The organism is Arthrobacter sp. zg-Y844, from assembly GCF_024385465.1.
GTDB lineage: Bacteria > Actinomycetota > Actinomycetes > Actinomycetales > Micrococcaceae > Arthrobacter_B.
In genome coordinates this window covers 57,672-172,023 of sequence record NZ_JANFLS010000001.1, presented here as the reverse complement: position 1 = coordinate 172,023, position 114,352 = coordinate 57,672, and the positions used below count along the sequence as shown (strand labels likewise).

The 114,352-nt window shown below is 66.3% G+C and carries 106 protein-coding genes, 1 tRNA gene and 1 other RNA gene (2 of these 108 only partly in view); 64 read left to right on the top strand and 44 right to left on the bottom strand.

Annotated features, from left to right (window positions below):
- The 6 genes from ftsX to NNX35_RS00755 all read left to right on the top strand — a co-directional run.
- Positions 1-651: the 3' portion of a permease-like cell division protein FtsX gene (gene ftsX, locus NNX35_RS00780; protein ID WP_255764690.1), read on the top strand. Its footprint begins 252 nt before the window's first position; only the last 651 of its 903 coding nucleotides appear in the window; its start codon lies off the left edge, out of view; the stop codon is at positions 649-651.
- 62 nt (positions 652-713) lie between these two features.
- Positions 714-2,105 carry a M23 family metallopeptidase gene (locus tag NNX35_RS00775; protein ID WP_255764689.1) on the top strand — a complete coding sequence of 464 codons (1,392 nt, stop codon included), beginning with the start codon at positions 714-716 and terminating at the stop codon, positions 2,103-2,105.
- Positions 2,106-2,149: 44 nt separating this feature from the next.
- Positions 2,150-2,623, top strand: a complete 474-nt coding sequence (smpB, locus tag NNX35_RS00770) for an SsrA-binding protein SmpB (protein ID WP_230020787.1) — start codon at positions 2,150-2,152, stop codon at positions 2,621-2,623.
- Positions 2,620-2,979, top strand: coding sequence for a hypothetical protein (locus NNX35_RS00765; RefSeq protein ID WP_255866734.1), 360 nt, complete (start codon positions 2,620-2,622; stop codon positions 2,977-2,979). The genes smpB and NNX35_RS00765 overlap by 4 nt, the downstream gene beginning before the upstream one ends.
- Positions 2,980-3,043: 64 nt before the next feature.
- Positions 3,044-3,415: a transfer-messenger RNA gene (ssrA, locus tag NNX35_RS00760) on the top strand.
- A gap of 238 nt (positions 3,416-3,653) precedes the next feature.
- Positions 3,654-4,286 carry a uracil-DNA glycosylase gene (locus NNX35_RS00755; protein WP_255764686.1) on the top strand — a complete coding sequence of 211 codons (633 nt, stop codon included), beginning with the start codon at positions 3,654-3,656 and terminating at the stop codon, positions 4,284-4,286.
- A gap of 93 nt (positions 4,287-4,379) precedes the next feature.
- Here NNX35_RS00755 and NNX35_RS00750 read toward each other — a convergent pair whose 3' ends face one another.
- Together NNX35_RS00750 and NNX35_RS00745 are read right to left on the bottom strand one after the other, a co-directional pair.
- Positions 4,380-4,757 (bottom strand): hypothetical protein, encoded by a 378-nt coding sequence (locus NNX35_RS00750; RefSeq protein ID WP_255764685.1) that lies wholly within the window; start codon positions 4,755-4,757, stop codon positions 4,380-4,382.
- A 95-nt stretch (positions 4,758-4,852) separates the two neighbouring features.
- On the bottom strand, positions 4,853-5,353 hold the full coding sequence (locus tag NNX35_RS00745) for a DUF1269 domain-containing protein (protein WP_255764684.1): 501 nt from the start codon (positions 5,351-5,353) through the stop codon (positions 4,853-4,855).
- Between the two features lie 200 nt (positions 5,354-5,553).
- On the opposite strand from NNX35_RS00745, the gene NNX35_RS00740 reads away from it, so the two are divergent.
- Positions 5,554-7,257, top strand: coding sequence for an alpha-glucosidase (locus NNX35_RS00740; protein ID WP_255764683.1), 1,704 nt, complete (start codon positions 5,554-5,556; stop codon positions 7,255-7,257).
- Between the two features lie 17 nt (positions 7,258-7,274).
- On the opposite strand, the gene NNX35_RS00735 is transcribed toward NNX35_RS00740, so the two are convergent.
- From NNX35_RS00735 to NNX35_RS00710, 6 genes are all read right to left on the bottom strand, one after another.
- A complete protein-coding gene (locus tag NNX35_RS00735) occupies positions 7,275-8,369 on the bottom strand; it encodes a glutamate--cysteine ligase (protein ID WP_255866733.1) in 1,095 nt (364 codons plus the stop codon).
- Positions 8,370-8,438: 69 nt separating this feature from the next.
- Positions 8,439-9,230 (bottom strand): class I SAM-dependent methyltransferase, encoded by a 792-nt coding sequence (locus tag NNX35_RS00730; RefSeq protein WP_255764681.1) that lies wholly within the window; start codon positions 9,228-9,230, stop codon positions 8,439-8,441.
- Between the two features lie 2 nt (positions 9,231-9,232).
- The gene (gene hisN, locus NNX35_RS00725) at positions 9,233-10,042 is read right to left on the bottom strand and encodes a histidinol-phosphatase (RefSeq protein ID WP_227918322.1); all 810 of its coding nucleotides are present in this window, start codon (positions 10,040-10,042) and stop codon (positions 9,233-9,235) included.
- A gap of 117 nt (positions 10,043-10,159) precedes the next feature.
- Positions 10,160-11,275, bottom strand: coding sequence for a ribosome small subunit-dependent GTPase A (locus NNX35_RS00720; RefSeq protein WP_227918321.1), 1,116 nt, complete (start codon positions 11,273-11,275; stop codon positions 10,160-10,162).
- Complete coding sequence (aroA, locus tag NNX35_RS00715) at positions 11,272-12,588, bottom strand: 3-phosphoshikimate 1-carboxyvinyltransferase (protein WP_255866732.1); 1,317 nt, start codon at positions 12,586-12,588, stop codon at positions 11,272-11,274. The genes NNX35_RS00720 and aroA overlap by 4 nt, the downstream gene beginning before the upstream one ends.
- Before the next feature lie 5 nt (positions 12,589-12,593).
- Positions 12,594-13,142, bottom strand: a complete 549-nt coding sequence (locus tag NNX35_RS00710; protein ID WP_229949595.1) for a DoxX family protein — start codon at positions 13,140-13,142, stop codon at positions 12,594-12,596.
- 310 nt (positions 13,143-13,452) lie between these two features.
- On the opposite strand from NNX35_RS00710, the gene NNX35_RS00705 reads away from it, so the two are divergent.
- Both NNX35_RS00705 and rsrA read left to right on the top strand, forming a co-directional pair.
- Complete coding sequence (locus NNX35_RS00705) at positions 13,453-14,136, top strand: sigma-70 family RNA polymerase sigma factor (protein WP_227918318.1); 684 nt, start codon at positions 13,453-13,455, stop codon at positions 14,134-14,136.
- The gene (rsrA, locus tag NNX35_RS00700; protein WP_255764679.1) at positions 14,133-14,393 is read left to right on the top strand and encodes a mycothiol system anti-sigma-R factor; all 261 of its coding nucleotides are present in this window, start codon (positions 14,133-14,135) and stop codon (positions 14,391-14,393) included. Before NNX35_RS00705 ends, rsrA begins: the two co-directional genes overlap by 4 nt.
- Positions 14,394-14,498: 105 nt before the next feature.
- On the opposite strand, the gene NNX35_RS16125 is transcribed toward rsrA, so the two are convergent.
- The gene (locus NNX35_RS16125; protein WP_104061284.1) at positions 14,499-14,573 is read right to left on the bottom strand and encodes a 50S ribosomal protein bL37; all 75 of its coding nucleotides are present in this window, start codon (positions 14,571-14,573) and stop codon (positions 14,499-14,501) included.
- A gap of 81 nt (positions 14,574-14,654) precedes the next feature.
- On the bottom strand, positions 14,655-15,788 hold the full coding sequence (locus NNX35_RS00695; protein WP_255867291.1) for an acyl-CoA dehydrogenase family protein: 1,134 nt from the start codon (positions 15,786-15,788) through the stop codon (positions 14,655-14,657).
- Positions 15,789-16,097: 309 nt separating this feature from the next.
- On the opposite strand from NNX35_RS00695, the gene NNX35_RS00690 reads away from it, so the two are divergent.
- Positions 16,098-16,604, top strand: coding sequence for a MarR family winged helix-turn-helix transcriptional regulator (locus NNX35_RS00690; RefSeq protein WP_255764678.1), 507 nt, complete (start codon positions 16,098-16,100; stop codon positions 16,602-16,604).
- A 23-nt stretch (positions 16,605-16,627) separates the two neighbouring features.
- On the opposite strand, the gene NNX35_RS00685 is transcribed toward NNX35_RS00690, so the two are convergent.
- The 10 genes from NNX35_RS00685 to NNX35_RS00640 form a co-directional block, all read right to left on the bottom strand.
- Positions 16,628-17,407: an enoyl-CoA hydratase gene (locus tag NNX35_RS00685; protein WP_255764677.1), complete on the bottom strand. Its 780-nt coding sequence runs from the start codon at positions 17,405-17,407 to the stop codon at positions 16,628-16,630.
- Positions 17,408-17,462: 55 nt separating this feature from the next.
- Positions 17,463-18,410: a 3-hydroxyisobutyrate dehydrogenase gene (mmsB, locus tag NNX35_RS00680; RefSeq protein ID WP_255866731.1), complete on the bottom strand. Its 948-nt coding sequence runs from the start codon at positions 18,408-18,410 to the stop codon at positions 17,463-17,465.
- Entirely contained in the window at positions 18,403-19,476 is a 1,074-nt protein-coding gene (locus NNX35_RS00675) for an enoyl-CoA hydratase/isomerase family protein (protein ID WP_255866730.1), read from the bottom strand. Before NNX35_RS00675 ends, mmsB begins: the two co-directional genes overlap by 8 nt.
- Positions 19,476-20,975 (bottom strand): CoA-acylating methylmalonate-semialdehyde dehydrogenase, encoded by a 1,500-nt coding sequence (locus NNX35_RS00670; protein ID WP_255867290.1) that lies wholly within the window; start codon positions 20,973-20,975, stop codon positions 19,476-19,478. The genes NNX35_RS00675 and NNX35_RS00670 overlap by 1 nt, the downstream gene beginning before the upstream one ends.
- A 215-nt stretch (positions 20,976-21,190) precedes the next feature.
- A complete protein-coding gene (locus NNX35_RS00665) occupies positions 21,191-22,975 on the bottom strand; it encodes an ABC transporter ATP-binding protein (protein ID WP_255862721.1) in 1,785 nt (594 codons plus the stop codon).
- Positions 22,972-24,015, bottom strand: coding sequence for an ABC transporter permease (locus tag NNX35_RS00660; RefSeq protein ID WP_255764673.1), 1,044 nt, complete (start codon positions 24,013-24,015; stop codon positions 22,972-22,974). The genes NNX35_RS00665 and NNX35_RS00660 overlap by 4 nt, the downstream gene beginning before the upstream one ends.
- Before the next feature lie 11 nt (positions 24,016-24,026).
- Positions 24,027-25,559 carry an ABC transporter permease gene (locus tag NNX35_RS00655; protein WP_255764672.1) on the bottom strand — a complete coding sequence of 511 codons (1,533 nt, stop codon included), beginning with the start codon at positions 25,557-25,559 and terminating at the stop codon, positions 24,027-24,029.
- A gap of 111 nt (positions 25,560-25,670) precedes the next feature.
- Positions 25,671-27,431 carry an ABC transporter family substrate-binding protein gene (locus NNX35_RS00650; RefSeq protein WP_255764671.1) on the bottom strand — a complete coding sequence of 587 codons (1,761 nt, stop codon included), beginning with the start codon at positions 27,429-27,431 and terminating at the stop codon, positions 25,671-25,673.
- 247 nt (positions 27,432-27,678) lie between these two features.
- Positions 27,679-28,278, bottom strand: a complete 600-nt coding sequence (locus NNX35_RS00645; RefSeq protein ID WP_227918308.1) for a GDSL-type esterase/lipase family protein — start codon at positions 28,276-28,278, stop codon at positions 27,679-27,681.
- Positions 28,279-28,341: 63 nt separating this feature from the next.
- Positions 28,342-32,151, bottom strand: a complete 3,810-nt coding sequence (locus tag NNX35_RS00640) for a multifunctional oxoglutarate decarboxylase/oxoglutarate dehydrogenase thiamine pyrophosphate-binding subunit/dihydrolipoyllysine-residue succinyltransferase subunit (RefSeq protein ID WP_255764670.1) — start codon at positions 32,149-32,151, stop codon at positions 28,342-28,344.
- A gap of 471 nt (positions 32,152-32,622) precedes the next feature.
- Here NNX35_RS00640 and NNX35_RS00635 point away from each other — a divergent pair, with 471 nt between their 5' ends.
- The 5 genes from NNX35_RS00635 to NNX35_RS00615 all read left to right on the top strand — a co-directional run bounded on the left by NNX35_RS00635 (position 32,623) and on the right by NNX35_RS00615 (position 37,860).
- On the top strand, positions 32,623-34,011 hold the full coding sequence (locus NNX35_RS00635; protein WP_255866729.1) for a hemolysin family protein: 1,389 nt from the start codon (positions 32,623-32,625) through the stop codon (positions 34,009-34,011).
- Positions 34,008-35,075, top strand: a complete 1,068-nt coding sequence (locus NNX35_RS00630) for a hemolysin family protein (RefSeq protein WP_255764668.1) — start codon at positions 34,008-34,010, stop codon at positions 35,073-35,075. Before NNX35_RS00635 ends, NNX35_RS00630 begins: the two co-directional genes overlap by 4 nt.
- 106 nt (positions 35,076-35,181) lie before the next feature.
- The gene (locus tag NNX35_RS00625) at positions 35,182-36,159 is read left to right on the top strand and encodes a metal ABC transporter solute-binding protein, Zn/Mn family (RefSeq protein ID WP_255866727.1); all 978 of its coding nucleotides are present in this window, start codon (positions 35,182-35,184) and stop codon (positions 36,157-36,159) included.
- Positions 36,156-36,986 carry a metal ABC transporter ATP-binding protein gene (locus NNX35_RS00620; protein ID WP_370646906.1) on the top strand — a complete coding sequence of 277 codons (831 nt, stop codon included), beginning with the start codon at positions 36,156-36,158 and terminating at the stop codon, positions 36,984-36,986. Before NNX35_RS00625 ends, NNX35_RS00620 begins: the two co-directional genes overlap by 4 nt.
- Complete coding sequence (locus NNX35_RS00615; RefSeq protein WP_255764666.1) at positions 36,973-37,860, top strand: metal ABC transporter permease; 888 nt, start codon at positions 36,973-36,975, stop codon at positions 37,858-37,860. The genes NNX35_RS00620 and NNX35_RS00615 overlap by 14 nt, the downstream gene beginning before the upstream one ends.
- On the opposite strand, the gene NNX35_RS00610 is transcribed toward NNX35_RS00615, so the two are convergent.
- A complete protein-coding gene (locus NNX35_RS00610) occupies positions 37,857-38,288 on the bottom strand; it encodes a Fur family transcriptional regulator (protein ID WP_255764665.1) in 432 nt (143 codons plus the stop codon). The two genes, NNX35_RS00615 and NNX35_RS00610, sit on opposite strands and share 4 nt — an antisense overlap.
- 131 nt (positions 38,289-38,419) lie before the next feature.
- Here NNX35_RS00610 and NNX35_RS00605 point away from each other — a divergent pair, with 131 nt between their 5' ends.
- The 3 genes from NNX35_RS00605 (at position 38,420) to NNX35_RS00595 (ending at position 40,467) form a co-directional block, all read left to right on the top strand.
- Positions 38,420-39,079, top strand: coding sequence for an MBL fold metallo-hydrolase (locus NNX35_RS00605; protein WP_255866726.1), 660 nt, complete (start codon positions 38,420-38,422; stop codon positions 39,077-39,079).
- Complete coding sequence (locus NNX35_RS00600) at positions 39,079-39,945, top strand: sulfurtransferase (RefSeq protein ID WP_255866725.1); 867 nt, start codon at positions 39,079-39,081, stop codon at positions 39,943-39,945. The genes NNX35_RS00605 and NNX35_RS00600 overlap by 1 nt, the downstream gene beginning before the upstream one ends.
- 93 nt (positions 39,946-40,038) lie before the next feature.
- Entirely contained in the window at positions 40,039-40,467 is a 429-nt protein-coding gene (locus NNX35_RS00595; RefSeq protein ID WP_255764662.1) for an HIT family protein, read from the top strand.
- On the opposite strand, the gene hrpA is transcribed toward NNX35_RS00595, so the two are convergent.
- Positions 40,464-44,396, bottom strand: coding sequence for an ATP-dependent RNA helicase HrpA (hrpA, locus tag NNX35_RS00590; protein WP_255866723.1), 3,933 nt, complete (start codon positions 44,394-44,396; stop codon positions 40,464-40,466). The two genes, NNX35_RS00595 and hrpA, sit on opposite strands and share 4 nt — an antisense overlap.
- A 13-nt stretch (positions 44,397-44,409) precedes the next feature.
- A complete protein-coding gene (locus tag NNX35_RS00585; protein WP_255866722.1) occupies positions 44,410-45,408 on the bottom strand; it encodes a YafY family protein in 999 nt (332 codons plus the stop codon).
- A gap of 256 nt (positions 45,409-45,664) precedes the next feature.
- On the opposite strand from NNX35_RS00585, the gene fabG reads away from it, so the two are divergent.
- Together fabG and NNX35_RS00575 are read left to right on the top strand one after the other, a co-directional pair.
- Entirely contained in the window at positions 45,665-46,438 is a 774-nt protein-coding gene (gene fabG / locus NNX35_RS00580) for a 3-oxoacyl-ACP reductase FabG (RefSeq protein WP_227918296.1), read from the top strand.
- A 2-nt stretch (positions 46,439-46,440) separates the two neighbouring features.
- The gene (locus NNX35_RS00575) at positions 46,441-46,893 is read left to right on the top strand and encodes a MaoC family dehydratase (protein WP_255866721.1); all 453 of its coding nucleotides are present in this window, start codon (positions 46,441-46,443) and stop codon (positions 46,891-46,893) included.
- 117 nt (positions 46,894-47,010) lie between these two features.
- Here the strand turns inward: NNX35_RS00575 and NNX35_RS00570 are convergent, their stop codons facing one another.
- The 6 genes from NNX35_RS00570 to NNX35_RS00545 all read right to left on the bottom strand — a co-directional run bounded on the left by NNX35_RS00570 (position 47,011) and on the right by NNX35_RS00545 (position 52,482).
- Positions 47,011-48,288, bottom strand: coding sequence for an ABC transporter substrate-binding protein (locus NNX35_RS00570; RefSeq protein ID WP_255866720.1), 1,278 nt, complete (start codon positions 48,286-48,288; stop codon positions 47,011-47,013).
- Entirely contained in the window at positions 48,288-49,421 is a 1,134-nt protein-coding gene (locus tag NNX35_RS00565) for a branched-chain amino acid ABC transporter permease (RefSeq protein WP_255866719.1), read from the bottom strand. Before NNX35_RS00565 ends, NNX35_RS00570 begins: the two co-directional genes overlap by 1 nt.
- On the bottom strand, positions 49,418-50,296 hold the full coding sequence (locus tag NNX35_RS00560) for a branched-chain amino acid ABC transporter permease (RefSeq protein WP_227918292.1): 879 nt from the start codon (positions 50,294-50,296) through the stop codon (positions 49,418-49,420). The genes NNX35_RS00565 and NNX35_RS00560 overlap by 4 nt, the downstream gene beginning before the upstream one ends.
- Positions 50,296-51,015 carry an ABC transporter ATP-binding protein gene (locus NNX35_RS00555; RefSeq protein WP_255866718.1) on the bottom strand — a complete coding sequence of 240 codons (720 nt, stop codon included), beginning with the start codon at positions 51,013-51,015 and terminating at the stop codon, positions 50,296-50,298. Before NNX35_RS00555 ends, NNX35_RS00560 begins: the two co-directional genes overlap by 1 nt.
- The gene (locus NNX35_RS00550; protein ID WP_255866717.1) at positions 51,012-51,797 is read right to left on the bottom strand and encodes an ABC transporter ATP-binding protein; all 786 of its coding nucleotides are present in this window, start codon (positions 51,795-51,797) and stop codon (positions 51,012-51,014) included. Before NNX35_RS00550 ends, NNX35_RS00555 begins: the two co-directional genes overlap by 4 nt.
- Positions 51,798-51,903: 106 nt before the next feature.
- Positions 51,904-52,482, bottom strand: a complete 579-nt coding sequence (locus NNX35_RS00545) for a TetR/AcrR family transcriptional regulator (protein ID WP_255764653.1) — start codon at positions 52,480-52,482, stop codon at positions 51,904-51,906.
- A 167-nt stretch (positions 52,483-52,649) separates the two neighbouring features.
- Here NNX35_RS00545 and NNX35_RS00540 point away from each other — a divergent pair, with 167 nt between their 5' ends.
- Positions 52,650-53,099 carry a DUF6176 family protein gene (locus tag NNX35_RS00540; protein WP_255764652.1) on the top strand — a complete coding sequence of 150 codons (450 nt, stop codon included), beginning with the start codon at positions 52,650-52,652 and terminating at the stop codon, positions 53,097-53,099.
- 78 nt (positions 53,100-53,177) lie between these two features.
- On the opposite strand, the gene NNX35_RS00535 is transcribed toward NNX35_RS00540, so the two are convergent.
- Positions 53,178-53,250: transfer RNA gene (locus NNX35_RS00535), tRNA-Arg, on the bottom strand.
- Positions 53,251-53,531: 281 nt separating this feature from the next.
- Between NNX35_RS00535 and NNX35_RS00530 the strand changes: the two genes are divergently transcribed.
- A complete protein-coding gene (locus NNX35_RS00530) occupies positions 53,532-55,406 on the top strand; it encodes an HNH endonuclease signature motif containing protein (RefSeq protein ID WP_255866716.1) in 1,875 nt (624 codons plus the stop codon).
- A 155-nt stretch (positions 55,407-55,561) separates the two neighbouring features.
- Here the strand turns inward: NNX35_RS00530 and NNX35_RS00525 are convergent, their stop codons facing one another.
- The 3 genes from NNX35_RS00525 to NNX35_RS00515 are packed head-to-tail and all read right to left on the bottom strand — an operon-like array spanning position 55,562 to position 58,456.
- Entirely contained in the window at positions 55,562-57,079 is a 1,518-nt protein-coding gene (locus NNX35_RS00525) for an FAD-dependent oxidoreductase (protein WP_255866715.1), read from the bottom strand.
- Positions 57,076-57,945, bottom strand: a complete 870-nt coding sequence (locus NNX35_RS00520) for an FAD:protein FMN transferase (protein WP_255866714.1) — start codon at positions 57,943-57,945, stop codon at positions 57,076-57,078. The genes NNX35_RS00525 and NNX35_RS00520 overlap by 4 nt, the downstream gene beginning before the upstream one ends.
- A gap of 10 nt (positions 57,946-57,955) precedes the next feature.
- A complete protein-coding gene (locus NNX35_RS00515; protein ID WP_255866713.1) occupies positions 57,956-58,456 on the bottom strand; it encodes a hypothetical protein in 501 nt (166 codons plus the stop codon).
- Between the two features lie 187 nt (positions 58,457-58,643).
- Between NNX35_RS00515 and argS the strand changes: the two genes are divergently transcribed.
- The 9 genes from argS (at position 58,644) to NNX35_RS00470 (ending at position 70,665) form a co-directional block, all read left to right on the top strand.
- Positions 58,644-60,293 carry an arginine--tRNA ligase gene (argS, locus tag NNX35_RS00510; protein WP_255764647.1) on the top strand — a complete coding sequence of 550 codons (1,650 nt, stop codon included), beginning with the start codon at positions 58,644-58,646 and terminating at the stop codon, positions 60,291-60,293.
- Positions 60,294-60,296: 3 nt separating this feature from the next.
- The gene (gene lysA / locus NNX35_RS00505; RefSeq protein WP_255866712.1) at positions 60,297-61,721 is read left to right on the top strand and encodes a diaminopimelate decarboxylase; all 1,425 of its coding nucleotides are present in this window, start codon (positions 60,297-60,299) and stop codon (positions 61,719-61,721) included.
- 24 nt (positions 61,722-61,745) lie between these two features.
- A complete protein-coding gene (locus tag NNX35_RS00500; RefSeq protein ID WP_255866711.1) occupies positions 61,746-63,041 on the top strand; it encodes a homoserine dehydrogenase in 1,296 nt (431 codons plus the stop codon).
- 3 nt (positions 63,042-63,044) lie between these two features.
- A complete protein-coding gene (thrC, locus tag NNX35_RS00495) occupies positions 63,045-64,172 on the top strand; it encodes a threonine synthase (protein WP_255764644.1) in 1,128 nt (375 codons plus the stop codon).
- Between the two features lie 9 nt (positions 64,173-64,181).
- Positions 64,182-65,186: a homoserine kinase gene (gene thrB, locus NNX35_RS00490; RefSeq protein WP_255866709.1), complete on the top strand. Its 1,005-nt coding sequence runs from the start codon at positions 64,182-64,184 to the stop codon at positions 65,184-65,186.
- Positions 65,187-65,580: 394 nt separating this feature from the next.
- Positions 65,581-67,821, top strand: coding sequence for a transcription termination factor Rho (gene rho / locus NNX35_RS00485; protein ID WP_255866708.1), 2,241 nt, complete (start codon positions 65,581-65,583; stop codon positions 67,819-67,821).
- 144 nt (positions 67,822-67,965) lie between these two features.
- Complete coding sequence (gene prfA, locus NNX35_RS00480) at positions 67,966-69,045, top strand: peptide chain release factor 1 (RefSeq protein ID WP_229949524.1); 1,080 nt, start codon at positions 67,966-67,968, stop codon at positions 69,043-69,045.
- Positions 69,032-69,952 carry a peptide chain release factor N(5)-glutamine methyltransferase gene (prmC, locus tag NNX35_RS00475; protein WP_255866707.1) on the top strand — a complete coding sequence of 307 codons (921 nt, stop codon included), beginning with the start codon at positions 69,032-69,034 and terminating at the stop codon, positions 69,950-69,952. Before prfA ends, prmC begins: the two co-directional genes overlap by 14 nt.
- Positions 69,949-70,665 (top strand): L-threonylcarbamoyladenylate synthase, encoded by a 717-nt coding sequence (locus NNX35_RS00470; RefSeq protein WP_255866706.1) that lies wholly within the window; start codon positions 69,949-69,951, stop codon positions 70,663-70,665. Before prmC ends, NNX35_RS00470 begins: the two co-directional genes overlap by 4 nt.
- Here the strand turns inward: NNX35_RS00470 and NNX35_RS00465 are convergent.
- From NNX35_RS00465 to NNX35_RS00455, 3 genes are read right to left on the bottom strand one after another with little or no spacing between them, the layout of a single operon-like run.
- Positions 70,662-71,636 (bottom strand): NAD(P)-dependent oxidoreductase, encoded by a 975-nt coding sequence (locus NNX35_RS00465; protein ID WP_255866705.1) that lies wholly within the window; start codon positions 71,634-71,636, stop codon positions 70,662-70,664. The two genes, NNX35_RS00470 and NNX35_RS00465, sit on opposite strands and share 4 nt — an antisense overlap.
- Positions 71,633-72,625 (bottom strand): glycosyltransferase, encoded by a 993-nt coding sequence (locus NNX35_RS00460; RefSeq protein WP_255764638.1) that lies wholly within the window; start codon positions 72,623-72,625, stop codon positions 71,633-71,635. The genes NNX35_RS00465 and NNX35_RS00460 overlap by 4 nt, the downstream gene beginning before the upstream one ends.
- A 1-nt stretch (position 72,626) precedes the next feature.
- Positions 72,627-73,526 carry a glycosyltransferase gene (locus NNX35_RS00455; protein WP_255866704.1) on the bottom strand — a complete coding sequence of 300 codons (900 nt, stop codon included), beginning with the start codon at positions 73,524-73,526 and terminating at the stop codon, positions 72,627-72,629.
- Between the two features lie 157 nt (positions 73,527-73,683).
- On the opposite strand from NNX35_RS00455, the gene NNX35_RS00450 reads away from it, so the two are divergent.
- The 14 genes from NNX35_RS00450 to murA all read left to right on the top strand — a co-directional run bounded on the left by NNX35_RS00450 (position 73,684) and on the right by murA (position 86,455).
- Complete coding sequence (locus NNX35_RS00450; RefSeq protein WP_255866703.1) at positions 73,684-75,615, top strand: nucleoside-diphosphate sugar epimerase/dehydratase; 1,932 nt, start codon at positions 73,684-73,686, stop codon at positions 75,613-75,615.
- Positions 75,615-76,610, top strand: a complete 996-nt coding sequence (locus NNX35_RS00445) for a glycosyltransferase family 4 protein (RefSeq protein ID WP_255862745.1) — start codon at positions 75,615-75,617, stop codon at positions 76,608-76,610. Before NNX35_RS00450 ends, NNX35_RS00445 begins: the two co-directional genes overlap by 1 nt.
- 123 nt (positions 76,611-76,733) lie before the next feature.
- Entirely contained in the window at positions 76,734-77,216 is a 483-nt protein-coding gene (locus NNX35_RS00440; RefSeq protein WP_255764634.1) for a hypothetical protein, read from the top strand.
- The gene (locus tag NNX35_RS00435; protein ID WP_255764633.1) at positions 77,209-77,484 is read left to right on the top strand and encodes an AtpZ/AtpI family protein; all 276 of its coding nucleotides are present in this window, start codon (positions 77,209-77,211) and stop codon (positions 77,482-77,484) included. The genes NNX35_RS00440 and NNX35_RS00435 overlap by 8 nt, the downstream gene beginning before the upstream one ends.
- Before the next feature lie 85 nt (positions 77,485-77,569).
- On the top strand, positions 77,570-78,373 hold the full coding sequence (gene atpB / locus NNX35_RS00430) for a F0F1 ATP synthase subunit A (protein WP_255764632.1): 804 nt from the start codon (positions 77,570-77,572) through the stop codon (positions 78,371-78,373).
- A gap of 72 nt (positions 78,374-78,445) precedes the next feature.
- Positions 78,446-78,667 carry an ATP synthase F0 subunit C gene (atpE, locus tag NNX35_RS00425; protein WP_227918267.1) on the top strand — a complete coding sequence of 74 codons (222 nt, stop codon included), beginning with the start codon at positions 78,446-78,448 and terminating at the stop codon, positions 78,665-78,667.
- A 42-nt stretch (positions 78,668-78,709) separates the two neighbouring features.
- Complete coding sequence (locus NNX35_RS00420; protein WP_229949507.1) at positions 78,710-79,258, top strand: F0F1 ATP synthase subunit B; 549 nt, start codon at positions 78,710-78,712, stop codon at positions 79,256-79,258.
- Positions 79,258-80,073 (top strand): F0F1 ATP synthase subunit delta, encoded by an 816-nt coding sequence (locus tag NNX35_RS00415; protein WP_255866702.1) that lies wholly within the window; start codon positions 79,258-79,260, stop codon positions 80,071-80,073. The genes NNX35_RS00420 and NNX35_RS00415 overlap by 1 nt, the downstream gene beginning before the upstream one ends.
- A gap of 100 nt (positions 80,074-80,173) precedes the next feature.
- On the top strand, positions 80,174-81,811 hold the full coding sequence (gene atpA / locus NNX35_RS00410; protein WP_255764630.1) for a F0F1 ATP synthase subunit alpha: 1,638 nt from the start codon (positions 80,174-80,176) through the stop codon (positions 81,809-81,811).
- A gap of 99 nt (positions 81,812-81,910) precedes the next feature.
- Entirely contained in the window at positions 81,911-82,804 is an 894-nt protein-coding gene (locus tag NNX35_RS00405; RefSeq protein ID WP_255764629.1) for a F0F1 ATP synthase subunit gamma, read from the top strand.
- A 78-nt stretch (positions 82,805-82,882) separates the two neighbouring features.
- The gene (atpD, locus tag NNX35_RS00400; protein ID WP_255764627.1) at positions 82,883-84,346 is read left to right on the top strand and encodes a F0F1 ATP synthase subunit beta; all 1,464 of its coding nucleotides are present in this window, start codon (positions 82,883-82,885) and stop codon (positions 84,344-84,346) included.
- A gap of 5 nt (positions 84,347-84,351) precedes the next feature.
- Positions 84,352-84,645 (top strand): F0F1 ATP synthase subunit epsilon, encoded by a 294-nt coding sequence (locus NNX35_RS00395; RefSeq protein WP_227918261.1) that lies wholly within the window; start codon positions 84,352-84,354, stop codon positions 84,643-84,645.
- A gap of 9 nt (positions 84,646-84,654) precedes the next feature.
- A complete protein-coding gene (locus NNX35_RS00390; RefSeq protein WP_255764626.1) occupies positions 84,655-85,083 on the top strand; it encodes a DUF2550 domain-containing protein in 429 nt (142 codons plus the stop codon).
- A gap of 106 nt (positions 85,084-85,189) precedes the next feature.
- Positions 85,190-86,455: a UDP-N-acetylglucosamine 1-carboxyvinyltransferase gene (gene murA / locus NNX35_RS00385; RefSeq protein WP_255764625.1), complete on the top strand. Its 1,266-nt coding sequence runs from the start codon at positions 85,190-85,192 to the stop codon at positions 86,453-86,455.
- A 79-nt stretch (positions 86,456-86,534) separates the two neighbouring features.
- Here the strand turns inward: murA and NNX35_RS00380 are convergent, their stop codons facing one another.
- The 3 genes from NNX35_RS00380 to nucS form a co-directional block, all read right to left on the bottom strand.
- The gene (locus tag NNX35_RS00380) at positions 86,535-86,738 is read right to left on the bottom strand and encodes a cold-shock protein (RefSeq protein WP_146361532.1); all 204 of its coding nucleotides are present in this window, start codon (positions 86,736-86,738) and stop codon (positions 86,535-86,537) included.
- Positions 86,739-86,970: 232 nt separating this feature from the next.
- The gene (locus NNX35_RS00375) at positions 86,971-88,188 is read right to left on the bottom strand and encodes an N-acetylglucosamine-6-phosphate deacetylase (protein WP_255866701.1); all 1,218 of its coding nucleotides are present in this window, start codon (positions 88,186-88,188) and stop codon (positions 86,971-86,973) included.
- Between the two features lie 48 nt (positions 88,189-88,236).
- Positions 88,237-88,932 carry an endonuclease NucS gene (nucS, locus tag NNX35_RS00370; RefSeq protein ID WP_227918257.1) on the bottom strand — a complete coding sequence of 232 codons (696 nt, stop codon included), beginning with the start codon at positions 88,930-88,932 and terminating at the stop codon, positions 88,237-88,239.
- A gap of 40 nt (positions 88,933-88,972) precedes the next feature.
- Between nucS and NNX35_RS00365 the strand changes: the two genes are divergently transcribed.
- Entirely contained in the window at positions 88,973-89,317 is a 345-nt protein-coding gene (locus tag NNX35_RS00365) for a hypothetical protein (RefSeq protein WP_255866700.1), read from the top strand.
- 4 nt (positions 89,318-89,321) lie between these two features.
- On the opposite strand, the gene NNX35_RS00360 is transcribed toward NNX35_RS00365, so the two are convergent.
- Positions 89,322-90,668: an AI-2E family transporter gene (locus tag NNX35_RS00360; RefSeq protein ID WP_255866699.1), complete on the bottom strand. Its 1,347-nt coding sequence runs from the start codon at positions 90,666-90,668 to the stop codon at positions 89,322-89,324.
- Positions 90,669-90,961: 293 nt separating this feature from the next.
- Between NNX35_RS00360 and NNX35_RS00355 the strand changes: the two genes are divergently transcribed.
- The 7 genes from NNX35_RS00355 (at position 90,962) to NNX35_RS00325 (ending at position 99,593) form a co-directional block, all read left to right on the top strand.
- On the top strand, positions 90,962-92,668 hold the full coding sequence (locus NNX35_RS00355) for a hypothetical protein (protein ID WP_255866698.1): 1,707 nt from the start codon (positions 90,962-90,964) through the stop codon (positions 92,666-92,668).
- A gap of 52 nt (positions 92,669-92,720) precedes the next feature.
- On the top strand, positions 92,721-93,707 hold the full coding sequence (locus NNX35_RS00350; protein WP_255862751.1) for a co-chaperone YbbN: 987 nt from the start codon (positions 92,721-92,723) through the stop codon (positions 93,705-93,707).
- Positions 93,708-93,723: 16 nt separating this feature from the next.
- Positions 93,724-94,845, top strand: a complete 1,122-nt coding sequence (locus NNX35_RS00345) for an NADH:flavin oxidoreductase/NADH oxidase (protein ID WP_255866697.1) — start codon at positions 93,724-93,726, stop codon at positions 94,843-94,845.
- 100 nt (positions 94,846-94,945) lie between these two features.
- Complete coding sequence (locus NNX35_RS00340) at positions 94,946-95,719, top strand: ABC transporter ATP-binding protein (protein WP_255866696.1); 774 nt, start codon at positions 94,946-94,948, stop codon at positions 95,717-95,719.
- A complete protein-coding gene (locus NNX35_RS00335) occupies positions 95,701-97,275 on the top strand; it encodes a transporter (RefSeq protein ID WP_255866695.1) in 1,575 nt (524 codons plus the stop codon). The genes NNX35_RS00340 and NNX35_RS00335 overlap by 19 nt, the downstream gene beginning before the upstream one ends.
- A gap of 24 nt (positions 97,276-97,299) precedes the next feature.
- Entirely contained in the window at positions 97,300-97,608 is a 309-nt protein-coding gene (locus NNX35_RS00330; protein WP_227918249.1) for a DUF3039 domain-containing protein, read from the top strand.
- Positions 97,609-97,796: 188 nt separating this feature from the next.
- Positions 97,797-99,593 (top strand): DEAD/DEAH box helicase, encoded by a 1,797-nt coding sequence (locus NNX35_RS00325; protein WP_255866694.1) that lies wholly within the window; start codon positions 97,797-97,799, stop codon positions 99,591-99,593.
- A gap of 77 nt (positions 99,594-99,670) precedes the next feature.
- Here NNX35_RS00325 and NNX35_RS00320 read toward each other — a convergent pair whose 3' ends face one another.
- Together NNX35_RS00320 and NNX35_RS00315 are read right to left on the bottom strand one after the other, a co-directional pair.
- Complete coding sequence (locus NNX35_RS00320; protein ID WP_255866693.1) at positions 99,671-100,288, bottom strand: isochorismatase family protein; 618 nt, start codon at positions 100,286-100,288, stop codon at positions 99,671-99,673.
- Positions 100,289-100,292: 4 nt separating this feature from the next.
- Positions 100,293-101,618 (bottom strand): nicotinate phosphoribosyltransferase, encoded by a 1,326-nt coding sequence (locus tag NNX35_RS00315; RefSeq protein WP_255862755.1) that lies wholly within the window; start codon positions 101,616-101,618, stop codon positions 100,293-100,295.
- An 86-nt stretch (positions 101,619-101,704) separates the two neighbouring features.
- Between NNX35_RS00315 and clpS the strand changes: the two genes are divergently transcribed.
- The 4 genes from clpS (at position 101,705) to NNX35_RS00295 (ending at position 104,573) form a co-directional block, all read left to right on the top strand.
- Positions 101,705-102,013, top strand: coding sequence for an ATP-dependent Clp protease adapter ClpS (gene clpS, locus NNX35_RS00310; protein WP_227918245.1), 309 nt, complete (start codon positions 101,705-101,707; stop codon positions 102,011-102,013).
- A gap of 58 nt (positions 102,014-102,071) precedes the next feature.
- Positions 102,072-102,629, top strand: coding sequence for a DUF2017 domain-containing protein (locus tag NNX35_RS00305; protein WP_255764613.1), 558 nt, complete (start codon positions 102,072-102,074; stop codon positions 102,627-102,629).
- Positions 102,630-102,723: 94 nt separating this feature from the next.
- Positions 102,724-103,725, top strand: a complete 1,002-nt coding sequence (gene murI, locus NNX35_RS00300) for a glutamate racemase (protein WP_255866692.1) — start codon at positions 102,724-102,726, stop codon at positions 103,723-103,725.
- Entirely contained in the window at positions 103,722-104,573 is an 852-nt protein-coding gene (locus tag NNX35_RS00295; RefSeq protein ID WP_255764611.1) for an MBL fold metallo-hydrolase, read from the top strand. Before murI ends, NNX35_RS00295 begins: the two co-directional genes overlap by 4 nt.
- Before the next feature lie 8 nt (positions 104,574-104,581).
- On the opposite strand, the gene NNX35_RS00290 is transcribed toward NNX35_RS00295, so the two are convergent.
- Positions 104,582-106,000: a S9 family peptidase gene (locus tag NNX35_RS00290; protein ID WP_255866691.1), complete on the bottom strand. Its 1,419-nt coding sequence runs from the start codon at positions 105,998-106,000 to the stop codon at positions 104,582-104,584.
- Positions 106,001-106,206: 206 nt separating this feature from the next.
- Here NNX35_RS00290 and rph point away from each other — a divergent pair, with 206 nt between their 5' ends.
- The 4 genes from rph to NNX35_RS00270 all read left to right on the top strand — a co-directional run bounded on the left by rph (position 106,207) and on the right by NNX35_RS00270 (position 109,428).
- On the top strand, positions 106,207-106,980 hold the full coding sequence (rph, locus tag NNX35_RS00285; protein WP_227933194.1) for a ribonuclease PH: 774 nt from the start codon (positions 106,207-106,209) through the stop codon (positions 106,978-106,980).
- On the top strand, positions 106,981-107,625 hold the full coding sequence (gene rdgB / locus NNX35_RS00280) for an RdgB/HAM1 family non-canonical purine NTP pyrophosphatase (RefSeq protein WP_255866690.1): 645 nt from the start codon (positions 106,981-106,983) through the stop codon (positions 107,623-107,625). It begins immediately after the preceding gene.
- A 95-nt stretch (positions 107,626-107,720) separates the two neighbouring features.
- Positions 107,721-108,419, top strand: coding sequence for a DedA family protein (locus NNX35_RS00275; protein WP_255764608.1), 699 nt, complete (start codon positions 107,721-107,723; stop codon positions 108,417-108,419).
- Positions 108,412-109,428, top strand: coding sequence for an exonuclease domain-containing protein (locus tag NNX35_RS00270; RefSeq protein ID WP_255862760.1), 1,017 nt, complete (start codon positions 108,412-108,414; stop codon positions 109,426-109,428). Before NNX35_RS00275 ends, NNX35_RS00270 begins: the two co-directional genes overlap by 8 nt.
- Before the next feature lie 25 nt (positions 109,429-109,453).
- Here NNX35_RS00270 and NNX35_RS00265 read toward each other — a convergent pair whose 3' ends face one another.
- Entirely contained in the window at positions 109,454-110,488 is a 1,035-nt protein-coding gene (locus tag NNX35_RS00265) for an ADP-ribosylglycohydrolase family protein (protein WP_255866689.1), read from the bottom strand.
- A 356-nt stretch (positions 110,489-110,844) separates the two neighbouring features.
- Between NNX35_RS00265 and NNX35_RS00260 the strand changes: the two genes are divergently transcribed.
- The 3 genes from NNX35_RS00260 to NNX35_RS00250 form a co-directional block, all read left to right on the top strand.
- Positions 110,845-111,864: an MIP/aquaporin family protein gene (locus NNX35_RS00260; protein WP_255866688.1), complete on the top strand. Its 1,020-nt coding sequence runs from the start codon at positions 110,845-110,847 to the stop codon at positions 111,862-111,864.
- Between the two features lie 98 nt (positions 111,865-111,962).
- Complete coding sequence (locus NNX35_RS00255; protein ID WP_255866687.1) at positions 111,963-113,126, top strand: exonuclease SbcCD subunit D; 1,164 nt, start codon at positions 111,963-111,965, stop codon at positions 113,124-113,126.
- On the top strand, positions 113,123-114,352 hold the 5' portion of the coding sequence (locus NNX35_RS00250) for an AAA family ATPase (RefSeq protein ID WP_255866686.1). The gene runs 1,830 nt beyond the window's last position; the window shows 1,230 of its 3,060 coding nt (coding positions 1-1,230); it begins with the start codon at positions 113,123-113,125; its stop codon lies beyond the right edge, outside the window. Before NNX35_RS00255 ends, NNX35_RS00250 begins: the two co-directional genes overlap by 4 nt.

The window sequence follows — 114,352 nt, the reverse complement described above, 5'->3', positions numbered from 1 at the left end:
ATCGAGGCGGACCTGCAGGCGGACCGTTACGTGGAAACCGTTGAGTATGAAGACCAGGAAACCGCGCTGACCCACTTCCGCGAGCAGTTCGCGAACTCTCCGATCGTGGACAGCATCACCGCCGACATGCTGCCGGAGTCCTTCCGGGTGTCCCTGGTGGACCCCGAAAAGTATGAGGTCATCAACGAGGCGTTCTCCTCCAAGCCTGGCGTCGAGTCCGTCAGCGACCAGCGTGAACTCTTCGAAAAGATGTTTACGTACCTGAACCTTGCCTCCGTTGCCGCGCTGTCCATCGCCGGCGTTATGCTGGTCTGCGCCATCCTGCTGATTGCCACCACCATCCGGCTTTCGGCGTTCAGCCGACGGCGGGAAACGGGCATCATGCGCCTGGTCGGCGCCTCCAAGGCCGTCATCCAGCTGCCGTTCGTGCTGGAAGGCGTGATCGCCGCCGTCATCGGTGCAGTGCTGGCCTCAGCGGCACTATGGAGCACCGCGCACTTCTTTATCGGAAACCTGGCGCGGCAATACCCCACCACGGCCTTTATCTCGTCGGAACAGGTCCTGTACCTGACACCCGTTCTACTTGTTCTCGGAGCGCTGTTGGCGGGAGTATCCTCGCTCTTGACACTCCGCCGGTACCTGAAGGTCTAGAGTCATGAGCACTGGGAATGGAATCTGCAAGATCATGGAGAGTCTCATCAATGGATAATGCTGTGCCTAAACGAATCGGACGTGCGCCGGCGTCCCGGGCCCTGGCGGCGGTTGTCGCCCTCCTGACGCTGACGCTCTCCGTTGCGTTCAGCAGCGCGGCAAGTGCAGACGATCTCGAGGACCGCAAGGCTGCCATCGAAGCCGAGAAGCAAAAGGTCCAGGAAGACTACGAGTACCTCGGCGAAGATATTGCCGAGACGGTAGCCAAGCTCAACATCTACAAGGGCCAGCTCCCGGCCGCACAGCAGCAGCTCGCCGATGCCGAGGGACGTGTCGACAGTGCCGCCGGCAAGGTGAGCGCCTTGAATGAACGCGTTGCCCTCGCCCAGAACACCCACGAAACCATCACGGCGCAGATCGAGAAGGACCGTGAGAACATTGCGGCCACCGAAAAGGCGATCGGACAGATTGCCTCCCAGGCCTATAAAAACGGCGGTGTTCCCTCCACCCTCTCGCTGATGTTCGGTGCCAAGGGTGCGGACAGCCTCACCGATTCGCTCGGCATGGCGGAGCAGGCGCTCAAGGGCCAGAACGCCGCCGTGGAAAAGCTGTCCCAGCAGAACGCCAATAACGTGAATTCCGAGGCGCGGCTGTCAGCTGTGGCCGACGAGATCAGCAAGCTCAAGGCCCAGGCGGAAGAAGCACTCAAGGCCGAACAGTCCGCGCGTGACGCGGCAGCCGCGGAGAAGCAGAAGGTGGACGACCTGGTTGCCCAGACCACGGCGATGAACCAGGAGCTGGAGGCGCAGAAGCCGAAGCTCCAGTCCCAGATGGCCAGCCTGGAAAAGGAAAGCGCCCAGGTCACTGCGGATATCGCGGAGCGGCAGCGGGTCCTGCTCGAGGAACACCGCAAACGCGAACAGGCCCGCATTGACGAAGCCAACCGCGCAGCGGCCGAAGAAGCAGCGCGGAACAACCGTCCCGCCCCGCCGGCCCAGAACATTCCGCAGCCGGGCAGCCCGTCCTCCTTCGGGCTTCGCCCTCCGGTAGTCGGCGCTCCTATTTCCTCCGGCTTCGGCTGGCGCGCAACCCCGGCCGGATCCATCGACTTCTTCGGCAACGGCGGTTACCTGCACTCCGGCATCGACTATGCGCCGTCCTGCAACACGCCGGTCTATGCGCCTGCCGCAGGCGAGGTCTGGCGGGCCGACCAGGGCGGCGGGGAAATGATCGGAACGGGCAACCGGATTGTCCTCAATCACGGTGTGGTGAAGGGCAACGTCCTGGCCACCAACTATTACCACCTCAACGGCTTCGCGGTGGGCGCCGGACAGTGGGTGGAGCAGGGCCAGCTGATCGGATATGTGGGGAGCACCGGAAATTCCACCGGCTGCCACCTGCATTTCGAGACAGTGCTCAATGGTGCCCTTGTGGACCCGAGGACGTTGCTCTAGGCCTACAATAGAGCTTTCGCTAGAACCTACTAAGGAGTTGCCCCGTGCCTAAGGAAAGTGGCCGTAAGGTAGTGGCCACCAATCGCAAGGCCCGGCACGACTACGAAATCCTCGATACCTACGAGGCCGGGATGGTTTTGATGGGGACCGAGGTGAAGTCGCTGCGTGAGGGCCGCGCCTCATTGGTGGACGGGTTCGCCACGTTCTACAACAACGAGCTCTGGCTCGAAGCCGCCTACATTCCCGAGTACCTCAACGGCAGCTGGACCAACCACTCCGCCCGCCGCCGCCGCAAGCTGCTGCTGCACCGCGAGCAGCTGGAAAAGATCATGCGCAAAACCAGCGAATCGGGTTTTACCATCGTGCCGCTGCAGCTGTATTTCCTGGACGGACGGGCCAAGGTGGAGATCGCCGTCGCCCGCGGTAAGCGGGAGTACGACAAGCGCAATACCCTGCGGGAGAAGCAGGACAACCGTGAAGCACTTCGCGCGATGCGCGAGAAGAACCGCGGCGCATGAGTGGAACGTTCTGGGAGCCGCAGGCAGAAGCGGACGAGGAAGCCGCCGCCCGCAAGCCGGCCTGGACGTGGATTGTTACGGCCGTCGACCTCCTGATAGTCCTCGCAGTGTTGCCGGTGGTCATCCTGGTAGTGGTTCCGTTCTTTGCCGCGTACTACCTGTTCCTCGCACACGTGCTGGTATGGCTCGCGCCGGTGCTGGTCCTGGCGAACATCGCCTTGTTCGCCTGGGCCTTCCGCAGCAAGGCGCCCGGCATGACCGCGCTGAGCATCCTCTCGGTCCTCTTCGTGCTCGTCTCGTGGATTCTGCTGGTGGTTTGGGGCTCACCCGTAGTGGTCTTCGGCATCCGGCTCTGAAGCGCTCTGTGAATCATGCGGTACAATAAGTGTTCCGGCTTCGGCCGGATTGGTAACTCAATAAGGGGATGACCGGTTTCGACGATGTTTTGTTGAGACAGGGGAAGCGGGCCGAGGATACAGGGTTATCTCGTTAACGATCTCTGTAAACCAATAAGTGCCGAATCAAAGCGCACTGACTTCGCTCTTGCTGCCTAAGCAGTAAGGCATAGTCCGTCAGCCCGGGGATGCTCTCGCCCCGGTGCCTGGCGTCATTTAGAGGGCCACTGCTGAACACCTTCGCCGTTGGGGTGTTCGGGACTTTTAGACGGCTGGGTCCGGATCAGCCACTTGTCTGCGTGATGGCTGGGACCGAGAAAATCCGCTGCAGACTGCGCCCGGAGAAGCCCTGACAAAGCGACATCGGACGGGGGTTCGATTCCCCCCATCTCCACTGAGAAATCTCCAGCCAAAGCGGGAAGCGCCTTAGGGCGTTCTCCGCTTTGCTGGTTTAAGCCGGGTTGCACGGGAGAGTTGTTTCTCACACCCGTGCGGTTTACCCCGTTGCGGGGCCTCTTCCCGTCCGGCAGGGCAAGGTGCGTTGGTAAACTTTGTCGTAGGCAGTACCCGCGCCGGCAGGACCCGGAGCGGGCGATATAACCGGTCGGAAGACCTTGTAGGAGACGCACCACTTTATGCAAAGCCCGGCACTCGAATCCCAGCATGACGACCTTTGGAACCGACGCTATGAGCCCAATGTCGCTGAGGTGAACCAGCTTTGCGACTCCCTGGCTGAAATGAAGCCGGGAAGCCAGGTGCCCTACGTCGATCCCATGCACGATATCGGGGAATGCCGGATCGTGAGCCTGTTTTCCAACATCGGCACCGCCCACGAGTCCGGGTTCATCACGGCAGGTGACAATGAGGCCGTGGCACGGCTGCTCGGCGTGCACTGGCAGGCAGGACTGCGGCCGGAGTTCGTTATGCCGTGGAACGCCTACCCGTGGCATGTGCCGGGTGAGCCCAATGGCAAGCTGAGCAAGGAACAGGTCCAGGAGGGGCTGCGGCCGCTGCTGCGCTTCCTGGCCCTGGTGCCCCGCGCTTCCGTCATCGTGGCCCACGGCACCGAGGCGCAGCGCCTCGCCGCGCTGTTCCTCAAGACCGAGAACCGGATGATCTACCGTCGCAGCATCAAGGTCTACAAGGCCCGCTCGCTTTCCGGGCGGTCCTTCGGCGCCACCGCGGAACGTCAGCAGGAGGCGCTGGACGATATGCGCGCTGCCTATACCGACGCTATGGCCCGCACCGGGCTGACTGCCGCACGCTAGGCATGTGACCGGCCGGCGCCGGTCAGGTTCCGGCCCGGCCGTTCCGGCCCGGACAGGCCCCGGCCGGAACGGTCCGGCGGGGCAGCGAGCGGGTCAGGCCTCGGCCGGCTCAGCCGGGGCGTCCACTACCCCGATGAAGCGGGAGCCCACTCCCGGGTACTCGGTGCGGACTGATCCGGCGGCCAGCTCGGGAAGTTCCCGTACCCGGTGGTCTTCGCACGCTATGAAGGTGAACTCGGGCCACCACTTCTTGGGTCGGGCAGCCTCCGTGTAGCCGCAGACTGTGCAGGAAAGCTGTACCCACACGGGACGTTTTCCGGTGCGGTTGGCCCTGGACTGGACCAGCCATCCGGGCGGGTCGGCCTGCATCCGTGCCAGCTCGGCGTCATCCACGTGCGCGGGAATACCGTGGCGGATGGCCATTTCAAGCGGAATATCAAGGATAAGGGCGGCCTGGCGTCGAGTAGTCATCAGTTAAACGATACGCGTTGAAGCATCGCCGCACGCACCGCGGGGCGGCGGCCGCCCGGCCGCCGCCCCGCCGTCGTGCAGGGGAAATATCCGCCCTAGGCCGGCGTTGACTCGAAGAAGGCATCCCGCAGGTTGGCTTCCTCATCCTTGGAGAGGTTCGTGTAGATCAGCTTTACCCCCGAGAAGTCCTTGAAGGCCTCGGCTACCCGGTCCTCCACCGCATCGGAGGACAGGACGAACAACGCCGAGGTGCCGGGAGTGACCTCCTGGCGTACCCGCGAGATGAAATCGTCGTTGATCCCCACGTCCACCATGGAGCCGGACATCGCGCCGATGGCGGCGCCCACCGCCGCACCGATGAGCGGAACAAAGAAGATGAGCCCAAAAAGAAGTCCCCAGAAGCCGCCGCCCAAGGCACCGGCCCCCACCATGTTGTGTTCCTGGATGGTCTTGGGCTTCTTGCGCCCTTCAGGCCAGGTCACGATGGCTTCGTCCTGGACAGCGATGAGGCCCTGGGACTGGAGGCTGGCGAGGGTCTGCGTGGCGCGTTCCGCAGCGTCCGCATCCGAAAATTTCCAAACGGTCAGTGTTGCCATGTCAGTTACTCCAAACGCTAGAGTTCGGGGCAGGTCCGCATACGGAACCTGTCGGCAGCGCCAACGTTAGTGCCGCGCCCGGGCACGTACAAGGAAAACTGCCGTCCCGGGCAGAGCCTGCACTGTAACTCCCGGCAGCCCTGTGCGGGCTGACGGCTCGGACGTATTATGCACAGGACACGCTGAAAGGACGGCCGTCCATGGTGCCTCCCAACGATCCCGCCTGGTGGACGAACGCCGTCGTCTACCAGATCTATCCCCGCAGCTTTGCAGACTCGACCGGCGACGGCATCGGCGACCTCGGCGGCATCATCGAACACCTGGACTACTTGGCCGAACTGGGGGTGGACGTGGTGTGGCTGTCGCCGATCCAGCAGTCGCCCCAGTTCGATAATGGCTATGACATCAGCGATTACCGCCGGATCGACGAAATGTTCGGCACGGAGGAACAGTTCGACCTCCTGTTGGAAGGCCTGCACGAACGCGGCATCCGCCTGATCATGGACCTGGTGGTCAACCACACCTCCATCGAATACCCGGGCTTCCAGTCCTCCAGGAACAAGACGTCGCCGAAGCGGGACCGCTATTGGTGGCGGGACGCCCGCCCGGGCTTCGAACCAGGGGAACCGGGGGCGGAGCCGAACAACTGGCGCTCGTTTTTCGGCGGTTCGGCGTGGACCTTCGATCCACTCACCAGCCAGTACTACCTGCACCTGTTCACCCCGCAGCAGCCGGACCTGAACTGGGAGAACCCCCGGGTCCGGGCAAAGGTGTACGCGATGATGAACTGGTGGCTGGACCGGGGCGTGGACGGATTCCGGATGGACGTCATCAACTTCATTTCGAAGGACCCGGCATTGCCGGACGGAGTGGTGGAAACCGGCGGGATCTGGGGCGACGGATCGCCGTACTTCGTATCGGGGCCGCGTATCCATGAATTCCTGCAGGAAATGCACCGGGAGGTCTTCGACGGCCGCAGCGGCCAGTACCTGACGGTGGGGGAGACGCCCGGAGTCACGGTCGAACAGGCGCTGCTGTTCACCGATGCGCAGCGGCGGGAGCTGGACATGGTGTTCCAGTTCGAACACGTCAGCCTGGACCAGGGCACCGGCAAGTTCGACCACCGGCCGCTGTCCCTGCCGGAGCTGAAAACGAGCTGGAACCGCTGGCAGCGCGGGCTCGCCGACAGGGGATGGAACAGCCTGTACTTGAACAACCATGACCAGCCGCGCGTCGTCTCCCGCTTCGGGGATGACCAGCGGTACCGGTACGAATCAGCCACCATGTGGGCCACCCTGCTGCACCTGCAGCGGGGCACCCCCTACATCTACCAGGGCGAGGAGATCGGCATGACGAACGCCGGGTTCACCTCGATAGACCAATACCGGGACGTGGAATCACTGAACTACTATGCGGAGGCGCTCGAACAGGGGATGGACCGGGAACGGGTCCTGGAAGCGCTGCGCCGGATGAGCAGGGACAACGCACGCACCCCCATGCAGTGGACCGCGGGCGAGAATGCCGGTTTTTCCGAAGTGGAACCCTGGATTCCGGTGGCTGCGAACTACCCCTCGGTCAACGTGGAAACGGACCGGGCCGCCGAGCAGTCCGTCTTCGGCTACTACCGGGAGCTGGTTCGGCTCCGGCACGAATCGGACCTGGTGTCGCTCGGGGACTTCCACCTGCTGGACCCGGGGCATCCGACACTGTTTGCCTATAAGCGCACCCGCGGGGATCGGGCGCTGCTGGTCCTGGGCAACGTGTCCGGCGAGGAGCTGGGGGTGCCGTCCAACCTGGAGGCCGGAAGCCTCGTCCTGGGCAACTACCCCGACCCCGGCGACCATCACCTGCTGCGCCCCTGGGAAGCCCGGATCCTGGACATTTCCACCTATGCGGGGGGCTAAGGCGGGGGCCAAGCCGGCTATTCGGCGCTGAGGCTGCGGGTGTAAAGGTCCGCGAGACCCGCGTAACCGCCGGACCGGAAGGCGGTGCGCTGCCGTTCCGCGCCGGTACCGCCGGCAAGGACGCGGGCGACGCCGGCAACCGCGTATTCCCGGTCGCCGGCTTCCTCCAGCGCCGGTGCAACATACTCCAACAGCGCAGAGAGGTGATCGGCCGCGGGCAGGCTGCCGCCGGGATGCGAAACCAGGTTACCGCTCATGCCGAAGCGGGCAGCCTGCCACAGGCCGACGTCGAGCAGTTCCGGATCCGGGACGGCTGCCGGAACCGCGGGGATGGCAGACGCCAGGGTGGCCACCAGCGCCCGCACGAGGGTTGCCAGCAGCAGGGAGTCCCGGGCCTGGAGCTGGGCATCCGCAATGCGGACCTCGACCGTGGGAAAGGTATCGGAGAGCCGTGCCGCCCAGCCCACATGGCCGGCGTCGAGCACCACGTCGGTGGCGAGCAGGCTTTCCAGCCGTCGGGTGTAGTCCTGCGCATCGGCGAACAGGGGAGGGCAGCCCTGTACTGACCAGCGCCGGTAGTGGACCATGCGCCAGCTGGCGAAACTGCTGTCCTGTCCCCGCCAATAGGGGGAATTCGCGGCAACGGCACCGAGCAGCGCGAGCCAGGGGCGGAGCCCGTTCAGTACGCGTACCCCTGTGTCGCGGGAGGGGATGCCGACGTGGATGTGGGTGCCGTTGACGTACTGTTCGTGCGCGACGGCTCCCGTCAGGATTCCCATCCGCTGGTACCGGTCGGAGGAATTGAGCACCGGCGGTCCCTCCTGGATCCGCGGTGCCGCTCCGGTGGGGGCAACCCGTACGCCCGCCGACGCTGCCGCTTCGGCCAGCCGGGAGCGGAACCCCAACAGGGCGTCCAGGGCCTCCTCCCGGGTGGTGCAGACCCGGGTGGAGCTCTCCACCTGTGCGTCCAATAGCTCGGCGGAACTGGAGAAGACGCCGTGCTCCGGGGAGATCAGGGCGCGTGTCAGTTCCTGGGCTCCGGTGGGGAACCCGGTGGAGGCATCCATGAGGAGGAACTCTTCTTCGATGCCGAAGGTGAAGACCATACGCATTTCTCCTAAACACCCGCCATGCCGGACTTGGACAATTGTAGGTAGGCGGGGAAGGCGGCGCACCAGGGGTCAGACGGACAACCCCGCCCGTACTGCCCGCCACGTCAGCGTGAGGTAGGGCAGGTCCAGGACGTCCCCCGGTGCGTGTCCGAGGTGCTCGTAAAGGTACCAGGACAGGTTCGAGTGCAGTTTTTCCCGCGCGGCAGCGCCGGCCGACAGATAGAACGCACGTGACCGGGCCAGCTCAAACAGGTCTTCCGGGGTCATCGGCTGCGTCCAGGCTACGGTGGAGGACTCTTCCAGCGTGAACTCCGGTCCGAGCTCGGGCCGGAAGCCAGGGCGCAGGACATCTCCGGCATGGATGATGCGCGAATAGCGGTGGACCCAGGGGATGCTCACGTCGAGCTGGTTCCAGACCAGGCCGAGGATCCCGTGCGGCCGCAGGATGCGGGCGAACTCCCGGCTCGCCGCGGCAGGATCGCACCAGTGCCAGGCCTGGGCCACGGTCACGGCGTCCAGCGAAGCGGCGGGCAGGCCCGTCTGCTCCGCCGTGCCGACCCGCACCGGAACGTCGGGCAGCAGCCGGGAGAGCTGGTCGAGCATGTCGCGGGACGGGTCGACGGCGCAGACATCCAGTCCGGCGGCGTGCAGCTCCCGGGTGTACTTGCCGGTGCCGGCGCCGACGTCGGCCACGTCCCGGACCGCGGGGCCGTCGGGGATGCCGGGACGGGCGAACAACCACTTCACGGCCTCGGCCGGATAGCCGGGGCGGATGCGGTCGTAGTGTTCCCCGCCCGCCTGGTAGCTGTCCGCCAGCTGCCGGCGGCGCAGCGCCTCGAGCCGTGGTCCGGAGGTGCCCACAGTTACAGGAGGTCGTCCAGATCGGGATTCAGGCGCTGCAGCACTTCGCTGTGCAGCGTCCCGTTGGTCGCCAGCGCGTTTCCGCCGAAGGGGCCGTCCTCGCCGTCGAGTGAGGAAAAGCGGCCGCCGGCCTCGGTCACGATCGGAACGAGGGCCGCCATGTCATAAAGGTTCAGTTCGGGTTCGCAGGCAATGTCCACGGCACCCTCGGCCACCATGCAGTAGGACCAGAAATCGCCGTAGGCGCGGGTACGCCAAACGGACTCGGTCAGGTCCAGGAATTCTTCGAGGTTGCCGCGGTCCTTCCAGCCGCCGAGGCTGGAGTAGGACATCGAGGCGTCGGACAGCCGGGAAACGTTGGAGACGTGCAGGCGGGTGGCCGCAGCCAGGGACCGGCCCATGTAGGCCCCCGTGCCGGTGGCTGCCCACCAGCGCTTGCCCAGCGCGGGCGCGCTGACCAGGCCGACCACCGGGACGCCGTCGTCCACCAGTGCAATCAGGGTGGCCCACACGGGGACGCCGCGGATGAAGTTCTTGGTGCCGTCGATCGGATCGATGATCCAGCGCCGCGGGCCGGAGCCGCTGGAACCGAATTCCTCGCCCAGTACGGCATCGCGGGGCCGGGCGCGCGAGAGCTGCCCGCGGATGGCATCTTCAGCGGCCTTGTCGGCGTCGGTTACCGGTGTGAAGTCCGGCTTGGTCTCGATCTTCAGATCCAGGGCCCGGAAGCGCGACATGGTCTGGTCATCCACGGAATCAGCCATCACATGGGCCAAGCGCAGGTCATCGTTGTAGTTCTGAACGAAGGGCATACTCTTCAACTTATCCTTATTCGGCGGGCACAGCCCCGCATTAGGCCCGTTAGCGGGCGGTGTCCTCATGATTCCCGGGTGGATTCTTCGGCGGCGGGAACTCCGCCGTCCGTGGGGCTATTGCTCGCCGAGCTCCTTCGCGGACGACTTGTTCTCCGTGCGGGTTCCGGTGCCCAGCAGCCGCCGCAGCGACGCGAGCCGCGCGGGGCCCGCCGGGCCCGCATGGCCGCCTTCCACCCACGGGTCCAGCCCGCAGCCGACGGCGACGGAATCGTGCCGGCAGCCGCGCTCACAGTCGGCCGTTCCCGGCTCAAGGTCGGGGAAGGCCTGCAGGATCCGGTCCGGGTCCACGTGGGCCAGGCCGAAGGAACGGATGCCCGGGGTATCGATGATCCAGCTGCCTGCGGGGGAATCGCTCAGCCGCAGGGCCAGCGCCGAGGAGGACGTGTGCCGGCCGCGCCCGGTGACGGCATTGACGCCGCCGGTGGCCCGGGCCGAACCCGTCAGGGCGTTGACCAGGGTGGATTTGCCGACGCCGGAGGGCCCCACCAGGACGCTGACGTTGCCCTTCAGCACCTCGTGGAGGGCCTCGACGGCGGTGCCCTGGAGGCGTGCGGAAAGGCCGTCGTCGGAGCGCGCATCGATGCCCGAGGCGTCAGCTGCCGCGGTGCGGCTGATAATGACGTCCATGTCCAGGTGTTCGTAGTTGGCCAGCAGGTCGGCGGGGTCCTTGATGTCCGCCTTGGTGATGCAGAGGACGGGGGAGATCCCGGCGTCGTACGCAGCGACGAGGGCGCGGTCGATGAAGCCGGTTCGTGGTTCGGGGTTGGCGGCAGCCACCACGATCACCAGCTGGTCGGCGTTGGCCACCACCACGCGTTCCACGGGATCTGTGTCGTCGGCGCTGCGCCGCAGCAGGGTACGGCGTTCCTCGACACGGACAAGCCGGGCGAGGGTGTCCGGAGCGCCGCTTACGTCACCGACCAGCGCCACCAGGTCCCCGGCGACTACCGGCGTGCGCCGCAGCTCCCTGGCGCGGGCGGCAATGACGGTGCGCTCGTTGGCGGTGTCTTCATCAACCACGGCGGTATACCGGCCGCGGTCCACGGTGATGATCCGCCCGATGACGGCGTCGTCGTGGGCGGGGCGGTCCTTGGTGCGGGGCCGGGAGCCTTTTTTGTTCGGACGGACCCGGACATCGGACTCGTCCCAGCCGCTGGTACTGCGTGTCATGCTTCCGCCGATCGGGTCAGCTGCTGCCAGAGTTCGGGGAACTGCGGCAGGGTCTTGGCTGTTGTGGAGATGTCGCGTATGACGACGCCGGGCACGGCCAGGCCGATCAGGGCGCCGGCAGTGGCCATCCGGTGGTCCGCGTAGGTTTCCCAGGTGCCGCCGTGCAGTGTCGACGGCCGGATGACCAGGCCGTCGGATGTTTCTTCCGCGTCGCCGCCGAGCCGGTTAATTTCGGTGACGAGTGCGGCCAGCCGGTCCGTCTCGTGGCCGCGGAGGTGCGCTATCCCGGTGAGGCGGGACGGCGTATCTGCAAGGGCGCAGAGTGCGGCAACTGTCGGGGCCAGCTCGCTGGTGTCTGCCAGGTCGGCGCCGCGGATGCGGCCGGTGCCGGTGACGGTGAGGGTGCCGTCGGCCAGGTCCACGGACGCGCCCAGGGCCGGGAGGATGCTCTGCCACTTATCGCCCACTTGGGTGGTTGAGGCGGGCCAGCCGGTCACGCGCACGGTCCCGCCGGCCACCAGCGCCGCGGCGAGGAAAGGCCCGGCATTGGACAGGTCCGGTTCAATCACGGTGTCGAAGGCGGCAATGGGGCCGGGGGCCACCCGCCATTCGTTGGGAACGGAATCATCAACGTCCACTCCGACGCCGCGCAGTGCGGAGACAGTCATGGCAATGTGGTCCGGGCTGGGCAGCGTACTGCCGCGGTGGACCAGGTGCAGGCCGTTGTCGAAACGGGGTGCTGCCAGCAGCAGGGCCGAGACGAACTGGGAGGAGGCACCGGCATCGATTTCCAGGCGGCCGCCTGCAACGCTGCCGGAGCCGGTGACGGTGAAGGGCAGGGAACCGGTGCCGCCGTCGTCCACCTGCACCCCGAGCGAGCGCAGGGCGTCGATGATGGCGGACATGGGCCGGGTGCGGGCGTGGGGATCGCCGTCGAACCCGGTGGTTCCGGTGATGAGTCCTGCCAGGGGCGGGACAAAGCGCATGACCGTCCCGGCCAGGCCGCAGTCAATCTGCCGGGTGCCCGGGGCTGCTGCCGGGACCGGATCTATGACCAGGTCCGGGCCGAAGCTGCCGTCGCCGGGGATTTCCGTAACGGTGGCTCCGAGGGAGCGCAGGGCGGAGACCATAAGCTCCGAATCCCGCGAATGCAGGGGTGCCCGCAGCCGGGACCTGCCGTCTGCAAGGGCGGCGAGGACCAGGTATCGGTTGGTCAGCGACTTCGAACCCGGCACCGCGACTGTTGCGTCTACGGGCGAGGTGGCGAAGGGTGCCGGCCAGGTAGCCGGCACCCCGGCATTCGGAGCACTCATTGCTGCTAGGAACCGACGATGTCCGAAGCGGCGTTGGACACTGCCTTGAGCTGCTTGCGCGTGCTCTTCGAAACCGACTTGGAGACGGCGCGGGTCTTGCGGCTGGTGCCCGAGGCAAGGTGCCCGGCGCGCCAGGCAAGTCCCGGACGGCCGTTGGTGTCAACGGCAGCGAGCAGGACGCCGCCGATCAGGGAGAGGTTCTTGAGCAGCTGGTTGCGGCGTTCCTTGCGCTCGGCCGCGGTGGAAGCCTCGGCATTGCGGTATTCCACCACGGAGTTCAGTGCGGCGGTGCCGGCGAGCAGGAGGGACGCCAGGCGGGCGAACTTGCCCGTGCCGAGCATCGAGGCTGCGCCAACCTGCGTGTAGCCGACAACCTTGGCGACGAGTGCCGGATTGGACGTGAATGCTGCGGCGGCCGGAACGGTGCTGCCGATCTTCTTCAGCGTGGGGGCGAGCTGTTCGGCGGTCTGGTCAGCGTTGCGAAGGCGCTCCACGCCTACAGCCACGAAGCCGGTTGCGAGCAAAGGTCGGGCAATCAAACGGACTATCGACATAGTGCCTCCTGGGAAATCCCTCAGTTACGCGAAAAAACAACATTTGGTGCTGCTTCCACCTTAGTCTGGCATTTTGCGGCCTGCGGCACACGTTTCGTCCCGCGGCCCCTCGGCTGGCCTTCCCGCCGCCTGCCGGGGAGGGAACGGGAATAGCGGGCCCGGCGTCGTCGTTGGCACCAGTATCAGGATGTGCTTTGTCGACAGTCAGGAGAAAAGCATCGTGCCAGCCGCTACGCTGACCTCAGCGCCGACTGCCCGCGGGCCGAAGCTACGCGTACGGGTTCCCGCCCGCACCGTAGACTGGGAGGTGATGAGAACTGACGCGCCGGAAGGCAGCCCCCACGTGGAAAACTTCGAACTCGACGTTGCCACCGAATCGGATGAGGCACGCAAGCTTCGTTTTGAGCAGGACGCCATGCAGTATGTGGACCAGCTCTATTCCGCCGCCATGCGCATGGCTCGCAATCCCTCGGACGCGGAGGACCTCGTGCAGGAGGCCTACACCAAGGCTTTCTCCGCTTTCCACCAGTACCGGCCGGGGACCAACCTCAAGGCCTGGCTGTACCGGATCCTGACCAACACGTACATCAACCTTTATCGGAAGCGGCAGCGGGAACCCCTGCAGGCCAACTCCGACGGCGTTGAGGACTGGCAGCTGGCCCGTGCGGCCGAGCACAGCTCAACCGGGCTTCGGTCCGCTGAAGCAGTTGCTTTGGACCACCTGCCGGATTCCGATGTCAAGGATGCCCTGCAGTCCATTCCGGAGGAGTTCCGGCTTGCCGTGTATTTCTCCGATGTGGAGGGCTTCGCGTACAAGGAAATTTCAGAAATCATGAATACGCCGATCGGCACCGTGATGTCCCGGCTGCACCGTGGACGCAAGATGCTCCGCGAGCTTTTGGCGGAGTACGCACACGAGCGCGGTATCAAGGGCAAAGTGCCCGCAGCCGAAGCCGCCGGCGCATCAACCAAGAAACAGGGGAATGAGCTATGAGCGATTGCCAGAGCCTGGGCGATTGCGACGACGCCCGCATCGAACGGCTGTACGAGTACCTGGACGGCGCCCTGTCCCACGAGGACCTGGTGGAAATCAAGGAACACCTCGACGGCTGTCCCGAATGCGCCCAGGAACATGACCTTGAGTGTGTCATCCGTTCGGTCGTCAAACGGTCCTGCACTGAGGCAGCACCCGAGACGCTGAAGGCCAGCATCCTTAGCCGCATCAGCCAGATCCAGACGGCGGACCACTAGTCCCGTCGTCGGGCCTCACCACAGGCACAAAGAACCCCCGGTACCAAAAGGTTCCGGGGGTTCTTTTTGCCTGGCCGTCCGGCCACGCGGCTACCTAAGCTCTGCTTAGGCGTTGGGACGCTTACCGTGGTTAGCGCCGCCGCGCTTACGGTCACGACGCTTGCGTGCACGCTTGCTCATAGCTGACTCCTTTGATTCGAAAAGTTCTGCCCTCCAGTGTCCCACATGCCTTACGCGCACGCCTAACGCGGATCCGGCTGCCTAGACGAAGGCCGATTTCCCGGTCACGGCCCGCGCCACGATCAGGGAATTGATCTCGTAGCTGCCCTCGTAGGTGTAGAGGATTTCGGCATCGCCGAAAAGCTTGCCCATCTCATAGTCCGTGCTGATCCCGTTGCCGCCCAGCAGGGACCGCCCCATGGCCACCGAGGCCCGGGCCAGCCGGGTAGTGGTGGACTTGGCCATCGCCGCCTGCACCATTTCGAGCTTGCCGTCCTGCTGGATGCGGGCGAGCTGTGCCATCAGTGCGAGCGAGACGGAGGCGTTGCCCAGGATTTCGGCCAGCTGCTGCTGGATCAGCTGGAACCGGGCGAGCTCTTTGCCGAACTGCTTCCGGTTCAAGGCGTAGGAACGTGCGACGTCGAACGCGGCCAGTTGTATGCCCGCGGCCTGCCAGCCCACCCAGGCACGCGAATCGCGCAGCAGCTCATTGGCTTTGGAAAAATCGGTGGCACCCGGCAGGAGGTTCGCCGCCGGGATGCGGACTTCGTCGAGGACGATGTCCGCGTTCTGCATAATGCGCAGGCCGATCTTGTTTGCGATCTTTGCGGCGGAGTAGCCGGGACGGTCCGTTTCGACGAGGAAGCACTTTATCTGCTGGTCGGCGACGTCCCTCGCCCAGACCAAGGCAAAGTCGGCGATGGTGCCGGCGCCGATCCACCGCTTGGCGCCGTTGATCACCCACTCGTCCCCATCGCGGCGCGCGGTGGTGGCCAGCCCGCCGGCTATGTCCGAGCCGTGATCGGGTTCGGTCAGGGCGAAGGCGCCGATCTGCGTGAGGGCGGTGAGGCCCGGCAGCCAGCGCGCCTTCTGCTCCTCCGAGCCGAGCTGGTGAACCATGCCGACGATCAGCTCGTTGTGGATCCCCACCAGGGCGGAGAGGGAAACATCGGCCCGCGCCACTTCCGCGTACATAAGTCCCTTGAACAGCTTCGATGTGCCGTCTGTCTGCAGGGCCCCGAGGCCGTACTTGCCCAGCTCCGCGACCAGCTCGAAGGGGAATTCCTCCCTGTTCCAGTAATCGATCGAAGCGCCCCGGATCCGGGACTGGAGGAAGCTGCGGACCTCGAGATAGCGGGACTGTTCCTCCGGCGGAAGCAGGTCAACGATGTACATGAGGTCAACATCCGGGAAAGGCGGGACGAACGCGTTGTCCGCCTCCGTGCGGTTCTGTCCGGTGGCACGTCTCTGTGTCTGCACGGGCGAGCATCCCTTCGTAGTGATCCGGAATGATTGAACCGGCTCCGCCTAACCCTTGGACGTCCTACTATATTGCAGGGTGATGCAGATCACCATCCCGCCGGTGGCCGGGCAGGGCCCGGAACGCGGAGCTCGTCGGCAGGCCCCGAGCCGCCGAAGCCGACTTTCCGACGCTGAAAAGCTAGGCTGGGCCTATGAAATCCATAACGGGAAGCCGGGGGTGCCGTGGCAACGCCGCTGCCGCGTGATCCCATTGCGGATGCCAGGGGAAATTGGGAACGGCACGGTTGGTCCGACGTCGCCGCACCGATGGCTGCCATCACTGCCATCATGCGGACCCAGCAGATTCTGCTGGCCCGGATTGAGGGGGTCCTGAAGCCGTTCGGGCTGACGTTTGCCCGCTACGAACTCCTCACCCTGCTCAGCTTTGCCCGCAGCGGCGCGCTGCCCATGAACAAGGCCAGTGCGCTTCTCCAGGTGCACCCCACTTCGGTGACGAACGCCGTCGACCGTCTGCAGGACGCGGAACTGGTGATCCGCTCACCGCATCCCACAGACGGGCGTACCACCCTGATTGAGCTCACTCCGGAGGGGCGGACGCTGGCCAAGCAGGCCACCCTGGCCCTGAACTCCGCGGTGTTCGCACAGTCCGGATTCGGCGAGCAGGATGTGGACCAGCTGATCCAGATCCTCGGCAGCTTCCGCAGGAACGCCGGCGACTTCAGCGACTGACCGGCACAGCCGGACGCGCCGCCTCAGCGGTGGGTGAAGTCCGGCTTGCGCTTCTCGACGAAGGCGGCCATGCCTTCCTTCTGGTCCTCCGTCGCGAACAGCGAGTGGAATACACGCCGTTCGAAGAGCACTCCCTGGGCCAGCCCTGTCTCGAACGCTGCGTTGACGGCTTCCTTGGCAACCATGGCCACCGGCTTGGATTTGGAGGCAATGGCCTCGGCGGCCTCCATCGCTTCCTCGACCACGTCAGCGGCCGGGACTACCCGGGAAACGAGGCCGGCGCGTTCGGCTTCCTCGGCGCCCATGAAGCGTCCGGTCAGGATCATGTCCATCGCCTTGGACTTTCCCACGGCGCGGGTGAGCCGCTGGGAGCCGCCCATGCCGGGGAGCACTCCGAGATTGATTTCGGGCTGGCCGAATTTGGCATTGTCACCGGCAATAATGAAATCGCACATCATCGCGAGCTCGCAGCCGCCGCCGAGGGCGAATCCGGACACCGCAGCTATCACCGGGATGCGCAGGCGGGTGAAGTCTTCCCAGCCGCGGAACCAGTCCGCGGCATACATGTCCATGTAGCCCTTGGACTGCATTTCCTTGATATCCGCCCCGGCCGCGAAGGCCTTGCCGGACCCGGTCACCACGACCGCCCCGATTGCGGGATCGGCATCCATTGCGGACACGGCCCTCACGAGTTCGTCCATGGTTGCCTTGTTCAGCGCGTTCAGCGCCTCGGGCCGGTTGAGCGTTACGAGCCCCACCCGCCCGCGCTGTTCTACGAGAATGCTGGTGTACTGCTCCGTCATGTCTGGCCCTTCAGCTGCTGTTTCAAATCGTGTCGTTTGTCCGGTGCGCAAAAAGCTAAGGCGCGGACTTGTCCCGGATATCGGTGATGATCCCGGAGAAATCCCGGCCCGCGCCGCCTTCCGCAGCAAAGTCATCGTAAATTGCAGAAGCGAGCGGTCCCAACTGCGCGGCGACACCCGTGCTTTCGAGTGCGTTGAGGGCGAGCTTCAGGTCCTTCGCCATCAGGGCGCCGGCGAAACCCGGCTGGTAGTCACGGTTGGCGGGGCTGGCGGGTACCGGACCCGGCACGGGACAGTTGGTGGTCAGCGCCCAGCACTGGCCGGAGGCCGCCGAGGCAACATCGAAGAGGGCCTGGTGGGTCAGGCCCAGCTTTTCGCCCAGCACGAAGGCTTCGCTGACCGCGATCATCGAGATTCCGAGGATCATGTTGTTGCAGATCTTGGCGGCCTGGCCTGCGCCGTGATCTCCGCAGTGCACTACGCGCCGGCCCATCACTTCGAGCATCGGGCTGACTGCCTTGAAGTCCGCCGGCAACGCGCCCACCATAAACGTCAATGTGCCTGCCTCGGCACCCACGACGCCGCCGGAGACCGGAGCGTCTACGGCACGGTGGCCGGCGGCAACCGCGAGCTCTGCCGCTTCCCGGGCTTCCTCCACGTTGATGGTGGAGCAATCCAGGAAAAGGGTATTCGGTGCGGCAGCGGCGAGCAGGCCCGGCTGGCCTCCGGTGCCCCGATACGCATCCAGCAGGTGTTTGCCGCTGGGCAGCATGGTGAGGACCACGCCGGCGCCGGCCACCGCCGCGGCGGCGCTGCCGGCCGTGGCAATGCCGTTTGCCTCAGCCGTTTCGAGGGCGGCGGGCACCACGTCGAAGCCGGTTACGGAGTATCCGGCGTTCACGAGACGAACGGCCATCGGCCCGCCCATGTGGCCCAGCCCGAGGAAGGCGACCGGAGCGGTCTGCTCCTCGGCGTTCAGTGCCGAAGCGAATGGTTCAGACATTGTTGTGCTCCTTGGAAAGTGTCAGTTCGCGGTTACCCAGCGGCGCGAAATAGGATTCGACGTCCTCGCCGCTGACCTCGGCCAGCGTGGCAGGCTGCCAGTGCGGGGAATAGTCCTTATCCACCACCTGGGCACGGATGCCCTCCCGGAAATCGGGCCCGGCGAGGAACCGCAGGCCCACCCGGTACTCCTGTTCCAGGGCTTCCTCCAGGCCCAGCCCCTTCACCCGGCGCAGCGATTCCAGCGCCACTTTCACGGCGGTGGGTGACTTGGCTGCTATTGCCTCGGCAGCCTTGGCCGCTTCCTCCCGGGCCTGCCCGTCGAAAGCCCGCAGCCGCCGCAGAATCTCCTCGGCATCGTTCCCCGCATAGCAGGCGTCTATCCAGTCCTGCCCGGCGAGTCCGGACGGCGGGGCCTCCTCTGCGAAGCGTGCGACGGCGGAATCCACGGGTTCGCTTTCAAGCGCCTGGGCGAGGTCCGCCAGCTTCGCCGACGGAACGAAGCGGTCCGCGAACCCCAGGTACACCGCATCGGCGGCGTCCAGATGGGCGCCCGTCAGTGCTGCATGGGTGCCGGCCTCCCCGGGCGCGCGGGAGAGCAGCAGGGTTCCGCCGACGTCGGGCACGAAGCCGATGGTGGTTTCCGGCATGCCCAGCCGGGTCCGCTCCGTGACGATCCGGACGGAGCCGTGGGCGGAAATACCCACTCCGCCCCCGAGCACCAGCCCGTCCATAAAGGCCACATAAGGCTTGGGGTAGTTCGAAATAAGCGAGTTGAGCGTGTATTCCTCCGCCCAGAAGGTGGCCGTGGCAGTGCCGCCGTCGAGCATGTCGCGGTAGATGGCCACTATGTCGCCGCCCGCGCACAACCCCCGTTCGCCGGAGCCCTGTACCAGCACGGCCGCGACGGCGTCGTCGCCGGCCCAAAGCCTGAGCTGCTCCAGCATGGCCGATGCCATGCCGGCCGTCAGCGCATTGACCGCTCGGGGGCGGTTAAGCGTGATCACGCCCAGCCGGCCGCGGCATTCGAACAGCACCTCGTCCGTGACAGGCGTCCCGGCGCCCATCAGCTGCCTTCCGGCATAACGAAGCTGGCACCGGTGCGGATCCCCGACGGCCAGCGCGTGGTGACCGTCTTGGTCTTGGTGTAGAAGCGGAAGGCGTCCGCGCCGTGCTGGTTGAGGTCGCCGAATCCGGAAGCCTTCCAGCCGCCGAAGGTGTAGTAGGCGATGGGGACCGGGATGGGGACATTGATGCCCACCATGCCGACCTGGACGCGGCTCGCGAAATCACGGGCGGAGTCGCCGTCCCTGGTGAAGATGGCCACTCCGTTGCCGAACTCGTGTTCGCTGCACAGGCGGAGGGCCTCGTCGTAGTCCTCGGCCCGGAGCACGCTGAGCACGGGCCCGAAGATCTCTTCCTTGTAGATGGTCATGTCCTTGGTGACGTGGTCGAAGAGGGTGGGCCCCACCCAGAAGCCGCCCTCGTAGCCCTCTACCGCGAGGCCGCGCCCGTCGGCCAGCAGGGTGGCACCCTCATCCACGCCGGCCTGGATGTACCCTTCGATCCGTTCCTTCGCGGAAGCCGCGACCACCGGGCCGAAATCCGAATCATCTGCGAGGCTGTGGCCCACCTTCAGTGCTGCGATCTGCTCCTCAAGCTTCGCAACGAGCGCGTCGCCGGTGGCCTTGCCGACCGGCACGGCTACGGAGATCGCCATGCAGCGTTCACCGGCGGAACCGAAGCCGGCCCCGATCAGGGCATCTGCTGCCATGTCCAGGTCGGCATCCGGCATGATCACCATGTGGTTTTTCGCGCCGCCGAAGCACTGGGCGCGCTTTCCGTGTGCAGCGGCAGTGGCATAGATGTACTGCGCAATGGGGGTGGAGCCGACAAAGCCGATGGCAGAGACCCGCGGATCCTCCAGCAGGGCATCAACGGCTTCCTTGTCACCGTTGACCACATTGAAGACACCGGCCGGAAGGCCTGCCTCCGTAAAGAGCTCGGCGAGGCGCAGCGGCACCGAAGGGTCCCGCTCGGAGGGCTTGAGGATGAAGGAATTGCCTGCAGCCAGTGCCGGACCGGATTTCCACAGCGGGATCATGGCCGGAAAGTTGAACGGTGTGATTCCGGCTACGACGCCGAGCGGCTGGCGCAGCGAGTGGACATCGATGCCGGCCCCCGCGTTGTCCGAGAATTCACCCTTGAGCAGGTGCGGGGCGCCGGCGGCGAATTCCACCACCTCGATGCCCCGTTGGATGTCGCCCTTCGCATCGAGGAGGGTCTTGCCGTGCTCCGAGGACAACAGGGTGGCCAGTTCATCCATGTTCCGGTTCACCAGGTCAACGAACCGAAGCAGGATCCGTCCGCGCCGCTGCGGATTCATGGCCGCCCATTCCAGCTGGCCCTTCTCCGCGTTGGAAACAACGTTGCGGACTTCCTCGGTGCTGGCCAGGGGCACCCTTGCCTGGACCTCGCCGGTGCAGGGATCGTAGACATCGCTGAAGCGCCCGGAAGTGCCTCCGACAGGCTGTCCGTCAACGTAATGCGATAGCTCGCGAACCATCATGGAATGCTCCTTTGCACCGTGGAATTTCGAAGCTGCATCCCGGCCGCGTGTGAGCCGTGACACTATCTTCCCACCCCAACATAGTCCAACTTAGTTCCAGACCGGCAACGGAACCCTGGCAAAGACGACGGCGGCGCCGTGGGGAAGATGGTCTTCCTCCACTGACGCCGCCGCGGTTTCGTCCTGCTGTGTTTACGGTCCTGCTGTGTGCCCTATTCGGTGTTGCCGGCCGCGAGGAGCGCGTGGCGCTGCTCGCGGCGGTAGGCCTGTTCGGCCGGGTCCGGCACCGGTGCCGCTGCCAGCAGGCGCCGCGTGTACGGATCCTGCGGGTACTTCAGGACCTGCTCGGTGGAACCCTGCTCCACCATCCTGCCCTTGTTCAGCACGGCGATATGGCTGGCCAGGATTTCGACCACCGCCAGGTCATGGCTGACGAACAGGCAGGCGAAGCCGTACTCCTTCTGCAGGTCCTGCAGCAGCGCCAGCACCCGTGCCTGCACTGACACATCCAGCGCCGACGTCGGCTCGTCCGCCACGAGCAGGGACGGCCGCAGCGAGAGCGCCCGGGCAATCCCCACCCGCTGGCGCTGGCCGCCGGAGAGTTCGTGCGGGTACCGGTTGCGGAAGCTCTTGGGCAGCTGGACGTCATCGAGCAGGTTCGCCACCCGGTTATCCAGTTCGGCCTTGGACAGCTTCTCATGCAGGAACAGCGGCTCGCCGATGCTCTCGCCGATGGACATCCGCGGATTCAGCGATGCTGCCGGGTCCTGGAAGACGATGGCGAACTTCCGCCGGAGCGGCCGCATTTTTTTCGGTGACAGCCCCGCGATGTCTGTTCCGTTGATCCGGACGCTACCGTCGGCCACCGGCAGCAGGCCGGTGACAGCGCGCCCGATGGTGGACTTTCCCGAGCCGGATTCGCCCACGAGGCCCATGACTTCGCCGGGCATGATCGTGAAGGAAACGTCGGAAACGGCGCGGAAGGCCGGGGTGCGGAACCGCCCGGGATACTCGATGGCCACGTTCTCGAGCTGCAGGGCGGGCGTCTGCGACGACGTCGGTTCGGCCACTTCCTCGGAGGCCTTCATGACCGACAGGGGTGCGTCGGTGATCTGCAGGGATCCGTCGTCCTCCACCTCGACGGCTGCCAGCACACCGCCCACCTTGGAACCGAGGTGCGGCACGGCGTCGAGCAGGGCCTTGGTGTAGTCCTGCTGCGGTGCAGCGAAGAGATCCACCACGGCGGAGGCTTCCACGATCCGCCCGTTTTGCATCACCACCACGTTGTCCGCAAGGTCGGCCACTACGCCCATGTCATGGGTGATGAGCAGGATGGCACTGTTCAGGCGTTTGTTGAGCTTGCGCAGCAGTTCGAGTACTTCCGCCTGGACCGTGACGTCCAGGGCAGTCGTGGGTTCATCGGCGATCAGCAGGATCGGATCATTGGCAATGGCAATGGCAATCATGGCCCGCTGGCGCTGCCCGCCGGAGAACTGGTGCGGGTAGCTGTCGTAACGGGTCTCCGGATCCGGAATCTCCACCATGCGCAGCAGCTCAATGGCGCGTGCCTTGGCATCGGCGGGGGACGCATCGGTGTGCTGCTCGATGATCTCCTTCACCTGTTCACCCACCGTGAGGACCGGGTTCAAGGCCGTCATGGGCTCCTGGAAAATCATGGCAATGTCATTGCCGCGGATCTTCCGCAGCGCCGACTGCGGGGCGCCGATGAGTTCCTTGCCGTGCAGTTTCGCACTGCCGGTGGACCGCCCGTTGCCGGGCAGCAGGCCGAGCAGTGCCATGGAGGACATGCTCTTTCCCGAGCCGGATTCGCCGACGATCGCCAGGATCTCCCCGGGATAAACCTTGTAGTTCACGTCTTCGGCGGCCATGACCCATTCGTTGTCAACGTTGAAATCGACGCCGAGTCCGGTGACCTCAAGGATGGGGGAACCGGTTCCCGTTGCCGGGGTGTCGCTGTATACCGGTGTGGAGGTCATTGCTTGTTCCTTGTCTGTCGGGGATCAAACGCATCCCGAAGCCCGTCGCCGATGAAGTTGACGGCGAGGGCAATGGCCACGATAAACACGCCGGGCCAAAGGAAGACCCACGGGCGCACGGTCATGGCCGACCGGTTTTCATTGATCAGCTTGCCCAGCGAGGTGTCCGGCTCCTGCACGCCCAGGCCCAGGAAGCCGAGCGCGGTTTCCAGCAGGATGGCGCCGGAGATGGCGAGCGTGGCCGAGACGATGATGACGCCCACGGTGTTGGGCAGGATGTGCTTGAAGATGATCCGGGCCGAGCTGGCGCCTACGGACTTCGCCGCCTCCACGAACTCCTTTTCCCGGAGGGAAAGGAACTCGCCGCGCACAATCCGGGCGAGGTTGGTCCAAGTGAGCATGCCCAGGAAGACCGCGAAGACGACGATTCCGAAGTCGGCCACGATGGTGGCCAGCACTGCGGCGACCACCAGGAGCGGGATGGTGATGATGACGTCGGTGAAGCGCATCAGGACGGCTTCGACCCGGCCGCGGTAATAGCCGGCCAGCGCACCGACGACGGTGCCGATGACGGTGCCGACAATACCCACGATGAAGGCAATGATCAGGGAGATCTGTGCCCCGCGCATGGTCATCGCGAAGTAGTCCCGGCCCAGGGCGTCCTGGCCGAACGGGTGGTCGCCCAGCCCGGTCCAGGACAGGGTGGGCTTCCCGCCGTCGGCGGTTTCCTGCACCTCGTAGAAGGTGTGCTGCCACCAGCCCGGAATATGCAGCGGGCCGACGTTGAAGCCGATTGAGGAGAATGCCAGCAGCACGATAAAGAGCAGGCCGATCATTCCGCCCATGGCGCCCTTATGCCGCAGGAAGCGTTCGCGGACCAGCTTGGACTGGCTTTTGGCCTCGGTGATTCTAGGTTCAGCTACGACACCCCTGGTTGCGGGGGAGTCCGCCGTGACGGTCCGCTGGCTCTCCAGCGTCATGGCCGTCAGCTCCGGGCTGCTTTCCTTCGGCCCGTCCGCGGGAATCTTGTTATCAGTCATTGCTCTACCAATCAGTTCAGGCTGATGCGCGGATCGAGGAACGCGTACGCGATGTCAGCCAGCATGTTGAAGGTCACCGCGGCCACGCCCGTGACGAGGAAGAACGCCATGATGACATTGGGGTCCACGTTGGTGAGTCCGTCGGTGAACATCTTGCCCATGCCGTTCCAGCCGAACACCGATTCCGTGACCACGGCGCCGCCGAGCACGCCGGCGAAGTCGAAGGCCATCAGGGTGGTGATCGGGATCATCGCGTTGCGGAACGCATGCTTGACCACGACGGTCCGCTCGCTGAGGCCCTTGGCCCGAGCGGTGCGGATGTAGTCCTGGGTCATGACGTCCAGCTGGCTGGCGCGGGTGTAGCGGGTGTACATGGCAAACGAAATCAGCATGATCGCGATGGTCGGCAGCACCAGGTACAGCGCATAATCCAGGTTCACTTCCCAGAAGGTTCCCTCGAGGTTGGGCGTGGAGGAACCGGTAGTGGGAATGGGCCGGCCGCCGGTCTTGCGGGACAGCGTCGGGTAGGCGTGCAGGAGCGAATCCAGGAACACGATGAAACCGATCAGCAGGCCGACGACGGCGGTAATCTGCCGGGTCTGCTTGGCGTACGGTCCGCCCACGAAATGCCCGATGGCAGCGGAAACCGCAACGGTCACCAGTGCCAGGCCGGCAATGGTCAGCCAGTCCGGGTCTTTCATGATGCCCATCGTGACCAGATAGCCGACAAAACCGGCTGCGGCCGTAGCAAGGGCCGCGTAGACAATCCGGTGACGCCGGAACCCGGCGAACAATGCCGTGACTCCGAGGGCGATGGCGAAGGCGCTCACCAGGATGCCGACGGGACCGAAGCCGGGGGTTTTGAACCAACCGGACATCAGCAGCACGAGCATGGTCCCCGAAGTTGCCACGGCCGATACCGCGAATACCTGGATGCGGCGTCGGCGGTCGCCGCCGACGACAACCATCCAGATCACCCCGGCCACCAACCCCAGCAGCACTATGCCCAGATAGGACATGGTTGGATTCTCCAGCCAGGTGTTGAGACCGATGGCGAGGTACTGCTTGAGGAGTGTGGAAAGCCAGAAGAGCGGCATGGAGAACAGGAGGAAGGCAACGAACGTGATCGAGTAGTCGAACACGCTGTACTGCCGCAGGGCGGTAACAACACCGATAAGCACGCCCAGGATGATCGCGAGCACCGTTGCTACGACCACCAGGCGGAAGGTTGAACCGGCGGCAGACTGCAGCTGCTCGATGACGGGGTTGCCCACGCGGTCCAGGCCCAGCGTGCACTGTGCGCCGCCGGGCATGATGCAGCGGCCGATTTCCTGCAGCCAGAGCAGATAGCGGATGTGGATCGGCTGATCCAGGTGCATGGCTTCGGTACGGGCGGCTATGCGGGATTCCCGGTCGTCGTTGCGCAGTTCGGCGAGGTCATGGAGGGGATCGCCGGAGTTGACGGCCAGGACAAACATCAGTGCCGTGGCGGCCAGGAGGATAAAGAACGAAGTGACCGCTCTTTTAAGAATGAAGTAGAACACCGTGGGGCTCCTTGGGGTGGGACTAAAGAACGCCGCGGACATAAGCAGGGGGATGGGCAGACTTTGAGTCTGCCCATCCCCGCTTATGCTGCGGCTAGCGTGGTGCTGCGGCTAGACCTGCTTTGTCCACTTGTAGGCGTTCCAGGTGATGCCGTTCTGGCTCGGGTTCAGTTCCACGTTCTCCAGCTTGGAGGAGTGTGCAACCACACCGGAGTTCGCGTACAGGACCACGTTGTAGACCTCGGCGGCGAGGATTTCCTCTGCCTTGGTCTTCAGTTCCTTGACCTCTTCTTCGTCAGTGGAGGTAGCGATCTGGTCCCAGAGCTTGTCGAGTTCAGCGTTGGCGAACTTGCCGTAGTTCTGCTCGCCGTCGGAGACGTAGATCGACTGTGCGCTGGCGGCCAGGCCGGAACCGGCCCAGGCGAACAGGATGGCGTCCCAGGCTCCGGGCTCGGCGAGCTTGGCGCTCCACTTGGGGTCCGGGGTGGGAACAATGTTGAAGCCGGCCTGGTCGCAGGAGGTCTTGATCAGGGTGACGATGTCAGCGCGCAGCTGGCTCGTGGAGGAGAACATCAGGCGGACCGACACGGGTTCGGTCTTGCCGGCATCGGCGAGCAGCTTCTTGGCGCCTTCGAGGTCGACTTCGTCGTACTCGCTGGCGGACGGAGCGCCTTCGAGGACCTCTTCGTAGTCTTCCTGGCCCGGCTGGTATTCGCGCAGGTTGTCCACCGTGGCGTTTTCATCGATGGGCTTGGCGAACTTCTCGACAATGTCCTCGCGCGGTACGCACTTGGAGAAGGCCTGGCGTACGGCCAGGTCCTTGAACACGCCGTTCTCCGACTGGTCCAGGTCAATGTGGCTGAAGGTCAGTTCCGGGCCGGTGAGCATGGTGACCGTTTCGCCGATGTTCTCGATGGCGGTCTTGGTGTCAACGGTGGGTCCGGACGGCTCGATGATATCGACCTCGCCGTTCTCCAGGGCCTGGACTGCTTCGGTGTCTGCGATGGTCTTGAAGACGATGGTCTCCGTCTTGCCCTTGCGCTCTTCGCCCCAGTAGTTCTCGTTGCGCTTGAGGGTCAGGGTGCCGTCGGTGGCGTTGTCCAGCATGTACGGGCCGGAGGACGGGATCATTTCGGCGTCCGGAAGCTTGGTGAGGTCGGCTTCGTAGTTCCAGCCGGTGTTCCAGAATTCGGCCAGCGGGGTCAGCGCCGCGATGTCCTTGTCCTGGATGGCCTTGATCAGCGCTTCGCCGTTGTTGTCGGTGGCGAGGCCGCCCTTTTCCGCTGCGATATGTGCGGGCATGATGGGGCCGATCATCAGGGCTTCCCAGTCCGCGTACGGGGTCTCGAAGACCATGTCGAACTCTTTGTCGCCGGCCTCGCCCTCGATCATCTTGGTCTGGGAGAAACCGTTGGTGGAGGACGGCTGGAAGATGTTCTCGCCCTCGGCGGGACCGACCTGTCCGGAGAAGGCCGCCCAGTTCAGCAGTACGTCATCGAAGTCAATGGGGGTGCCGTCGGACCACTTGGCGTCCTCATTGATCTTGTAGTGCACCGTCAGCGGATCGTCGCTGGTCTTTTCGAAGGTGCCGAACTCTTCATCGTGGATGACGCCGTTGGGGCTGTATTCGACAAAGTTGCTGTGCACCAGGTTGTCGACGTAGCTGTTGTACGTGCTGTTGGTGTTGGCGGTGCTCGAGTTGTAGGCGTCAGGTGCCTGGCTGATGGCGATATTGATGGTGGAAGCGATGTTCTCGGTTGTTGCCTCCGAGCTGCTTTCACTTTCGGTTCCGCCCCCGGCGGAGCCGCAGGCGCCCAGGAACAGGGCCCCCACGGAGAGTGCGGCAAGAGCTGCCGTGCGCTTAGTACGCATAAGTAGTCCTAACTGGTGATGAGGAGTCAGGAACCACCGATGATGGCCCCCCAAAGCGGCCGTGAAGACCGCTGCATGTGGAGCAACACTAGCCACATATTGTTTCCACTGTGAGACAAGTTACACGTTGTTAACTGATCGTTACGCCGGACACGGTGGTTTTTCTACCCGAAACAGCCCCCGCATGCGCAAAAAACCCTTCCGGCTATTGCCGGAAGGGTTTTTTGACGTCTTTATGACGGAGGTTTCAGTTCATGTCGGGGAGGTCGAGCCACTGGTACCAGCCTCGGTGAAGCACCAGCCACGCCATGAGGCCGTAGCCGGCCTGGCCCGGCGTTCCGCCGTTGGCGGCCAGGTCCGTGCGCCACTGCTCATGGTTCAGCAGCGGGTTGAGGGTGTCCACGTACACGTGCTTCCGCCGTGTGGTCACGTCGCCGAACGCTGCGGAGAGATCCGCGAGCTTCCGGTTCCGTTCCGGGTCGAGGCCCGGAGGAGGGCCCACCACGAACACCTTGATGCTCATCTGTGCGGCGCCGTCGAGGATGTTCGCCAGGTTCAGGCGGCTTCGCGCCGTCGTCAGCTGAAGGTCCAGGTCCCGGTCCGACAATCCGATCACGAGGCGGTTCTCGCACCCGTCCTCGAACCGCCTGCCGGCTTCCGCGAGCCATCTGTTGGCCAGCGCCTCGGTGCCCTCGTTGGGTGCAGCCAGGCTGTATGCCTGGAGGTTGACGTTCTCGGGCGATGTTCGGGCCAGGACACGTCCCAGCCAGCCGAGTGCGCGCGGATCCCCGTGTCCGGCCAGCAGCTCATCACCTACAGCAGCAAGCCGAATTCTGCGTTGTTCCACTAGTCACCTTCTCGAATCAAAAAAACAGGGTGGGACGCCGAAGCGCCCCACCCTAAATCTAGCCTACTGACGTTCGAAGGCCTTTTTCACCAGGATGTCCTGCTCCACTGCGTGGCGCTTGGCAGAGCCCGTAGCGGTGGAGGCCGACGCCGGGCGTGAGACCAGGCGCAGGCGGCTGTCCAGGTGCTGGGGCAGGTTGAGGCCGATGAAGGGCCACGGACCCTGGTTCGCCGGTTCGTCCTGCGCCCAGACGATGTCCGCGTTGGGGTACTTGCCCACAGCGGCCCGGATCTCGTCGACGGGGAGCGGGTAGAGCTGCTCCACGCGGACGATCGCCGTCTTGTCATCGCCGGTCTTCTGGCGGTTTGCCAGCAGATCGTAGTACAGGCGGCCGGACACCAGCAGCACGCGGTCAACGGCGTTGGCATCCAGTTCGGCGTGCTCGGCGATGACCGGCTGGAACTCGCCGTGCGTGAACTCCTCCACCGACGTTGCGGCCGCCTTCAGGCGCAGCAGCTGCTTGGGGGTGAAGACAACCAGCGGCTTGCGCGGCCGGCTGTACGCCTGCCGGCGCAGCAGGTGGAAGTGCGAGGCACCCGTGGTGGGGTTGGCAACAATCATGTTGTCCTCGGCACACATCTGCAGGAAACGCTCGATCCGTGCGGACGAGTGGTCCGGTCCCTGTCCCTCGTAGCCGTGCGGAAGCATCAGCACCAGCGAGGACCGCTGGCCCCACTTCTGCTCAGCCGACGAGATGAACTCGTCAATGATGGTCTGGGCGCCGTTGACGAAGTCACCGAACTGGGCTTCCCAGAGCACGAGGGCATCCGGACGCTCCACCGAGTAGCCGTACTCGAAGCCCATGGCGGCGAATTCGGAAAGCAGGGAGTCGTAGATCCACAGCTTGGCCTGGTTCGGGTCAAGCTCAGCCAGCGGCATCCACTCTGCACCCGTGGCGCGGTCGTGGAAGACGGCGTGGCGCTGCGTGAAGGTTCCGCGGCGTGAATCCTGCCCGGCGAGGCGTACGGGGACGCCTTCCATCAGCAGCGAACCGAAGGCCGCGATTTCGGCGAAGCCCCAGTCGATGTTGCCCTCACGGGACATCTGGTCACGCTTTTCCAGCAGGGACTTCAGCTTCGGGTGGACCGTGAAGCCCTCGGGGACGGCCACGTGGGCCTTGCCGATGTGCGCCAGGACCTCGGCGGAGACCGCAGTGCTTGCCGGCTTGATGATCGTGGTGCCTTCCTGCTGGGCAGCAGGACGTTCCAGATCGGAAACCGCTTCGGAATCCTTGGTGATCACCGGGATGGGCGAGGTCTGGGCAGCGTGCGTTTCCGCGAAGACGCGCTCGAGGCGGCCCTGGTAGTCACGCAGCGCCTGCTCGGCCTCGTCCTGGCTGATATCGCCTCGTCCGATCAGGGACTCGGTGTACAGCTTGCGCACGGAGCGCTTGGCCTCGATCAGGCTGTACATCATCGGCTGGGTCATCGAAGGGTCATCGCCTTCGTTGTGGCCGCGGCGGCGGTAGCAGACCATGTCGATGACGACGTCCTTGTGGAAGCGCTGACGGTACTCGTAGGCCAGCTGGCCAACCCGTACAACTGCTTCGGGATCATCTCCGTTGACATGGAAGATCGGTGCCTGGACCATCTTCGCGACGTCGGTGGAATAGACCGAGGAGCGCGAGGACGTGGGCGACGTCGTGAAGCCCACCTGGTTGTTGACCACCACGTGGATGGTGCCGCCGGTGCGGTAGCCGCGCAGCTGGGAGAGGTTGAGCGTTTCCGCCACCACGCCCTGGCCCGCGAAGGCGGCATCGCCGTGCACGAGGATCGGCAGCACGGGGAACTCGTCACCCTTGTCCAGCCGGTCCTGCTTGGCGCGGACAATGCCCTCCAGCACGGAATCGCCGGCTTCGAGGTGGGACGGGTTGGCCGCGAGGTAAACCTTGGTCTGCTTCCCGTTGTCCGAAGTGAAGGTGCCCTCGGTGCCGAGGTGGTACTTCACGTCGCCGGAACCCTGCACGCTGCGCGGGTCCTGGGTGCCTTCGAATTCGCGGAAGACCTGTGCGTAGGTCTTGCCTGCGATGTTGGTCAGGACGTTGAGGCGGCCGCGGTGGGCCATGCCGATGCCGACTTCCTCGAGGCCGTCGTCGGCGGCACCTGAAATCACGGCGTCCAGCAGCGGAATCAGGGATTCGCCGCCCTCAAGGGAGAAGCGCTTCTGTCCAACGAACTTCGTCTGGAGGAACGTTTCGAAAGCCTCGGCAGCGTTGAGCTTGCTGAGGATGCGCAGCTGCTCTTCGCGGGTCGGCTTCGTGTACTTGGTCTCCAGGCGGTCCTGGAACCAGAGGCGCTCCTCGGGATCCTGGATGTGCATGTATTCGATACCTGCCGTGCGGCAGTACGCGTCCCGCAGCACACCGAGGATCTTGCGGAGCTTGAGCATCGGCTTGCCGCCGAAGCCGCCCGTGGGCCACTCCCGGTCCAGGTCCCAGAGGGTCAGGCCGTGGTTCAGGATGTCCAGGTCGGCATGCCGGCGCTGGACGTATTCCAGCGGGTTCGTGTCCGCCATGAGGTGGCCGCGGACCCGGTAGGCGTGGATCAGCTGCTGGATGCGGGCAACCTTGTTGATCTGCTCGTCCGGGTTGACCTGGATGTCCGGGCTCCAGCGGACCGGCTCGTACGGGATCCGCAGGGATTCGAAGATCTCGTCGTAGAAGTTCTGCTCACCCAGCAGCAGCTGGTGGATGATGCGCAGGAACTCGCCGCTGCCGGCACCCTGGATGACGCGGTGGTCATAGGTGGAGGTCAGGGTGATGATCTTGCTGATGGCGTTGCGGGCCAGGATCTTCTCGTTGGCACCCTGGAATTCAGCCGGGTACTCAAGGGCGCCGGCGCCGATGATGGCGGCCTGTCCCTTGGAGAGGCGGGGCACTGAGTGCACGGTGCCGATGCCGCCCGGGTTGGTCAGGGAGATGGTGGTGCCGCGGTAGTCGTCCGCGCCGAGCTTGCCGTTGCGGGCACGCTTGACCAGCTCTTCATAGGCGTGCCAGAACTCCGAGAAGTTCAGCGTTTCTGCCTTCTTGATGTTCGGCACCACCAGCAGGCGGGTTCCGTCCGGCTTGGGCATGTCGATGGCCAGGCCGAAGTTGACGTGTGCGGGCTGGACGGCAACGGGCTTGCCGTCCACTTCGTCGTAGTGCACGTTCATCGACGGGAACTGGGCGGCAGCGCGGATGATGGCGTAGCCCAGCAGGTGGGTGAAGGAGATCTTGCCGCCGCGGGCACGTTCCAGGTGGCTGTTGATGACAATGCGGTTGTCAATCAGCAGCTTGGCCGGAATGGCCCGCACGGTGGTTGCCGTGGGGACGCTCAGGCTGAGGTCCATGTTCGTGGCGATGGCCTTGGCCGGACCGCGCAGCACGGTGACCTTGTCCTCTTCCGCAGCGGCATCGCTGGGCTGGGTCTTGGGCAGCTGCGCAGGAATCGGCGCCGCCTTGGGCTCGGCCTTCGGCTCGCTCTTCGCAGCGGGTTCGGCCTTCGCCTGTTCCTTGGCTACCGGCGGCTTGCCCGACTGCTGCGTTGCAGCGGGCGATTCGCCTGATGCCTTCGGTGCGTTGGGTGCCGTACTTTCGGCTTTCACTACCGGAAGCTGGCGGGTGGCGGGCCGGGAACCGTCCGGGGATCCGGCGCCGTTTCCGTTGGATCCGTTGCCGGACTGGGAGTCTTCAGCCTTGAAGGATTCGAAGATGCTCCACCACTTTTTGTCAACGGAGTCCTTGTTCGACAAATACTGCTCGTACAGTTCATCGACAAGCCACTCGTTGCCGCCGAATTCCTCCGGCAGGCGGTGGTTGGATTGGTCTGGCACTAGATATACGCCTCTTCCATGAGTTGCCGTTTGCCCTGATGGCACCATGTTCTGACGCTTCCGCCTCAAGTACTGGTGCGGCCCGGTGCGCAGTGACCGAGACTTCATGCCAGTCTAGTGACATAGTCGAACATGTGGCCAATCCCGCACCAGTTGATGAAGGCGCCTGCTGTCGCAGACCGGCGGGAACCGCCCAGGGAAGCCGCTGTGGCGGGCCCGGAACAAACCTGTAAACTGGGGATTCTATGGACAGTTTCTCTAGGCGCCGGCCTGCGTCACGGACTGCGGTTGCCGCAGTCGGTGCGCCACGAGCCGGCAACGCCCGCACACCCACGGCCCAGCATTCACCTGCCTCGTCATCGGAGCCTTCCAGTCCGGCCGCAGCCGACCACCCTCCGTCTGAACGTTTCCGTGCAGCGAATCATCCCTTTCTTTTAAGCCGGTCTGCCCCGACGGCGGGGGAGTGCTGACATGGAGTGGCTATACCTCCTCTTCGGCCTCCTGCTCATTCTCGGCACCGGATTCTTCGTCGCCGTGGAATTCGCCCTCGTGGCACTGGACCAGCCTGCCGTCCGCCGCGCAGTGGACGAGGGCGACAAAGCGGCTGAACCGCTGCTGCGCTGCCTGACCACCCTCTCCACCCAGCTCTCCAGCTGCCAGCTGGGCATCACCATGACCACCCTGCTTACCGGGTTTGTTATGGAACCCTCCGTTGGGCGCCTGCTGGAGGGTCCGCTGGCCTCCTTCGGCCTGCCGCCCGTGGCCGTGGACTCGGTGTCCGTCACCGTTGCGATGATCCTGGCGACCTTCCTTTCGATGCTGCTGGGCGAACTGATCCCCAAGAACATGTCCATCGCCATGCCGTTCCGTGTCGGTAAGGCACTGGCACGGCCGCAGCTGGCTTTCACCGTGGTCTTCAAGCCCGCGGTGCTCCTGCTGAACGGTTTCGCCAACAAGATCCTCCATCTCTTTGGCCTCGAGGCCAAGGAAGAGGTCAGCGGAGCGCGGACGCCGGCCGAGCTGTCCTCCATGGCGCGGCGCTCCGCGGAGATGGGCACCCTGGACAAGGGCACCGCCGACTTCCTCTCCCGGACCTTCTCCTTTGCGGGACGAACCGCTGCCGATGTCATGACTCCGCGCATCCGGCTCGAAACGATCGACGCCGAGCAGCCCGTGGCCGATGTCATCGAGGCGGCGCGGCGCACCGGGTACTCCCGCTTCCCGGTCCTCGGGGATTCACCGGACGACATCCGCGGCGTTGTCCACGTCAAGAAGGCCGTGGCCGTGCCGCGCAGCAGGCGGGCCACCCTGCCGGCGGCCGCGATCATGAGCGAGATCCTCCGGGTGCCGGAAACGGTCCACCTGGACTCACTGCTTTCCGAACTCCGCAACGCCAACCTGCAGCTCGCCGTCGTCCTCGACGAATACGGCGGAACCGCCGGCGTCGCCACCCTGGAGGACCTGGTGGAAGAGATCGTCGGCGAAGTATCCGACGAGCACGACAAGGCCAAGCCCGGCGTGCTGCAAAGCGCGTCCGGTGCCTGGTACTTCCCGGGCATCATGCGGCCAGACGAAGTCACCGCCCTGGTTCCGCTGCTGCGGATGCCGGACGAAGCCGGATACGAAACCGTGGGCGGCTACATCATGGCCGAACTCGGCCGCATCGCCGAGGCAGGGGACCGCGTAGAGGTGCCCGGCGGCGTGCTCGAGGTGGAACGGATGGACGGTCGGCGCATTGACCGCGTCAGCTTCATCCCCGCCGCCGAGGGGGCCGAATCCGGCCAAGCCGAACACATTGAAGACGAAGACAACACCGGCCGAGGCGCGGAGCGCCCGGCACGCAGGGAAGGCATCCGATGAGCGGCGACCTGGCGGGAATCTTCTGGCTGGTGGTCCTGCTCCTGGGCAACGCCTTCTTCGTCGGCAGCGAATTCGCGGTGATGTCCGCGCGGCGCAGCCAGATCGAGCCGCATGCCGAAGCCGGATCGAAGCGGGCCAAGACCACCTTGTGGGCCATGGAGCACGTGTCCCTGATGCTCGCGTGTGCGCAGCTGGGTATCACCGTCTGCTCCCTGCTGATCCTCTCGGTGGCCGAACCTGCTATCCACCACCTGCTTTCGGTGCCGCTGAAGGCCGTGGGCCTGCCGATCGAAATAGCTGACGGTGCCGGGTTCCTGGTGGCGCTGCTGCTCGTGACCTTCCTGCACGTCACCATCGGCGAGATGGTTCCGAAGAACATCTCGGTGTCCGTTGCCGACCGCGCAGTGCTGCTGCTCGCCCCGCCGCTGGTCTTCATTTCCCGCCTGGTGCGCCCGATCATCGGCACGCTCAACTGGATGGCCAACCACGCGCTGCGCCTCATGGGGATCACCCCGAGGGACGAAGTCGCCTCGGCCTTCACCCTGGAGGAGATGCAGTCCATCGTGGAGGAATCCACGAAACACGGGACCGTCGCCGACGATTCCGGCCTGATTTCGGGTGCACTCGAGTTCTCCGGACAGACCGCGGGGACGGTGATGGTGCCGCTGGACGAACTCGTGAGCCTGGGCACGGACTCCACCCCGGCGGAATTCGAGCGTGCCGTGGGCCGGACCGGTTTCTCCCGCTTCGTCCTCGTGGACGACGCCGGGAACCTCACCGGGTACATGCACCTGAAGGACGTGATGTCCATCCCGCTGGAGGCCTATGAACGGCCGATCACGGAGAACAAGGTCCGTACCCTGGCCAACCTGCGCCTGGACGATGAAATCGAGGACGCCCTGGCCGTGATGCAGCGGACCGGCTCCCATCTGGCCCGAGTGCTGGGCCCGGATGGAACCACGCGCGGCGTCCTGTTCCTGGAAGACATCATTGAACAGCTGGTCGGCGAGATCAGGGACGCGACCCAGGCACAGGGCATCCGCCGGACCGGAGAAAGCCTCTAGCGCCTAGATGCGAATGATTCGCGTTTAGGTTATGCTGAAAAAGCTTCGGCGGTGCCGGGGCCCGTTTTCGCCGCCATGAACCGCCTACCCAGGGATACCAAACCTTATGCGCCGCTTTCCCGTCCGCCTGGCCGGAACCGTCCTTGCAGCAGCCGCACTCGCCCTGACCGGCTGCAGCGGCGGCAGCGGGGACGACGGTGGTGAAGCCGAGGGCAGTGACGGCGTCGTTCGCGTGGTGGCGTCCACCGATGTCTACGGCAGCATCCTCGCCGGGATCGGCGGGGACAACGTCGAAGTGACCTCCCTGATTGACCGGCCCAGCCAGGATCCGCACTCCTACGAGGCCTCGGCGCGGGACCGGCTCGCCGTATCCAAGGCGGACCTGGTGGTGCTCAACGGCGGCGGGTACGACACCTTCCTGGAGAAGCTCGCGGCAGACGAAGGCATCCCCGCCGAGAACATCCTCAACGCCGTGGAGATCTCCGGCCTCGAGGACTCCGACTCAGCGGAAGCCGAAGAGAGCCACGACGCGGGTGAAGACCACCACGGCCATAACCACGGCTCCTTCAACGAACACGTCTGGTACAGCCCCGAGGCCATGGGGCGGCTTGCCGACGCCGCCGCCGAACGCCTCGGCGAACTGGATGCCGATGCCGCCGGCACGTTCCGCAGCAACGCGGCGGACTTCACTGCGGGCATTGCGGACATCGACGCTTCCCTTGCCGCGCTTCGGGAAACGGCGGGCGGACGCGACGTCGCCCTGACCGAACCGGTGCCGGACTACCTCGTGGAAGCCGCGGGGCTGCACAACGCCACCCCGTCGGACTTCACGGAGGCCGTCGAGGAAGGCTCGGATGTTCCGCCGCATGTACTGAAGGAAATGCAGGACCTGGTGACGGGCGGCTCCATTGCCTTCCTGGGCTACAACGAACAGACCTCTACCTCGCAGACGGAGGCGGTGCGCAAGGCCGCGCTGGACGCCGGTGTGCCCGTGATCGAGTTCTCCGAAACCCTTCCCGAGGGCCAGGACTACCTGCAGTGGATGGCCGATAACACCGCCGACATGGAAAGCGTGCTGCAGTGAATGCTTCCGGTCAGCCTGCCCCGGTGGTGCGCCTGCGGGACGCAGGGCTGTCCTACGGTGACCGCACGCTGTGGAAGAACCTTGACCTGGACATCAATGCCGGTGAATTCCTCGCCGTCCTCGGCCCCAACGGGTCAGGCAAAACGAGTTTCCTGAAGGTCCTGCTGGGACTGCAGCCGCTCACCGGGGGCACTGTCACCGTCAACGGCCGCAACGTGCAGCGGGGCAGCAAGGACATCGGCTACATCCCGCAGCAGAAGTCCTTCAGCCCCGGCACCCCGCTGCGTGGCCGGGACCTGGTGGGGCTCGGCGTCGACGGCGACCGCTGGGGCCTGCGGCTCCGCGGAAAGCCGGTGCGCCGCCGCGTGGACCGGCTGCTCGAGCAGGTGGGGTCCACGTCCTACGCGGATGAACCCGTGGGACGGCTCTCCGGCGGCGAGCTGCAGCGCCTGCGCGCGGCCCAGGCGCTGGCCACCAACCCGGATCTGCTGCTCTGCGACGAGCCGCTGCTCTCCCTGGACCTGCACCACCAGCAGGCCATCAGCTCCCTGATCGAACGGCGCTGCCATGACGACGGCGCCGCCGTCGTCTTCGTGACCCACGAAATCAATCCCGTCATCGAGTACGTGGACCGCGTGCTGTACCTGGCCGGCGGACAGTTCCGCACCGGCACCCCCGCCGAAGTCCTGCGCAGCGACGTGCTTTCGGAAATGTACGGCAGCCGCGTCGAAGTCCTGCGCAGCCACGGCCGGATTGTGGTCCTGGGCATCCCGGACGCCACCACCCACCACCACGGAGAAAGCGAGGGCGACCTTGGACCTGCGTAGTTTCTTCGATGCGGTTTTTGATTTCAGCGATTACGGCGAGCTGCTTCCGCTGGTGAGCAATTCCATCTGGGCCGCCGCGATCCTCGGCCTGGTCGGCGGGCTGATCGGCACCTTCGTCCTGATGCGTGACCTGGCCTTCGCCGTGCACGGCATTGCCGAGCTCTCTTTCGCCGGGGCGTCCTTTGCCCTGCTGATCGGCGTGAACGTGGTGGTCGGTTCGCTGGTCGGATCAGTGGCGGCGGCCGTCCTGCTGGCCGTCATGGGCCTGCGGGCCCGGGACCGGAACTCGATCATCGGCGTCATCATGCCCTTCGGGCTGGGCCTGGGCATCCTGTTCCTTGGCCTCTACGAGGGCCGTTCCGCCAATAAGTTCGGGCTGCTGACCGGCCAGATCGTCTCGGTGGATACCGTGCAGCTGAACCTGCTGGCAGGGGTTGCCGCCGTCGTGGTGGCTGCCCTGCTCTTCATCTGGCGCCCCCTGACCTTCGCCAGTGCGGACCCGGACCTCGCAGAGGCCCGCGGCGTGCCCGTGCGGGTGCTGTCGATAGTCTTTATGTTCCTGCTGGGCCTGGCCGTGGCGCTGTCCATCCAGGTGGTGGGGGCCCTGCTGGTGCTCTCCCTGCTGATTACTCCGGCGGCGGCAGCCCTGCTCGTGACGTCCTCGCCGCGCCTGGTGGTGTTCCTGAGCGTGCTCTTCGCGCTGGCTTCCTCGGTCGGCGGCATCCTGCTGGCGCTGGGCGGACGGATTCCGATCAGCCCGTACGTCACCACGGTGTCCTTCGCGATCTACCTGGCCTGCCGGATCATCCGGCGCATGCGCGGCGGGCACCGGCGCCGGGAGCTCAGCGCAAACACGGCTACAGCCGCAGCCTAGCCCTTACGCGCGCTGCACTCCGGGCACAGGCCGAAGACCTCGACGGTGTGCGCCACTTCGGTGAAGCCGTACTTGGCGCCCAGGCCCGCGGCCCAGCTCTCCACCGCAGGCGCTTCCACCTCCACGGCCTTGCCGCAGTTCCGGCAGACCAGGTGATGGTGGTGGTGTTCGACGGCGCACCGCCGGTACAGCGCCTCGCCGTCGCCGCCCCGCAGCACGTCCACGAGGTTCTCGTCCGCCATGGACTGCAGGACCCGGTAGGTAGTAGCCAGGGAAACCCGTTCGCCGCGCTCCTGCAGCAGCCGGAAGAGGTCCTGGGTGCTGACGAAGTCGTCGAGTTCGTCTAGGGTACGGCCCACGGCCAGCCGCTGGCGGGTTACACGCTGCTCCGGTGCGCGTTTGGATGTCCGGGATGTCTCGGGTGACACGGAGGTTCCTCCAGCGGGTGGGACGGCAGGCGGGCGGCACCGTGGCCGCAGGGATGTAGACCCCTAAGATTATCAGCAGTACCGCAGCGCCCGTCCTGCGCGGCCGATCACCTCCGGAGTAGGGTGGCGCTATGAAAATGACGAAGTTCACGCATTCCTGTGTCCGGTTCGAGCAGGGCGGGCACGTCCTGGTGCTGGATCCCGGCACCTTTTCCGAAGTTGAAACGGCGCTGAAGGAGGCTGATGCCATCCTGGTGACGCACGAGCACGCGGACCACTTGGACCGCCCGCGGGTGCTTGCCGCAATGCAGGAGCAGCCGTCGCTGGAGCTCCATGCCCCGGCGGGTCTTGCTGCACTCCTTCGCAGCGAAGCCCCGGAGGAGGCGGGCGGCCGCATCAACGATGTTGAGCCCAACACCAGCTTCACCGTTGCCGGTTTCGGCATCCAGTCCTTCGGCGGCCAGCATGCCCTGATCCATCCGTTGATTCCCGTCGTGGCCAACATCGGCTACCTGGTGGAAGGCCGGGTCTACCACCCGGGGGATTCGTTCGTGGTTCCCAACGGCCTGCGGCCGCGGACCGTGCTGGTGCCGATGCATGCACCCTGGTCCAAGGCGGGGGAGGTCATCGACTTCGTCATCGCCACCGGTGCGGAGCGGGCCTATCCCATCCATGACGCGCTTTTGAACGAGCGGGGGCTGGGGATGGTCGAGGGGCATGTGACCCGGTTCGGCAAGGTTTACGGCACCGAGTTCCGGCATCTGGACGCCGGGGAAACCGTGGACCTGTAATGGATGTCCTGATCTCCCCGCAGCAGCTGCACGAACGCCTCGGCACGGCGCGCCGGCCTGTGCTGCTGGATGTGCGCTGGGTCCTGGGCGCTGCCGACGGCGAGGAAAAGTACCTGCACGAACATCTGCCCGGTGCGGTGTACGTGGACATGGACACCGAGCTTTCGGCTCCTGCCGTTCCCGGGGAGGGGCGGCATCCCCTGCCGGATCCCGCTGCCTTCGCCGCGGCCGCCCGCAGCTGGGGCCTGAATGACGGGGACACAGTGGTGGTGTACGACGACGCCGGGGGCACGGCCGCCGCACGCGCCTGGTGGCTGCTGCGGCACGCCGGCTGTAAGGACGTGTTCCTGCTCGACGGCGGCCTCGCGGCCTGGCGCAGGGCAGGACTGCCGCTGGAAAGCGGTCCGGTGGAGCCGTTGCCCGGGACGGCGCACCTGTCCTGGGGGCACATGCCCGTGGCATCCCTCCGGGACGTCAGCCGGGTGGCGGCCGAGGGGATACTCATCGACGCCCGTGCGCCGGAACGATACCGCGGAGAAACCGAACCGGTGGATCCACGGGCCGGGCATATCCCGGGCGCGGTCAACCGGCCCTCCACCGACAACCTCACCCCGGACGGCAGCTTCCGGTCACCGGGGGAACTGGGCCGCGCCTTCGAGGACCTCGGCGTGCGGCCGGACCGGCCCGTTGCGGCGTACTGCGGTTCGGGGATCTTCGCTTCCCACGAGGTGGCCGCACTGGCCCAGGCAGGCTTCACCGCGGCGCTTTACCCGGGCTCCTGGTCGCAGTGGTCCAACACGCCCGGCACCCCGGCGGCCGTTGGCTCGGATCCAGGCGAGGCCGAAAACCCGCCGCAAAAGGGGTAGCGTCGAATCATGTTTACCGGCCGACCCGTTCCTCCGCCGCTGCGGGCACCCCTGTCCGCCGCCGCGTCAAAGGGACAACCTGAAGGAGCACCCATGCCTACACTCTTTACCCGGATCATCAACGGCGAAATTCCCGGACATTTCGTCTGGAAGGACGACGACGTCGTCGCGTTCCTCAGCATCGGTCCGCTCAGCGACGGCCACACCCTGGTGGTGCCGCGTGCGGAGATCAACAAGTGGACGGATGCGCCCGCGGACCTCCTGCAGAAGCTCACCACGGTGGCCCAGGCCATCGGCCAGGCGCAGGTGTCCGTCTTCGGCTCGGAGCGGGCCGGCCTCAGCATTGCCGGCTTCGAGGTGGACCACCTGCACCTGCACGTCTGGCCGGCCAATTCGCTGCAGGACTTCGACTTCAGCCGGGCCGAGTCCAACCCGGATCCCGAGCGGATGGCGGCCAACGCGGAAAAGCTGCGCCAGGGCCTGCGCGATGCCGGGCACGGGGAATCCGTTCCCGCAGCCTAGGCCGGAGCCAGCGCCGAGTTCAGGGCGGTCCGGATCCGTTTCTCCGAAACGGTCCGGGCCGTTCCCAGTTCCTGTGCAAAGAAGCTGATCCGCAGCTCCTCGATCATCCAGCGGACCTCCGCGAGTTCCGGGGGAGTGCCGCGGCCGGGCGCCAGCGCCGCCACGGCGTCGTCGTACTCGTCCTCGAGGCGGTGGATCACGGCCATGGACAGGCCGTCCCGCTGTACGTTGCCCGGAAGTTTTTCCAGCCGCCGTTCAATACCGGCCAGGTAGCGGGGCAGGTGCATCAGCTGCGCATAGCCGGTGCGGGCCACGAAACCGGGGTACACCAGGGCATCCAGCTGCGCCCTGATGTCATTCAGGGCGCTGATCAGCGCCAGCGAGGTGGTGCCCTTGAGCGCCTTCGTGATCCGCCGGGTGCTGGCCAGGATCTTCTCTACGATGGCCGTGACGGTGAAGACGGTGTCGATCAGTTCGGCACGCACTGTCTCATACAGGGCGTCGAACTCGGCCCGCGTCCACGGGAGCTTCTCCGGCGTGAGCTTGTCCACCGCGGCCAGGGTGCAGTCTTCGATGAGCGCAGCCACACTCCCGTGCGGGTTCTGGCTGAAGGTCAGCTTTTCGGTGTTGCTCAGGTGCTCCAGCACGTACTTGGCCGGGCTGGGAACGCGGAGCACCAGGAGCCGGATGACGCCGGCACGCATGGCAGCCTGCTGCTCGCCGGCACTCTGGAAGATCCGGACCCCGGCGGTGCTGCCCTCGTCCATCAGCGCCGGGTAGCCGGTCACGGTGTGGCCGGCGACGAGCCGCTGGACCTGCTTCTCCAAGGTGCCGATGCTCCACTCGGTCAGGCCGGTCTGCTCCGCCACGGAGGAACCGGTGCCGGAACCGATGCCCGTGCCGTTGACTGAGCCGATGCCTGCGCCGTTTCCGCTGCCGGCCTTGCCCTTGCCGTTGGGTCCCTTGGGGCCGCGAGGCTGGACGGTGGACGGCGTGGCGCCGAGGGATTCGGCAATGGCGCGGCGGGTGGCCGGGGCCAGGGACTCCTGCAGTGCGGCCAGGTCCTTGCCCTCGTCCAGCACCCGTCCGGCGGAATCCACTACGGTGAACGTCATCCGCAGGTGGTCCGGCACGGCGTCCCAGTTCCAGGACCCCGGCGGAATGATGGATCCCTTCAACCGGCGCAGCACCAGTTCCAGGGACGGTTCCAGCTCGTCCGAAGCGGGGTCGAAATCCGCAGCCAAGGCAGCGGCAGCCGAGCGGGCGACGTCGGGCGCCGGGACGAAATTCTTCCGCACCGCCTTGGGCAGGGACTTGATCAGCGCCGTAATGAGCTCGGCGCGAAGTCCCGGGATCTGCCAGGCAAACGGCCCCGGGGTGAGCTGGTTCAGGAACAATACGGGCACCTCGACGGTCACGCCGTCGTTGGCCGAGGGCACGCCGGGGGTGAATTCGTAGGTGAGCGGGAGTTCGAAGGACCCGTAGAAGAAGGACTTCGGGAAGTCGTTCTCGTCCAGGCCCTCGGCATCGTCCGTGCGTAGGGCGTCCGGGTCGAAGTCCAGCAGGGACGGGTTTTCGTGCCGGGCGTGCTTCCACCACTTGTCGAAGTGCCGCTCGGAGACGACGTCGGCACCCACCCGCTCGTCGTAGAACTCGAAGAGGGTTTCATCGTCCACGCGCAGCCCGCGGCGCCGGACCCGGTTCTCCAGCTCCTCCACCTCGGCCAGCAGCGCCTGGTTGCGGTGGAAGAACTTGTGGTGCGTGCGCCAGTCGCCCTCGACCAGGGCATGGCGGATGAACATCTCCCGGGAGAGCACCGGGTCGATGCGGCCGTAGTTGATGCTCCGCTGCGGAACCACCGGTACGCCGTAGAGGGTGACCTTCTCATAGGCCATCACGGCTCCGCGGCTCTTGGACCAGTGCGGTTCGCTGTAGCTGCGTTTGACCAGGTGCGGGGCCACTTCCTCGGCCCACAGTGGATCGAACTTCGCCGCCACCCGCGCCCACAGTCGCGAGGTCTCCACGAGTTCGGCGGCCATCACCCAGTCCGGGGACTTCTTGAACAACGCAGAGCCCGGGAAGACAGCGAACCGGGTGCCGCGTGCACCGGCGTATTCGCGCTTGCGCTGGTCGTAGAGGCCGATGTGGCTGAGCAGGCCGGCCAGCAGGGACATGTGGATCTCCCGGTACTTGCCGACCGGGTCCACCGGCTCCGGGGCGAGCGTGATACCCAGCGGCTTGGCCAGCTGGCGCAGCTGGGCAAAGAGGTCCTGCCATTCGCGGATGCGCAGGAAGTTCAGGAACTCGTTCTTGCACAGGCGGCGGAAGGCCGAGGAGGAGAGCTCCTTCTGCTTTTCCTCCACATAGCGCCACAGGTTCAGGAAGCCGGTGAAGTCGGAGTTCTCGTCCACGAACCGCTTGTGCATTTCGGCGGCCTTCTGGGCCCGGGCGGGGTCATCCTTGGAGGGCCGCTCGCGGGGATCCTGGATGGTCAGGGCGGCAGTGAGCACCATGACCTCCTTGGTGCAGCCGCGGTTGCCCGCTTCGACAATCATCCGGCCCAGCCGGGGGTCCACCGGAAGCTGGGACAGCTTGCGGCCCACCTCGGTGATGCCGCCCTGGGGGTGCAGTGCCCCGAGTTCGCGCAGCAGCACCGCGCCGTCGTTGATTGCCTTGGAATCCGGGGGCTGGACGAACGGGAAGTCGGCAACATCCTTGGGCCCCTTGGCCACGCCCATGGCGGCCATCTGCAGGATCACGGCGGCGAGGTTGGTGCGCAGGATTTCGGGATCGGTGAATTCGGGCCGGGACTCGAAGTCCTCCTGCGAGTACAGCCGGATGGCGATGCCGTCGGAAACGCGGCCGCAGCGGCCTGACCGCTGGTTCGCGGAGGCCTGGGAGATCCGCTCGATCGGAAGCCGCTGGACCTTGGTGCGGTGCGAATAGCGCGAGATGCGCGCCGTGCCGGTGTCGATCACGTATTTGATGCCCGGGACCGTCAGCGAGGTCTCGGCGACGTTGGTGGCCAGGACAATCCGGCGGTTCCGGCCCGGGGAAAAGACCTTGTGCTGCTCGGCAAGGGAAAGCCGGGCGAAGAGCGGCAGGATTTCGGTATTGGCCAGCCGGGGATTGCGGGCAACGGAGGAACGCAGGGCGTCTGCGGCATCACGGATTTCCCGCTCGCCCGAGAAGAACACCAGGACGTCGCCGGGTGCCTCGCGGGAGAGCTCGTCGACGGCGTCGCAGACGGCGTCCACCGGGTCCCGGTCCTCTTCCAGCTCGTCTTCGATGCCGTCTTCGTCGGTGCCCCCGTCCGCCGGCTGGTTCAGCGGGCGGTAGCGGATCTCCACCGGGAAGGTACGGCCGGACACCTCGATGATGGGTGCAGGGGTGCCGTTGAGGGCGAAGTGTTCTGCGAACCGCTGCGGATCGATGGTGGCCGAGGTAATGATGACCTTCAGGTCGGGGCGCGCCGGCAGCAGCCGGCGCAGGTACCCGAGAATGAAGTCGATGTTCAGGCTGCGCTCGTGGGCCTCATCGATGATGATGGTGCTGTACTTCTTCAGCTTCGGATCATGGCGGATCTCCGCCAGCAGGATGCCGTCGGTCATCAGCTTGACCTTGGTTTTCCGGCCGGTCTCACCGGTGAAGCGGACCTGGAAGCCCACTTCCTCGCCGAGCTCGACGTCGAGCTCGGAAGCGATCCGCTCGGCGACGGTGCGCGCGGCAAGGCGCCGGGGCTGGGTGTGCCCGATCAGGCCGTTCTCGGCCAGGCCCAGTTCCAGGCACATCTTCGGAATCTGCGTGGTTTTTCCGGACCCGGTTTCGCCCGCGATGACGGTGACCTGGTTGGCGGCAATCGCTGCCATGATGTCTTCGCGGCGTTCGGAAACGGGCAGCTGTTCGGGATAGGAAATTGTCAGTGCCATGATTGCCACCAGTCTAGTGGCTCGGCCGGACGGTCTTTCCGGATTCCGCCGTGGGCGGGATTTCGATGGCGCGCTGCAGCAGGGAGACCACGCTGCGGGCCCGCTCGCGCATCTCCGGCGGGTCGAGGATTTCGAAGGGCACGCCCCAGGCTGTCAGGTTGATCAGGGGCAGGTCCAGGGAGTCCCAGCCGCCGCGCACGATGGTGTGCCCGGGGCCGTCCGCTTCAATGCTGGCCACATCCGGGGGGACCCGCTCGGCAACCGCCGCCAGTGGTGCAGCCAACCGCACCACCACGGAGTAGCGGTAGGGGTTGCGGGTAATCGATTCCTGGACGTAGGCGGCGAGGTCCCGGGCCGGGAGGGGCCGGGGCGCGAACCGCCCGCGCGGGGCGGGGGTGCTGGTGCAGCGGTCCACCCGGAAGGTCCGCCAGTCAGCGCGGTCCAGGTCCCAGGCGACGGCGTACCAGCGCCTGCCCGTGCCGACCAGCCGGTAGGGTTCCACGACCCGGCGTCCGGAGCCGCCGTCGGCCGCGGTGTAACGGAAGCTCAGGACCCGGTGTTCGGTGATGCCGGCGGAAAAGGCGGTGAGGATTCCCGGGTCGACGCCGCCCGGCGGCCCGGCGAGTGTGGAGACGGATTGGCGCAGGGCGGAGAACTTGGGACGGAGCCGCCCGGGCAGGACCTGTTCCAGCTTTGCCAGTGCCCGAACCGACGCTTCCCCGATTCCGGTCACCGGTCCCGTTGCCACGGCGGCAAGCCCGAGTGCGACGGCGAGGGCTTCGTCGTCGTCGAGCAGCAGCGGCGGCAGCTGCGCGCCGGCGCCTAGCTGGTAGCCGCCGGCAATGCCCGGGGATGCTGAGATGGGATAGCCGAGGGTGCGCAGCTTGCCGATGTCGCGGCGTACCGTGCGTTCGGTAATGGACAACCGTTCCGCGAGCGCTGCCCCGGTCCACTCGCGCCGCAGCTGCAGCAGCGAAAGCAGCTGCAGGAGCCGGGCGGAAGTCTCCAACATGGAATCAAAACTACGCGTCAATGCGGTCGAAAGCTGACCTGTTCCGGAACTAATTCCAGCGGGAAGCCGCCTTTGCCGGCGGGGCGCAGGCGGGTCAGTAGACGGTCCCGTCCCGGGAACGGTGGGACGGGAGGCCGGGGAGCCGGCCGTGACCGTCGCCCGGCGGCCTCCCGTTGCGCCCGTACCGTCCGGTCGGTACCCTCGCAAAAGAGACGCAGCACACACCCGGTGCGCTGCCGCCACCGGCAGGAGAGACATGACTGAGGCACCAGCACAATTGGACCAGCGCACCGCCGTCGTCACCGGAGCAGGACGCGGGATCGGCGCAGCGGTTGCGATGCGGCTCGCAGCGGACGGGCACCGCGTCGCCGTCCTTGACCTGCGGGAGGAGGACACGGCCGCCACGGTGGAGGCCATCAACAACTCCGGCGGCAAAGCCGTGGGCGTAGGCGCCGACGTCGCCGATGCCGCCGCCGTCGAGCAGGCAGTGGGCCGCATCGCCGAGGAGCTGGGGGCGCCCACCATCCTGGTCAACAACGCGGGCATCCTGCGGGACAACCTGCTGTTCAAGATGACGGACACGGACTGGGATGCGGTGATGGGCGTGCACCTGCGCGGAGCGTTCCTCATGAGCCGGGCGGTGCAGGCGCACCAGGTGCAGCAGAAATGGGGGCGCATCATCAACCTCTCCAGCACCTCCGCCCTCGGCAACCGCGGCCAGGCGAACTACGCCGCAGCCAAGGCCGGCATCCAGGGCTTCACCAAGACACTGGCCATCGAACTGGGCCGCTACAACGTCACGGTCAACGCGATTGCCCCCGGCTTCATCCAGACGGACATGACACGGGCGACGGCGGAACGCGTGGGAGTGCCGTTCGAAGACTTCGTGGCGCATGCGGCGAAGGAGATTCCCGTGGGACGGGCCGGAAACCCGGCGGACATCGCTGCGGCGGCGTCCTTCTTTGCCCGCGAGGAGGCCTCGTTCGTTTCCGGACAGGTGCTCTACGTCGCCGGCGGACCGAAGGCCTAGCTGTGGCGCATTTCGGTTCCGTGCAGGAACTCCAGGAAGCAGTGGGGAGCCAGGAAACCAGCGAGTGGGTCCTCATTGACCAGGAACGCGTGAACCTGTTCGCCGAGGCCACTGATGACCACCAGTGGATCCATGTGGATCCCGAACGTGCCGCCAAGGGCCCCTTCGGCGGCACCATTGCGCACGGCTATCTGAGCCTGGCCCTGCTGCCGGCGCTCGCCTCCGGCCGGTTCCGGGTGGACGGCATGGTGATGGGGGTGAACTACGGCCTGGACCGGGTGCGTTTCCCGCACCCGGTGCCGGTGGGCAGCCGGGTGCGTGCCCGGTCGGAGATCGCCTCGGTGGAGACCGTGGCGCAGGGGGTGCGGGTCAAACTCATGGTCACCATCGAGATCGAGGGCGTGGACAAGCCGGCCTGCGTCGCGGAGTCGATTTCGCTGTACGTGCTGGGGTAGCTGACCCTGCACCGCTGCAACAAACACTGAGGGCCCGTCCAATCGGACGGGCCCTCAGCGTTTGTTGGGCTGCTGGTTTGTTGGGCTGCCTTGCGTGCCGGTTGGCCGGCGCTGCCCCTACTCGGGCAGGCCGTCTGCCGGCATGGCAGGCCGTTCTTCGGTGTACTCCTCCACCTCGTCACCCGTTACCACGAACGGGGTGCCGAAGTAGGACTGCACGCCGTTGTCCACCCGGGTCAGCATTGCTCCGGTGTATCCCTGGTGGCTGTCTTCGCCGAAGCCCAGCGGCGCGTGGCCGTTGCCGGTGACGTTGCCGGATTCGAGTGCTTCGAGCAGGGATTCCCGGGTCGGGTTCTCCCCGGCTTCCTTCAGCGCCTCAACGAAGAGGTAGCCGATGGACATTCCGAAGATGGTGTTGCCGTCAAACGGAGCCCCGGCGTTGTATTCCTCGTTGATCTCGGAGAATTTTGCCGTCCATTCGTCCTCGGTGTCCGAGTAGGAAGGAAGGTAGTTGGCACTGACGAAGCCCTGCAGCAGCTTGTTCGTGTTCTCGCCGAGGTATCCGGACAGGGTGTTCAGATCTCCGCCCGCCGAGGACGCCATCCACTGCGGGAAGTAGCCGAGTTTCGCGGCCGTCCCCACAGCCTGGGCGCTGAAGCCGTTGATGGTGGCCAGGAAGTTCACCTCGCAGCCGGCTTCCTTCATCGCACTGATTTGCGCCGCAATATCGGTATTGGCCGTGGAATAGACCTGGGTGTCGGCCAGTCCGTCCTCTCCGAGCACCGCTTCAAGCCCTGCCTGGAATTCCTCGCCGAAGTCATCATCCTGGCCGAAGAAGCAGTAGGTCTTGTCCGGGAACTCCTCCTGCGCGTAAGTGGCCAGGATCCGTGACTCGGTGGGGTAGTCCACCATGAAGCCGTAGGTGTACGGGTAGTCGTCGGGCTGGTTCCAGATGGGGCTGCCGGAAGCCACGAAGAGATCCGGCACTTCGTTATCGTTCACGAAGTCCAGGACGGCGCTGTGCGGCGGCGTGCCGAGACCGCCCACCAGGGCGAAGACCTCGTCCTGGAGCACCATCTCGCGTACCGCTGTCTGGGTGTTGGCGGGGTTGTAGCCGTCATCCTTCACGATGTACTCAATAGTGCGGCCGTTGACTCCGCCGTTGTCGTTCACGTAATCGAAGTACGCCTTCGTGGCCGGTGAAATCGTCGAGTAGCCGGCCGCTGCCGGTCCGGTGAGCGGCTGGTGCGTACCGACGGTGACGGTGGTGTCGGTGATTCCGGGAACGTCTTCGGCAGCCGGCTCGCCTCCCTCGTCCGGTGAAGCACATGAGGCCAGGCCGAGGGCAGCGGCTGCAAGGACGGCGGTACCCAGTCGGAGCTTGGAACGGATCATCATTGACCTTTCGGGGTTGCCGGTAGCTGCTCGGGCTCGTGCCGGGCGGATAACCGGGTTGGTGTACTGGATGCTGGTGATGGTGCGGTTTTGGGGGACTGCGGCGGAACGGAAGCGGAACGGGCCTGACCCAGCCGGCGGCCGGCCCGGACCAGCAGGCCCTGGATGCCCTGCGGGGCCAGCAGCACCACGAGGACCAGGACCAGTCCGAAGATGGCCACCGCAAGGTTGCCGTCCAGCCGCTGGGCCAGGTCCGTGGACAGTTCGAGCCGGGAAGTGGCCGTACTGATCAGATGCGGCAGGGCAACCAGGAGCGCGGCGCCCCAGACTGCTCCGGTCAGGGAACCGATGCCGCCGACCACGGCGGCCATGAGCAGGAAGAGGGAGAACACCAGTGAATAGGCCCCTGGACTGGCGCTCTGCGTGGTGTACGCCAGCAGGCCGCCGCCCATGCCGGCCGCGGCCGAGCTGATGACGAAGGCGGTGACTTTGGTGCGGGCCGGGTTGATGCCGGCGAGCGCCGCCGCCACCGGGTTATCCCGCACGGCCCTCAGGTGCCGGCCGAAGCGTCCGTGCAGCAGGTTCGCCAGCAGGGTCAGGACCAGGACGGAACAGACGACGGCGAGCCACGCCTGCCACGCTTCATTGGACACCATGCCGCGCAGCGAGGACGGGCGTTTCTCCACGGAGATCCACAATCCCTGGTCGCCGCCGAGCACTGAGGAAAAGGTGCTGGTGACCGCGGGAAGAGCCACCACCAGCGCCATGGTGAAGCCGGCCAGATAGGGGCCGTGAAGCCGCCCGGCAGCGAGTCCGATCACCAGGCCGAGGACGGCTGCACCGAAGACAGCTGCAACCGGCGGCACCAGGAGCAGCAGCGGGCCCTCCGTGCCGGCGTCGGCCATCGTGTTGGCGGTCAACGCGTAGCTGTACGCTCCGGCGGCCATGAGGGCCGCCTGCCCAAGGGACAGCTGGCCGCCGGCGCCCGTCAGCAGGGTGAGCCCGGCGATGCCGCACAGATAGGCGCAGGCAGTGGCGAGCTGATACGAGGAGAACGACGGAATGACGAACGTGAGGCCAATCAGCAGGACCATCGCTGCCCCGGCAAAGCCGTACCGCTTGCTGACGCTCATACCGTTCGCTCCTTGGTCATTGAGAAGATTCCGCCGGGGCGGACCAGCAGCACGGCCAGCAGCAGGACCAGGATGGCGATGGGAGCCAGGGTGGCGCCCCCGTAGCCGCTGACCCAGCTCAGCAGCACGCCCACGGCCAATCCGCCCAGGACGGCACCGGCGGGGGAATCCAGTCCGCCGATGACGGCAACGGTGAACGCATAGACGAAGACCGTGTCCGCGGCGTGCGGATTGAGCCCCAGTTCGGTGGGGATGACCAGCAGGGCGGCGAGTGCGCCCAGGGCGGAGGACATGGCCCAGCCAAGGGTGAGCATCCGCGAGGTCCGCACGCCGAGGAGCCGGGCCAGATCGGGGGCGAAGGCGGAGGCCCGCAGCCGCAGTCCCAGGGGCGTCTTCGTGAACAGCAGGACCAGGCCGCCGACCAAAAGGGCTATGCAGGCAAACACGAAGAGGTCATAGGAGGAGAAGACGGTGATGCCGAAGATCTCCACCGGGTTTGAGCTGAACGGCGTCACCATGGTCCGGTAGCTGTTCCCGAACACCATGCCCAGGATGGCTTGGATCAGCATCAGCAGGCCCAGCCCGGCAATGACCGGGTTCAAGGCGGAGCCGTTGCCCACGAAGCGCATGACGCCGCGTTCCACCAGGGCTCCGATCAGGAAACCCGCCAGGAGCGCTGCGGCAAGTCCCGCCCAGTAGCTCCCGGTGAGGGCGGTGACCGTGAAGGCGATGTAGGTTGCCGCCACCGCCATGGCGCCCTGCGCAAAGTTCACGATCCGCGCAGCACGCCAGATCAGCACCAGGGAGAGCGCGAAGGCAGCGAGTACTGCACCGCGGGCGAGGCCGTCAAAGGTGAGGAAGAGAAATCTGTCCATTAGAACCCCAGGTAGGTGTGGCGGAGGTCGGTGTCTTCGGCCAGCTCGGCCGCCGGCCGCGAGGCGACAATCCGGCCCAGGTTGAGTACGACGCCGTGGTCCGCGACCGCGAGCGCGCTCCGGACGTTCTGCTCGATCAGCAGTACGGTCAGGCCGGTCTCATCGCGGAGGCGGCGCAGCATGCCCAGGATCTGTGCGGTCACCTTGGGGGCCAGCCCCAGGGACGGCTCGTCCAGCAGGAGGAGCGACGGTGCGGCCATCAGGGCCCGCCCCAGCGCAAGCATCTGGCGCTCGCCGCCGGAGAGCTGGTGTCCGGCAGCCTTCCGGCGCCGTGCAAGGGGCTCGAACAGTTCGTACATCGCGGTGAGCACCTCATCCGCTGCCTTACGGTCCTTCCGCCACAGCCCGCCCAGGCGCAGGTTTTCATCCACCGTCAGTTCGGTGATGACGCCGCGGCCTTCGGGAACCAGTGCGACGCCGTGGCGCACCATGTCCTCGACCGGCACCCGGGTCAGGTCCTTGCCGTCCTTGATGCGGATACTGCCGGCCGAAGGCCGCAGCTGGCCGGTGATGGTCCGCAGGAGGGTGGTCTTTCCGGCGCCGTTGGCTCCGACGACGGTGGTGATGGAGCCCTCCGAAACGGAAAGATCGATCCCGTGCAGTACGCGGACGGCGCCGTAGCCTGCGCTGACGCCTTCCAATACCAGCGCGCCTGTCATGCCACCTCAACTCCCAGGTAGGCATCTGCGACGGCGGGATCGGCGCCGATTTCGGCCGGTGTGCCTTCGGCGATCAGACGGCCGAAGTCCAGCACGGCGATGCGGTCGCAGACCTCCATGACCAGGTCCACGTGGTGTTCCACGAGCACCACCGAACACCCGTCGCCGGGCACGGTGCGGATGATGGAAGCCAGTTCCTCAATGTCGTCATGGCTGAGTCCGCCTGCAGGTTCATCCAGCAGCAGCAACCTCGGTTCGCTGACCAGTGCCCGGGCCAGGGCCACCTTCTTGCGGATTCCGTAGGGGAGGGTGTCGGGCAGGGAAGCCGCGTACCCGGCGATGCCGAGGGCTTCCAGTGCTTGCATCGACCGCTCTGCGAGCCGGGCTTCGCGCCGGACGGAGCCTGGCAGGGCCAGGAGGTCGAGTCCTCCGCGTGAGCCGGCTGCCAAGCCCGTCGTGACGTTCTGCAGCACGGTCAGCCCGGGGAACAGGCCGAGCCCCTGCAGGGTGCGTGCTACTCCGGAGCGGGTCAGGCGGTGCGGACGAGGGACAAACCCCTGTCCATCCAGCTCCAGGCTGCCTGCCGTGGGTGGGAACACCCCGCAGATCACGTTGAACAGGGTGGTCTTTCCGGCTCCGTTGGGGCCCATAACCCCCACGATCCTGCCGGCGGGGATGTCCAGGGACACCGAATCCAGCGCGGTGAGTCCGCCGAACCGGACGGTGATCCCGTCCAAGCGGAGACGCGGCGGTTCCGACCGGTCGGTATGTTGCTCCTGCATGAGTACTCCATCGTCTCTGCTCTTACCTTGCATGGTGCTGTCTCGAAGGTGGTGCGGGAGGTGCGGTGGTGCGGTATTGATGCGGTGCGATGCTGCGGTAAATCGGTTACTTTGCCTGCAGTCCGGCCAGGTAAAGATCGGTCAGTTGTGCGGCTGCCTGTTCGCGGCTGATGGACCCGCCGGGGGAGTACCAGTACGAGAGGTAGTGCGGGTCGGAGAAGAAGTTGGCAGCCAGCACAGGTATCGGAATGTCGGTGCGGAAGACGCCGTCGGACTGGCCGCGGACCAGGATGGCGGTGAACGCCTCGTTGTATTCGCGTCGCCTCCGCTTCACTTCCTCCTGGCGGTCCTCGCTGAGCATGTGCTGGGAGCGGAAGAACACGGATCCTTCACGGATCCAGTCGATGGACGTCATGATCACGTCCTCGCAGACCAGTCTCATGGTTTCAGCCGCCGGCAGGCCCCGCCCGATGATCTCGGTCAGGTGCTCGCGCTGGAGCGTCAGGATGCGGTCGTAGATGTCAAAGAGCAGATCGTCCTTGGAATTGAAGTAGTGATAGAGAGCGCCTTTCGTCACCCCGGCCGCGTCAACGATCTGCTGCACGCTCGTCTTTGCGTAGCCGTGCCGCGCGAAAAGCTCCACGGAGGTCCGTGCGAGCTCTTCCTTGATGTTCAGGGTCTTCATGCGGGGTGGTGTCCGGGTTTCTCGTGAAGCGGACCGGCGGTAGGAACCGACCGGTTGGTATGTGCGAACACCATAACCCCGAAGGGGGCGGGCTGCGCAAGGGTTTGGCCGAAAGAATTCCGGCGGGAGGTCCATGCCGCCTTGGCGATTCCCCTAAAGTCATGCGCATGACTCCTTCCACGCACCCGCCTATTCCGTTCGAGCCTGCTGCCCGGGACTTCCCCGGCTGGACCATGCCGCCGTCCGTGCCGGAGGGCATGCGGATGGAGTTGAGCCGGGCACGGCTGCTGGATTCCCGCGAGTCTTCGTTCGATGACTGGATGACAATGCTCCACGAGCGCTACGACGAATGCCTGGCTACGCTGGGCCGGGAACTCATGGCACTGGAAGCCACGTTCCTGAACCAGGAAGCGGACGGGTCCTGGTGGATGTACCACTTCCAGCTGATGGGAAATGCCAGCCCCGGGTTAGTACCCGACAATCCCTTGGACCAGGCACACCTGGAGTACGGGAAAAAGACCAAGCATCCGGGGTGGGAAGAGCTCCAGCCGCGGTTCTTCCTCTGCCCGCCGGCGGTGCGTGCCGCCGTCGAGGGTGCCGGGGGTGCCGGGGGCTAGGCGCACGCTGGGACATCGCCGTGAAACAAGAAGAACCCCGCAGCCGGGGCTGCGGGGTTCTTCTCTTATGTCTCAATGTGCCCTCGATAGGATTCGAACCTACGGCCTGTTGCTCCGGAGGCAACCGCTCTATCCCCTGAGCTACGAGGGCAAGGACTGCAGGTAAACCGGCAGGTCCTGTGGGACTCAAGAAGCTTAGCAGGTTTCAGGCGGGCGGGGAAAACCTGCCGCTACCGCGGATGGGCTGGGTGCCGGACTCGTTTCCTGTGCCGTTTCCGAGCGCTTTAACTGCGTCGCCTGAAACCGGTGGTTCAGGTTCGTTTGTGCGGGTAGGTAGTGGTTTCAAAAAGACGCGTATTTTCGGTTTCTGGGAGCCCCCTTTTGGGCCTGTTTTCGGCCTGAAAATGTCAGTGCCGGATGAAATCCTGAGGTATGGATCAGCCCGGGAATACGAAACCGACAACTGAAGAGCAGAGCGGTGAGAACCAGCAGGCGGAAGAGCAGGCCGGCGACACAGAGCCGCCTTGTCCTTCCGTCACCCTGGCGGTGTATCGGGCTGAACTGGCTGTCGGGCCTGTCGGGCCTGTCGGGCCTGAGGGGACGGTTGGCGCGAGTGCAGACACTTCCAGTGCCACTCCGGAGAACGACGCCGAGCATGGCACCCGGTCAGCTGACAATCCCGTTCCTGATGCCGGCCCTCTTCATGCCTGCCACTCCTCTGCCGAGCCGGCCGATTCCGGAGCTTCCGCCACCAGCCTCAATCCTGACGGCGAGACCACTGATGCCGGCGCCTCCGGAACCGATAGTTTTGCCGACGCTTACCCGGATGGTTTCACCGGGACCCTTGCGTTGCAGAACCTTGAAGCCTTCGACGAAGCCGCGGTTGGTGAGGCCTTGGTCCGGGTGGAGCATCTGGTTTCCTGGGGGCAGGCGCAGCGGTCCCGCCTACTGCACCGGATGGAGGAAATCTTCCGGGACAAGTTCTTCGACCCGTCGGAGCGGGATAAACCCGGGATCGCTTTCAGCCTCGCGGCTGCCGAATGTGCCGCCATCCTGAATGTTCCGCAGGTGACGGGTCAGCGGCTGCTGAGCGAGGCCGGGCAGCTGTGCGGCACCCATACGGCGACCCTGGCCGGGCTGGAGGAGGGGCGGTTCTCGTACCAGCATGCCCAGGTGGTCCTGGAGCAGTGCCAGAACGTTCCTGCGGAGAAACTCCCCGGGTTCGAGGCCGACCTACTGGCAGCAGCTCCGGGTCAGACGCGGGCGCAGTTCTCGGCCAAGGCCCGGCGGCTGCGCGAAAAGACGTTCCCGGAGACCATAAGCAAACGGCACCTGACCGCTTTCGAGCAGCGCAAGGTCACCCTGGACCGCGAAGAAGACGGTATGTCCTGCCTCTCGGCTCACCTGCGTGCTGCGGAAGCGCATCAGATTTACACGGCTCTCAGCACTGCGGCGCGGGGTGAGCAGGCGGGAGGAGATTCCCGGACCACGGACCAGCTGCGTGCCGACATCCTGGCCCAGCTGCTGATGGGCGGCACAGGTTCAGCCGGTGCTGGCGGGGTGGGCGGCGCAGGTTCGACCGGTAATGGCGGGGTGGGCGGCGCAGTCGGTGAGAGCGGAACCGGCGGCGGCGCGACAACAGGTGCGCGCGGAACCGGTAACGATGGCGCCGGACCTGACGAGGGAATCATCCCGAGGGCGGAAATCATGGTCCTGATCAACGCCGAAACCCTCTTCGGAGCCAATGACCAGCCGGCAGAACTGCATGGCTACGGCCCCATCAGCGCCGAAGCCGCCCGCCGACTGGCCCGCAACGCCGTCGGATGGACCGGACTGGCCCAAAACCCGCACACCGGAGAGATCCTGGGGGTGGGACGGCGCAGAAAAGTCCCGGCCGGGCTCCGCCGCTGGCTCCGCGCAAGGGACGGAACCTGCCGGTTTCCCGGCTGCCGGGTCAGCACCGCAAACGCGGACATCGACCACACCATCGACTGGGCTCGAGGCGGACCCACGGACCACGGAAACCTGGAACACCTCTGCCGCCGGCACCACCGGTTCAAGACCCTCGGTTACTGGAAAGCCTGCCAGCCAATCCCCGGGGTGATTGAGTGGACGTCGCCCGCCGGCCGCGTCTACCGCACGGAGCCGTTTCTGGAACTCGGGCCCCCGGACACGGCATCTGATCCGCGGAAAGACCCGCGACAGGAACATGGACAGGCCGATCACAGGCAGACGGAGCATATGCAGAAGGATCACGCGCGAACGAACCCCGAGCAGAAGGAACCGGAACAGGCGCCTCCGTTCTGAGCGGCCCGCTCAGGAGAATCGCGGAACCCCTGGCAGCAGGGGTGCGAGCCCGGACCCGCGTCTGGAGGAGCCTGCTTCCAGCGGGCCTGCCGTCTTCCCGGGTCCGCTTTAGGGAGTCTCAGAGCTTTAGGGAGTCCCGGAACTGGAACGGATCCTTAGTAGCCGAGGAACGGGTCGGTATGGATCCGCCTGCCGCCGGCACCGCGGACGGCCTTGCGGGCAGCAGCCACCGCCTGCGGCGAACCCGAAACATAGATCGTCCGAGCAGCCAGGTCGGGAACCTCCCCACGCAGGACCGCAGCATCGGGAAGCCTCGGACCCAACCAGGTCCAGCCCGGGATCGCCGGATCCGACGGCGTGCAGACCAGCACCCGAACCCCCAGTTCCTGCAGCTCCCCGGCATAGGCAAGCTCGTCAACAGAGGATGCCGCGTAGACCAGCACAATGTCCCGGTCCTCGCCGCGGACCTGCCGCAGCTGGCTGATGAAAGGAGTGATGCCGATACCCGAAGCGATCATCAGCACCGGTGTCCGTGCGTCCCGCGGCAAGAGGAAGTCGCCGGCAACGGTTGTGGCGGTCACCTCCGCTCCGGGACGCATCTTCAACAGGGCGGTCTTGAAAGTGCTCCCCGGTTCGGCCACGCGCAGCCCCACCGCCACCGTGCCGGGTTCCGACGGGGCAGTAGTGATGCTGAAAATACGCCGTGCCCCCCGCGCGTCCGGCTCAAAATGCGGCACGGCAAGCTCCATGTACTGGCCGGCACGGAAGCGGACAGGACGTGCCGGCTCGAACACCAGCTCACGGGACGTAGGGGTCAGCTCCCGGGTTTCGCGCAGCCGCAGCCGGACAGCTCCGCGCTGGCCCATCACGAACGCAAGGACGTTCCCGACCAGCAGCGCCAGCTCCGGGGACATCATCACCGGGCCAAAGGACAGCGGCACGGCGAAGAGAACCCCAACGACGACGGCCTCCGCCAGGCGCTGGGCGCGCAGCGGCGGCAGGGTCAGCGGTTCGGTGAGCATAAAGCCGGCCAGGAACACCAGCGGATAGCTTCCGACGATGGTGGCCAGGGCGTAGGAGACGGACTCACCGCCGGCGAGGAAGCGGGCCAGGACAACAACCCCGGCAGTAAGGGCGAAAACCCCGGCCATTGGCAGCAGGCGGTTCCGGTACAGGACCAGGACGGCGGCCGGAAGGACAGCGATCAGCATGCCCGGAGTCGCCACCCACCAGACAGCACCGCCCAGCCCGGTCACCGCCACCGCAAACGCCCCCGCCGCAGCCGGGTTGAAGATGTGCCGCCGCCGGAACACCAGGAGATATTTGGAAGCCGTCGCCACTGCCCCGGCAAGGGCCACGCAACCCAGCTGCGCGCCGTCGGTGCTGGGCCAGAAGAGGAAAAACAGGAGCAGGCCGGTGATCAGCGAGGAGTCGGTCTGCGGACGGGTGCGAAGCAGCAGCCCGGCCACACGGCTGGTGACCAGGGTGGAGGCCACCGCCGTCACCGCCGTCGCCCCCAGTTCTGCCGGCGTGTAGAACAGCACCCCGGCGAAGGAAAGGACAAAGGACCAGGCAGCAATTGCCAGCAGCACCCAGACGGTGAACCGGTACATGGTCCAGCGCCCGAGGAAGGTGTTCAGGGTGCGGGGAGCGGCGGGGGCGGAAACGCTCATGGGAATAGGACTCCAGCCATTGCAGGGGAATAGTCGGCCCGGCCGTCGGTGAACATCCGGACATAGTCAAAGGTGAACGCACCGGCCAGCTCCTGCGGCTCGGCGAAGAACAGGGCGGTGGCCAGGCCGTCCGCCGTCATGGCGTCCGCGGCCAGCACCCAGGTGGCCGCCACGGTATCCACCGGAAAACCGGTGCGGGCATCGAGCACGTGGTGCAGTCCGTCTCCCCACTGCCGGCGGTTGACGGCCGAGGCGCACAGTGCACGGTCCGAGAGGGTCAGCACCCCGATGGCCCGCTTCGCGTCATACGGATGCTCCAACGCAATCCGCAGGGGAGCGGCGCCGGCATGGCGAAGGTCCGAACCGGCGTCCACCACGTATCCCCCGTGACCTGCGGTTTCCAGGACCCCGCTGACCAGGTCCACCAGCTGGCCCTTACCGGCGGCACCGATATCGAAGGTCACCGGCACGGCAGTGGTCATCAGGGTTCCCCGGCCGTCGGTGGTCCAGGACACGGTCTCCGTCCAAGCAGCTGCGGGAGCGGGTGGTCCGGAAGGCAGGAAGCTGTATCCGGCGTCGTACCCCAACACCTCCAGCGAGCGCCCCACCAGCGGGTTGACCGCGCCACGGGTGATCTGCTGCAGCGAATCGAAGAGCCGCAGCAGTGGCGCGGCCGAAGCGGGCAGGGCAAAGCTGCCCGCAGCCTCGGCCATCCGCGCAACCGTGGAATCGGAGCGGAAGCGCGAATAGGTGCGGTCATAACTGTCGACCACGTCCGCGACAGCAGCCCGGGTGGCGGAATCCAAAGGCGCGGCAGTGGAGAGGGACCACTGCGTGCCGATCGCCTCGAACCCCAGGGTATGCACGGGTGCTGTCCTAGGAGGCAGCTTCGGACCGGATGGCGTCCAGGGCGCGGTTGAAGCCCTCGCTGGTCAGCGAGGATCCGGCCACCTTGTCCACGTCCAGCTCGTCGAGGTTCCTGCCGACTACCTGCTCCTTCACATTGGACGTGAATTCACGCTGGTACTGCTTGGACGTCGGGTTCTTCTGCGAGGTCTCCACCTCCAGCTCCGTCACCACGCTGCCCTCGAGCCGCAGCGTCACGTCCACGTCCTCGGAAGTGCCCGACGGCGGGATGTAGCTTCCGGTGCCGGAGTACTCGCCGTCGGCGTAGCTGCCGGAACCGGCTGCAGCGTCGGGGGAGGATGCTGCGGAAGACTCGGGGGACGAAGCAGGGGAGGAAGCAGGGGAAGCTGCAGGGGACTTCGCCGGGGCCTCGCCGGCGTCGACGGTTTCCTCGCCCGCGGCACAGCCGGCGGCAGACAGCAGGGACAGGCCGGCGGCGGCACACAGCAGGGACTTGCTCGCTCGGTTCACGGTTCTCCTTGGAGTGGGGCGCTTTGATCCCGGACGGCACACACGACAGGCACACGCGTGGAAACCGGCCCGGGGCTCAACGGTTCCCTTTCATTACATCGCATCGTTGGTGCCGGTGCCGGATCCGCACAGCGTAAGGCCTGTCATACAAAACGGGACCCGTGCTGCACCCGGCTATGCTTAACCGGTGACTCCTGAAGAACTTTCCTCCGCCGTAACTGCCTGCCTCCAAGACGCCATCGATGCCGGTGACTTCAGCGTCGAGCTGCCGGGGGAGGTGCGCGTGGAGCGTCCGAAGAACCGGGACCACGGTGACTGGGCCACCAACATCGCCCTGCAGCTCTCCAAGCAGGCCGGCATGAATCCCCGCCAGTTCGCCGAGATCCTCAAGGGCCGGCTGGAAAAGATTGCCGGTGTTGCGAAGGTCGACATTGCCGGTCCAGGCTTCCTGAATATCACCCTCGACGCCGGTGCCGCCGGAGAACTCGTCAAGACAATCGTTGACGCCGGACCCGCCTACGGCACCTCGGAAATCCTCAAGGGCACCCGGATCAACCTGGAGTTCGTCTCCGCCAACCCCACCGGCCCCATCCACCTGGGCGGCACCCGCTGGGCCGCCGTCGGCGATGCGCTGGCCCGGGTCTTCCAGTCCCAGGGCGCGGAGGTCACCCGCGAGTACTACTTCAATGACCACGGCGCGCAGATTGACCGCTTCGCCCGCTCCCTGCTCGCCTCCGCCAAGGGCGAACCCGCGCCGGAGGACGGTTACGCCGGCGAATACATCGTGGACATTGCCAACCGCGTGCTGGCCGCAGAGCCGAACATCACCGAGCTGCCCGACGCCGAGGCGCAGGAACGTTTCCGTGCCGTGGGCGTGGACTTCATGTTCGGCGACATCAAGGAATCCCTGCACAACTTCGGCGTGGACTTCGATGTGTTCTTCCACGAGGATTCGCTGCACGAAAACGGCCAGGTTGCCAAGCTGCTGGAGCAGCTCAAGGGCTCCGAGAACCTGTACGAGAAGGACGGCGCCTGGTGGCTGAACTCCACCGCGTTCGGCGACGACAAGGACCGCGTGGTCATTAAGTCGGACGGCAACGCCGCCTACATTGCCGGTGACATTGCCTACATCCACAACAAGCGCGAGCGCGGCTTCGACCTGAACGTCTACATGCTGGGTGCGGACCACCACGGCTACGTAGCGCGCCTGAAGGCTGCCGCAGCCGCCCTGGGCCACGACCCGGAGTGCGTCGAGGTACTCATCGGCCAGATGGTGAACCTGGTCAAGGACGGCAAGCCCGTGCGCATGTCCAAGCGCGCCGGCACCGTGGTCACCCTTGAGGACCTGGTCGACGCCGTAGGCGTGGACGCCGCCCGCTACACGCTGGCCCGCTTCTCCGCCGATTCCAACATCGACGTTGACCTGGACCTGCTGACCAAGCGCAGCAACGAGAACCCCGTGTTCTACGTCCAGTACGCCCACGCCCGCACCCATGCCCTGGCACGCAACGCCGAGGCTGCCGGCGTCGACGATTCCGCATTTGACGCGTCGCTGCTGACCCACCCCACCGAGAGCGCACTGCTGGCCGCGCTGGGGCAGTACCCCGGCGTCGTCGCGCAGGCCAGTGCCTTCCGCGAACCGCACCGCGTGGCCCGCCACCTCGAGGTCATCGCCGGCACCTACCACCGCTGGTATGACGCCTGCCGCATCGCACCGCAGGGCGACGAGGAAATCACCGACACCAACCGCACCCGCCTGTGGCTGAACCTTGCCGCACGCCAGGTCCTGGCCAACGGCCTGGGCCTGTTGGGAGTCTCCGCACCCGAACGGATGTAATTCATGACTGCTTCACCCCTGGCTCCCGCATGGCTGAGCCACCCGGAAGACAACAACGCCCTCCGCCCGCAGATGTGGGCGCAGGACGTGGTGCGCGGCGACAGCGGTGAGCTGGAGATCTCCGGCATCCCCGTCTCCCGGATCGCCGAGGAATTCGGCACCCCCGTGTTCGTGATGTCGGAAGCGGATTTCCGTGCCCGTGCCCGGGACTTCAAGGACTCCTTCGACGCTGCGTTCGCGGGGCTCTGCGGGGGAGTGGATGTCTACTACGCCGGCAAATCCTTCCTCTGCACCGAGGTGGCCCGCTGGGTCTCCTCCGAGGGGCTGCGCCTGGACACCTGCTCCGGCGGTGAGCTGGCCGTGGCCCGGCGTGCGGGGCTCCACGGCAGCCAGCTCGGACTGCACGGCAACAACAAGTCCCTGGCCGAGCTGACCCGTGCCCTGGACATGGAGCTGGGCCGGATTGTGGTGGACAGCCTGGGCGAGCTGGAAATGCTCGGGAACCTGGCCGCCTCCCGCGGTGAACGCGCCAACGTCATGCTGCGCCTGACCCCCGGCGTGCATGCCTCCACGCACGAGTTCATTGCCACCGCCCACGAGGACCAGAAGTTCGGCCTGTCCATGGTGGCGGACCCGGAGCTGGACGGGATGTCCCCGGCCATGGCCGGCGTGGAAACCGCGCTCAAGCACGACGGCGTGAACCTGGTGGGCGTGCACTGCCACATTGGTTCGCAGATCTTTGAATCCGCCGGGTTTGAACTCGCCGCCCGCCGGCTGCTCGGTTTCCTGTCCGAGGTGAAGCAGGGCTACGGCGTCGAACTGGCCGAACTGGATCTGGGCGGCGGCTACGGGATCGCCTACACGGAGGCAGACGCCCCGCGCCCGCCGGCCGAGATCGCCAACGCGATGGCCGCCGTCGTCGGCAGCACCTGCACCGAGCTGGGACTGGCGGTTCCCCGGATCTCCATCGAGCCCGGACGCGCCATCGTGGGCCCGACCACCTTCACGCTCTACCGGGCAGGCACCACCAAGACGGTCCGGGTGGACACGCCCGACGGCGGCACCTCGCCGCGGCGGTATGTTTCCGTGGACGGCGGGATGAGCGACAACGCCCGGCCCGTGCTCTACGGGGCGGACTACTCCGCCGTGCTGGCTTCGCGGACCTCCGAAGATGACGCGGTTATTTCGCGCGTGGTTGGCAAACACTGCGAAAGCGGCGACATAGTGGTGAGGGACGCCTACCTGCCCGGCGACGTCACGGCGTCGGACCTGCTTGCCGTTCCGGGCACCGGCGCCTACTGCTGGGTCCTGTCCAGCAACTACAACTACCTGACCCGGCCGCCCGTGGTGGCCGTGCGGGACGGCGCCGCGCGGCTGATAGTCCGCGGCGAGACCGAAGACGACCTGCTGGCCCGGGACGTTTCCTAATTCTTAGAGGAGTTGGCACAACATATGAAGACCCTGAAAGTAGCCCTGCTGGGGTGCGGAAACGTGGGTTCGCAGGTTGCCCGGATCCTCATTGACGACGCCGCGGACCTCACCTCACGCCTCGGCGCGCGGCTGGAGCTCTCCGGCATTGCAGTGCGCAACGTCGATGCTCCCCGCGACGTGGATCTGCCTGCGGAACTGTTCACCACTGATGCCGGGACCCTGGTCCGCGGCGCGGACATTGTCATTGAGCTGATGGGCGGCATCGAGCCGGCCCGCACCCTGATCCTGCAGGCGCTGGAGTCCGGCGCCGCCGTCGTGACCGGCAACAAGGCCCTGCTCGCCGCAGACGGCGCCGCCCTCTACGAGAAGGCCGACGCCGCCGGTGTCCAGCTCTCCTATGAGGCCGCCGTAGCCGGGGCCATCCCGATCCTCCGCCCCATCCGGGACAGCCTCTCCGGAGACCGGATCACCAAGGTCATGGGCATCGTCAACGGCACCACCAACTACATCCTCGATGCCATGGATTCCACCGGAGCCCAGTTCGCAGATGCCCTGGGCGAGGCCCAGCGGCTTGGCTACGCCGAGGCGGATCCCACCGCAGATGTGGAGGGGCACGACGCCGCCGCGAAGGGCGCCATCCTCGCCTCGCTGGCCTTCCACACCGGTTTCGACCTCTCCGCCGTTTCCTGCGAAGGCATCAGCTCGGTTACGGCTGAGGACATCAGCGCCGCCAAGGAAGCCGGGTTCGTCATCAAGCTGCTCGCCATCGCCGAGAAGTTTACGGACACGGACTGCACCGAAGGCGTCAGCGTACGCGTGCACCCCACCCTGCTGCCCCGCCTGCATCCGCTGGCCGCCGTGCACGGCGCGTTCAACGCCGTGTTCGTCGAAGCGGAAAACGCCGGTGAACTGATGTTCTACGGCCAGGGCGCCGGCGGTGCGCCCACCGCGTCCGCCGTGATGGGCGACGTCGTCACCGCCGCCCGCAGGCTCGTCCTGGGCGGTCCCGTTCCCGCCGGCCGTCCGAGCGGCTCGCTGCCGGCGCTGCCGCTGGCAAAGGTCACCACCAGCTACTCGATCGGCTTGGAAGTGGCCGATCAGCCCGGCGTCCTGGCCGCCGTCGCCCGGGTGTTCTCCGAGCACGGTGTCTCCATCGAAACCATGCGCCAGACCATCCACGGTGAAGGGGCCAGCGCCGAGCTGCGCTTCGTCACGCACCGTGCTTCCGAGGCCGCCCTCGCGGCCACCGTCGAGGCCATCAAGGGCCTGGACGTCATCAAGAACGTCAAATCCGTCCTGCGGGTAGAAGGAGTCTGAGCCGTGGCTCACCAATGGCGCGGCGTTATCCGCGAATACGCCGACCGTCTTCCGGTCACCGAGAGCACCGAGGTCATTACCCTCGGCGAGGGCGGTACGCCGCTGGTCCGCGCGAAGGCGCTGTCCGAACTGACCGGCTCGGAGGTGTACCTCAAGGTCGAAGGCATGAACCCCACCGGGTCCTTCAAGGACCGCGGAATGACCATGGCCATGACCGCAGCCGTGGAATCCGGCGCCAAGGCAGTGGTGTGCGCGTCGACCGGCAACACCAGCGCATCGGCCGCCGCCTATGCGACGCAGGCGGGCATTACCTGCGCCGTGCTGGTGCCGGACGGCAAGATCTCCATGGGCAAGCTCAGCCAGGCCATTGCGCACGGCGCCCAGCTGCTCCAGGTCCGCGGCAATTTCGACAACTGCCTGGAGGTGGCCCGCAAGCTTGCCGAGGCCTACCCGGTGTTCCTGGTGAACTCCGTGAATCCGGCGCGCATTGAGGGCCAGAAAACCGCGTCCTTCGAAGTGGTGGACTACCTCGGCGATGCCCCCGACTACCACCTGCTGCCCGTCGGCAATGCCGGAAACATCACCGCCTACTGGAAGGGCTACTCCGAATACGCGAAGCCCTGGACCAACGTGGCCGGCGAGGAACTGGCGCCGGTGGCCACCAAGACGCCGCACATGTGGGGCTTCCAGGCCGAAGGCGCCTCGCCCCTGGTGAAGGGACATCCGATCACCGATCCGGACACCATTGCCACCGCCATCCGGATCGGCAACCCGGCCTCCTGGGACCAGGCGATTGCCGCCCGCGACGAATCCGGCGGCCTGATCGAAGCCGTCACGGACACCGAAATCCTCGACGCGCACCGCTGGCTGTCTTCCCGCGAAGGCGTGTTCGTGGAACCGGCCTCCGCCGCGGGTGTGGCCGGGCTGCTCAAGAAGCATGCCGCAGGGGAAGTCCCCGCCGGCAAGACCATCGTTATTACGGTCACCGGACACGGCTTGAAGGACCCGCAGTGGGCACTGCGCACCGCCGACGGATCCGACGTCGAACCCACCAAGGTGGACTTCGACGTTGTGAGCGTGGCGGCAGCGCTGGGCCTGGAAGCGGCGCAGCCCGCCGGATCCGGCAAGTAGGGCTGAAGCATGCAGGTGGATCTGCCCGGCGGGCCGCGCTCCGGTTCCCGCTCCGTTTCCCGCACCGGTTCCCGAACCCTGGCGCCGGGGCAGGACGTGACCGTGACCGTGCCCGCAACGAGCGCCAACCTGGGCCCGGGGTTCGACTCCCTGGGGCTGGCGCTCACGCTGTATGACACGGTGCGGGTGCGCACCTCCGCGGAGGAAGGCGTTTTCGTCGAGGTTGCGGGGGAGGGTGCCGGAAACGTTCCCCTGGACTCCTCCCACCTGGTGGTCCGCACCCTGCTGTCCACCCTGGCTGCCGCCGGATACAGCGCCCGGGGGCTTCATTTGAGCGCAGAGAACGCTATTCCGCACGGCCGCGGACTGGGCTCTTCGGCGTCGGCTATTGTGTCCGGCGTCCTAGCCGCGAATTCCCTGCTGCCGGCCGAATCCCGGCTCGATGCCGCAGGCCTGCTGCACAGTTGCTCGGCGCTGGAGGGCCACCCGGACAATGTTGCTCCCGCACTCGTCGGCGACCTCGCGATTTCCTGGGCGGACGACGGCGTTTTCCGCTCCGTTCGGGCCTCGGTCCATCCCGATGTGGTTCCCGTAGTCGCCGTACCGGCCGTGGAACTCTCCACCGAGAGTGCCCGCGGCCTGCTGCCGGCCACCGTGGCCCACCGGACCGCAGCGGCCAACGCGGGCCGTGCCGCGCTGTTGATCCACGCCCTGACCGTGGATCCGTCGCTGCTGCTCGAGGGAACGCAGGACGCGCTGCACCAGGAGTTCCGGGCACCCGCGATGCTGCCCAGTGCCCGGCTGCTGCAGTCACTGCGCTCAGCGGGATTCGCCGCCGTGATTTCCGGTGCCGGTCCCACAGTGATGTGCCTTGCCGACGGCGAGGAGGCCGCTCTGGAAGCGGAGCAGGCAATGACCAAACATTTGCAGGCAGCGGAATACGGCGAAAATTGGCGTGTTCTGCGGCTTGGTGTCGAGCGAGATGGTGCTAGAGTGGAAGGGCACCAGCGGTAATTTTTCCGTCCTGTGCTCCCGCAGGTAGCCGTCCATTTCGGGCCGCCCCGGGCTTTAGTTGAAAACACTTTGCCGCCGTCAGGTGTGATTGCACCCGTCCTGCGGTGATTTCCGTTGATTCAAATGCCCACCCGCGGAGGCACAGTCTCCGGTGCAGCCTTCAAAGGAACCGCCAAGAAGCGGCGTGTCCCGCTTGAATGCCGCGTGTTCGGCAGCGAAGCTGACCAGACTCTGCGTGGATTCTTCTTTACAAAAGGCACCCAGCAGATTCGCCTTTCTCCGGCCATCGGGCCGGTAGTAGGCGAACCCTGACCCAATGTCTGATTTTGGGACCAGGGCCAATCACCGCGGCCGGCATTGCGCCGGACCGCCCGACGAGGGGGAAGGATCCTTCGTGACAGATACCACTAGCCTGACTGCAGGCGTGGATTCAGCATCCGCCGGTTCAACCGGCGAGAACGCATCAAAGAGCGCCGGCCTTGCAGGCCTTAAGCTCGCGCAGCTCCAGGCGCTTGCCGGCCAGCTCGGCATCACCGGGGGTTCCCGCATGCGTAAGGGAGATCTGGTTACGGCCATCTCCAACCACCAGCGCGGCGGCGCAGTAGCCGACCGGCCGGTCCGCGGTTCCCGCGGCGAGGCCGGCGACGACGCAGCCAAGGGTGCTTCGGCGCCCGAGAAGGCGGCAGCAGCACCCGCGGAGCAGTCCGCAGAGGCCGAGACGACCCGCCCGACGCGTACCCGTAACCGCAACCGGCGTGCAGCCAGTGACGGCGTCGTCACTTCCGCCCCCGCGGAAACTGCACCGGCCGAGGCACCGGCACCCGCCGCCTCGCCGGAAGCAGAAGCGGCTCCGGCCCGGAACCGCGAGGCACGCGAAGACAACGGACGCGAAGAGGGCCAGCGCGAGCGCGGCAACCGCCGCAGCCGCAACCGCCGCAGCGATTCCAACGAGTCCAACGGAACCGTCAGCAACGCTTCCGCCGAGGCACCTGCAGAGGACGCTTCCAGCAGCGGCGCTGCCAACAAGGACGCTGCCAACAGCAACGGCGCTGCCAACAACGGCGCTGAGGCCCGGACCCAGGGCGACGACGAGCGCGGCGAACGCCGTGAGCGCCGTGACCGCAACCGCTCGGACCGCGACAACAACCGTGACAACGGTGGCAACCGCGAGAACAACCGCGACCGCGAGAACAACCGTGACCGCGACAATAACCGTGACAACGGTGGCAACCGCGAGAACAACCGCGACCGCGACAACAACCGCGACAACGGTGGCAACCGCGAGAACAACCGCGACCGCGACAACAACCGCGACGACAGTGACGAGAACGGGCGCGGGCGTAACCGCCGCAACCGGAACCGCAACGAGCGCAATGACCGCAATGACCGCGGCGACCGGAACGATCGTTTCCGCGACCGCAACGAGCGCCGCCGCAACCGCAACCAGAACCCCGAGGTCGACGACGTCGAGGTCACTGAAGACGACGTCCTGCTGCCCGTGGCCGGCATCCTCGACGTCCTGGAGAACTACGCCTTCGTACGGACCTCCGGTTACCTGCCGGGCCCGAACGATGTCTACGTTTCCCTCGCCCAGGTGAAGAAGTACAACCTGCGCAAGGGCGACGCCGTCGTCGGCGCCATCCGCGCCCCGCGTGAAGGCGAAAACCAGGGCGGAAACCAGCGCCAGAAGTTCAACGCACTGGTCCGCCTCACGTCCGTCAACGGCAAGCAGGCCGAGGACAACAAGGACCGCGTGGAGTTCTCCAAGCTGGTCCCGCTGTACCCCTCCGAGCGTCTGCGCCTGGAAACCAATGCCAAGGTGATCGGCCCGCGTGTCATCGACCTCGTGGCTCCGATCGGCAAGGGCCAGCGCGGCCTCATCGTTTCCCCGCCGAAGGCCGGAAAGACGCTGATCCTGCAGGCAATTGCCAACGCAATCACGATCAACAATCCTGAGGTCCACCTCATGATGGTCCTCGTGGACGAGCGTCCCGAAGAAGTCACGGACATGCAGCGCACGGTCAAGGGCGAGGTCATTGCCTCCACCTTCGACCGCCCCGCCGATGACCACACCACTGTTGCCGAACTCGCCATCGAGCGCGCCAAGCGCCTGGTGGAAATGGGCAACGACGTCGTGGTGCTGCTTGACTCCATGACCCGCCTGGGACGTGCCTACAACCTGGCCGCTCCGGCGTCGGGCCGTATCCTCTCCGGCGGTGTGGATTCGTCCGCACTGTACCCGCCCAAGCGTTTCTTCGGTGCTGCCCGCAACATCGAAAACGGCGGCTCGCTGACCATCCTGGCCACGGCCCTGGTGGAGACCGGGTCCAAGATGGACGAGGTCATCTTCGAGGAATTCAAGGGCACCGGCAACATGGAGCTGCGACTGTCCCGCAACCTTGCGGACAAGCGCATCTTCCCGGCCGTGGATGTCAACGCGTCGGGTACCCGCCGCGAAGAGAACCTGCTCTCCCCGGATGAAGTCAAGATCATGTGGAAGCTGCGCCGGGTCCTGTCCGGACTGGACACCCAGCAGGCGCTGGAACTGCTCACCGGCAAGATCCGGGAGACGCAGTCCAACGTCGAGTTCCTGATGCAGGTCCAGCAGACCACCCTGGGCACCAAGGACAACTAGCTGCCTTACGAGCCGCTCATGCCCCCTCCCGCTGCACGCGGGCAGGGGGCCTGGGCGGCTCGTTCGTTAACGCCCGGGGACCGACGGGCGCGCGAACCGATAAACTTCCATGTGGGAAACCCAGCTGAAAGAGGAATCTAGAACATGTTTGAGTCCATACAGGGCCTGTTGGATGAGCACGCTGAACTCCAGCTGCGCTTGTCCGACCCGGCAGTGCACGCGGACCAGGGCCTGGCCCGCCGGCTGGGACGGCGCTACGCCGAACTCAGCCGGATTGTGGATGCCTACAACCGTTGGCACGGACTTGAGGATGACCTGGCCGCCGCCGCCGAAATGGCGGATGAGGACCCGGAATTCGCCGCCGAGGTACCCGTGCTTAAGGAGCAGCTGGAGGACGCGCAGGAGAAGCTGCGCCGCCTGCTGATTCCGAGGGACCCCAATGACGGACGCGACGTCATCATCGAGGTCAAGGGCGGCGAAGGCGGCGACGAAGCCGCCCTGTTCGCCGGCGACCTGCTGCGCATGTACACCCGCTACGCCGAGCACCGCGGCTGGCGTACGGAAATCATCTCGGCCACCGAGTCGGACCTGGGCGGCTACAAGGACGTTGCCATGGCCATCAAGGGCAACTCCAACGATCCGGCAGAAGGCGTTTACGCACGCCTGAAGTATGAAGGCGGCGTGCACCGCGTGCAGCGCGTTCCCGTCACGGAGTCCCAGGGCCGGATCCACACTTCGGCTGCCGGCGTCCTGGTGCTGCCCGAAGTGGACGAGCCGGAAGAAGTCGCGATCAGCCAGAACGACTTGAAGATCGACGTCTACCGCTCCTCCGGTCCCGGCGGACAGTCGGTGAACACCACCGACTCGGCCGTGCGCATCACCCACCTGCCCACCGGCATTGTGGTGGCCATGCAGAACGAAAAGTCGCAGCTGCAGAACCGCGAAGCAGCCATGCGCGTGCTGCGCTCACGTATCCTCGCGCACGAGCAGGAAAAGATCGACGCCGCGAACTCGGACATCCGGAAGTCGCAGATCCGGACCATGGACCGCTCGGAGCGGATCCGGACGTACAACTACCCGGAAAACCGGATCGTGGACCACCGCACCGGCTACAAGGCCTACAACCTGGACACCGTGCTGAACGGCGAGCTTGAGGCAGTGGTGCAGGCAGCCATTGAAATGGATGAGCAGGCACGGCTGGACGCCATCGGTGACGAAAGCTAATAGCCCCACCGGTTCCGCGGCCGGTGCCGGCGGCACCCTGGCCGACGCGCTGCGCCGTGCGACGGCGGAACTCGCCGCCGCCGGAGTACCGTCACCGCGGGTGGACGCCGAGCTGCTCGCCGCGCACCTGCTGGGCGAAAGCCCCGGACGGATCCGGGCGCTGGCCTTCACCGACGTGCCGGCACCCCGGGGATACGCCGCACTGGTGTCCGAACGGGCCGCCCGGTTGCCGTTGCAGCACCTGACGGGAAAGGCCCATTTCCGGTACCTGGAACTGGCCGTCGGCCCCGGAGTCTTCGTGCCGCGGCCGGAAACCGAAACGGTGGCGCAGCTGGCGATCGATGCTGCGCGCCGGGCCGGCTCGGCCAAGGTCGTGGACCTCGGCACCGGCTCCGGCGCCATCGCGGCTGCGGTGGCCTCGGAGGTTCCCGCAGCCGAAGTGCATGCCGTGGAGCTGAGCCCCCTCGCCTTCGCCTGGGCGGAACGGAACCTGGCTCCGCTGGGCGTCCACCTGGTCCTGGAAGACCTGCGGACCGCCCTGGCCGGCCACGAAGCCAGCTTCGACGTGGTGGTGTCCAACCCTCCGTACATCCCTGCCGAAGCCGTCCCGAACGAGCCGGAAGCCGCCGAGCATGATCCGGCCATGGCGCTGTACGGCGGGGGAGCGGACGGCCTGGAACTGCCGATGGCCGCAGCACGGACCGCGGCGCGGCTGCTTGCCGGAGGCGGCTACTTCGTGATGGAACATGCCGAAGTGCAGGCGCCGGCCATCGCCCGGCTGCTGGCCGGCGATCCGGCCTGGACCGATGTCCAATCCCACCGGGACCTCAATGACCGCCCGCGGGCGACGTCGGCTGTCCGACGCTCCGCATCGGTGGCATCCACTAGTGAAAGAATATTGCCGTGAGCACCAGTTATGACTGCAGTAACCCCGAAGAACTCAGTGAGGGCCTGGCGGCAGCCCAGCGCGCCATAGCCGCCAAATCCTGCGTGGTGCTTCCCACCGACACCGTGTACGGAATCGGTGCCGACGCTTTCTCCCCGCAGGGAGTGGCTACGCTGCTCGCGGCCAAGGGACGCGGCCGGAGCATGCCCCCGCCCGTGCTGATCCCGCGCCTGGAGACCATGGACGGCCTGGCCACGGACATTTCCGAAGACGCCCGCAGCCTGGCACGTACGTTCTGGCCGGGCGGGTTGACGCTGATCTTCCACGCCCAGCCGTCCCTGAGCTGGGACCTGGGCGACACCATGGGGACCGTGGCGCTGCGGATGCCCGACGACAGTGTGGCCTTGGACCTGCTGGCCGCCACCGGGCCGCTGGCTGTGTCCTCGGCCAACCGCACGGGATCCCCGGCCGGACAGACCGCGGCGCAGGCACGCGAACAACTGGGCGAATCCGTGGAGGTCTATCTGGAAGCCGGACACCGTCCGGTGGCCGGCAGCGACGGAGTGCCGTCCACCATTGTGGACGCCACCAGCGAGCCGATGCGGGTGGTGCGCAGCGGTGCGATCAGCACCGCAGCCCTGCGCGAAGTGGTTCCGGGAATCCTGGATCTGGATGAAGAACCCGCAGCGGGCGGCACTGCGCCCTCCCTGGCCAAAGACCAGAAACCGGTTTAGTTCCGGGAGGCTGCCAGGACCTCGCGGACGCGGGGTTCCGGGACGTTGCCCGTGGCCTCGGCCCAGCCGGGCTCCTGGCGCTGCCCGAACCACATCATCTCCACGCGGCGCAGTGCTCCGTGCAGCCGCTCCCCGGCCAGCGAGGAGACCGCATAGCCGGACCGCAGCGCGAGACGGCAGGCCCAGACCGGCAGATGCGCCGGCCGCCGACCGCCTGCTGCTTCAAGCACGGAGGACACCGATGCCTGTTCCCAGGGCTGCAGCACCACTGCAGGAACCGGGCCCGTGTGGGAGCCTACCCGCAGGACGAAGTCGACCAGGGAATCTACTGAACTTACCGGGCTGGGTGCGGTTCCGGGCCCGGCAACGGATGCCAGCGGCGAGGCCGCGAGCCGGCTTAGCTTAGCTGTGGTCGCCCGGCCCGGTCCCTGGACCGAGGTGGCGCGGACCGTGGCAACGCTGCAGGACCCGCCGTGCCGGGCGGAAAGGACCTGTTCGCCGAGTGCCTTGGAACGGGAGTAGGCCGAAAACGGTTCCACATGCGGGCTTTCGTCCAGGAACGGACGGTGCCCCTGCACCGCGGCGCTGCTCAGGTGTACGAACCGGCGGACACCGGCGGCGTCAGCGGCATCGGCGACCAACGCAGGCAGCAGCGAGTTCGCACCCCGGAGCTCGGGGGAGTCCGCGGCTCCCGGCGTCGCCAGTCCGGCAGCATTCACCACGACGTCGACCCCCGCGAAGGCGTCGGCCAGCCGGCGGCGTTCCGTGTCCAGCGCTGCGGCCTCCGCAAGCAAACCGGCTACGTCCGAGGCATCGGTACGCAGCCGGGGAGCGGAAACGGCCCGGACCTCGACCCCGCTTGCAGCCAGTGCGGAGCGGACGGCCGAACCGATGAAGCCGGTGCCGCCGAGGACCGCCCACACCGAGGGTGTGCCGGAGGAAGGGACGGGTTCGGGAGAAGGAGTGCTCAAACCTGCTGCTTTCGTGTTTCCGGTGATGGCTGCCCGGGCGCGGACAGCGGGGCCATCGGGGACCAGGACCGGTCCCGGAGGATGCGTCGGGCACCGCGCCAGCCGGCCCAGAGGCGCCCGGCGCCCCGCAGCGAATGCTCCACGGCAACCAGCCTGAGCAGTTCCTTCCCTGCGGTCAGGAAGGTCCCCAGGGCGAATCCGAACCGGTGATACCGGCCGTGGACCTGGAGGTACCGGGCGGTATGGCCGCGGTTGCGCATGGCAGTGAAGCGGCCAAGGTCGCTGGAATCGTTGAGGTGGCGGATGCCGAGGTCGATCTGTCTCTGCACCCGGACCTTGCGGAGCACGAAATCATTGACGTAGGCCACCGGCCGGTCCAGGGAGGCGAGCCAGCCGTAAACCACATCGTCGCCGTTGATGAAGTAGCGGGCATCCGGCAGGCCTATCCGGCGCACCTGGCCGGCGCTGATCAGCATTCCCTCGAAGCAGCCCACATTGGTGTCGAAGACGGGGGAGTCGCGGAAAACGTTGCCCGGCACCGGCAGGTGCACGCCCAGGAACGGGACGAAGCGGTGCTGCCAGAAGAACGGTTCCCCGCCGGCGTCGAACCGCCGGCCGTGGATGCAGTCGTAGGTCCCGGTCCACTTGCTCAGCGCAGCCACGGCACCCGGGAGGACCTCGACGTCGTCGTCCATCAGCCACAGCCACTGCGCGCCGGAGTCCAGGGCGGCCTCGACACCGGCTGCGAACCCGCCGGCCCCGCCGGTGTTGGTCTCCAGCCGCAGGACGGACAGCGGGACGGGGAAGCCGGCACGGGCTGCTTCCAGGACCCGGGGAGTCTCATCGGTGCTGGCATTGTCCACCACGACAACCGCCGCAGGTGCGGGGTCGAGCCTTTTGATGCTCTCCAGCAGGCCGGTGAGGTAGCCGGAGCGGTTGAACGTCGTGATGACGATCGTCAGCGGGGCCGGTTCCTGGACGACGTCCACGTTAGAACCCGAAGTCCGACGGCGGCCCGAAGCGGCGCCCGCCCATGCCGGCCGCGTAGGCGCGCAGCCAGTTGGCGAAACCGCGGGGATCCCGGGTCCTGGCGAAGTGGATGGGGTAGCCCACGGCATCGGCCACGAAGGACTTCACCCTTGTGTAGCGGCGGGTGAGGTAGCCCCGGTTGCGGTAGAAGTAGAACTGCTTGAACGGCGTCTCGGGGACCAGGACGTGCATCCGGTCGCCCAGGACGGGCTGCACTTCGGCCCAGGCCGCCGGGTGCGTCAGGGCCACCGTGGTGACGGTGGCGAAGTCGATGCCCGCCCGGCGCAGCCGGATCATGAAGTCCGTCTCGTCGCCGCGGATAAACAGGCGAAGGTCCGGCAGTCCCACCCGGTAGAAGACGTCGGCGCGGATCAGGGCGCCGTTGAAGAAGTGCCCCACATTGGGCAGGAACCCGCGGGCGGCAACTTCGGCCCGGTCATGGGTCAGCTTCCCGTCGAGGCGGAAATGGAAGGACAGCGTGTCCGGTGCCCCCGGGGCAACCACTAGCGGCAGGACGACGTCGAGGCCGCGTTCCTTCGCTGCAGCCAACAGGGTGGCGACGCATTCGGGATCTTCGGGATGGGCGTCGTCGTCCATGATCCAGATCCATTCGGCGCCGGAGGCCATGGCTGAAAGGATGGCGAGCGAAAAACCGCCGGCTCCGCCCAGATTGGTGTTTGACCGGATGTAATTAACCGGCGCCGCTGAAGCTTCGGCGATCTCCGAAACCGGGGTCCTGCCGGAGTCCACGAGGGCCACGGACGTGATGTTGCCGCTCTGCGCGGCCAGTGCCTCCAGGAGGATCTTCACATCGTCCGGACGGTCGAAGGTCACTGCTGCTACGGCCACGGAGTCCGGCAAGATGGTCCTTTCAGGCAACCCGGGGGATCGGCCAAGACCGAAACCGGAGAGGGTGTGCAGTTAGTATGCTGAATAGATTCCAGTCTATTACACCGGATTCTTCCGCCAGCTCTTCGCATCACCGAGAAGAAAGCCGGGTACCTACCCGTTGAGGACCATGAGGCAAAAACCTACGGACAACAGTCACCTTCCCAGGGAGGAAAAGCCCGTCCTGTGGCTCTGGTCGCAGTATGTGCTGGACTCCCTGGCCTGGATCGTGTCCATCGGCCTCGCGCTGGTGCTCCGCTACGAACTCACTGTCGAGCAGATCAACCCGGGCGGACTGGCCGTCTTCTGCGGCGTCGCCGTCCTGACCCAGCTGATAGTCGGCTATTCGTTTGCCCTCTACCGCGGCCGCTACAGCTTCGGCAGTTTCCACGAGATGCGGCTGCTGGCGGTGGTGACGCTCATTGTCTCCGCCATCCTGGTCCTCGCAAGCGCCTTGTTCGGCCTCGTGATCGATATCCCGCGCAGCACCGGAATGATCGCCTTCCCCTTCGCCTGCCTGTTCATGGCGGCAATCAGGTACGTCAAGCGGATGTACGTGGAGAGCAAGGCCCGGCCGGGGGAAGAAGCCCAGCGTGCCCTTGTGTACGGCGCGGGATTCCTGGGCGGTTCCCTGGTCTCACGGATGATGAAGGACCCGGAGTCGCCGTACTACCCGGTTGGCCTGGTCGACGACGACCCGTCCAAGAAGCACCTGAGGCTGGCCACTGTTCCGGTGCTCGGCAAACTCGTAGACCTTCCCGAACTGGTGCAGCGGACCCGCGCCATGGTGCTGGTGGTGGCCATCGCCGATGTGGAAGCGAAGCAGGTCCGTGAGATTTCCGATCTCGCCGAAGGCCTGGACCTGCGCGTCCTGGTGCTTCCGCCGCTCAAGGACATGCTCTCGAAGGGCGACGGCGCCGGCCTGGGCGACTTCCGCGACGTGGCGGTCGAAGACCTCATCGGGCGCCGGCCGGTCGACATCCATGTGGACGAAGTTGCCGGCTACCTGTCCGGGAAGAAGGTCCTCGTTACGGGAGCGGGCGGTTCCATCGGCTCCGAACTCTGCCGCCAGATCACCGCCTTCAATCCCGGCGAACTGATCATGGTGGACCGGGACGAGACCGGCCTGCAGCTGACCCAGCTCTCCATCACCGGCCGCGGCCTGCTGGACGGCCCGGATACGGTCCTGGCGGACATCCGCGACCCCGAAGCGCTGGAGCGCATCTTCCGCGAACGCCGCCCCGACGTCGTTTTCCACGCCGCTGCCCTGAAGCATGTCTCCCTCCTGGAGCAGTACCCGCAGGAAGCCTGGAAGACCAATATCATCGGCACCGCCAACGTGCTGGCTGCGGCCCGCAAAGCGAACGTGCGCCATTTCGTGAACATCTCCACTGACAAGGCGGCGAACCCCACCACGGTCCTCGGCCATTCCAAGCGCGTAGCCGAAAAGCTGACGGCCTGGATGGCTCGCGCCACCGGGGAGCGGTACGTCTCCGTGCGGTTCGGCAACGTGATCGGCAGCCGGGGCTCCATGTTGCCGTTGTTCAGCGAACAGATCCGGCAGGGCGGACCGGTCACCGTGACCGACCCGGAGGTGACCCGCTTCTTCATGACGATCCCCGAGGCCTGCCAGCTGGTGATCCAGGCCGGCGCGATCGGCCGCGGGGGAGAGGTGATGATCCTGGACATGGGCGAGCCCGTGAAGATCCTCGACGTCGCCCGCCGCATGATCGCGATGTCCGGCAAGGACATCGAAATTGTCTTCACCGGACTGCGCCAGGGCGAAAAGCTGCACGAGATCCTCGTCGGCACCGGTGAAGAGGACTCCCGTCCCCTGCATCCGAAGATCTCCCACGCTGCGGTTGCCGTGCTGGATCCCGAGGAGTTGGACCTGGCTGACTGGCTGCGGCGCTGCGGGATCGAACCCGGGAGCGTGCCGACGGACGGGGCAGCAACCGATGCCGGCGAGATAGTGCGCATTCCGGGTGCCCGCCATCCCGGCGCCCCGGGTGACGCCGCAAATGAGCCCGGAGAACCCTACAGCGAACGGCGGACCGGCTGATGCTGCTGGTGCTGTGCGCCGCTGCGGCTTTCCTGGCGAGCCTGCTGCTGCCCTTCCTTTTTATCCCCCTGCTGCGCCGGCTGGGTGTCCTCGACGTCCCCAATGAGCGGTCTTCGCACACCAAGGCAGTCATCCGCGGGGTGGGTGCAACCACTGCCGCCGGCGTCCTGGCCGGCCTCCTGCTGGCGCTGCTGACAGGGCTGGTGGCCGTTGACCGTTCGGTGCTTGCCATTCTGATCGCCGTGATCGGCGCGGCATCGCTGCTGGGCTGGATCGAGGACTGGCGCGGCGTCTCCGTCCGGACCCGGGCGGCCACCCAGCTCGCCATCGGCCTGCTTGGAACGGCCGGACTGGCATGGACCATGGAGCAAAGCTGGTGGTGGGTTCCCGTGGGCGGCCTTGCAATAGCGGCCTACATCAACGTCGCCAACTTCATGGACGGCATCAACGGAATCTCCGGGCTGCATGGACTGGTGGTGGGTACCCTGTACTCCATCAGCGGCGTGCTGTCGGACCACGTCTGGCTGACTGTTACGGGAGCAGTGGTGGCCGCGGCTTTTGCCGCCTTCCTGCCCTGGAACCTCGGCAGGGGGCAGGTTTTCCTGGGCGACGTCGGCAGTTACCTGCTCGGGTCATCCATCGCCGGTGTTGCAGTAGCTGCCTTCCTCGCAGGCGTGTATGTGGAATACCTGCTGTTTCCGATCCTGGTCTATTTGGCCGACACCTTCTCCACGCTGCTGCGCCGCATGGGCCGGGGGGAGCGGTGGTACACGGCCCACCGCCAGCACGCCTACCAGCGGCTGACCGACGCAGGTCTGAGCCACGTACAGGTGTCGCTGATCGTCACCGGCTGTACCGTAGCCGTCGGCGTCACCGGGCTGCTCACTGCGGGTGCGGGTGCCGGCGCGACGGCTGCCGGGGTCCTCTTCGCCGTCGCAGTGCTGGCTTTTTACCTGGCCTCGCCGCGCCTGTTCGCCCGGCGCACGGTGGCCTGATCCGCGGCTATGCGGCCCCTGCCAGAGGCGTCTTCTATGTACTGTAGAATTCAAGGGTCGCGGTAGCCCGGCACCCACGAAGCGTCCGGCTCCAAAAAACCAGCAAGGAAGACTGCCTCCACCATGAGATCCGCAGATGGTTCCCGCCCCGGCGGGTTCCTGACCCCCTCGGGGCCAACGAAGGCCCCCTGGTTGGCGATTCTCGGGAAGGCCCTTGCCGTGACCGGCGCCGCCGCCGTCCTGGCCGCAGTCGTGGCTGCTCTCACGGCGGATCTGTCTGCAGCGGCGAGCTCCCTTCTGGGGTGGTTCGTTATTGCCGCATTCTTCGGAATCAGCCTCCTGGTCGGCCACGTCGTCGGACGCAGCAATCCCTCCGGAGCCATCGGAATGTTTGTCGTTACCTATGCCATAAAGGTTGTCGGTTTCGCCGTCATTCTTTTCGGACTGGGAACTCCTGATTGGCTGCACCGTGAATGGTTTGCCCTGACCGCAGTCGGCGCAGTGGTCCTCTGGCAGGCGGCGGAAATCCGCGCCTTTTCGACTACCCGTCACCTGATTTACAACGATGCTGACGATTCCAGTCCCCAAGGAGGCGCAAATGCCTAAAAAACAGCCCTCCACCGGCCCGGGTGCTTTCGAGCCGCCTGCCGCCGGCCGCCGCGCAACCGTGCAGTATCTGCTTGCGGGAATCATCGCCCTGGGTTTGATAGGGTGGAGCCTGGATAGTCTCCTGGGAACTCGCTGGATTTTACCGGCCGGTATCGTCCTGGGTGCGGTCTGCGGCTACTATGTCGCCTTCGCACACAGGCGCACCTTGGGTGCGGACCGACCCGTCACGGGCGGAAAACAGCCGGATACGGATAAATCGAATTGATTTCACAAAACCGAACTAATGGGCGCACATCATGCGTGCCCACCAATGATATGCCCAACGATGGACACAGCAGAGAGGAAACGCGTTGATCGCGCTTGCGCTTCCCGCCTCCAATGACGAGGGATTCGTCGCACCTACCCTCGAAGACATGCACCTCCCTGAGATCCTTCCCTGGGGCGCCGAAAGCGGTGAAGGATTCGGAAAGCAGATGCTGCTTATCCTTATTTCCGTCATCCTTATCGGGTGGTTCTTCGTAGCCGCAGCCCGCAAGGGCCAGATGGTCCCGGGCCGGCTGCAGTTCCTGGGCGAATGGAGCTATAACTTCGTCCGCAACTCGATCGGCCGGGACATCATCGGTGAAAAGGACTTCCGGTCCTTCACTCCGCTGCTGTTCGCGCTGTTCTTCTTCATCCTGATCAACAACCTGTGGGGCACCATCCCGCTGGCCCAGCTGCCGACCACGTCCCACGTGGGCACGGCCTATGCACTGGCCGCGATTGTCTACTTCACGTGGATCATTGTCGGCATTCGGAAGCACGGCCTCGGTTACTTCAAGTTCGCCACCGTCCCGTCCGGCGTGCCGATGGCCATCCTGCCCCTCGTGGTGCTGATCGAAATCATCTCCACCTTCCTGGTCCGTCCGATCACGCACAGCCTGCGACTCTTCGCAACCATGCTGTCGGGCCACCTCATCATCATGCTTGCCGGCAGCGGAACCGCGTTCCTGCTGCTCGAGGCTGAAGGACTGTTGAAGCCGCTGGGTGCGCTCACCCTGGTAGGCGGCGTCGCCATGTTCCTGTTCGAAGTTTTGATCCAGGTCCTGCAGGCCTACGTCTTTACCCTGCTGACCGCGATCTACATCCAAGGCTCCCTGGCCGAGGAACACTAAACCTCCCCTCACCGGGGAACCCCCTGAACCATGCAACCTGCCCAACGGGCATCTTGAAAGGAACAAAACCAAATGACTGGTGTTTTGGATATCGAAGGCAACATCAACCTCGTCGGCTACGGCCTGTCCGCTATCGGCGGCGCCATCGGCGTGGGCCTGGTCTTCGCGGCCTACATCAACGGCGTTGCCCGCCAGCCGGAAGCCCAGCGCGTCCTGCAGCCCATCGCCTTCCTGGGCCTGGCTCTGACCGAAGCACTGGCTATCCTTGGTCTGGTTTTCGCGTTCGTTCTCTAACGTCAGCGCGTATTTCCAACCAAGTAGATAGGACGGATTGAAATGAACGAGGCACTAATCCTCGCCGCCGAAGAAGGCGCGAATCCTCTGATCCCAAACATCTGGGAGATCCTCGTAACACTGCTTGGCTTCGCCGTGCTGATGTACATCGTCGTCAAGTTCGTCGTCCCGATGTTCGAGAAGACGTATGCAGAGCGTACCGAGGCCATCGAAGGCGGACTCAAGAAGGCCGAAGCCGCACAGGCTGAAGCCAGCGCGGCCCTGGATGAATACAAGCAGCAGCTCATCGACGCCCGTACCGAGGCCAACCGGATCCGCGAAGAAGCACGCGCCGAAGGCGCCCAGATCCTCGCTGACCTGAAGGCCAAGGCAGGCGCCGAATCCGCCCGCATCATGGAACAGTCCCACGTCGCCATCGAAGCGGAACGCCAGGCAGCTGTCGTTTCCCTCCGCAGCGAAGTGGGCACGCTCGCCACCGAGCTGGCCGGCAAGATCGTCGGCGAGTCCCTCGCAGACGATGCGCGTGCCGCCCGTGTGGTTGACCGCTTCCTTGACGACCTGGAAACCCAGAACGCAGGTGCGGTTAAGTAATGGCAGGTATATCGAGCGAGTCACTGGCCGCGGCGCAGGAGAAGCTGGAAGCCAAGCTTCCCGGCGCAACCCTGTCCCTGGCCGAGGAACTCTTTGGAATTCTGGGCCTGCTGGACAGCGATGCTGGCCTGCTGCGTGCCCTGACGGATCCGGCTCGTGAAGCCTCGGCCAAGGCAGCCCTGGTCTCCAAGCTGGTCGGCGGCAAGGTTTCGGCCGACGCCGAGCAGCTGGCTGCTTCTCTGGTGGAGTCCCGGTGGCGCACAGCGCGTGACCTGGGCGATGCCCTGGAAACCCTGGGTGCAACCGTTGTTTCAGCTGTAGCGGAAAACAAGGGTCCCGGCCTGGCCGGCCTTGAAGCCCTGGAAAACGATTTGTTCCGCTTCAACCAGGCCGTTGCAGCCAACCACGAGGTGCAGCGTGCGCTGCAGGAACCGCAGGCATCGGCCTCGGCCAAGGCCACGCTGGCACAGAAGCTCGTGCCGGGCTTGGGAGCCGAAGCCAAGGTGCTGGTCACGCAGGCAGTAACCGCCCCGCGCGGACTGCGTCCGGCAGCACTGGTAGCGCGCTTCGCGGAACTGGTAGCCGGCCGCCAGCAGCGGTGGATTGCAGAAGTGCAGTCCAGCCGTCCGCTGACGCAGGAACAGCAAAAGCGTCTGCAGTCCTCTCTCAACGGACTGTATGGCCGCGAGCTGAAGATCAACGTCAATGTGGACCCGGCGATTCTCGGCGGCATTCGTGTCACAGTGGGGGATGAAGTAGTTGATTCCACCGTTACGACGCGCCTGACTGAACTTCGCCGAAAGCTCGCTGTCTAGTCACCTTGACGGCCCTAAACGGCCTTCAGAACATTTGAGAACCAATCACGGTCATCGGCTGTTAAGCGATGATCACAACATAGGAGAGCAGGGACTGCAGATGGCCGAATTGACCATCAACGCCGACGACGTCCGTAATGCGTTGAATGAATTCGCGGCGTCCTACGAACCCGGAAACGCAGAGCGCGTTGAAGTTGGCCGCGTAACAACCGCCAGCGACGGCATTGCCCGTGTGGAGGGCCTGCCCTCCGTTATGGCGAATGAGCTGCTTCGGTTTGAGGACGGCACGCTGGGCCTCGCCCAGAACCTTGACACCCGTGAAATCGGTGTCGTTGTACTTGGCGATTTCGCCGGTATCGAAGAAGGCCAGGAAGTCCACCGCACCGGTGAAGTCCTGTCCGTACCCGTAGGCGACGCCTTCCTGGGCCGCGTTGTCGACCCGCTGGGCGAGCCGATGGATGACATGGGCCCGATCGCCGCTGAGGCACGCCGTGCACTGGAACTCCAGGCGCCGGGCGTTACCCAGCGCAAGTCGGTCCACGAGCCGCTTCAGACCGGCCTCAAGGCAATCGACGCCATGATCCCGATCGGCCGCGGCCAGCGCCAGCTGATCATCGGTGACCGCAAGACGGGTAAGACCGCCATTGCCGTTGACACCATCCTGAACCAGAAGGCCAACTGGGATTCCGGTGACGTCCAGAAGCAGGTTCGCTGCATCTACGTAGCCATCGGCCAGAAGGCTTCCACGATCGCTGAAATCAAGCGGACGCTGGAAGACAAGGGCGCCATGGAGTACACCACGATCGTGGCCTCCCCGGCATCCGACCCCGCCGGCTTCAAGTACCTGGCACCGTACGCCGGCTCGGCCATCGGCCAGCACTGGATGTACGGCGGCAAGCACGTCCTGATCATCTTTGATGATCTGTCGAAGCAGGCTGAAGCCTACCGCGCCGTGTCGCTGCTGCTGCGCCGCCCGCCGGGACGCGAAGCCTACCCCGGCGACGTCTTCTACTTGCACTCCCGCCTGCTGGAGCGTTGCGCCAAGCTCTCCGACGAGCTCGGTGCCGGCTCGATGACCGGCCTGCCGATCATCGAAACCAAGGCAAATGACGTCTCGGCCTACATCCCGACCAACGTTATTTCCATCACCGACGGACAGATCTTCCTCCAGTCGGACCTCTTCAACGCCAACCAGCGCCCCGCCGTCGACGTCGGTATCTCCGTCTCGCGCGTCGGTGGTGCTGCACAGCAGAAGGCCATGAAGAAGGTCTCCGGTACGTTGAAGCTGGAACTGGCCCAGTACCGCGACATGCAGGCATTCGCCATGTTTGCCTCGGACCTGGATGCGGCTTCCCGCCAGCAGCTGACCCGCGGTGCACGCCTGATGGAACTGCTCAAGCAGGGCCAGTACGCCCCGTACCCGGTGGAAGACCAGGTTGTCTCCATCTGGATGGGCACCAACGGCTACCTGGATGACGTCCCCGTTGAGGACGTCCGCCGCTTCGAGTCCGAGTTCCTGGAACACGTACGCCACTCCTCGTCCGTCATGACCGTCCTGGCCGAGACGAACAAGCTCGAGGATTCCACGGTTGATGAGATGAAGAGCCTCATCACCAAGTTCAAGCAGGGTTTCTTCGGCGAAGGTGACGACCGCATGGTCGCCGCCGGCAACGAAGCTACCTCGGCCTTGGACGAGGATGCCGTAGACCAGGAAAAGATCGTCAAGCAGAAGCGCTAGCGGTTCTGGAGTTCCGCTGCCGGGCCGTGTGCCCGGCAGCGGAACCCATGGCCATTGCCTTAGCCCCTGGCTTCAACGCCAGGAACTGAAAGGAAGAGTATGGGAGCCCAAATTCGGGTCTACCGCCAGAAGATCGCGTCGACAACGTCGATGCAGAAGATCTTCAAGGCGATGGAGCTGATTGCTGCCTCTCGCATTGGAAAGGCGCGCACCCGTGTGGCTGCGTCACTGCCTTACTCCAATGCGATCACCCGTGCCGTTTCTGCTGTGGCATCCCAGTCGGAGATCGATCATCCGCTGACCACCGAACCGGAGCAGATCCGGCGCGCAGCCGTGGTCATCATGACCTCCGACCGCGGTCTTGCCGGATCGTACTCCGCCGGTGTCCTCAAGCAGGGCGAAGCACTCAATGAATTGCTCCGTGACGAGGGCAAGGAAGTTAAGACCTACCTTGTTGGACGCAAGGCGCAGGCGTACTACGAATTCCGGAACCGTTCAGTGGAACGGGTCTGGACCGGCGGTACCGACGCACCCGAGTTCGAAACAGCCCGAGAAATCGGCAAGGCACTCCTCGATGACTTCAACACGGCCTACGAAGACGGCGGCGTGGACGAAATCCACATCGTCTACACGCGCTTCAAGTCCATGGTTATTCAGGAACCTGCGGTCATCCGACTGCTGCCGCTGGAGGTAGTGGAGGAAGAAGCCCAGTCTGACGCTGAGTTCCTGCCTCTCTACGAATACGAGCCCGAGCCGGAAAAGGTCCTGGACGCACTGCTGCCGCGCTACATCGAGTCGCGCATCTTCGCAGCCATGCTCCAGGCCGCCGCTTCCGAGCTTGCTGCCCGCCAGCGCGCCATGAAGGCCGCAGGGGACAACGCCACGGACCTGATCAAGAAGTACACGCGACTTCGCAACAACGCCCGTCAGGCCGAAATCACCCAGGAACTTTCCGAGATCGTAGCCGGTGCGGACGCGCTCAGCGCCTCTTAGCCTGCCCCGCTCGAAGATAAGTTCCAACGCATAAAAAAACTTAGTCCACACGCCATCTAACTGAGTGAAGTGAGAGAGATGACTGCCCAAACTGTCGAGCACGGATCTGATTCCGTAGCCTCGGGTGCCACCGGCCGTATCGCCCGTGTCATCGGCCCGGTTGTCGACGTCGAATTCCCGGCTGACGCAATCCCCACCATCTACAACGCACTGACCACCGAGCTGACGCTCGACGGCCAGACCCGCACCATCACGTTCGAGACCTCCCAGCACCTGGGTGACAACCTCGTCCGTGCCATCTCCCTGCAGGCCACCGACGGCCTGGTCCGCGGAGCTGCCGTTTACGACACGGGTGCTCCCATCTCCGTGCCGGTAGGCGACGGCGTCAAGGGCCACATCTTCAACGTCCTGGGCGAGCCCCTCGACGTCACCGAAGACCAGCTGGAGATCACCGAGCGCTGGCCGATCCACCGTTCGGCTCCGAACTTCGCTGACCTTGAGGGCTCCACCGAGATGCTGGAAACCGGCATCAAGGTGATCGACCTTCTCACCCCGTACATCAAGGGCGGCAAGATCGGCCTGTTCGGCGGTGCCGGTGTCGGCAAGACCGTGCTGATCCAGGAAATGATCACCCGTGTTGCCCGCAACTTCGGCGGTACCTCGGTATTCGCCGGCGTCGGCGAGCGTACCCGTGAAGGCAACGACCTCTGGGTTGAAATGGAAGAGGCGAACGTCCTGAAGGACACCGCCCTTGTATTCGGCCAGATGGATGAGCCGCCGGGAACGCGCCTCCGCGTGGCACTGTCGGCTCTGACCATGGCGGAATACTTCCGCGATGTGCAGAACCAGGACGTGCTGCTCTTCATCGACAACATCTTCCGCTTCACGCAGGCAGGCTCCGAGGTTTCCACCCTTCTCGGCCGCATGCCTTCCGCTGTGGGCTACCAGCCGAACCTGGCTGACGAGATGGGTCTGCTGCAGGAGCGCATCACGTCCACCAAGGGCCACTCGATCACGTCCATGCAGGCCATTTACGTGCCTGCAGATGACTACACCGACCCGGCCCCGGCAACCACGTTCGCCCACCTGGACGCGACCACGGAACTTTCCCGTGAAATCGCTTCCCGTGGCCTGTACCCGGCCGTGGATCCGCTGACCTCGACGTCGCGTATCCTCGACCCGCAGTACGTGGGCCAGGAGCACTACGACACGGCCATCCGCGTCAAGCAGATCCTCCAGAAGAACAAGGAACTGCAGGACATCATCGCCATCCTCGGCATCGACGAGCTCGGCGAAGAGGACAAGATTGTCGTGTCGCGTGCACGCCGCATCCAGCAGTTCCTCTCCCAGAACACCTACACCGCCAAGCAGTTCACCGGCGTTGAGGGTTCGACGGTTTCCATCAAGGACACCATCGAAGGCTTCCGGGCCATCTGCGACGGCGACGTTGACCACATTGCCGAGCAGGCGTTCTTCAACGTCGGCGGCATGGATGACGTTGAGCGTCAGTGGGCGAAGATCCAAGAGCAGACCGGGAAGTGAGCCCCATGGCGGACGCTGCTGAACTCGAAGTTGAGATTGTTGCTGCCGACCACTTCGTGTGGTCGGGAGCGGCAAAGATGGTCAAGGCCCGCACCAGCGACGGCGAGATCGGGATCCTTCCCGGGCACTCACCGGTGCTGGCCATCCTGGCAGAGGGCGGACTGGCCATCGAACCGGTGTCCGGTTCCCGCATTGAGGTAAGCGTTGACGGAGGATTCTTCTCCGTGGACAACAACCGGGTGGTCATCGTGGCCGACAATGCCAAGGTGACCAACGAAGCAACCGCCGGGACCCGCTGACTCCTTCCGATGGACAGCTCCTATGTGTTCATTGCGTTGGCCGCCCTCTTTGGGCTGCTTGTCCTTGCAGTAGTGCTCTTCGGGGTGCGCCGCAGCCAGCTGCGGCGCGCCCTGGGGACCTTCGATGCCTCCATCTGCCTTCCCCCTGCGGGGTGGCGGATGGGGGTTTGCCGTTATACGGACACCCATCTGGAATGGCTGCGCCTGGTCTCGCTGAGTCCGCGTCCGCCGTACCGTTTCCTGCGCAGTTCACTGGAAATGGCCGGCTGGCGGGAGCCCACTGAAGCCGAGCGTGCCCGTATCCAGCCCGGAGCCGTCGTCGTCAGCTTGAACTACCAGGGCAGTACCATCCTGGTGGCCATGAAGTACGAGGCCTATACGGGCCTGTCTTCATGGGTGGAAGCCGGCCCCGTGGTCGGCATCGGTACCTGGCGCTAGGCGCCGGGCCGGACAGTAAAGAAGCTCTGCTTAGAAGGCACAGGGAATTCCCCCTGTGCCTTTTTTGCTGCCCTTTGGAGCCTGCCCCGGCCCCTACTATGGAGTAATGGAAGACGTCATTGTTGTTACCGGCCCGTCCACCCTTCGCGGAGCCGTTACTGTCCCGGGTGCCAAGAACAGCGTCCTGAAGCTGATGGCGGCAACGCTGCTTGCGCAGGGCCGGTCCGTCATCACGAATGTCCCCAACATCCAGGATGTCTGGATCATGGCGGAGCTGCTGCGCCGGCTGGGATGTTCGGTGGATTACGACGTCGACGCCGCCTCCGTGGCCGTGGACGTCCCGCAGGAGCTGGGCCACCAGGCGGACTATGACCTCGTCCGCGCCATGCGGGCCTCCATCTCCGTGCTGGGACCGCTGGTGGCCCGTTGCCGGCGGGCAGAGGTGGCGCTGCCGGGCGGAGACGCCATCGGCTCCCGCGGACTGGACATGCACCGCGCCGGACTGGAACTTATGGGCGCCGAGATCGGCATCGATCACGGGTACCTGGTTGCCTCCGTCCCGGAAGGCCTGCACGGAGCGGACCATATCCTGGACTTTCCCTCCGTGGGCGCCACCGAAAACCTCATGATGGCCGCCACCCTGGCCCGCGGACGCACGGTGATCGATAACGCCGCCCGGGAGCCGGAAATCACCGACATTGCCCGCATGCTCAACAGCATGGGGGCCCAGATCAGCGGCGTGGGCACCAACACGCTCATCATCGACGGGGTCCGGGAACTGCACCCGGTGGAACACCGCGTGGTGCCGGACCGGATTGTCGCCGGCACCTGGGCCTTCGCGGCAGCGATCACCGGCGGCGAGATCGAGGTGCGCTCGGCGGATGCATCAGCCCTGGCAGTGGTCCTGGACAAACTCACCCAGGCGGGCTGCGAAGTCAGCACGGGGGAGGACGGCTTCACGGTGAAGGGACCGGCCCGCCCGGAGCCCATCAACGTGTCCACACTGCCGTATCCCGGATTCCCCACCGATCTGCAGCCCTTCGTGGTGGCCCTCAACGCCGTCGCGAACGGTTCGGGCATGGTCACCGAGAATGTTTTCGAGGCCCGCTGGGGATTCACGTCCGAACTGGCGCGGCTCGGAGCCGTGGTCCGGCTCGACGGACACCACGCCCTGATCCAGGGTGTCGAGCTGCTTTCCGGCGCACCGGTGGTGGCCAATGACATCCGGGCCGGCGCTGCCCTTGTCATAGCAGGCCTGGCTGCTGACGGAACCACGGAAGTGCGGGGCGTGGACCATATTGACCGCGGGTATGAAAGATTCATGGAGAATCTGCGGAGTCTCGGTGCGAACGTAGTCCGCCGCCGTGGGTAAATAAACGAATGGAAAACAAGGAAAGCCCCCGGCATGTGCCGGGGGCTTTCCTTGTTTCCCTGCGGAAAAGTGTTAAACCCTAGAGGGCGGTAACGCCGGTGGCCTGGGGGCCCTTGGCGCCCTGGCCGATCTCGAAGGAAACACGCTGGTTTTCGTCGAGGGTCTTGAATCCGTTGGTCTGGATTTCGGAGTAGTGGACGAAGACATCGCCGTCTGAGTCGTCCGGAGTGATGAAGCCGAAGCCCTTTTCGGCGTTAAACCATTTGACGGTACCCTGAGCCATTTGTTTCTCCTCATAATGTGGAACTTACCTGCACAGTCCGTGCCGGATATGTTACTGAAGCAAGAAAGCCCAAGTTCTTGCCGTTCAGCAGTTCCTTGAGGAGCTTCTCACTCGCAACGGTCTTGCGAGCATGAAAAAACACCTACACAAAGACTTGGTAACAGCGTGGCATAACCGAAATGCCTGGTCAATGCTCAAAACGAAATATTTAGAACTTTTTTCGGGTGCTTTTTTACCGCGGCAGCCACGTTCCGCAGCGCAGGACCGCGTGCAGCTCCAGGTCCGCTGAAACCACCAGGGCATCGGCCCGCAGGCCGCGGCGCAGGGCGCCGACTTCATCGGCGAGCCGAAGCACGTCCGCGGGCACCGCAGTGGCCGCGCCCACCGCGTCCGCGAGCGGCACACCGGCAGCGACAGCCGTGCGTACGCACTGGAGCAGGGTGGCCGTGCCGCCGGCCAGCGTGCCGCCGGGCAGGCGGGCCGTCCCGTTCTCCACCACGACGTCGGCAGGCCCCAACCGGTAGGTACCGTCGCCCAGGCCGGTGGCCGCCATGGAGTCACTGACGAGGGCCACGTTGGCGCCTCCTGCGAGCTCGAAGACGGTGCGTACCAGCGCGGGGTCCAGATGCGCCCCGTCGGCGATCAGCTCCACCACGGCCGCGCCGCTGCGTGCGGCCCGCAGGCTCGCGGCAACGGCGCCGGGGGAGCGGTGGTGCAGCGGGTCCATGCCGTTGAACAGGTGCGTCACTGTGGGCCGGGGAGCATAGCCTCCGAAGCCGGCCTCTTCCATTTCGTCCCGGGCGGACCCCAGGGACTCGGCAGCAACGGGGTCCGCAGCGGCGGTATGCCCCAGCGACGGCGTCACGCCGTGCAGGACCAGACGGTCCACCAGGTCATCCGCTCCGGGCAGTTCAGGCGCATAGGTCATGGTGACCAGTTCGCTGTCCGCGGCTGCAAGCAGCTCATCCACGAAGCCGGGGTCCGGCGGGACCAGGAACTTCGGGTCCTGCGCACCGCAGCGCTCCCGTGCCAGGAACGGCCCTTCGGCATGGATTCCGGCAATGAGCCCTTCCCTCGCAAGGGCGGCGAGCCGGGCAGCGGCAGCGAGCATGTCCTGGCGGGACGCGGAAACCGTGCTGGCGAGCAGCGTGGTGGTTCCCGCCGAATGCAGGAAGGCGGCTGCCCGCCGGATTCCCTCGGCGTCGGAGGTGGTGAAATCGCTTCCCGCAGCGCCGTGGCAGTGCAGGTCCACGAGTCCGGGAAGGATGAGCGAACCGGCCGGCAGGTGCGCGGGCTCCGGCCACCCGGCGTCGTCAAAACCGCCGGCCGGGCCGGCGTAGGTGATCCGGTCCCCGACAAACGCGAGTGCGCCGTCGGGAACCAGCTCATCCGGAGTCAGCAGGCTGCCTCGGAGGTAGCCGCGGTCCCGGCTGCGCGCTGTGGGGTTCATGCACCGATTCTAGGCATGTTGCCCGGCGGCCGGGAGCGGGGCGGGGACTCAGAAGAGGCGGGAATCCCTGTCATCCACGCCGCGCATCGCGTCGTAGTCGAGCGTCAGGCAGGTGATCCCGCGGTCCTCGGCCAGCACGCGGGCCTGGGGCTTGATCTGCTGCGCGGCGAAAATACCGCGGACCGGAGCCAGCAGCGGGTCCCGGTTGAGCAGTTCCAGGTAGCGGGTCAGCTGCTCCACGCCGTCGATATCTCCGCGGCGCTTCAACTCCACGGCCACGGTGGCGCCCGTGGCGTCGCGCGCCAGGATGTCCACGGGGCCGATGGCCGTCATGTATTCGCGGCGGATCAGCGTGTGGCCTTCGCCCAACCGGTTGATCTGTTCGGCCAGCAGGCGCTGCAGGTCCGCTTCCACGCCGTCCTTGATGAGGCCCGGGTCGGTCCCGAGGTCATGGGAGACATCGGAGAACCGCTCGTGGATGCTGATGATCAGGCGGTCGTCGGTCTTCGCGCTTTGGACGTTCCAGACTTCGGTGACGCCGGCTTCGGCGTCCGTCTCGTCCGGTTCCACGCTGCGCATGGTGGCCGGAGGGCTCATCCAGTTCAGCGGTTTGTAGGATCCGCCGTCGGAATGGATCAGGACGGAACCGTCGGCCTTCACCATGAGCAGCCTTACGGCCAGGGGCAGATGGGCACGGAGGCGGCCGACGTAGTCAACGGAGCAGCGGGCTATTACTAAACGCACAGTTGCACTTTACCGGCTCATCTGCGGCAAAATGACTTCTATGCCCCGTTCGAACCATCCCCGCCGCACGCCTGCCGCCGGCAGCGCAGCCGGCCGGAACGCCCGCCGCAAGTGGGCGTCCACCCCGCCGGAGAGGGATTTGGAACGCACGCGTGCCGGTATTCCACGCCGTGAAAGCGGTCCCGACGGCGAATGGTCGGTGCGGCAGATCACGGCCGGCAACGCCGCAAAGGACTACCGGTGCCCCGGCTGCGGGCAGGTCATCCCGCCCGGAACCGCGCACCTGGTGGTGTGGCAGGAAGACTCGCTGCTGGGCCGCCAGACCGCCGTCGAGGGCCGCCGGCACTGGCACAACCACTGCTGGCGGATCCGCCGCAGGTACTGACGGGCTATTGCCGGTCCTGCCGGGCGATGAAGACTTCCTTGAGCAGCAGCAGGGTGGCGGCCGCCGTCGGGATGGCTATCAGTGCCCCCAGCACGCCGAGCAGGCTGCCGCCGGCAATCACGGCGATGACGGCGACGGCGCCGGGCACTGCCACGGCCCGCTGCATCACGCGCGGGGAGACAAAATACGCCTCGAACTGCAGGTAGGCCATGTAGAGGATGGCGAAGACCACAGCCGTCTGCCAGCCCTCGGTCAGGGCAACCAGCGAGACCAGCACCAGCGCTATGGGCGGGCCCACCAGCGGGATGAAGGCCAGCAGCGCCACCAGGAAGGCCAGCAGCACCGAGAACGGCACGCCGGTGATGGTCATCACGATGAAGGCGTAGGTGGCGTCCAGCAATGCGACCAGGCCCTGGCCGATCACGTAGTTGCCGACGCTGCCGGTGATTTCCTCTGAGAGGGCCTCCACCCGGCGGCGGCGGCTGCGCGGGGCAAGCCGGTAGGCCCACTTCTTCATCGACGGCAGCGAAGCCAGGAAGTAGAGGGTCAGGACCAGGATGATCAGGGCGCCGAACAGGCCGTTGGCAATCACCGTGCCCACGCTGAGGACCCCGCCGAAAATGCCGCCCACGGCGGAGCTGTTGGAGAAGAAGCTGCCGACTTCCTGCTCGATGCGGTCACGGATCTGGAACTGCTTGTCGATGTTGACGAAGAAATCCGAGGCAAGGAAGTTGTTGATGTAGCCCGGAGCCTTGGCGATGATTTCCGTCGACTGGCTGACGATGGTGGGGATCAGCGTCGCAAAGAAGGCCGTGACGACGCCGGCGAGCACCAGCACGGTGAGGGCGATGCCTGCGGGGCGGGGGATCCGCCGCGCGGCCAGCCAGCGGACCACCGGATCCAGTCCCAGGGCAATGAACAGGGCAGCGCCGATCCAGACCAGCAGCTCGCCGACATTGGTGATGACGAAGAACAGCAGCAAGGCCAGGCCAACGCCGACCGTGAGCATAAAACCAAAGTAGATGGGGTGGGCGCGCAGGCTCCCGCCCTCCGGGTCATGCCCCTGTCCGCCGCCGCTGACGCTGAGCCGTTCATCGGGAAGCCGCACGTCGTCGTCGACCGTAATCTCCGGACCGGCTGCGTCCTCGGGCGGGAATTCGAAGCGCGGCCGCGGCCGGGCACCGGGAACGCCGTGGCGCAGGCTGTAGCGCACTCGGTCCGCAGCCGTGGAAAGGAATCCGGGCAGAGGGGTGGGGGGCGTATTTCCGCCGGAGGCATTCCCGCCCGCCGGTTTTTTGTCCGCAGGGCCGGGGAGCGGCGCGTGGACGGGCACGTCCTCGTTTTCGCTCATTTCGCGCGTTTCTCCTCTGCCTGGTCGGGCTGCTGATACGAACCGAAACCTTACCAGCCGACGCGCCGCCGAAACCGCTTTTCCCCTTAGGCACATGCGGCGGTTACCGCTCCGGGCCATCGCCCGAATGGGTGCTCTGATGGGATTTCGTTACCATTGGGTTATCAAGTGCCAGGACATCAATGACCAGCTGCGAATTAGCCGCCGCATTCCGGAGCCCGCGTTCGGGCCTGCCGGCCCGGAAAATCCGCCGCCCTGCCATGTCATTTGCCCAGACTGAAGATAGGTAAGTTGTGCGAAACAAATTTGCAGTTCCGCTGATCGTCCTTGGGGTGCTGCTGATGCTGATAGGCATTGGCCAGCGCACGTTCTGGGCGCCCCCCGAGACCCAGTCGGTTTCCATGGACGCCGAGGGCGCCGAGGATGCCGTGGTCACCGTACTGGAACCGGAACTGCTGGCCGAATACTCCGACGGCGTGGACATCACCGTCCGTTCGGATGCTCCCTTCACGCTGGCGGTTGGCCGGGCCAACGATGTCCAGGCGTGGGTGGCAGACGCCGCCGCCGCCCGGCTCAGCCCGGGAGAGGACAGCTCGTCCCTGGCCGTCGGCACCGACAAGACCGGGAAGACCGCCCCGAATCCTGCCGGTTCCGATCTCTGGGTCATTGAAGAGTCCGGCGAAGGCGAACTGTCCCACGACTGGAAAGCGCCGGGCGAAGGCGACTGGCGGATCCTGATCGCCACGGACGGCACCGCTCCCGCACCCACCGACGTGACCCTGACCTGGGAGAACGACGCCACCCGCCCGTTCGCCGTGCCGTTGATCGTCATCGGTGCCCTGCTGGCCGTCCTGGGCCTGGCCCTTGCCTTCCTGCGCAGCGGCTCCGACGGTCCGCGGCGCAGCGGCCGCCGCAGCGCCGGTCCGGACAGCGCCGGTCGGGATAGCGGGGCAGCTGACAAGCAGCCCAGCGTCTCGGGTACGACGTCGGCCTTCACCGCCGCCGCCCCCCGCCGCCGTCGTCCGGCCTACCTGGCCGCTGCTGCCGCCGCCGTACTGGCAGCGGGCTCTGCCCCCGCAGCGGCGCTGGCCGGCGAGTCCGCCGCCGGAAGCCAGCCGGTAATCGTGGACTCCCAGCTGACCCGCATCCTGGATTCCGTGGCCGGCACGGTTGAGGCGGGCGACGCGGCCAAGGATGCATCGATGCTGACGCCGCGCGTCGGCGGGGCTGCCTACGCCATGCGTGCAGCGAACTACGCCGTGGCTGCGAAGTCCGCCGACCATGAAGCCCCGGTGCCGGTGGCCGCCGAAACGCTGCGGACCCAGTCAATCGGCACCGCCGCAGACTGGCCGCGCACCGTCGTCGCCGTGACCCAGGGCGAGGGGAACCCGGTGCCCCAGGCGCTGCTCCTGGTCCAGGACTCGGCCAGGGACAATTACAAGCTGGTTTCCGCTGTCCAGATGCTGCCCGCCAGCACCTTCCCGCAGCCGCCCGCCGCCACCGACGGCTCGGCCCAGATTCCCGCCGACTCGGACAACGGGCTGGCCATGTCGCCGCAGGGCGCCGTCGCTGCGCTGGCCGACTCCCTGACTAATCCGGAGGGCGAGAAGAAGGACACCTTCGGCGCCAACCGCTTCAGCGAGGACGTGGTCAAGTTCCAGCAGCAGGTGCAGAGCGACCCGAAGAATGAGTTCGCCACCAACACGTTCCTGCATGCCGCGGATCCGAAGGAAACCTACGCACTGCGGACCGCCGACGGCGGGGCCATCGTGTTCGGCTACCTGTCCAACACGTTCTCCAGCACGCCCAAGGAAGCCGGCGACTCGGTCAACCTCGAAGGTACCGTCTACCAGGCACTGACCGGCGAGACGAACACCGACAAGGGCATCGATGTCACCCACGGCGAAGCCGTAATGCTCTACGTTCCGGCTTCCGGCGGCACCGGCCAGGCCCTGGTAGTGGGTGCAGCGCAGGAACTGCTGTCCGCCAACCTCAAGTAGGCGGAAGCGCGGGGCTTGCCGGTGGACGGGCACGGCGTAATAAGGTGAAGAAATGAGCACACCGAACCATCGCCCGTCCCCGGCTGCCCCCTCCTCCATGAACCTGCGGGGTGCAGTTGACCTCTCCGCACTCAAGGCACGTTCCACGGCCCCGGCGGCACCCGCGGCCCCGGCAGCCCCGGGTGGAGCCGCTCCGGGTGGCGCCGCCCCCGGAACCGCTCCGGCGCCGTCACCGTTCGTGGTGCAGGTCTCGGAACAGACCTTCCCCCAGATTGTCCAGCTTTCCGCCGAAGTTCCGGTGGTCATTGACCTGTATTCGGATGCGAGCCCCGACTCGCAGCAGGTGTCCGCAATCCTGGCGTCCATCGCCGTGGAACAGAACGGGCGGATGCTGCTGGCCCGGGTGGACGCTGCAGCGTACCCGCAGATTGCGCAGGCCTTCTCCGCCGTCGCCGTTCCCACCGTGGCCGCGGTGATCAAGGGCCAGCCGGTGCCGCTCCTGGACCGGCTGATGCCGGAGGAGCAGATCCGCGCCCTGGTCGGCGAGCTGATGCAGGTGGCCGCCGCCAACGGCGTCAACGGGACCCTCGAAGGCGGTACCCAGGAAGAGGCGCCGGAAGCGCCGCTGTCTCCGCTCCACCAGGAAGCCTTTGACGCCATCAATGCCGAGGACTACGACGCCGCGGCTGCCGCCTACCGCCGTGCCCTTGCCGAACAGCCGGCCGACGCGGATGCGAAAGCGGGCCTTGCCCAGGTGGAACTCATGGCCAGGCTGCGTGATGCCGATGCGGAGGCCGTCCGCCGGGCAGGCGCCGAAGAGCCCGACAACGTCCAGGCGCAGCTGGCCGTCGCGGACCTGGACATTGCCGGCGGGCACGTCGAGGACGCCTTCCGCCGGATTACCGGCCTGATCGGCAGGGTGCGCGGCGAAGACCGCGAAACCGCCAGGCTGCGGCTGCTGGACCTGTTCGAAGTGGTCGGCATCGCCGATCCCCGGGTCACCAAGGCCCGTTCTGCCCTCGCCCGGGCACTGTTCTAGGCGGCGCGGCTTTTCCATGGAGACGTCATCCCTTTTTGACCCCGTCACCCTGCGCGGATTGGAGCTGGCCCACCGCGGATGGGTAGCCGCAATGTGCCAGTACTCCGCGGACTCCGTAGATCCCGCGGATCCGGCCAACGCGCCCGGCGTACCCAATGACTGGCACCTGATGCATCTGGGGTCCTTCGCCGCCGGCGGCGCGGCCCTGATCATCACCGAGGCCGCGGCAGTCCAGCCGGAAGGACGGATCAGCCCGCAGGACGCCGGGATCTGGAACGAGGAGCAGGCCGCCGGCTGGCAGCGCATCACGGATTTTGTCCACCGGCACGGCGCCGTCCAGGCGCGTATCGGCATCCAGCTGGCCCATGCCGGACGCAAGGCCTCCACCTATGCTCCGTTCGCCCCCGGGACCGGCAGTGTCCCGCTGTCCGACGGCGGCTGGCAGACCGTCGGCCCGACGGCGGACCCGTTCGGCAGCTACGCAGCTCCTGCCGCGCTGGATGAAGCGGGTATCCGGCAGGTCATCCGGGACTTCGCCGACGCGGCTGTCCGCTCGGTTGACGCGGGCTTCGACACCATCGAGATCCACGGCGCACACGGCTACCTGCTGCACCAGTTCCTCAGCCCGCTGGTCAATACCCGCACCGATGCGTGGGGCGGGGACGAGGCGGGGCGGAATCGGCTGACCCTTGAGGTCATCGACGCGGTACGCGCTGTCATCCCCGATTCCATGCCGCTCCTGCTGCGGATCTCCGCCACGGACTGGATGCCCGGGGGAGTGGATGCCCGGTCCTCGGTGGTCCTGGCACGAGCTGCACGGGAACGCGGAGTGGACCTGGTGGACGTTTCCACCGGCGGAGCCGTTCCCGGGGCCGTGATCCCCGTGGCACCGAATTACCAGGTGGAGTACGCCGAAGCGGTCCGGCACGGCGCAGGCGTGCCTACCGCCGCCGTCGGGCTCATCGATTCCGGTGCGCAGGCGGAGGGAATCCTGCAGGCCGGTTCCGCGGACGCGGTCCTCATAGCCCGTGCCGCCCTGCGGGATCCGCGCTGGTGGATGCGCGCAGCGGCCGAACTGGACGCCAAGCTGCCCTGGGTGCCGCAGTACGAGCGCGCCGCACGCCGCGGGATGTTCTAGCGAAGGGCTAGTCCCCGCGACGGATGCCTCGGCCCCAAGGGGCGCTGAATTGGTCCTTTGGGCCGAGGACGTCCCGGCGCCGGGTGGATAGGCTGGGCCCATGACATCACTACCGGATTCCGTCCCGGCGCTGTCCATGCGGGGACTCGTCAAGCGCTTCGGTTCCAAGACGGCCGTCAACGGCATCACCTTGGATGTGCCGCAGGGCTCGTTCTACGGGCTGGTGGGCCCCAACGGGGCCGGCAAGACCACCCTGCTGTCCCTGGCCACCGGGCTGCTGCGTCCGGACGCAGGCTCCGTCCGGGTGCACGGCACCGACGTGTGGGCCCGCCCCCTCGAGGCCAAGCGGCTGATGGGGATCCTGCCGGACGGCGTCCGCCTTTTCGACCGGCTGACCGGTGAGCAGCTGGTGACGTACGCGGGACTGCTGCGCGGTATGGACCGGGAGACGGTCCGGGTGCGCACCAAGGACCTCCTGGCCGCCATGGACCTCAGTGCTGACGCAGGCAAGCTCGTGGTGGATTACTCCGCGGGTATGACGAAGAAAGTAGCCCTGGCGTCCGCCTTGATCCATGCCCCGCGCCTGCTGGTCCTGGACGAACCGTTCGAGGCGGTGGACCCGGTCTCTGCGGCCAATATCCGCGACATTCTCGCCGGGTACGTTTCCTCCGGGGGAACCGTGATTGTCTCCAGCCATGTCATGGACCTCGTCCAGCGGATGTGTGACCACGTCGCAGTGGTTGCCGGCGGCAACCTGCTGGCCGCAGGAACGGTGGACGAGGTCCGCGGCGGCGCGACGCTGGAGGACCGCTTTGTGTCGCTGGTCGGCGGCCGGACCCACTCGGAGGGGCTGGAATGGTTGCGCACCTTCTGAGGCTGAAGCTGCTGCTGCTGCGCAACTCTTTGAAGCGCAGTCCCTGGCAGCTGGTCGGGATCATACTCGGCGCGCTCTATGCGCTGGGTTTCCTGGCCGTGCTGATCGCCGCTCTGTTTATCGCGGGGGATGATCCGGCGGCGGCCCGAACAGCGGTCATCCTGGCCGGAGCCGCAGCGGTTGCGGGCTGGGCCCTGATCCCGGTGGTGTTTTCCGGCCTGGACCTGACCCTGGATCCGGCCCGGTTCACCACCTATGCCGTTCCCACCCCGCAGCTGCTGACCGGCTTGGCCGCGGGCGGGCTGATCGGTATTCCCGGGGCCGCCATGCTGCTGGCCGTACTCGCGCAGGCGGCGAGCTGGTACCGCTTTCCGGGGGCGCTGGCCGCAGCACTGGTGCTTTCCGTGGTGGCAGTCTTCACCTGCCTGATCGCCGCGCGCGTTACCGTGGCCGCAGCAGTCTCCCTGACCGGCTCCCGCAGGTTCCGCGACTTTACGGGGCTGCTGCTGGTCATCCCGTTGGTGCTGCTGGGGCCCATCATTGCCGGTGCAGCCGAAGGGATCCGGGCCGGCGCAGAGTTCCTTCCGGGCCTGGCCGACGTGCTCGCGTGGACGCCGTTGGGCGCCGTCTGGGCAGTACCCGGCGACATTGCACTCGGCCATTTCGGTGCGGCGGGTGCCAAGGCCCTTATCGCTGTGGCTTTCCTGGCGGTATTGGTACTGGCCTGGAAAGCCCTGCTGCTGCGGGCGCTGGTCAGCCCGCCGCAGTCTGCAGCCGGCCGGAAGAGCGCCGGGCTCGGGCTCTTCTCGCGTTTCCCGGCCACTCCCACCGGAGCGGTGGCAGCGCGGGCATTGATCTACTGGCTGCGCGACCCCCGCTACAGCGCTTCATTGCTGATTGTCCCGCTGCTGGTTGTGGTCCTGCTGTTCGCGGGAAACAACGCCGGCGCGGAGGCGGGGCTGATGGTACCGCTGACGCTGGGGCCGCTGGTGGCTTTTATGCTGGGCTTCTCCATCAGCGCGGACGTCTCCTATGACAACACGGCGTTCGCCCTGCATCTGGCCACCGGTGTGTCCGGGCGGGCGGACCGCGCCGGCCGGGCACTGGCCTGCGCAGTGGTAAGCGTGCCGGCCGTGCTCGCCGCAGCCGTCCTGCCGGCGGCCCTGACCGGACACGCGGACCTCATAGCCCCCGTACTGGGGGTTTCCATGGCGGCGCTGATGGTCGGGCTGGGAGTCTCCAGCGCGGTGTCCGCGCGCTACACCTACAACGTGCCGCTGCCCGGGGAAAACGCGTTCAAGACCCCGCCCGGTTCCACCGGCCGGGCCCTGCTGGTCCAGGGTGCCTTCAGCCTCGTGACCTTCGCGCTGCTGGTGCCCGTGCTCGTCCCGGGAGTGCTCGCCGTCGTGCTCGAAAGCACTTTCTGGGGCGTTGTGACCCTGCTCGCGGGACTGCTGCTGGGTGCGGCGGTCCTGATTCTCGGGATCCGGCTGGGCGGACGGTGGCTGGACGCGCGCGGGCCGGAACTGCTGCAGCAGGTCTCCGTCAACAAATAGTCGGCGGGTACTAAGATGGAACGCATGAGCCTGCCTCCCGATCCTTTCGAAAACGATCCCCGCCGCCTGGATGACAACGGTACGTCCACGGCCACCATCGAGCGCGAAGAACTGCGCGAAGAGCTGGAACCCGGCGACAGTGAGCGCTTTGCCCACTATGTGCGCAAGGAAAAGATCATGGAATCGGCGCTTTCGGGCGAGCCGGTGATTGCTCTCTGCGGCAAGGTGTGGACGCCCGGCCGGGATCCCCAGAAGTTCCCCGTCTGCCCCACCTGCAAGGAAATCTACGAGGGCCTGCGTCCCGAAGGTGACAACCCCAAGGGCAAGAAGTAGTTCGTCCTCTCCGGCCGGTTTTCTGCTCGCTCCGTTTCCCAGCCTTCCTCCGCGAAGGCAGTTAGTCCTGATGTCTGCATGACCTATGTGTTTACGCCTGCGCCCGCGCGCAGTCGCTCAGCGCTGCGCCCGTCCGGTGCCCGCACGGCAACAACCAATCGAGCAATGAGAAAGGTTGCGTTTCCCGCGTGAGTTCCGAAACCCTGTTCGGCGCCGGTGCGTCCCTGCCACCTGCCTACCCCGGGCGCGCCGCCTGGGGCACCGCCCCGAAGCTGCGTCAGTGGCAGGCAGAGGCCCTCGAGAAGTACTTCGCATCCAATGCCAGCGATTTCCTGGCCGTTGCCACCCCGGGCGCCGGTAAAACCACCTTCGCCCTGCGTGTGGCCAACGAACTGGTGGAGCGTGGGATCGTCAACCGCATCACCGTCGTCGCCCCGACGGACCACCTGAAACGGCAGTGGGCCGACGCCGCCGCGAAGGTGGGCCTGGCCATCGACCCGAACTTCAAGAACGCCGACGGGCGGCACGGGCACGGGTTCATCGGCGTGGCCGTCACCTACGCGCAGGTGGCATCCAAGCCGATGCTGCACCGTGCCAAGACCGAGGCCGCCCGCACCCTGGTGATCCTGGACGAGATCCACCACGGCGGTGACGCCCTCTCCTGGGGCGACGGCATCCGCGAAGCGTTTGAGCCGGCCGTCAAGCGGCTTTCCCTGACGGGTACGCCGTTCCGCTCGGATACCGCAGCCATCCCGTTCGTGGAGTACGTCGAAGACAGGGACGGCATCCGCCGGTCCAAGGCGGACTACACCTACGGCTACGGACAGGCGCTGAAGGACCATGTGGTCCGCCCGGTGATGTTCATGGCCTATTCGGGGCAGATGCGCTGGCGGACCAGCGCCGGCGACGAGATGGCGGCGTCGCTTGGCGAAGCCGCGGTGACCAAGGACATCACGGCGCAGGCCTGGCGCACCGCCCTGAATCCCACCGGCGAGTGGATTCCCGCCGTGCTGGCCGCAGCGGACCGCCGCCTCACGGAGGTCCGCCGGTCCGTGCCCGATGCCGGCGGGCTGGTGATCGCCACCGACCACGACGACGCCCGTGCGTACGCCGGCTGGCTGAAGAAGATCATGGGCGAATCACCTACGGTCATCCTGTCCGACGATGCCAAGGCATCGGAGAAGATCGAGGAATTCTCCGCCGGCACCCAGCGCTGGATGGTAGCCGTGCGGATGGTGTCTGAAGGCGTGGACGTGCCGCGCCTCGCCGTCGGCGTCTACGCCACCTCCACCGCAACCCCGCTGTTCTTCGCGCAGGCCGTGGGGCGTTTCGTGCGTGCCCGCAAGCGCGGCGAGACGGCGTCGGTGTTCCTGCCTTCCGTGCCGAACCTGATGGCGCTGGCCAACCAGATGGAAGTCGAACGCGACCACGCGCTGGACCGTCCGGACAACCATCTGGAGGAGGAGGGCTTCGGCCTCGAGGACAGCCTGATGGAGGCGGCAAACCGCGAGGAAAAGGCCTCCGGCGAGCTGACCAAGCAGAAGTTCGAGGCCCTCGAATCGCAGGCGTCCTTTGACCGGGTCCTGTTCGACGGCGGCGAGTTCGGAACCGGCGGTGCGCTGGGCAGCGAGGAGGAGCAGGATTTCCTCGGCATTCCGGGCCTCCTGGACGCGGACCAGATGAGCACGTTGCTGCGCCAGCGCCAGCACGAGCAGCTTTCCCGCAGGGGCCGCCGTTCCGGTGCCGCAGCCGAGGCAGTGCCGGCGGAAGCCCCGGAAGTGGTGGATCACCGCCGGCTGACCGAACTGCGGGGCGAGCTGGCGAAGAACGTTTCTGCCTGGTCCGCCCGCTCCGGCATGCCCCACGGCGTGGTGCACAGCGAGCTGCGCCGGATCTGCGGCGGACCGCCCGTGGCCCAGGCCAACGAGGAACAGCTCAACAAGCGGCTGAAGAAGCTGCAGGACTGGTTCATCGGCCGCAAGTAGCGGCCCCAGGAAAATGACCCCGGGGAACGGCAGAGGGCCGGTCGCAGCAGCGGCCGGCCCTCTGTCCTGCGCCCTTGCTAGAGGTCGATGATCTCCACGCCGGCGTCTTCGAGTTCGGCCCAGGCCGCGAGCGTTGTCTCACGCTTGATGCCGCGGCACAGTTCCGGGATCACCGCGGTGGTGTAGCCGGCAGCGATGGCGTCCAGGGCAGTGGCGCGTACGCAGTAGTCAGCGGCAAGGCCCAGCACCACCACCTCGTCCACGTCGTTGTCCCGCAGCCAGTCGTCGAGGCTCAACGTCTCGGCGTCTGTCTCCGGCTCGGCTTCCGGCTCCCCGAGGGGAACTTCAACGTCCGGGGCCAGGACACCCTCAAAACCGGAATACGCCGCTTCGTACTGGCCCTTGCGGAAGAAGGCATCCACCAGTTCTGTGTCCAGGTCCGGGTGCGGCTGGGCACCGGGGGTACCGGCGACGCAGTGCGGAGGCCAGGAGTCCACGAAGTCCGGGGTATCCGAGAAATGCGCACCGGGATCGATGTGCCAGTCCTGGGTGGCGGCGACCAGATCGTACCGGCCGGCGGAGGTTTCCACGTAGTCGGTGATTTCCCCCGCGAGGTCGGCCCCGCCGGCCACAGCCAGCGAGCCGCCTTCACAGAAGTCGTTCTGCACGTCGACGATTATCAGGGCGCGGGCCATTTGCTTACTCCTCGTATTCGGTGGGGATGACCGGCTCGCCGCGCTGCAGGCGGTTCACCGAGGTTGGCAGTTCGGCAAGGGACGCAGCGTGCTGCTTGGCAGCACGCGTCACCGCCTCCGGTCCGGTCCAGCCGGGCTGGACAACGCCGTCGGCCACGAACTGGTGCAGCAGCGTACGGTCGTTGCCGTCGTCCGCCGGTGCATGGCCGATGCCGATCACCTCGGCGGTTGCCGTGCCGTGTTCGTCCAGCCGGCGCAGTGCGTACTTGCGCCCGCCGAGCGAGACCTTGTTTTTCGCGGCCTTGGCAACGGAGACGAACTCGTGGTCGTCTCCCTCGCGGCTGACCAGTTTGTAGACCATGCCGGCGGTGGGAGCCCCGGAGCCGGTGACCAGGGAGGTGCCGACGCCGTAGGCATCCACGGGAGCCGAGGCCAGGGCCGCAATCGCAAACTCGTCCAGGTCGGATGTGACCATGATGCGCGTCTTCGCGTTGCCCAGCTCGTTGAGCAGGTCCCGGACCCAGCGCGCCTGCGCCACGAGGTCGCCGGAATCCAGCCGCACGCCGCCCAGCGACGGTCCGGCAACTTCCACCGCGGTGCGGACCCCCCGCTCGACGTCGTACGTGTCCACCAGGAGGGAGGTGCCCATACCCAGCGATGCTGTCTGCGCGGTGAAGGCTTCCTTTTCGGAATCGTGCAGCAGGGTGAAGGAATGCGCGGCGGTGCCCACGGTTTTCAGGCCGTAGCGCAGGCCGGCCTCGAGGTTGGAAGTGCTGTCGAAGCCGGCGATCACTGCCGCGCGGGCCGCGGCAACGGCCGCTTCCTCATGGGTGCGGCGCGAACCCATTTCGATGCACGGGCGTCCGTCGGCAGCGGAGGTCATGCGGGAAGCCGCGGAGGCAATGGCACTGTCGTGGTTGAGCATGGACAGGATCATCGTTTCGAGGATGCAGGCTTCGCCGAAGGTGGATTCAACGATCAGCAGGGGGGACTGCGGGAAGTACGCCTCGCCCTCGGCGTAGCCGTAGATGTTGCCGGAGAACCGGAAGTCCGCGAGCCACGCCAGCGTGCGTTCGTCCACCACGTTGGTCCTGGCCAGGAAGTCCAGCTGCGGTTGGTCGAAGCGGAAGTTTTCGAGGGCTTCGAGAATGCGGCCCGTTCCCGCCGCGATGCCGTAGCGGCGGCCTTCCGGCAGCCGCCGGGCAAAGACTTCGAACACGGACCGGCGGGAAGCCGTACCCGAGTGGAGGGCGGCCTGGAGCATGGTGAGCTCGTAGTGGTCCGTATAGAGGGCTGAATTCGGGGTGTGCCGGACGGCGGGACTGTTCACAGGCAAAACTCTAACCCGCGGATCCCCATTGAGCAGAAGGCTGCACTGCGGAGGTTCGCAGCCGATTCCTCACTACAATTGGACCTATGGCTACCAGCACCGCGACCGGAACGGACACCCTGACACGTGAAGAGACGGATACCCTCACGTCTTCGGATGTTCCCTGGGTCGTGATTGTCTGGAACGACCCGGTTAACCTGATGAGTTATGTCAGTTACGTCTTCCAGAGCTATTTCGGCTATTCGGAGGCCAAGTCCCACCGCCTCATGCTGGAGGTCCACCAGGCCGGGAAGTCCGTAGTGGCCACCGGATCCCGGGAATCCGCAGAACGCGATACCCTCGCCATGCATTCCTACGGGCTGTGGGCCACCTTCCAGAAGGCGGACGCGGCCTAGCACCGCCTGGCACCGCCTACACCGCAGAACCCAGTACGCAGAACAGAAACGGATATTCGTGGCCACCGGCTTCAAGCTCACCCGTAAGGGCATTACCGCAAACCTGGAACCGGGGGAGCGGGACCTGCTGCGCAAGCTCTTCTCCGATGTGCAGGCCTTGCTGGAACCTGACACTGCCGCGGACGCCGATCCGCTCGCGGCCATGGTCGGCATCGACCCGTCGGCGGCCGTTCCGGATGACTCGGCCCTGCTGCGGCTCCTCCCCGCCGGCACCACGGGGAACGACGACGACGCCCTCGAGTTCCGGCGGTTTACGGAACGGTCGCTGCGCGAATCAAAACAAAGCGCCCTGCGCGCCGCCGCGCTGCAGCTGGAGGCGGCTCCGCTGCGCCTGGACACCGAGCAGGCGCAGCTCTTTGCGCGCGCCTTGAACGATGTCCGGTTGGTGCTTGCCGACCGCCTGGGCCTGGAAGATGACGAAGACGCCGAGCGGCTGCATGACATCACCGATCCGTCCAAGGCCGAGGATCTGGACGGCTACCTTGCGCTGGTGTACAACTTCGTCACATGGCTGCAGGAGACACTCATGCAGGCGCTGCTCGACTCCCTGCGCTGACACGGAATCGGCTGTGTCCGCAGCTGGTTTTGTGAGCAACGGCACGGTCCGGTGAATGTGCCCGTGCGCGGGGGAGGACTATGGTCGTTACATTATGAGTTCGAACCCGGCCAGCTCCTCCACCCATCCACTGGGCACGTCCGTGCACGAAGCAGTCCGGGTCAAGGACCCGGACGCCCCGATCGGCATCTTTGACTCCGGTGTCGGCGGCCTGACAGTGGCGCGCGCCGTCCTGGACCAGCTGCCCAACGAAGCCGTTATGTACGTGGGGGATACCGCCAACGGACCCTACGGACCCCTGCCGATCGCCGAAGTCCGGGCCAAAGCGCTGGGCGTAATGGACGAACTGGTGGATTCCGGCGTCAAGCTCCTGGTGATTGCCTGCAACTCCGCCTCCGCCGCCGTCCTGCGTGACGCCCGCGAGCGTTACACGCACCGGTACGGCATCCCCGTCATCGAGGTCATCCAGCCGGCGGTCCGCCGCGCAGTGGCTGCTACCCGGACCGGACGGATCGGCGTCATCGGCACGGCTGCCACTGTTGGTTCGCGGGCCTACGACGACACCTTTGCCGCGGCCCCGCACCTGCAGGTGTCTTCGGTGGCCTGCCCGGCGTTCGTGGAGTTCGTCGAAGCCGGCATCACGTCCGGCCCCGATGTGCTGGCCACGGCGGAGGAATACCTGGCTCCGCTGAAGGCCCGGGACGTGGACACCCTGGTCCTTGGCTGTACCCACTACCCACTGCTCACCGGCGTCATTTCCTATGTGATGGGCGACGGCGTCACGCTCGTTTCCAGTGCCGAGGAGACCGCGAAGGATGTCTACCGCGCCCTGATCTCGCACGGGATCGAACGGCGCTCGCAGACCCCGCCGGAGCACACCTTCGTTGCCACCGGAGACTCTGCCTCCTTCGAGCTGCTTGCCCGGCGTTTCCTCGGCCCCGAGGTGCTGAGCGTGCAGCAGGTGGAACATGTGGCCGCGCATTACCCCACCGGCAGCATGGCGCGGGTCACCCCGCAGATGATTGCCGCAGCCCGGGCTGACGCCCCTGAACGCACGGAGGCGCACAGCGGCGGCTCCAGGAACGGCACGGTATGAAACTGACCATTGTGGGCTGCAGCGGATCCTTCCCCGGGCCGGCCTCGCCGGCGTCGTGCTACCTCGTGACCGCCAACGACGGCGTCCGCGACTGGCGGATCCTGCTGGACCTCGGCAACGGATCGCTGGGTGCGCTGCAGCGCTACATGGACCTGCGGGACATTGACGCCGTCCTGCTGACCCACCTGCATCCGGACCACTGCATGGATCTGTGCGGCCTCCACGTCGCCGTGCACTGGGACCCCTCCGGCTGGAACCGGGACCGGATCAAGGTCTGGGGGCCGGCGGCAACGGCGGACCGGATGGCCACGGCCTACGGGCTGGAGCTGGACCCGGGCATGCACGAGGATTTCGAGTTCTCCAACTGGACCGCCGGCAGCGCAGTGCAGATCGGGCCGTTCACCGTGACCCCCTACCCGGTGCGGCACCCGGCCGAAGAGGCCTACGCCCTGCGCGTGGAAGCCCGCACCCTGGACGCCGACGGCGAGCCCGCGCTCCGGACCCTGGCGTATTCCGGGGATACCGATTCCTGCCCCGGGCTCGAAGATGCCGCCCGGGACACCGATGTCTTCCTCTGTGAAGCTGCGTTCCACGAGGGCCGGGATGACGCCATCGAAGGGGTGCATCTGACCGGGCGCCGCGCCGGAGCAGCGGCCACCGCAGCGCAGGCCCGGCGCCTGCTCCTCACGCACCTGCCGGTCTGGAACGACGCCAGCGTCAGCGTTTCGGAAGCACGCGAAACCTACAGCGGGGACCTCGCCGTCGCCGTGGCCGGTGTCTCCTACGACGTCGGCAGCCCGTTCAGTGCACCGCTCGCCGTGCAGGGCGGGGTCCATCCGGCGGGGTAGGCCCGCCGTCAGCGGCCCCTTCCATGCCCGTGTCCGTGTCCGTGCCCGTGCCCGTGTCCGTGACCGGAGCCCGGGTCCTGCGGGTAGTCCCGGTCGTTGACGAATTCTTCGGGACGGTACCTGATGAAGTCCGCTTCCCCCAGTCCCAGTGATTCGGCTGCCCGGTCAAGCTGCCGGGGCTCGGCCAGGTTCCCCCAGCGGCCGGTGTCAAGGCGCTCGTCCATCGCCAGCACCGCGCCGACCCGCTCCGCGTCCGTGAAGGTGCAGTGCCCGGTCCGTTCGACGTAGGCCTGGCGCAGCAGCGCACCGGTGCCGGCTTCCCGAGCAGTCTGGGCGTACTCCTCCATGTACTCCACCGGCGCCAGGATGTCGGCCAGGGTATGCATGGTCAGCACCGGCATGAGGAGGTCCCCGTGCGGGGTCGAGGTGCGGTCCATCCACTCCAGGGCTTCCGGATCCGGTGCGGTGTCCGCGGTGGAGGTGAGGGTATGCAGGTCCCGGCGCAGATCCAGGCCGGCACTGCGGTACAGCGCCTTGACCTGCTGCCGCTGCGCCGAGTCACGCAGCAGGGAGCCGTAATCCACTCCTTGGTTCCAGCCGCTGTCACCGTCCGCTGCGTTGACTATCGAGGCACGCGAGCCGACCACAAACGGGATTGTCTGCAGCAGCCAGTTGTACTGCGCTTCCTGCTGTGCGGCGTAATCCTTCCGGTCCGGTTCCGTGTCCCCGCTGAACCAGGTTGGTGTGTTCATCAGGGCCGCCGCCAATGCCAGCCGGGCCCGGCCCTCCGGCGTCGCCTGTGCCTGCTGCAGCGCACCCATCAGGGCATTGATGGTGACATCGGCTTCCTCTGAGGTGCGGAATCCGGTCAACTGCAGGTCTGCTCCGGGCAGGAGCAGCTCGGCGAGTGCGTGGAGGCCGTCCAACTGGTAATTGTTCAGGTTGATTCCGCCGCCGAGCAGTCCGCAGGTGCTCACCGCTCCGTCCACGCCGCTGTCCGGGGTTTCGGCGATGAGGCTGCTGACCAGGCCGCCCATCGACGTGCCGAAGGCGATGGTCCGGACAGGTTCGCCCGCCGCAGCGGAGAAGGCGGCCAGGGTGCCCAGCTGGTCCTCGACCGCTGTTCCAAGGGCCCAGCCGGTGGCTGCATAGGACGAGGAAGCGACCGCGAATCCCCGGGCGGTCAGTGCCTGGGCGGTGGATTCGAAACCCGGGTCCCGGGCCGGGTTGTCGGGTCCGGGGCGGAAGCCGTGACTGTAGAGCACCAGCTTGCCGTTCCAGTCCTGCGGCAGCTGTGCCGCCCACGTTGCTCCGCCGGGAAGCGTCCCCCCGAGCTCCGTGACGGCGGGTTCTGCCGCGGTTGCCGGTGCCGGGGCGGTTGCCAGGGCCAGCGAAACGGCAACCCCCAAAGATGAAAGTCTGCGCATGTGCGTGCCGATCCTTTCTGCGTCATTGCAGGGGGTCGTTCCTCCAGACCCTCCCGGTGTTCGGAACGGGAGGGAAGGGGTCCGACGGTACGGCGCCACCCTAGGAGCGGGGCAGCGCGAGAGAAAGGGTAGGGACGCAAACAGCCCGGCCCGTCTGCCCGGCCCGTCCGCCCGGCACGGGACGGCCCGGCCGATAGACTGGGCCTATGACAACCGCCGCAAACAGCCCTGTTTCCACCTCTTCCTCCACCGTCGTCCGCTCCGATGGCCGCACTCCCGACCAGCTGCGGAGCATCACCATTACGCGCGGCTGGTCGAAGCAGGCCGAAGGTTCGGCGCTGATCGAGTTCGGCAATACCCGGGTGCTGTGCACGGCGTCGCTGACCCCCGGCGTTCCGCGCTGGCTCAAGGGCGAGGGCAAGGGCTGGGTCACCGCCGAATACGCGATGCTCCCGCGGGCCACCAACACCCGCAACGACCGCGAATCGGTCAAGGGGAAGCTGGGCGGGCGCACGCACGAGATCTCCCGGCTGATCGGCCGCTCGCTGCGGTCCATCATCGACACCAAGGCCCTGGGCGAGAACACGATTGTCCTGGACTGCGACGTCCTGCAGGCCGACGGCGGCACCCGCACCGCCGCCATCACGGGCGCCTATGTGGCCCTCGCCGACGCCGTGGCCTGGGCCAAGGAAAACAAGCTCATTGCCCGCAACGCTTCACCGCTGCTGGACACCGTGGCGGCCATCAGCGTGGGCATCATCGACGGGGTCCCGATGCTGGACCTGCCGTACGTCGAAGATGTCCGGGCCGAAACCGACATGAACGTGGTGGTCACCGGCTCGGGTAAGTTCGTCGAGGTGCAGGGCACCGCGGAAGGTGCTCCGTTCGACCGGGCCGAGCTTGACGCCCTCCTCGACCTGGCCCTGGCAGGTACCGCAGAACTGGCCGTCATCCAGCGGCAGACCCTGGGCCTGGCCTAAATGCCGCAGCCGACAGCGCGCCTGGTCCTGGCCACCCGCAACCCGGGCAAGCTGCGTGAGCTGCGGGAACTGCTCCGCGGGCAGGTACCCGGCCTCGACGTCGACACGCAGGTGATCGATGCCGCCGCGGCCGGAGTGCCCGATGTCGCCGAAACCGGTGTGACCTTTGAACAGAACGCGCTGCTCAAGGCCCATGCGGTAGCGGCAGCCACCGGCCTGCCGGCCGTCGCGGACGATTCCGGGCTGGCCGTAGACGTCCTGGGCGGGGCGCCCGGGATTTTTTCGGCGCGCTGGTCCGGCCGGCACGGCGACGACGCGGCGAACCTCGAACTGCTCCTGGCCCAGCTGGGCGACATTTCCGCCGAGCACCGCGGGGCGGCGTTCGTCTGCGCTGCTGCCCTGGCACTGCCCGACGGCGGCGAGACCGTGGAACGCGGCGAACTGCGCGGAACACTGCAGGACTCGCCGCGGGGAGCGGGCGGGTTCGGCTACGACCCGATCCTGCAGCCGGCCGGGCTGGACCGCACCTGCGCCGAACTGAGCAGTGCGGAAAAGAACGCCATCAGCCACCGCGGCCAGGCCTTCCGCGCCCTGCTGCCGGCCCTGGTAGCCGCCTTGGACGACGGGTCCCCGGGGATTTCCTGATCTGCTTCCCGGGTGTGCGATGTGTCCCAAACACGCCCGGGAATGCGACCCGGATTCTTCCCTGTCAGGGGGCCTAGGGCAGAATTGAGCCCGAGATGACTATTACACAAGCCGTTACCCCAGCCACCTCCGTCCCCGCCGAAGCCTCCGGCGACCCCTCCGCCCTCGGGGGTGTGGCGGACTGGGCGGTCGGCATGATGGAAACCATCGGCGCTCCCGGCGCCGGGCTGGCCATCGCCCTGGAAAACCTCTTCCCCCCGCTGCCGAGCGAAATCATCCTGCCGCTGGCCGGCTTCACCGCCAGCCAGGGCAACTTCTCCATCGCCGCCGCACTGTTCTGGACCACGCTGGGGTCCGTCGTCGGCGCCCTGGCACTCTACGGCCTCGGCGCGTGGCTGGGCCGGAACCGGATGCGCAGGCTGGTCGCGAAGGTGCCGCTGGTGGACCTGGAGGACGTGGACAAAGTCGAGGCCTGGTTCGGGCGGCACGGGAACAAGGCCGTGTTCTTCGGCCGGATGATCCCGCTGTTCCGCAGCCTCATCTCGATCCCTGCCGGCATCGAACGGATGCACCTGCTGACCTTCACGGCCCTGACCACTGCAGGCAGCCTGATCTGGAACGCAATCTTCATCGCGGCCGGTTACTACTTGGGTGAAAGCTGGCACATCGTCGAAGAGTACGCCGGCGTTTTCCAGAAGATCGTCATCGTGGCGGTAATTGCCGCGGCGGTTTGGTTCGTGGTTTCCAAGGTGCGTAGCTCCCGGCGGAAGCAGGCGGCCCGCGGCAATGCCTGAGGCAGGGCTCAGTTTTACCGCAATAGATTTTGAAACAGCCAACGGCTTCCGCGGCTCGCCATGTTCCGTGGGCCTGGTCCGGGTCCGCGGGGGACAGGTTGTCGAGGAAGCGTCCTGGCTGATGCGGCCTCCGGAGGGGCACGACTACTTTGATCCGCGCAACGTGCGGATCCACGGCATTGAACCCGGGATGGTGGCAGGAGCTCCCCGGTTCGGTGAACTCTTTCCGGAGATCGGCGCCTTCATCGGCGATGACCTGCTGGTGGCGCACAATGCCGCCTTTGACCTGGGCGTGATCCGTTCCGCATTGGAGGTCTCCGAGCTGGCGGGCCCGGCGTATGACTACACCTGCACAGTGGTCCATTCGCGGCGCACCTACCAGTTGCCGTCGCATTCGCTGCCCTTTGCCGCGGAAGCTGCCGGAGTGCCCCTGCTGAACCACCACGACGCCACCGAGGACGCACGGGCCTGCGCCGGGATCATGGTGGATATTGCCCGCCGCAGCGGCGCCCGGTCGATGCCGGAGTTTTTCCTGCGCGACGGCCGGCCCGCGTCTCATCTGCCGGCCTACGTGCCGGGGCAGCACCCGCTCTCCAAGGCCACGAGGGATGCCCTGGCCCGGGGCACCGGTACGCCGGCTGCGGCAGCCGGCGGGTGGCAGGGCTGGCCGTCGGAGGGTGACAATCCGCCGCCTAATCCGCTGGCGGACCCGGCGCATCCCCTGTTCGGCCAGACTGTTGTGTTCACCGGCAACCTGGGCATGGCCCGCCAGACCGCGAAGGACCGGGCCGCAGAGGTCGGCGCCCGTACGGCCAGCAACGTCACCCGCGCCACCAGTGTGCTGGTGGTCGGGGACGGTTTTGAGCCCGGGGACCTGCGCAGCGGGCGCCTGACCGGCAAGGCACGGCGGGTGCTGGACCTGCACGAGCGGGGCCAGCGCATCGAAGTCCTGTCGGAAGCCGAATTCCTGCAGACCCTCGGCGGCATTTGGCCGCGGGCATCGCAGTAGCGGGACCAGCGGCCGGCAGATTCTCCTAGGGTGCGACCGTGGCCGCGATGAACCCCGAGGCCAGTTTCTCAATAACCCCGCGTTCCTTCAGCGCCTCCAAGCCGGTTTCCGGAAGGGTGCCGTACCGGGTCCCCAGCAGGCTTCCCGTCACGACGGCGGCCGGCGCGCCGCCTGCTGTTGCCGCGTCCCGGATGGCAGCTGCTGTTGCCGCACTGAGGTCCCCGTCTTCCACGGCAGCGTCCGCTGCGTCTTCCACGGCCTGCGCGGCGTGCAGTCCGATCGCCAGGGCTTCTTCCGCCGTGGGCGTCCCGCCCGGGGTGCCGGTGCCTGCTGCACCCGCACCGCCGTCGTCGGCCAGTACCGCCTGCAGCCGGTCCGCGAGCTCCGGAACTCCGTTGGCCCGGGCTTGGGCCAGCGACTCCATTGCCGCGCTGCGGAGCGTTGCCCCCGGCGCCAGCAGACCGTGCACCATCGACGCGAAGACTGCTGCGCTGTGCCGGGCCGAAGGATGTCCGTGCGTCAGCGAGGCAGCGTCAAGGGCCAGCTTGTAGACCGTTTCGGTCCCGACATAGGGGAGCAGCCCGAACGGGGCAGAGCGCACCAGCGCGGCAGGAGTGTCGACGCCGGTGTTGAGCGGGCGCTGCCGGGTACCCATTTCCCCGGTGGAGAGCGCCTGCAGGACGTCGGGGTCCAGGTCTGCGGCCTGCTCGGTTCCGGCCGGCTGCAGCAGCGGCTCCGCGTCGATGGGGCGGGGCAGCGGCGACGGACCGTTCTCGGGAAGCGGCAGCCCCCGGCCGCGCATCCAGCGGAGATAGGCCAGCCAGATGCACGCCGTCTCGTCCGCTCCCACTCCCTGATTTGCCCATTCAATGGCCTCCAGCAGCCCGTCGAGGGAATACAGGGCCAGCTGTGTGTCCGCCGTGATCGAGGTGCCGGAGGAATCCCCGGCGGCATGGCCGGCGGCATCGCCCAGTGCGCCGCCGAGGAGGCAGCCCCGGATCTTCGGCGACAGGGCAGCGGAGGAAAGGAAGGCAGGAGCGGAAGCGGGTTCGGGGATCACTCCTCCAGCATAATGCCGGGTTCGGCGGGGAGCCGGGCCCGGGCCGGGCCGCACAGCATCCCACCGTGTGGGGCGGGAGCGCCCTGGTGTGACCTCACCGGCAACACCGGCACCATCGGGTGGGACCCTGTGGCGCCGGGAGCGCAGGGCAGGTGCCGCCGGAACCACGCCCGGTTGGCGTACAGGGCAAATTCAGGAAGTTAACAGGCTGCGCTGACACGGTGGGGTAGTTTGTAGTGAGTCCGAGCATGTCCCCGCCGTACCGTTCGGTGCAGGCCATGCCGAGTACCGCTTCTGTTTTGTACCGGCAGCCGTGAATCCGGTGCCGCCACCCACACGTTAGGAATCCTTCTTCCATGTCATCTGAGTCCTTACCACTCAGCGGAGCCCGGGCCGCAGCGCCCGCCCGCACTGCGGCGCCTGCAAACGGTGGCTACAACTACGGGTTTGTCGGACGGACGGTAGCCGAGGCCATCGGTTCGTTCCTGCTTCTCTTCGTCGGCATCGGGATTGCCATCTTCGGCAACACCGCCGGCGGCGGCATTGGCTCGCCGCTGGCCTTCGGCCTGGCCCTTGCCGGTGCAATGGTGGCTTTCGGCTACATTTCCGGCGGCCACTTCAACCCCGCAATCACGCTCGGCAGCGCAGTGGCCGGCCGCACGGCCTGGAAGTTCGTCCTGCCGTACATCGTGGCCCAGCTGGTCGGCGCCATACTCGGTGTTGCGATCCTGTGGGTGGTCATCACCGGCCACGACCAGATCGGTGAGCAGGCCCGTCAGTTCCTGACCGGCACGGCCAACGGTTACGACGAGCACTCGACGAACCTCTTCCCGCTTCCCAGCGCGCTGCTGATGGAGGTTGTTGCCGGTGCCCTGCTGACTGCCGTCTTCCTCGGCGCAGCGTCCCGCAAGGCAGGCACGGGCTCCCGCAAGTCCCTCGCCGTGTCAGGCGCCTTCGCCGTCGGCGTGACCTATGCCGTCCTGCTGACCGTCCTTGTTCCCGTCACCAACGGCGGCATCAACCCGGCCCGCTCCACCGCCGTCGCTATCTTCTCCGAAGGCTGGGCACTGGAGCAGGTGTGGCTCTTCTGGGCTGCACCCTTGCTCGGCGCAGTGATTGCCGGCCTGATTTTCCGCAGCGTGGACATGACCATCGACGCCCACCGCAGCCCGGCGGACTCCTTCCTGGAGGAGGACACGCTTGCTGGGGATGACACCGAAACCGTCAAGCCGGCCACGCTGGCCAAGCCGGCAGCAGCCACGCCGGCAGCCGGCAGCACGAAGCCGGTTGTTGACGAGGAAGCCCGCGGCTTCTTCGACAAGCCGGCCGACGGCACCTCCCGTCCGGAGGACGGCACGCCGGGCAACCGCGCCTAGGACCTAAGGCACTAAAAATGCAGGACCCCCGGGGGCAGCGGCACACGCCGCTGCCCCCGATCCGTTAACTGTCGGAGCCGGGCTGTAGTTTTTAAGACATGCGTTTACTGCACACTTCAGACTGGCACCTGGGCCGATCCTTCCACGGCGTGGGAATGCTCGATGCCCAGGCGGACTTCATCGACCGCCTCGTGGACACTGTCCGGGAACAGCGGGTGGATGCCGTGCTGATCGCGGGAGACGTATATGACCGCGCGCTTCCGGCGGTGGACACCGTGCGCCTGCTGGATTCGGCGCTGGAGCGCATCACGGGTGCCGGCGCGGTGGTGGTGCTGTCCAGCGGCAACCATGATTCCGCCGCCCGGCTGGGTTTTGGCAGCGCACTCTTCGAGCGGGCCGGCGTGCACCTGCGCACGCGGTATGAAGACATTGCCCGCCCCGTGCTGCTGCCCGCCGAGGGCAGGCCGGTGGCCGTCTACGGCATCCCGTACCTGGAGCCCCGCCTCGCCGCCGGGGAGCTGGGCGTTGAGGTCCCGAACCACTTCTCCGTCACCGAGGCGGCCGTACGGCGCATCCGCGCGGACATCCTTGCCCGCGAACAGGCCGGGGCGCCCGTCGCATCCGTAGTGATGGCCCATACGTTCGCCAGCGGCGGCATCAGCAGTGACAGCGAACGCGACCTGGCGGTGGGCGGGCTTGGTGCCGTCCCACTGGACCTGTTCGACGAGTTCTCCTACACAGCCCTGGGACACCTGCACGGCCGGCAGCAGCTGAGCCCCGCGGTCCGTTACAGCGGCTCACCGCTCCCGTATTCCTTCTCCGAGGCACGGCAGGCCAAGGGCGGATGGCTGCTGGAGTTCGACGGCGACGGCCTCGCTTCCGTAGAGGCGGTCACCTGGCCGGCCCGGCGCCGGCTGGCGGTGCTGCGCGGCAAGCTCGACGATCTCCTGGCGGATCCGGATCTTGCCGAGGCCCAGGATGCCTACTGCCAGGTCACCCTGACAGACAGCCAGCGGCCCGCCAAGGCCATGGAACTGCTCCGCACCCGCTTCCCGGACACCCTCGTCCTGGCCTTCGATCCGGAGGGCGGCGCCCGGGGGCCGGACCAGACGTACAGCCAGCGGCTGGCGAAGGCGACTGACGATCTCGACATCTGCTGCGGCTTCCTTGAGCACGTCCGCTCGCGCAGCGCAGCCGATGAGGAAAAGGACCTCTTCATCGAAATCCTGGGCAAGGTCCGCGAAGCAGAGGCAGCACAGTGAGAATCCACCGCTTGGAAATGCAGGCCTTCGGCCCGTTCGCAGACCGGCAGGTTATCGACTTCGACGAGCTGGGCGCCCACGGGCTCTTCCTGTTGAACGGACCCACGGGTGCGGGGAAAACCAGCGTGCTCGACGCCATCTGCTTCGCCCTCTACGGCACCGTCCCCGGTGCCCGCCAGCAGGGACGCCGGCTGCGCAGCGACCACGCTGCCCAGGACACGGCCCCCGAAGTGGTCTGCGAGTTCAGTTCCGGTGTCCGCCGCTTCGAAGTTGTCCGGAGCCCGCAGTGGGAGCGTCCGGCCAAGCGGGCGGGCGGGAAAAGCACCGTCACCGAGCAGGCCAAGACCCTGCTGAGCGAATTCGTTGACGGCGCGTGGGTCCAGAAGTCGTCCCGCAACGACGAAGCTTCAGCGGAAATCACCGAGCTGCTCGGGATGAACCGGGAGCAGTTCACCCGCGTGGTAATGCTGCCCCAGGGGGATTTTGCGGCCTTCCTGCGCGCCGATGCGGCCTCGCGCGAGCAGCTGCTGCAGCAGCTCTTCGGCACCTCCCGGTTTGAAGACATAGAACGCCGGCTCAAGGCCGAGCTTGTCGAAGCCACCGACCGCTTTGACAAAGCGCAGGAGCAGTCCGAACACGTGCTGCGTCGTGCACGTGACGAAATCCGGCGCTACCGCGGCGAACTGGCAGAAGGCAGCGGAGCGGATAACGAGGTTGTCGAGGCCGAGGGCGGGGAAACGGAGCTCGAACAGTTCCAGGCGGAGCTCGACTCCCGAAGCGCCGCGGCCCGCAAGGAACTCGCGGAGCTGATGACGGCACGGGAAAGCGCCGAGAAGCACCTGCAGGAATTCGAGCACCGCCGTGCCCGCGGCATTGCCCTGCAGCAGCTGATCCGGGACGAAGCGGAACATGCCCGGTCCGAAGCGGAGATTGAGCCGCAGCGGGCCGCGCTTGCGACCCACGCGGCTGCCTCCCTGCTGGCAGGCAGCGTACGGGCCGCGGAAGCCGCTACCCGGCGTGCAGAAAACCGCCGCACCGAAGCGGCCGGCGCCCTGCAGGCGCTGGCCGAGCATGTGCTGGCCCCTGTCTACGGTGTGTCGGCGGCCGCCGGGACCACGCTGCCGGACGGTGTGGAGGCACGCGTCGGTGCGGACCTCGCAGCCGTACGCGCGGCGTTGGAAGACGAAGAACGCAACGTGGCCCTGCTCGCCCGTGCCGGAGCGGAC

Coding starts and splice junctions, on each gene's coding strand:
- NNX35_RS00500 (WP_255866711.1), top strand. CDS start 61,746: ATGAAGACCCTGAAAGTAGCCCTGCTGGGGTGCGGAAACGTGGGTTCG.
- NNX35_RS00675 (WP_255866730.1), bottom strand. CDS start 19,476: ATGGGCGCCGGGACGCCTGTCACGGACGAGGTGCTGTTCGAATGCCGC.
- NNX35_RS00415 (WP_255866702.1), top strand. CDS start 79,258: ATGGCAGGTATATCGAGCGAGTCACTGGCCGCGGCGCAGGAGAAGCTG.
- NNX35_RS00660 (WP_255764673.1), bottom strand. CDS start 24,015: ATGACTGATAACAAGATTCCCGCGGACGGGCCGAAGGAAAGCAGCCCG.
- rph (WP_227933194.1), top strand. CDS start 106,207: ATGACAACCGCCGCAAACAGCCCTGTTTCCACCTCTTCCTCCACCGTC.
- NNX35_RS00740 (WP_255764683.1), top strand. CDS start 5,554: ATGGTGCCTCCCAACGATCCCGCCTGGTGGACGAACGCCGTCGTCTAC.
- NNX35_RS00650 (WP_255764671.1), bottom strand. CDS start 27,431: ATGCGTACTAAGCGCACGGCAGCTCTTGCCGCACTCTCCGTGGGGGCC.
- atpE (WP_227918267.1), top strand. CDS start 78,446: ATGACTGGTGTTTTGGATATCGAAGGCAACATCAACCTCGTCGGCTAC.
- NNX35_RS00260 (WP_255866688.1), top strand. CDS start 110,845: ATGTCATCTGAGTCCTTACCACTCAGCGGAGCCCGGGCCGCAGCGCCC.
- NNX35_RS00705 (WP_227918318.1), top strand. CDS start 13,453: ATGAGAACTGACGCGCCGGAAGGCAGCCCCCACGTGGAAAACTTCGAA.
- NNX35_RS00445 (WP_255862745.1), top strand. CDS start 75,615: ATGCTGCTGGTGCTGTGCGCCGCTGCGGCTTTCCTGGCGAGCCTGCTG.
- NNX35_RS00625 (WP_255866727.1), top strand. CDS start 35,182: ATGCGCCGCTTTCCCGTCCGCCTGGCCGGAACCGTCCTTGCAGCAGCC.
- mmsB (WP_255866731.1), bottom strand. CDS start 18,410: ATGTCTGAACCATTCGCTTCGGCACTGAACGCCGAGGAGCAGACCGCT.
- atpA (WP_255764630.1), top strand. CDS start 80,174: ATGGCCGAATTGACCATCAACGCCGACGACGTCCGTAATGCGTTGAAT.
- NNX35_RS00670 (WP_255867290.1), bottom strand. CDS start 20,975: ATGGTTCGCGAGCTATCGCATTACGTTGACGGACAGCCTGTCGGAGGC.
- NNX35_RS00585 (WP_255866722.1), bottom strand. CDS start 45,408: ATGTTGGAGACTTCCGCCCGGCTCCTGCAGCTGCTTTCGCTGCTGCAG.
- NNX35_RS00335 (WP_255866695.1), top strand. CDS start 95,701: ATGGTTGCGCACCTTCTGAGGCTGAAGCTGCTGCTGCTGCGCAACTCT.
- thrB (WP_255866709.1), top strand. CDS start 64,182: ATGCAGGTGGATCTGCCCGGCGGGCCGCGCTCCGGTTCCCGCTCCGTT.
- murA (WP_255764625.1), top strand. CDS start 85,190: ATGGAAGACGTCATTGTTGTTACCGGCCCGTCCACCCTTCGCGGAGCC.
- NNX35_RS00440 (WP_255764634.1), top strand. CDS start 76,734: ATGAGATCCGCAGATGGTTCCCGCCCCGGCGGGTTCCTGACCCCCTCG.
- NNX35_RS00380 (WP_146361532.1), bottom strand. CDS start 86,738: ATGGCTCAGGGTACCGTCAAATGGTTTAACGCCGAAAAGGGCTTCGGC.
- prfA (WP_229949524.1), top strand. CDS start 67,966: ATGTTTGAGTCCATACAGGGCCTGTTGGATGAGCACGCTGAACTCCAG.
- rdgB (WP_255866690.1), top strand. CDS start 106,981: ATGCCGCAGCCGACAGCGCGCCTGGTCCTGGCCACCCGCAACCCGGGC.
- NNX35_RS00720 (WP_227918321.1), bottom strand. CDS start 11,275: ATGACACGCAGTACCAGCGGCTGGGACGAGTCCGATGTCCGGGTCCGT.
- NNX35_RS00270 (WP_255862760.1), top strand. CDS start 108,412: ATGCCTGAGGCAGGGCTCAGTTTTACCGCAATAGATTTTGAAACAGCC.
- NNX35_RS00295 (WP_255764611.1), top strand. CDS start 103,722: ATGAAACTGACCATTGTGGGCTGCAGCGGATCCTTCCCCGGGCCGGCC.
- NNX35_RS00755 (WP_255764686.1), top strand. CDS start 3,654: ATGCAAAGCCCGGCACTCGAATCCCAGCATGACGACCTTTGGAACCGA.
- NNX35_RS00320 (WP_255866693.1), bottom strand. CDS start 100,288: ATGGCCCGCGCCCTGATAATCGTCGACGTGCAGAACGACTTCTGTGAA.
- NNX35_RS00540 (WP_255764652.1), top strand. CDS start 52,650: ATGACTCCTTCCACGCACCCGCCTATTCCGTTCGAGCCTGCTGCCCGG.
- atpD (WP_255764627.1), top strand. CDS start 82,883: ATGACTGCCCAAACTGTCGAGCACGGATCTGATTCCGTAGCCTCGGGT.
- NNX35_RS00340 (WP_255866696.1), top strand. CDS start 94,946: ATGACATCACTACCGGATTCCGTCCCGGCGCTGTCCATGCGGGGACTC.
- NNX35_RS00255 (WP_255866687.1), top strand. CDS start 111,963: ATGCGTTTACTGCACACTTCAGACTGGCACCTGGGCCGATCCTTCCAC.
- NNX35_RS00395 (WP_227918261.1), top strand. CDS start 84,352: ATGGCGGACGCTGCTGAACTCGAAGTTGAGATTGTTGCTGCCGACCAC.
- rsrA (WP_255764679.1), top strand. CDS start 14,133: ATGAGCGATTGCCAGAGCCTGGGCGATTGCGACGACGCCCGCATCGAA.
- NNX35_RS00635 (WP_255866729.1), top strand. CDS start 32,623: ATGGAGTGGCTATACCTCCTCTTCGGCCTCCTGCTCATTCTCGGCACC.
- aroA (WP_255866732.1), bottom strand. CDS start 12,588: ATGAGTGCTCCGAATGCCGGGGTGCCGGCTACCTGGCCGGCACCCTTC.
- NNX35_RS00565 (WP_255866719.1), bottom strand. CDS start 49,421: ATGAGCGTCAGCAAGCGGTACGGCTTTGCCGGGGCAGCGATGGTCCTG.
- NNX35_RS00735 (WP_255866733.1), bottom strand. CDS start 8,369: ATGCGTATGGTCTTCACCTTCGGCATCGAAGAAGAGTTCCTCCTCATG.
- NNX35_RS00550 (WP_255866717.1), bottom strand. CDS start 51,797: ATGCAGGAGCAACATACCGACCGGTCGGAACCGCCGCGTCTCCGCTTG.
- NNX35_RS00605 (WP_255866726.1), top strand. CDS start 38,420: ATGAAAATGACGAAGTTCACGCATTCCTGTGTCCGGTTCGAGCAGGGC.
- NNX35_RS00685 (WP_255764677.1), bottom strand. CDS start 17,407: ATGACGGAGCAGTACACCAGCATTCTCGTAGAACAGCGCGGGCGGGTG.
- fabG (WP_227918296.1), top strand. CDS start 45,665: ATGACTGAGGCACCAGCACAATTGGACCAGCGCACCGCCGTCGTCACC.
- NNX35_RS00345 (WP_255866697.1), top strand. CDS start 93,724: ATGGAGACGTCATCCCTTTTTGACCCCGTCACCCTGCGCGGATTGGAG.
- NNX35_RS00530 (WP_255866716.1), top strand. CDS start 53,532: ATGGATCAGCCCGGGAATACGAAACCGACAACTGAAGAGCAGAGCGGT.
- hisN (WP_227918322.1), bottom strand. CDS start 10,042: ATGCCCTTCGTTCAGAACTACAACGATGACCTGCGCTTGGCCCATGTG.
- NNX35_RS00710 (WP_229949595.1), bottom strand. CDS start 13,142: ATGTCGATAGTCCGTTTGATTGCCCGACCTTTGCTCGCAACCGGCTTC.
- NNX35_RS00765 (WP_255866734.1), top strand. CDS start 2,620: ATGAGTGGAACGTTCTGGGAGCCGCAGGCAGAAGCGGACGAGGAAGCC.
- NNX35_RS00525 (WP_255866715.1), bottom strand. CDS start 57,079: ATGAGCGTTTCCGCCCCCGCCGCTCCCCGCACCCTGAACACCTTCCTC.
- NNX35_RS00545 (WP_255764653.1), bottom strand. CDS start 52,482: ATGAAGACCCTGAACATCAAGGAAGAGCTCGCACGGACCTCCGTGGAG.
- NNX35_RS00595 (WP_255764662.1), top strand. CDS start 40,039: ATGCCTACACTCTTTACCCGGATCATCAACGGCGAAATTCCCGGACAT.
- NNX35_RS00695 (WP_255867291.1), bottom strand. CDS start 15,788: ATGTACATCGTTGACCTGCTTCCGCCGGAGGAACAGTCCCGCTATCTC.
- NNX35_RS00375 (WP_255866701.1), bottom strand. CDS start 88,188: ATGAACCCCACAGCGCGCAGCCGGGACCGCGGCTACCTCCGAGGCAGC.
- NNX35_RS00290 (WP_255866691.1), bottom strand. CDS start 106,000: ATGCGCAGACTTTCATCTTTGGGGGTTGCCGTTTCGCTGGCCCTGGCA.
- NNX35_RS00630 (WP_255764668.1), top strand. CDS start 34,008: ATGAGCGGCGACCTGGCGGGAATCTTCTGGCTGGTGGTCCTGCTCCTG.
- NNX35_RS00600 (WP_255866725.1), top strand. CDS start 39,079: ATGGATGTCCTGATCTCCCCGCAGCAGCTGCACGAACGCCTCGGCACG.
- NNX35_RS00570 (WP_255866720.1), bottom strand. CDS start 48,288: ATGATCCGTTCCAAGCTCCGACTGGGTACCGCCGTCCTTGCAGCCGCT.
- NNX35_RS00560 (WP_227918292.1), bottom strand. CDS start 50,296: ATGGACAGATTTCTCTTCCTCACCTTTGACGGCCTCGCCCGCGGTGCA.
- lysA (WP_255866712.1), top strand. CDS start 60,297: ATGACTGCTTCACCCCTGGCTCCCGCATGGCTGAGCCACCCGGAAGAC.
- NNX35_RS00275 (WP_255764608.1), top strand. CDS start 107,721: ATGACTATTACACAAGCCGTTACCCCAGCCACCTCCGTCCCCGCCGAA.
- NNX35_RS00450 (WP_255866703.1), top strand. CDS start 73,684: ATGAGGCAAAAACCTACGGACAACAGTCACCTTCCCAGGGAGGAAAAG.
- clpS (WP_227918245.1), top strand. CDS start 101,705: ATGGCTACCAGCACCGCGACCGGAACGGACACCCTGACACGTGAAGAG.
- NNX35_RS00365 (WP_255866700.1), top strand. CDS start 88,973: ATGCCCCGTTCGAACCATCCCCGCCGCACGCCTGCCGCCGGCAGCGCA.
- murI (WP_255866692.1), top strand. CDS start 102,724: ATGAGTTCGAACCCGGCCAGCTCCTCCACCCATCCACTGGGCACGTCC.
- NNX35_RS00745 (WP_255764684.1), bottom strand. CDS start 5,353: ATGGCAACACTGACCGTTTGGAAATTTTCGGATGCGGACGCTGCGGAA.
- NNX35_RS00750 (WP_255764685.1), bottom strand. CDS start 4,757: ATGACTACTCGACGCCAGGCCGCCCTTATCCTTGATATTCCGCTTGAA.
- NNX35_RS00360 (WP_255866699.1), bottom strand. CDS start 90,668: ATGAGCGAAAACGAGGACGTGCCCGTCCACGCGCCGCTCCCCGGCCCT.
- NNX35_RS00555 (WP_255866718.1), bottom strand. CDS start 51,015: ATGACAGGCGCGCTGGTATTGGAAGGCGTCAGCGCAGGCTACGGCGCC.
- NNX35_RS00350 (WP_255862751.1), top strand. CDS start 92,721: ATGAGCACACCGAACCATCGCCCGTCCCCGGCTGCCCCCTCCTCCATG.
- NNX35_RS00390 (WP_255764626.1), top strand. CDS start 84,655: ATGGACAGCTCCTATGTGTTCATTGCGTTGGCCGCCCTCTTTGGGCTG.
- NNX35_RS00435 (WP_255764633.1), top strand. CDS start 77,209: ATGCCTAAAAAACAGCCCTCCACCGGCCCGGGTGCTTTCGAGCCGCCT.
- hrpA (WP_255866723.1), bottom strand. CDS start 44,396: ATGGCACTGACAATTTCCTATCCCGAACAGCTGCCCGTTTCCGAACGC.
- NNX35_RS00405 (WP_255764629.1), top strand. CDS start 81,911: ATGGGAGCCCAAATTCGGGTCTACCGCCAGAAGATCGCGTCGACAACG.
- NNX35_RS00420 (WP_229949507.1), top strand. CDS start 78,710: ATGAACGAGGCACTAATCCTCGCCGCCGAAGAAGGCGCGAATCCTCTG.
- NNX35_RS00330 (WP_227918249.1), top strand. CDS start 97,300: ATGAGCCTGCCTCCCGATCCTTTCGAAAACGATCCCCGCCGCCTGGAT.
- NNX35_RS00665 (WP_255862721.1), bottom strand. CDS start 22,975: ATGACCTCCACACCGGTATACAGCGACACCCCGGCAACGGGAACCGGT.